We start from the raw sequence: 89,173 nt of genomic DNA on the forward strand, positions 1-89,173 counted from the left end.
GTCGCTTCACCACCACCAACAGCGTCAACGGTACCTGTGCGGTCTTCTTGGTAACCAATACCAAAGCGGCCGTAACCGCTAAACTTAACTTCGGCCGCTGCAACGCTTGCGGTTGCGATCAGGGCGGTCGATGCGAAGAGAATTTTTTTCATCTTGCTTCCCTCGGTTTCAAAGATTTTCTACTCGACACATGCAAAGCACGCGTCTCAGCACGGACACCGTTTCGCTTTTTTTCCCCCCTTTGCGCAAGCTTGCCATAAACGCTCTGGCCTCATTCGGCCCCAATTGGTGCAAGGATGCCACAGTCGATTTCAGCCAGATCCTCCCCACTGCCCATCAACTAAAGTTAAGAATTGGCTTGTTGCAGCCGGGGTCCTTGTCTAGGAGTGTCACTCGAACAGTGCAAAACAAGTGATACAGGACCTTCCAACGATGCGCCTGCTAACGATTTTGGGTTTGATTTCAGTGACCGCGATAGTCGCAGGCTGTGGGCGACCACCCCCGGGTGACGCCAGATATCTGACAGTCGATGGTAGTTCGACCGAAGAACGCGAGTTGAATGATCCGAATCGTTCGACGATCTGGGATGTCTTTGGCCCGAATACCTCGGAACAGGTTACTCAGGTGAATCGCTATCTGTGGTCCGCATCGCTGGATGTTCTGAATTTCCTACCGATCCAAGAAGTCGATCCGTTTACTGGTGTGATCGTAACAGGTTATGGCACTCCGCCCGGCGGTGGACGCTCTTATCGGGCAACGGTCCATATCAGCGATCCTGCGCTGGAAGCGCGCTCTCTTTCTGTTGCACTGCAGACTAGTGGCGGTGCTCCGGTCAGCGCTGCAACGTCGCGCGCGGTCGAAGATGCCATTCTATCTCGAGCGCGCCAGCTGCGTATTGCTGATAACAAGTTCTAGAAACCCGCCTAAATTCACATTATGACCACGCCGGGTTCCTACCCGGCGTTTTCATTCACGAAGGACCGCAAGATGTCTCGCTACTCGGCCACCGAAATCGAAGCAAAATGGCAAGAGGCCTGGGACAAGGCCGGAATCTTCACCGCCAACCACAAGGCGGATAAGCCAAAATACTATGTGCTTGAGATGTTCCCCTACCCGTCTGGCCGCATCCATATGGGTCATGTGCGCAACTATACGATGGGCGACGTGATCGCGCGCCACAAACTGGCAACTGGGCACAATGTGCTGCACCCGATGGGTTGGGACGCCTTTGGGATGCCTGCGGAAAACGCCGCCATGGCCAGCGGAGGCCACCCAAAGGATTGGACCTACGGCAATATCGCCGATATGCGCGGCCAGATGAAGCCGCTGGGCCTGTCCATCGACTGGTCGCGCGAATTCGCCACCTGCGACCCGGAATATTACGGGCAGCAGCAGGCTTTGTTCCTGGATATGCTCGAGTCCGGTCTGGTCTACCGCAAGAACGCCGTGGTGAACTGGGACCCGGTTGATATGACCGTTCTGGCCAACGAACAGGTGGAAAACGGGCGCGGCTGGCGCTCGGGCGCGTTGGTCGAACGGCGCGAGCTGACCCAGTGGTTCTTCAAAATTTCCGACTATTCCGAGGAATTGCTCGACGCGCTGGATACGCTCGACAACTGGCCCGCCAAAGTGCGCCTGATGCAGGAGAACTGGATCGGCAAGTCCCGCGGCCTGCAATTTGGCTTTGAGCGCATCGACGGAGGTGAGCCGATCACTGTCTATACGACTCGCCCCGACACCCTGTTAGGCGCGTCTTTTGTCGGGATCTCACCGGATCACCCGATTGCCAAAGAACTTGAAGCCGGCAACCCTAAAGTGGCTGAATTTGTTGCTGAATGCCGTAAGGGTGGAACCACCGAAGAGGCTATCGAGACGGCTGAGAAGCTGGGCTACGACACGGGTATCCGCGTCAAGCACCCGCTGGACCCGAATTGGGAACTGCCGGTCTGGATCGCCAACTTCATTTTGATGGACTATGGCACCGGTGCAATCTTTGCCTGCCCGGCACATGACCAACGTGACCTTGATTTCTGCCGCAAATACGGTCTTCCTGTAGTCGATACCTTCTTCGCGATGGACGATGAGACACCTGTCGACAAAATCGCATTCGTCCCGCCGAAGTCTGAAAAGGTCCGCTGGGTGAACCATTTCGCAGGTCTGACCGAAGCCACGGGCGAAGAGGCCATCAATGCCACAGTTGATTTCGCGGAAAAGGCTGGCTGGGGCGAGGGCGTTACCAAATACCGCCTGCGTGACTGGGGCCTGAGCCGCCAGCGCTATTGGGGTTGCCCGATCCCCGTTGTCCACTGCGAAAAATGCGGCACCGTGCCCGAGAAGAAAGAGAATCTGCCGATCGAGTTGCCTTATGATGATGGCAACGGCAAACCCATCGACTTTTCCATCCCCGGCAACCCGCTGGATCGTCACCCCAGTTGGCGCGATGCACCCTGCCCATCATGCGGAGCACCTGCCAAGCGCGAAACCGACACGATGGACACATTCGTCGATTCGTCATGGTACTTTGCCCGTTTCACCGCTCCGCGCGCCGAAACGCCTACCGATCTGGCCGAAGCCGAATACTGGATGAATGTCGATCAATACATTGGCGGCATCGAGCACGCGATTCTGCACCTGCTCTATTCCCGGTTCTTCGCGCGTGCGATGAACATCACCGGCCATTTGCCGAAGAAAGCAATCGAGCCGTTCGATGCTCTATTCACGCAGGGCATGGTCACGCATGAGATCTATCAGACTCGCGATGCCAACGACCGTCCGGTCTATCACTTGCCCGAGGATGTGACTGACGGGAAATTGGCCGACGGCACCGAGGTTGAAATCATCCCTTCGGCCAAGATGTCGAAGTCAAAAAAGAACGTCGTAGACCCGGTCAGCATCATCTCGGCCTTCGGCGCAGACACCGCACGCTGGTTCGTTCTGTCCGATTCCCCGCCCGAGCGCGACGTGGAATGGACCGCTTCGGGTGCTGAGGCTGCATTTAAACATCTCAGCCGCGTGCACCGCATCGCCTCGGAAATCACCGAATCGGATGCACCTGCCAACGCAGATGACGAAACGCTGCTGCGCGAAATGCACAAAGCCATCCACGACGTCTCGGGCGGTGTCGAGTCCTTTGGCTTTAACGCCTCGATCGCCAAGCTTTATGCCTTTACCAACACGTTGGCTAAGTCCAAAGCAGGCACAGAGGCCAAGCGCGAGGCGGCTAAGACGTTGGCTCAACTGATGTCGCCGATGACACCCCACTTGTCCGAAGAGCTTTGGCAATTGTTGGGCGGCGAGGGTCTCGTCGCGACAGCGCCCTGGCCTATGGCTGACGAAGCAATGCTGGTCGATGACACCGTCACCCTGCCAATACAGATCAACGGCAAGCGCCGCGCTGAAATCAGCGTGTCCAAGGATCTGGACAAGGCAGAGGTTGAAAAAATCGCACTCAGCACCGAAGCTGTGCAAAAGGCGCTGGATGGTGCCGCCCCGAAGAAAGTGATCGTTGTTCCAGGCCGGATCGTAAATGTCGTCGTTTGATCGCAGAACCCTGTTATTGATGCCGCTCGCGCTTGCCGCGTGTGGTTTCGAGCCGGTCTACGCACCCGGTGGATCGGGTTCGGCGCTGGATGGCAGGGTCGAGGTTTCGGCCCCGAATACGGTCGAAAGCTTCCTGCTGGTTCAGAATCTGGAACGCAAGTTGGGTCGCAGCGCGACCTCGGGCAAAGACTACAAGCTGGAAGTCGGGGTTTCGACGACCACGCGCAGGGCGTCGATCACCACGGCAAACGAAACCAATCGCTATACCATCGACGGCAACGCATCCTACGCGTTAAAATCCAACGGGACCGGGCAGATCATCGCCTCGGGCAATGTTGCCGAATTTGTCGGTTATTCTGCTGCTGGTTCAACGGTGTCGACGCTGGCGGATGAACGCGATGCGACCGAGCGTCTGATGGTGATTCTAGCTGATCAGATCGTGAACCGCCTATACGCCACACCGGGCCTGTCCACATGAAGCTGAGCCCGCGCGAGGCTGATGGGTATTTTGCCAAGCCGGACGCGGATAAAGCCGGGCTGTTGATCTACGGGGCGGACGCGATGCGCGTTGCCCTAAAGCGTCAGCAAGTTCTGGCGGCTCTGCTGGGACCCGGCGCTGAAGAGGAAATGCGCCTGACCCGCATCCCCGGAAGTGATCTGCGCGGCGACCCAGCGCTTTTGCTGGACGCAGTTAAGGCCGTTGGGTTTTTCCCCGGCCCCCGCGCTGTCTTTGTCGAAGACGCCACCGAGGTTGCTGCGCCGGCAATACTCGCGGCGCTGGAAGACTGGGATCATGGTGATGCGCAGATCGTCGTGACGGCGGGTCAGCTCAAGCCCAGTTCAAAAATTCGCAAAGCGTTCGAAGCGAACCCGGCGGTTTACACCGTCGGCATTTACGATGATCCGCCTTCACGTGCCGAAGTTGAACGGATTCTCGCACAGGCAGGGTTGCAGAATATCTCGCGCGATTCGATGTCGGCGCTTGGCGAGCTGGCTTTGGCGTTAAGCCCCGGAGATTTCACACAAACGGTTGAGAAACTTTCGCTCTACAAGCGTGGCGATGCAGCTGAACTGACGATCGACGACATCGAGGCTTGCGCTCCGCGGTCAACCGAGGCGGCGCTGGACGATGTGCTGAACGTCGTGGCCGAGGGCCGGGCGCAAGAAATCGGGCCGCTGATCCGCCGACTGCAAGCGCAAGGCACCAATGGCGTAACCCTATGCATCGGCGCGACGCGGCACTTTAGGACCCTCTATGCCTGCGCTTCCGATCCCGGCGGCGCGGCGCAGGGGATCGGCAAACTTCGCCCTCCGGTCTACGGCAAGCGGCGCGATCGGATCTTGCGTCAGGCACAGGGCTGGGGTGCGCATAAATTGCAGACCGCATTGACGGTTCTGACCGACACGGATCTGTCATTGCGCTCGGCCAATCAGACCGCACCCGCCATGGCGCTGGTGGAACGCGCCATGATCCGTCTGGCGATGCTGGCTCGATCAAGCTGAACCCTAGCGGTCCAGCCACGCAGCAGCCGACTGTCCAGCCCAGCGTCCTGTCGCCAGACAGGCGGTCAGAAGATAGCCACCCGTTGGGGCCTCCCAATCCAGCATCTCACCCGCGCAGAACACGCCCGGAAGTGCGGTCAGCATCAAACGATTGTTCAGAGCGTCCTGAGCGACACCACCCGCAGTCGAGATCGCCTCATCCATTGGTCGCAGGCCAGAATGGCGTATCGGCAGATTCTTTAGCGCATCGATCCAATCAGATTGCGCCAATACGTGGCCCTTTGTCATCTCATGGAACAGCGCCACCTTCTGCGGTGGCAACCTTAGACCGTTCTTCAGCCAATGCGACAAAGTTGCTTTGGGCTTCTTCGCATCCAATCGCGCGCGCATCCCTTCGACCGTGACGTCTGGGATAAGGTCCAGAAACAGTGGCGCACCCGCGCGCAGCGCCGGGGTCAGGGGATATAGCCCGCCACCTTCCAGCCCTCTTGCGGAAACCGTGGCTTCGCCCCGGCTTTCCACCGCACCCGACATCCAACGCACTGATTTCAACGCGGCCCCGAAGTGTGGCTGCATGAAGCGGCTCCAATCGACCGACAGTGCTGCATTTGAAGGCGCAAACGGAGTCAAAGCCACGCCTTTGTCGGCAAGCCACGGCGCCCATGCGCCATTCGATCCCAACCGCGCCCAACTGGCACCACCCAACGCCAGAACCGTCGCATCGGGTTTGCGCAGTTGTTCACCATCTGGGGTCTGAAACACCAACGCATCCTCACGCCAGCCTCGCCAGTGCCAGCGGGTCTTGATCTGGACACCAGCCTGATCCAACCGCGCGAGCCAAGCCCGCAGCAAGGGCGAGGCCTTCATGACCGTCGGGAAAACGCGACCGGTCGAACCCGTAAACATCTCTTGCCCAAGATCGCTAGCCCAAGCCATGACGGCCTGTGCGTCAAACTCACTTATCATAGGGTGCAGCCAATCCGTGGCCTTGGCATATGCACCCATAAACGTCTCAAACGGTTCGTCTTTGGTCAGGTTCAGACCAGACTTCCCCGCCATCAGAAACTTGCGCGCGACCGAGGGCTTGGTTTCGGCCACAACAACCTCGTGCCCGGCCGCAGCAAGCTGCTCTGCCGCCATAAGACCTGCAGGCCCCGCACCAATAACCATGGTTTGCGCCATTGTATCCCTCTTGCCCTGCGCACGTTTCAACACGAGTTTAGGTTATGGCAAACACCGAACCTATCTGCCCACTCTGCGACCGCCCTATTCCTGAGGGCGGAGGCAGCCTGCACCATCTGATCCCAAAGCTCAAAGGAGGCAAGGGCGGGCCCACTGTTTTGTTGCATCAGATTTGCCACAAGGAGATCCACGCAACGCTGACCGAAGCCGAGCTTGCGCGTGATTTCAGCACGGTTGACGCGCTTCGCGCGCACCCGAGGTTGGATAAGTTCCTGCAATGGGTCCGTAAACGCCCTCCGGGATTTCGCTCAAAAGTGCCGGGCAAGCGGCGCGGGCGTTGATCAGGTCGGAAGCCACGGATCGCCGAACACATCCGTTTTAGGATCAGCCAACCCTTCAACTTCAATCCCACGATAGTCGGGCACCGATGCAAACCGGGCGCTGGGAATATGTTGAAATTCCAGCGTAGTATAAGGGCGTTTCCAAAGCCATTCCCGATTTTCGACCGCCCAAAGGTCTGGGTTTGGCGGCGTGTCTTCTGTGAATGCGTAGAAATGCAAATCAAAGCCATAGGGTTCCACACCCTGCATCGACAACAAGGACATACCCTGAGATCGACAGAATGCATCCTCGGCGGCGATATCTCCGGTGCGCAAGGTGATCTGGCCGATACAGGCCCCTGCAAATGGCGCATCCGAACTGGCGGCATCGCCCGGCCGGTTTCCTTCGAAATCGTGCTGCAGTAGCTCGATTACAAAGCCCTCTGGATCACTTAGATGGCACATATAGCCAATATCCAGAAACTGGCGCGGTGCGCTGACCGTAACGCCCATCTGGCGCAGGTGATTTGCGGCAAATTCAACATTCGGCAGGGTGATCCCGATTTTCCAGTATCTTTGCCCTCGGTCATGGCGGTAACCACCACCGCCCGGCATCAGCAAAAGATCGGCATCTTGTCCGGCGTATCCTACGCGACGATTTGCACCTTCGACCTGAACACGCATGCCAAGCGCGTCGTGATAAAACGCCGCCAAAGCATCGGGGTTTGCGACCCGCAATCGCAGCGCGGCCAACCTCATGGGCACAATCCGGCAATGCCTAGTGCAATCGATCGCTCTGCAGACAGACTGTCAGCCACCAACTCTCGTGCCGTGGGCATCAATTGATCAGGTTCGACCACCCGGTCCACCAAACCAAACGCATAGGCTTCTTCTGCAGTGATCTTTTGTCCGGCCATTAGGATCATCTTGGTTCGGGACGGACCTATCAGCGCCGCCATACGTTTGGGATCAGACGGCTGCGGCAGAAAGCCCAGCTTCATCACCGGATAGAAAAACTTGGCTGCGGGAACCGCAACGCGCAAATCACAAGCCAGAACCATGCCGTTCGCACCACCCGCCAGAGTACCGTTAAGAGCCGCCACCGTCAGGCAAGGCAAGTCGGCTATTGCACCAGATAGCCGCTCCCAAAGATCCGAGGTCGCAAGACCCGCGCGCGCTTCTTCAAGATCAGCACCGGCGCTGAACACGCGACCCGCACCGGTTAGAATCAAGGCGCGTGCTTCGGTTGCCGCTTCGGCGATACGAACCAATTCGCCCAGCATTGAAGTGGTCAACGCATTGGCTTTTTCAGGATTATTCAGCGTAACCGTCCAAAGCCCATCGTCTTGCGTCAGTTCAATCACGTCAACCCGACCCTTTTTCGGATATCTTCATTGCGCAACGAAATCTCTGTCCCCAAGAACTCATCTGCGTCCGGCGAGCACATCCACATCAGCGCCCTTGCTGGCCAGTCTGCCGGGATATGATCGTCCCAATCCAACTGACTAACCGGGTTGATACCGCTGGCCTTGATCACGCGCTGCATGTCAGTGGCGACGGTACCCGGTGACAGGCCCATGGCGCGGATGCCATGGTGCGCCTCTTCCAAATGCAGACACTCGGTCAGCATCTTTGCCCCGGCTTTTGAGGTGCAATAGTGGCTCCAGGCTTCAATCGGATTTGACGCAGCACCGGAGGAGACGGTCAGAACAGTCCCCCCACCTGTCGCCCGCATAATGGGCAGTGCAGCGCGCATTCCATAAAAAACTCCCTTCAGATTGATGTCGATTGCATGGCTCCAAGCCTGCGTATCAGCATTGGAAAGATGAAAGATCGGATCGATCACACCTGCATTCCCGATCAGAACGTCCAGCGAGCCAAACCGATCGATGCAGTCAGCAACCGTCTGTTCTACCTGGCCAAAATCACTGACATCACAGCCCAATGCGATGGCGTTGTCACCCAGCGCTGCTGCCAGTGCTTCAATCTGATCTCGGCTGCGCGCGGCCAAGGCGACATTTGCCCCGGCTGCGGCAAAAACGCGCCCGGCTTCCGCTCCGATACCTCGGCTAGCGCCTGTAATCAGTACAGTTTTTCCTTGCATTTGCATCGTTTAAATCCCTGCATTTGAAATTGTGTTAACTCGTACCCCGCAATTGGGGAATTGGTCCAGCCCTTCCCCCTTGACGCTGGCCGCCGCAGGCACGACCATGCGCGTAAATTGATCAAGAAGGGTTCTCTTATGACTGTTTTCCTTCGCCGCAGTTGCGGTGCAGCTTTGGCCTATGCTGTCGCAACGAACGGCGCTTTTGCGGATGTTACCGCCAATGATGTCTGGGCCGATTGGCAAGCCTACCTGGGCGGCATGGGTTATGATGTGACCGGCGAACAAAGCGTTTCCGGAAATGTGACAACGATTTCGAACATGACAATGGCCATGGCCATTCCAGATACCGAAGGCACTTTCGACGTGGTCATCCCTCAGATGACTTTGACCGAGAATGGCGATGGTACAGTCAACATCGGTTTCCCGGACAGTTTTCCGATGACCATCTCGGGCGAAGCCGAGGGCGAGACCTTCTCGGCCGATCTGGTATATTCGCATGATGCTCTGGAAATGGTTGTATCAGGCACGCCCAAAAACATGACCTATGATTATTCGGCCAACAGTCTGAACCTTGCACTGGATTCGATCGATTTTGACGGTGAAACCGTGCCGAACGATATGCTGGCGCTGAACGTTCAGATGGACCAGATTGCGGGTTCTTCCCAGATGGAAATTGGCGAAATGCGCGATATCGCGCAGCAGTTCACCGCTGACAGCCTGACCTACGACGTGGCGTTCAACGAGCCTGAAAGCGAAGATACGGGCCGGATCAGCGGCACGCTGGGCGATCTGAATTTCGAAGGTGATACGATCATCCCGCCGGATTTCGATGTTTCCAACGTACAAGATATTTATGAGGCCGGATTTGCTGCGTCAGGCACATTCACCTATGCCTCGGGTAACACCGAAGTGGCGGGCACGGCTGAAGGTCAGCCCTTCTCGCTCAGCAGCAGTTCCGAAGGCGGCAGTTTTACCGGCAGTATCGATGCACAGCGGCTTGTCTACGACCTTGCGCAAAACAGCACCAAACTGGCCGTTACGACATCTGATCTTCCGTTCCCGATCGAAATTGCGATGGCCAATGCGGGTATGAAATTCGAACTTCCGGTGCAGGCTTCGGAAGAAATCCAACCCTTTGGATTTGGTATGAACCTGACAGATTTCACGATGTCCGATGTATTGTGGAGCATGTTCGACCCTGCAAGTGCGCTGCCCCGCGATCCGGCGACCATCGCACTGGACGCAACCGGCACCGCCAAAGTTCTGGTCGACTTCATGGATCCCGAAGCGGTCGAAGAGCTTGAGACATCGGATATTGTTCCGGGCGAATTGCATTCGTTGAAGATCAACGAATTGCTTGTATCGCTGGTCGGCGCGGAATTGACCGGTGATGGAGATTTCACATTCGACAATTCCAACACGGAAGAGTTTGATGGCCTGCCCGCTCCGTCAGGTGTCGCCAATCTGAAGCTTGTTGGCGCCAACGCTCTGCTCGACACGTTGATCGGCATGGGCTTTGTCTCGGAGAACGACGCGTTGGGCGCACGTATGATGATGGGTCTGATGGCTGTTCCGGGTGAAGAACCTGATACACTGAACTCGAAGATCGAGTTCACCGAGGATGGTCAGATTCTGGCCAACGGTCAGCGCATCAAGTGATAAAATCATCAGGAAAGGCCGCATTGGTGGCCTTTCCTGGCTGAGGCACATAAAGCGATTGGGCTGCAGGCCTTGCGGGACGGACGGTCCAAGGCTAGGTCCAGTACAACAAGACCGGAGGCCTCATGACCCGAACACCTCAGAACATCAGTGAAGAGCTGCTGGCTGCAGCCCGCAAAGCTGGCGCCGAAGAGGCAGATGCCATTGTTATTGATGGCTCATCCGTCTCTGTCGAGGTGCGCGGCGGCGCGTTGGAACATGCCGAACGCTCGGAAGCCACTGATCTGGGACTAAGGGTCTTCCTGGGCAAGCGGCAGGCAATCGTATCCAGTTCAGACAGTCGTCCTGAGACGCTTGCGGCGATGGCCGAACGCGCCGTTGCTATGGCCAGCGAAACCCCCGAAGATCCGTTCACTGGATTGGCCGCGCCCGATCAATTGATCACCGATTGGGATATCGATGCGCTGGAACTGTTTGATCCAAGTCCGGAACCAAGTGCCGAGGCCTTGATGCAGGACGCGCTGGCTGCCGAAGCGGCAGCGTTGGGTGTTACGGGCGTCTCACAAGTTTCTGACGCCGCCGCGGCTTATGGTACACACCAAGTCCATCTGGCAGCTACGAACGGGTTTTCTGGTGGATATAAGCGCAGCAGTCGCTCAACCTCATGTGTTGCCATTTCCGGCGAAGGCACGGGGATGGAGCGTGACTATGATGGCGACAGTCGCACATTTCAGGCAGACCTGCGCAGCCCTTCCGAGATTGGTCGCACAGCTGGTGAACGCGCAGTTCAGATCGTTGGCGCACGCAAACCCCAGACAGGCAGCTTCCCGGTTGTGTTCGACGAACGTATCTCGTCGTCGTTGATCGGTCACCTGCTGGCTGCAAGCAATGGCGCTGCGATTGCCCGCGGTGCCTCGTGGCTGAAAGAAAGCTTGGGTCAACAGGTTCTGCCCTCGCATCTGTCTCTGATCGAAGACCCTCATCGCCCGCGCATTTCGGGCTCGCGCCCGTTTGATGCCGAAGGGCTGGCAACGCGGCGCAGGGCGATCGTTGAAGACGGTGTTCTGACCGGTTGGACGCTGGATCTGTCCAGCGCCCGAAAGCTGGAAATGACCTCGACCGGTAATGCAACACGCGGCGTATCGGGGCCTCCATCGCCCAGCAACTGGAACCTCAGCCTGACGCAAGGTGACAAAACCCGAGCAGAGCTTCTGCGCGATATGGAAACCGGGCTGTTGGTCACTTCGATGATCGGGTCGACGATAAACCCGAACACTGGCGACTATTCCCGTGGGGCGTCAGGGTTTTGGGTGGAGAACGGTGAGATCGCCTATCCTGTCAACGAATGCACTATTGCGGGCAATCTTCGCGACATGCTGATGCGGATCATTCCGGCAAATGATGCCCGGCCTTACCTATCGCGCGTTGTGCCATCTTTGCTAATCGAAGGGATGACACTTGCCGGCACTTGACCTGTCCTTGCTGATCGACGCCGCGCTAGAAGCTGGAAAGATCGCTACGCGCTATTCAGGCCCTGATGCGCAACGCTGGGACAAACCCGAAGGCGCGGGGCCTGTGACCGAGGCCGATCTGGCTGTGAACGCAATGCTAGAGCGCGACCTGCACGGCGCACGTCCGAACTATGGCTGGCTGAGCGAAGAGAGCGAGGATTCCGACGACCGTCTGACCCGCGATCAGGTCTTTGTCATCGATCCTATCGACGGCACCCGCAGTTTCGCCGAAGGATCCCGCACATGGGCGCACTCGCTGGCCGTTGCCGAGAACGGAGAGGTTACGGCTGCAGTTATATACCTACCAATGCGAGATCTGCTTTACGCGGCTTCGAAAGGACAAGGAGCTACGCTGAACGGCGAACCCATCTTCGTTTCGGGGCAAGCGCATTTGCCTGAGGCTGAAATATTGGCGGCAAAACCCAATCTGAACCCACGGCATTGGCAATCGGGTGCGGTGCCAGACTTTCGCCGCGTCTACCGCCCCTCGCTGGCTTATCGGATGGCGCTGGTTGCCCAAGGACGCTTTGACGGAATGCTGACACTCCGCCCCAGTTGGGAGTGGGACATCGCCGCAGGTGATCTGATCCTGCGTGAGGCGGGTGGAATATGCACGGACCGTTTGGGGCAACCTCTGCAGTTCAACAACACCGACCCGCGCTTGAATGGTGTGGTAGCGGCAGGCACCGAAATCCATGAACATCTTCATGCTCTGCTTGACCCAAACGGGGCCGGTATACCCGCATGAGCAAGCCTCGTTCTCTTAGCCTTGCTGCCTATCGCGTTCTGTCCTGGGGTGTGCCGCAAAGCTCGGGCTTCACGGACATCGCGCGCCCTGATGGCGAAGTCCTTTGGGTGCATATCAGTACACCCGATCGGCTGCGCGCGGTTGATGACTTCTGTCGTCGTCTGACCACGGTGCGGCCCGGCTTGTCGCTGCTGCTAACCGTTCCTCCGGATTTCGATCTGGAGGAATGGGACGAATGTAGCGCGCCAATCGTGAAATTGCCTGCCGAACACACCGGCGCTGCCCGCATTTTTCTGAAGCATTGGCGCCCGGATATGGGGCTTTGGTTTGGTGGCGGGTTGATGCCCAATATCATTACCCGAGCGCAGGAACGGGCAATTCCATTGGTATTGATCGAGGCGATGGTCGACGTGAAAACCGCCCGCGGTGGGCGTTGGCTGCCGGACATCACGCGATACACGCTGGACTGTTTTACGACGATCCTTGCCCCCAATGATGAGATCGCGCGCCAGATCCGCAGGTTGGGTGTGAATTCGGCAAAAATATCAGTAGCGCCTGCTCTGCATATCAGCCCCAATCCCGATCCCTGGCCCGAAGATGAGTTGATCGAGACCAATCATACACTGGCCGGTCGCCCGGTCTGGTTGGCCGCATGGGTGCAGGACAAAGAGTTTATTTCGGTCCTGACGGCGCATCGGCAAGCCTTGCGGATGCTGCCGCGCCTGGCCTTGGTTCTGCACGTGGCGGATATGTCCGAGTCCGCCCCCTTGCACAAACGGCTTGAGGCAATGGATTTGCGATGCGCCAACTGGGATGAGGGAGATGCGATCGAAGACACCACACAGGTGATCCTATCGGCTGAACCCGAAGACCTTGGACTGTGGCATCGTGTGTCCGCGGTTACGTTCATGGGAAGTTCGTTAGAGCGCGGTTCGGGCGGCCACGACCCATTGATCGCCGTTGCCTTAGGTTCAGCGGTAATCCATGGCCCTCATGTCAGCAACTACCACAATCTGTATGACAGGTTGGGGCGGGAAAAAGCTGCTATGCGGATTCGAACCGCGACGGAGCTTGGCGATGGAGTGGTCGAGCTTTTGGCCCCGGACCGCACGGCTGACATGGCCTTGGCCGGATGGCAGATCGTCACCGAAGGCGCGCCACAGGCGGACCAATTGATTGAAATGGTGCAAGATACACTGGACCGGCGGAGAGCCTACAATGCGCGCACCTGACTTCTGGAACACGGACCCTGATCGATTGGACCTGCGTGCCCGGCTGCTGTCGCCGCTCGGGTCCCTCTATGCCTCGGCGACCGCCCGTCGTTTGGCGCGTGGGCAAGGACTCTCGGTGGATGTACCGGTCATTTGCGTTGGCAATCTGAATGCGGGTGGAACTGGCAAAACGCCCACCGCAATCTGGGTTTTGGATTACCTCAGGGGCGCTTGGCATCAGCCTCACGTCGTCACCCGAGGTCACGGCGGTTCGCTGGAAGGCCCGGTGCAGGTCGATCCACGCAAACACACCGCAGCTCAGGTCGGGGATGAACCCCTGCTGCTTGCCGCGTTTGCCGAAGTTTGGGTTGCCAAAGATCGTGCCGCAGGCGCGCAGGCGGCGGTGGCTGCAGGGGCGACAGCAATCGTACTGGACGACGGTTTTCAAAACCCTGCCGTCGCCAAGGATTTCTCGATCATCGTCGTTGATGCCACGCGCGGGTTCGGCAATGGACTTTGCTTGCCCGCCGGTCCCTTGAGAGAACCCGTAGCTGTTGGGTTGAAACGGGCCGATCTCGTTTTGTCGCTCGGGAGCGCCGTAGCGCAAACAACATTTTCAGAAAAATGGGGGCCTGCCCTTACAGTCCCACACGTCATCGGCGAAGTGCGTCCACTACAAACCGGCATGGATTGGAGCGGCACACCCGTTCTGGCCTTTGCAGGTATCGGATACCCAGATAAGTTTTTTGAGACTCTGCGGCAGCAAGGCGCGACACTGCTGCGCACCGAAGCATTAGACGACCACCAACCGCTGACCTCTGCGCTGATGACGCGTTTGGAAAACGAGGCCAAGGCACTGGGCGCTCAACTGGTGACAACCGAGAAAGACGCGGTGCGCCTACCCGCGAAACTCCGAAGCAAGGTTCTCACGCTCCCGGTCCGCTTGCAGATCGATCAGGATGATAAGGTCAAAGAGATGCTGGCTCAGGTCGCGCCATCACCCTGAGCGAATGGCCAGCCCAAGCCAGGCTGGCCAAGCTGGATTTAGCTGCCAAGCTCGTCTTCGATCAGCTTTTTGAAATCGTCATAAGACTGGTTATCAACTTTTTTGCCGTTCACGACGAACGACGGGGTTGCCTGAATCCCATCGCGCTCGGCATTTTCCTGATACCAGGCGACCAGAGTCTGCGCACGGGTTCCGTCCTGCAAGCAGGCCTCAAGCTGATCATTGTCGATACCGGCAAGGCGACCGATCTTGCGCAGCTCGTCAACGATTTCGGCCGGACCTCCGGCACGGGTCCATTCCGACTGGCCTTCGTACAACAGATCGGTGATACCAAAGAACTTATCAGGCCCCGCACAGCGCGCCACCATCGATGCCCACAGACCATAGCGATCGAAATACACTTCGCGGTATGTGAACTTGACCTTGCCCGTATCAATGAAATCCTTCTTGAGCTGCTTATAGGCACCCTGATGGAAGTTCGCGCAATGCGGACAGGTGTATGATGCATATTCGATGATCTCGACGGGCGCATCTTCGGCCCCCTGCACCATCTCGACGATGGTCGACGTGTCCAGATCAGCCTCTTGCGCCTCGGCGGCACCAATCAGCGGGTTGGCAGGTGTGGTAGTATTCGACAATGTCAGCCAATAGCCGCCTGCGGCCACGGCGACAGCCGCACATATAACGGTTGCAATCCGGCTCATTCCTCAGCCCTTTCTTAGCGTTTCTGTCTGGATAAAACGTTGCGGCCCAAACGTTCAAGGGCCGCGCGCAAATCTTCATCATGAACCGCGCGTGACACTTTGTCGGCCTCGGCGGCTATTTCAGGCGCAATGGCTTGTTTCGCCTGTTTCGGCTTGTGGTCGAAACTGGCCTGACCTTCTGCAAAACCGGTGGGTGCGGTTTGGGTGATGCGAATGCGATTGATGGCGTTGTAACCATAGACCGCGTTCACCTTGTCACGCAGTTGTTCTTTTTGCATCTCCAGCATCGGCGCCTGCGGTCCTGTGGTCAGCACCGTCAGTGTCGCCCCAAATCCGCCTTTGGCGTATCCCACATTCACAGGCCGCGCGATCGAAGCTAGATCCTGACCAACAATCTCAGCCCAATGAGTCAACAAACGCGAAACGGCAAAGCCCCGGCTTTCCCCGGCCTGTCTGATCCGGTCATTCAGCAAAGTGGCGGTACGTTTGAACCCGCGGGTCGAAGAACGTCTGCGTTGCATCTGGTTTCCAACTCTTGCGCGGCTATTGTAATAAGCTGCGACCCATGCGCCAGCGAAACCCGACAGGGAGTTACATAAAACTTGCGTGACTGCACCGAATCTGACCTGAGCAAGGCTCTGCTGGACTGGTACGACCGCCACGCGCGGGAAATGCCATGGCGCGTTAGCCCTTCTGATCGCGGGGCAGGAATAACGCCTGATCCCTACCGCGTCTGGCTGTCCGAGGTGATGCTGCAGCAAACAACCGTAGCCGCGGTGCGCGACTACTTCCTTCGCTTCACGACGCGCTGGCCAACTGTAGAATCACTGGCAGCCGCCGAAGACGGGCAAGTTATGGGCGAGTGGGCTGGTCTTGGTTATTACGCCCGCGCGCGGAATTTATTGAAATGTGCCCGTGTCGTAGCCTCAGAGTATGATGGGCGTTTCCCAGATAGCTACGATGCGCTGCTGCTACTTCCCGGAGTTGGGCCCTACACGGCGGCGGCGATCGCAGCTATCGCATTTGATCGCCCGGAAACAGTGCTGGATGGCAATGTCGAACGCGTGATGGCGCGGCTCTATGACATTCATGATCCCCTGCCAGGTTCAAAGCCGCTGTTGAAAGAGAAAGCAGCGTACCTGACCCCGCCCAATCGACCCGGAGATTATGCACAGGCCGTGATGGATTTGGGCGCAACGATCTGCACGCCAAAATCGCCAGCCTGCGGCATCTGCCCAGTCTACGCACTCTGTTCTGCGCGTGCAGCTGGAACGCAGGCCGATCTTCCGAAAAAAACACCGAAGAAGCCCAAACCAACGAGGCTGGGCCACATATACATCGCGCAACGCAGTGATGGCGCGCTGCTACTGGAACGCCGACCTGACAAAGGCTTGCTGGGCGGGATGTTAGGCTGGCCCGGATCAGATTGGTCCGAGGCACCCTCAAAACGCCCTCCGTTTGTGGCAGAATGGCAGGAAGTCCCAGGCGAGGTGCGCCACACCTTCACTCATTTCCATTTGATCCTGCGAATTTGGGCGGTCGAATTGCCCAATGGGATGGAACCTGTCGATCTCGAAATCATGGACAAACACGCGTTCAAGCCCAGCGACTTGCCCACCGTCATGCGCAAGGCTTATGACCTGTGGCGCGGCCATTAGACCGATGTGCAAGGCCAGACAGGCAGTCTAGTGTTTTGCCAAGATTTTCGGAGCCCAAAAATGATTGCGTCTGATACTCTTTCCCGTTGGCAATCCGCCCTTCCATTTTGGGCCTCCTATCTACTGATCCCGATGATCTGGATCGCCACCTTTGCAGGCGGTTGGTGGGTCTTGCTGGTGCCGCTCTCAACATGGTGGGCCTTTGCTGTGCTGGATCGATTGACGGGCCTTAACTTGGAAAACGCCGATCCGGATACGCCAGACGTTTCGCTAAACTGGTATATCTTGCTGACCAAGGCTTGGGCCCCAGTGCAATTCCTCACGCTTTACGGGCTGATCTGGTACACCACCCGCACCACTGACCTGTCTTCGATCGAAAAGATCGGCGTGTTCATTGGCATGGGCGTGATATCCGGAACGATCGGGATCAACTACAGCCACGAGTTGATGCACCAAAAAGGCAAATTTGAACGCTGGATGGGTGATATCCTTTTGGCGATGGTCCTTTATTCGCATTTCCGCTCTGAACACCTGCTGGTGCACCACCGCTATATTGGCACCCCGCGTGATCCGGTGACTGCGCGTTATAACGAGGGCTTCCATCGGTTCTACCCCCGCGTTCTACGTCAAAGCCTGATCTCTGCCTTCCGGGCCGAACGCGAAAAACTGGCACGCAAAGATCGTTTCTGGACCGATCCGGCAAACCCATTCTGGCGCTATTGGGCCTTGCAAGGAATTATGCTGCTATTGGCGGTTCTGATAGGCGGATGGTCAGGGCTTGGCTTGTTTCTGGTGCAAGCAGGCACAGCGATCTGGCAACTTGAACTCGTCAACTATGTCGAGCACTACGGCCTGACGCGCAAATATTTGGGTGACGGCAAATACGAACATGTCCGCCCGCGCCACTCGTGGAACGCGTCACAAAAAGCCTCAAACTGGCTGTTGATCAACCTGCAACGTCACTCGGATCACCACTACAAACCAAACCGCCGGTTCCCGCTGCTACAACACCATTCACAGGATGCAGCACCCCAACTGCCACATGGCTATCCGGTCATGACCATAGCAGCGATGATCCCCCCTTTGTGGCGGCGGATAATGAATCCCAGAGTACGCGCATGGCGGCGGCAATATTACCCCGAGATCACCAACTGGCAGCCCTATAACAAAGCGCAAAACCCCGCGCCCCGGAGTTGACCGCAGCGCGCACCAGCGCGCTGCCTGGCCCAACGGGAGTGATCGCATCTTTGATGCGGTGCTGACAGGCGGGAGCCTTGGTTTCTACATCACCCAGATATCCATCGGAGCGGCGACACCTCTTACAGGTTGACCTGCCCGCTGTTCGAATCCAGCCATCATAGTTTGGGCAGTTGGCGTCTCACTCAAGGCCTTGGCGCGCAACGCCTCACTCACAATAATGTGCGCCTGAAAATCTCGCGTCAGAGCTTCGAGCTTTGCGGCAACATTCACCGCATCACCGATCACCGCAAATTCCAGTCGGTTTGCTCCAATATCCCCAAGGACAACCGAGCCATAGTGGACTCCAACACCGATCTGGATCTCTTGCTCACCCGCCCGCCTGCGATCTAAATTCCAACGGTCGATCATTTCAACCATCGATCGGGCACAGGCCAGCGCATTGCTCGCATCAAGCTCTCCGGGCACTGGCGTCCCAAACGTGGCCATCAACCCGTCACCCAAGTACTTGTCGAGCGTTCCGTGATGCCGAAACACTTCGGTTTCCATTCTGGCGTGAAATCCGCGCAGGACTTCGATCACTTCATATGGATCACGGCCAGCCGAAAACTTGGTGAACCCGACGATATCGATGAACAGGACCGCAATATCCTCTTTGCGTATCTGTTTGAGAGGCTCATCATTCTGACTCAGCTCATCAACCACGTTCGGCGAGAAGTAACGCGATAGATTTGCCCGCTCACGTTCAAGCCCGGCGTTTGACATCAACAATCGACTGAGGCGGCGCATCGAAACCCCAAGCGTCACCGCGACCATTACAAAAACAATCACCTGCTGGATACGAAAGGTTGGCATGAAACTGTTGGGATCCAAGAGCTCGGCCACATCCGGATATTCTGACAGGGCCTCGGCCACCCGTCCGCTGATTCCGGGGATCGGGGTTGCGACCCACCATGCGATCACCCAACCAACTGTCCACATGATTGCAGTCCACCATCCGATCGCGATGACGGTGCGCCAGGAATAAGCAAGCGTTCCCGCTGCCAGAATGATGAAGAAATACTGAAAATTGTCGAACCGGTATTGCATCGCCAACGGCCGAACATCGTCGCTGAATGGGTTGGGCACAATCATCCCCAACGTCATGATCAGCAGATCGACAAAGATCAACAGAAGCTCGGTCCGGGATTGCCCGACGCGACCGGCGCGGCGGATCAACCAACCATTGGCGCAGATCAGCAGCAGGATGAAATGATACCAAAGAACCTCCCAGTGCGGATTCAGGTAGATCAGCAACATTCCGGTCATCGCCATCGCAATCCAACGCGCCCGAACGGCAAGCTCCAGGCCTTCGCGCTTGTTTCGCTCCAGCGCGGCCTCGGCGTATTTGTTGTCCAGATCGAAGTTGTCCGGTTGCGTGACAAAGAATCGGCTAAGGCGGGATTGGCTGGCGGTGGTCTCGGTCATGGCATCCGTCTCCGATATGCGCTTTCAGGGACTGCCCTATGCAATCATCTCAAGGACAAAAACAAAAGACCCCGCCGGGAACGGCGGGGCAAGGCTTAGTGCCTTGTGTCAGGCCACAGGCACCGGCGGTATTCAGTTATGCAGTTCAGCCCTGATCTGCTGGCGCAGAACGTCAATCGGCACGGTCTTGCCATCGCGTTTGAAGCACCAATAGGTCCAGCCGTTACAAGACGGCGCATTTTCCAAATGCGCACCCACCTGATGGATCGAGCCTTTGACATTGTCTCCAACCAGCGTGCCATCAGCGCGAACTTTGGCCTTATGGCGCTGATTCATGGAATAGAGTTCCTCACCCGGGCGCAGCATGCCGCGTTCAACCAGCTGCCCAAAGGGCACGCGCGGCTCAGCGCGTTTGCTGGCGCTGACTTCCAACGCTTCGCGGTCGAACTTGCGGACCTTGGCAATGCGCTTTTCGGCCACCTTGCGATAGCTTTCCTCGCGCTCGATCCCGATGAACTCACGCCCCAGCATTTTCGCGACAGCCCCGGTGGTGCCACTGCCAAAAAATGGGTCCAGCACAACGTCACCCGGATTGGTCGATCCAATCAGAACGCGGTGCAACAGGGCTTCCGGCTTCTGCGTCGGGTGTGCCTTGTCACCGTTTTCGTCCTTCAGGCGTTCATGGCCCGTGCAGATCGGCAGCACCCAATCACTGCGCATCTGCACGCCTTCATTCAGGGCCTTCAGCGCCTCGTAGTTGAAGGTGTACTTCGCACCCTCACGCTTAGAAGCCCAAATCATCGTTTCATGCGCGTTGGTGAAACGCTTGCCACGGAAATTCGGCATAGGGTTCGATTTGCGCCACACGACGTCATTCAGAATCCAATAGCCCGCATCCTGCAAAGCCGAACCAACACGGAAGATGTTGTGATAGGACCCAATCACCCAGATCGCGCCATTGGGTTTGAGCAACCGATGCGCTGCTTTCAACCACTCGCGTGTGAACTGATCATAAGCTCCAAAGCTCGAAAATTGATCCCAGTGATCATCAACCGCATCCACCTGAGAGTTGTCGGGTCGATGCAGCTGACCTTTCAGCTGCAAATTATACGGCGGGTCCGCAAAAATCAGGTCAACCGACGCCTCGGGGAGACTGTTCATCGCCTCGATGCAGTCCCCGGATAGAATCGTGTTTAAAGGGAGCGCTGTTGCGCCCTTTGTCTTGATTGTGGTCATATCACTGCCTCAGTTCCACGGCGCTTTTGCGCTCATTTGGTTGAGACAAGGATGAGTCAAAGATAATTCGCCGTCAAATTCTTTTTTGAATCAGCGACTTACGATTTACTCTTGATACAAGATATTGTGGACCGGTTTGAACGAACGCCTATGGTGTGGGGTCACGCCAAGATTTCGCAATGCCTCGCGGTGTTGTTTTGTCGGATAACCTGCGTTTGCCTCCCACCCATAGCCGGGATGCTGTTGCGCCAAATCCACCATCAACTGATCACGCCAGGTTTTCGCGATGATTGAAGCCGCCGCAATCGAGACCGAGCGCGCATCTCCTTTCACCACCGCCTGCGAAGGCAATTTCATGCCACGTGGTATCAAATTGCCATCAATCAGCAGAAAATCCGGCGCCGGGTCCAGCGCCGCGACCGCGCGTATCATCGCCAGATGCGAGGCGCGCAGGATGTTGTGTTCATCGATCTCGGCAACCGAAGCTTCGGCAACGGCAACTTGCGCTCGCTCTCGCAGCTCTGCGTCCAAACCTGCTCGGCGCTTTGCGGTCAGTTTCTTGGAATCATTCAGCCCATCGGGAATGTCATCCGGGTTCAGGATCACGGCGGCCGCAACTACAGGCCCCGCCAACGGGCCGCGCCCGACCTCATCCACACCCGCAATTCGGGGGTATCCACGCGCCAACAAGGCCGTCTCGAGCTCAAAATCAGGTGTCGCCATGGCTTTGGCAAATCGCGTTTCAGCGCCCAGCGCAAGAAAAAAGAAGAGGGCAGCTTGCGCCACCCTCTCCCGCGCGGCGCTTCTATGGCGCCACTCCTGCTCGAAACCGGTTACTGGTAAACGACACGGTATCCATTCTGGCGCAGGCAGGCGGGTTCATATGCCCGTTTTACCTTTTTACCATTCCAGAAACCAACTTTGCATTGGTGAGGCAGGCTATCGGCATGTTTATAGTGCTTCTTTAGGCAGTTCGGCCCAAGCAAGGGACGATTGCTCGAATAGGCATTGAACGTGCGCAGGCAGCGCTGCGGCAGGTCATAACGCGCCACCCGCTTTGGCAACGGGCGTACAGCATGTTTTTTCTTGGCCTTCTTCGCCTTGGCTTCCGCCTTCTTATGACGCTTGCGGCGCTCTGCCTCTTCGTCGCGCTTTTTCTCTTGATGATAGTGGTTGACCGCAGCACCTATGATCGCGATTGCAGCCAATCCGCCGAGAATATCTCGGGTATCCGCCGCGCGTGCCTGTGACGCTGAGATCCCGGTGATGGCGACGGCGGTTGCGATGATCAGAGCAATGAACTTCCGGTGCATGATACGTGTCCTTTCGGATAATGGGGCAGGCCGGTTAACGACCGCAAAACTGATGACCCGACATTGCGACCTCCCCCTTCAGACAAGCAATAACGGCAATCTGTTATCCAATATCAGCACCTCAAACCCCCTGAGGTTATTGAATATCCGCCCAACCCATGCGCAGGATGCAGCCCATGAAACAGATCCTCTCTTCTCTGGCTCTGACGGCCCTGATATCGGTTGGGTCGCAGGCCGTCGCGGCAGATTGCTATGCCGATTACAAGGCCAAGCAGGACGATCCCTTGCGTCTGCACTATGGCGTCATGCAGGTCTCAAGCTGCGATAAAGGCTCGGCCCGGAAAGAAGTCGCCAAGCGGCTGAAATCAAACGGCTGGACCCTGCTGAACGTGATGAACGTTTTTGAGGCGAATGGATTGGATCAAAGGAAGGCCAATGCCGGAAAATACTATCTCCGTTACTGAAGCGCGTCGTTCGGGGGTTCGGCTGGTTGGTCTGGGGATTGCGGCAATCGTCGCGATCCTGGTGACCGCAGCGGTTTTCCTGTTCTGGACCCTGCCGGACGCAAATGCCTTTAACGCGCGGGTTGAGCGGCTGTTTGTTGAGGCCGACCTGACCTCACAATCGGAAATCCGCCTGCTTGAGATTCTGGCCCAGTCCGGCACCGCCTTTGCCGATACGCTGTCCAGCTATCGCATGGTCATCTTCGTGCTGCTGGTCTTTGCCAGCGCCATGCTGATCACCGCGCTTGTCTTTCTGGTGATGCTGGTCCTGCTGAACCGCCGCATGGCCCAGATCGAGCGGACGGGGATTCAGGTAACATCCCTGCTGATCAGCCGAGAGGAGAATACGGTTTACCTCAACAACATGGATTTCAAACTGACACCGGCCGCGATGGAAACACTTTCGGTTCTGGCTGAATCCCGGCTGGATGACGAAGTCCTGTCGGGCGCCCAGATCGAAGCGATGATCTCGGGCAGAAACGCTTCCGATTGCGATGAGGCCGCCGGGGCCACCCGGATCAAACGCCTGCGCGACGCCTTGGGCAATCAGATGGTCAGTGAGCTGCTGGTTAAAAATATTGCCAAAAAGGGCTATATGCTGTCGATCGAGAAAGACGTTATTCAGATGGTCTGACACCGCATTTACGGTAAAATCAGCAGACACATCTTGGAATCCTCACCCCGAAGGCCCATCATATAAAGGCTTGGCAAAGGGAGGTTGCAGATGAACGTCCACGCCACACCAAAGGTCAAAGGCTATGGGATTTCGGTTGAACCGCTGGTGGGGCGGATCGCAATATACCGGGGTGATATCCTGCTGGCCGAAAGCCACAACGCAAAAGTCATGTACGAAACGCGACTGCCCCCCGCGATCTATGTCCCGCGCGAAGACGTCTGCGTTGAACTCGGACCCGAAACCGAATTGCAGACCTTTTGCCCCTTCAAGGGCACCGCTACCTATCACGATATCAGCCTGCCCGAAGAGCGTCTGACGAACTCGATCTGGGCTTATGAAGATGCCTTTCCCGAAAGCGCCGCCATTCAGGGGCACATCGGGTTCATGCCAAATACCGCGACACGGATCGATCTTGGCCAGAACCAACTGCGCGAGGCTGACGACGGCAATATCAGCGGACCATTGATCGACTGGCTCATGCGCGGTGCCTCGGAAAGTGACACGGCAGATGCGTTCACCAAGGCCCTGGCCGAGAAAATGCTGGAACACGGTATCGCGATTCAGCGCCTCAGCATTCTGGTCTGGTCTCTGCATCCGTTGATCGCGGGCAAACACTATATTTGGGAGAAAGACGCGGCCGAAATCTCGACCCATTCCCCATCTTACGAGATCCACGATCATCCTGCCTTTACCAATAGCCCCTTGCGACACGTCTCGAATGGGCTGGGTGGTGTGCGCCAGCGCCTGAATAACGACAACCCACATAATAGTTTTCCAATCATCGAAGATCTGCGTGCGAAAGGTGCAACGGATTACGTCGCCATGCCGCTGCCCTTCTCAGATGGGCGGATTAATGTCCTGACTTTGACCTGTGACCATCCCAATGGATTCACAACGGAAAATCTTGGCCTAGTCTTTGAGTGCTCATCCGTAATAGCGCGTTTTTATGAAGTCTTCATGCAGCGCGAAAATGCACAGTCTCTGCTGGAAACATATGTGGGCAAACGTTCCGGTGCTCGGGTTTTGGGGGGAGAGATTCGTCGCGGTGACGGAGATGACATCGACGCCGCCATCATGTTCTGCGATCTGCGCAACTCGACCGCGTTGGAGGAAAAGCTGGGCCGCGATGAATATATCGACCTTTTGAACGCGTTTTTCGAAACTGTCTCCGGAATTGTACACGACCATGATGGAGAGGTTCTTAAATTCATTGGCGACGCTGTGCTCGCAGTCTTTCCGGCTGGCGACGATGCCGTAAAGGCCCGATCAAACGCGCAGCTCTCTGCGATTGAAATCGTGGAAAAGCTGGCTGAAATGCGCAACGGCGAAAATGACCACCATTGCGACTGTTCGATTGGCGTTGCTTATGGGCGCGTCACTTACGGCAATGTCGGCTCTCGTGAGAGGTTGGATTTCACCGTGATTGGACAGGCGGCCAATGTTGCGGCCAGATTGGGCGAGTATGGTAAAACCGTCGGTCACAGAATTGTAGTCTCGCAGGATATCGAACCTGCCTGCAAACAAGCCGTCCCGTTGGGGGCGATCAAGCTGCATAATGTTTCTAAACCAATCAAGTCATTTGCCCTGCAAACTTCTGCGGATGTCTTGCTTGATGCAGGGCAAGAATGAGGCTGAACGCTTTTCAGCAGCGGCGCTCCTTGTTTCACAGAAACATAATCTACTAGCCTAGCTGGTTTGGTTGCTCAGCCCAAGTAATCGATTGGCGAATATCAAAGTCGGGGATCTGATTAGATCTAGCCACCGCCGCCAAGCAAGATGAGAGCTATCTGCGCTGGTGACGTGACCTGCTGAAACTGAGCAATTTGATTTCGCGCCATATAGGTGTCTGTCAATTTTTTGATCGCCTCGGAATCGCTGAATTGGGCCAAGTCGGACGAGCCTGTGACACGCTGCAGCCGCTCTTTGAACACCTCAAGTTGCTTATCAATATCGATCTGAGCAAAAGCCGTTGGCAATCCCAATGCAGTTTCCATCATACTACGCAGAGGTGGTAGGCCCATCAGGTCAAACCATTTTCTGTTCACGCTCCCTTCTTGTGACGCCAGATCGCGCAATGCGTGCTGGGCGTATAAGGCGACCCGCATGGAATCATCGGATTCACCAACCGAAATCTCGAACCGAGCCACCAAATTATCCTGCGCGATCTTTTCCATCGCACTGGCGAAGCCGGTCTTGCGTATGTCCCCCGGCCCTAAGCCAAATGCATTTGCAAATTCGCGATACCTTCCATCGGCCAATCTGTTCGCCAGTGCATTATCCGCCTGCGTGCCATCCGACAGGATTTTTTGGACGAAAAACCGATTGTCCAGATCACCCCCCAGACCAAATGCACCCAATGCCACTTGAAGTAGTCGTCTGTCCGCAACCAGATCCTCGGCGGATTGAACCTTTCCAATATTTTCGAGAAAGTACTTTGTTTCCCGTTCGTTGATCCCAGATGCCGAATAACTTTGGAACTGCGCATCATACGTGCGCTGCAGAAAACGCCAGCCCACCAGACCGCCCGTAGGTATGACCGGCTGAAACGTCACTGTTGATACGCCATCAAGCGTTCTTCGCGCGGCAACAGCGAGCGCAAAGACTTCAGACACTTGTAGTATTGCTCTGCCACCAGCGCCTCTGTGGCATCAGCCAGCACCCGGCGACTATCGGCATCGGTGAAGACCTGACTCAGCTCTTCCACGCGACGCAACAACTGTTGTCTGGCTTGATCGGGTTCAGTATCGCCTGAAAGGACCAATTGAGCGGCATAACAGACCCGGCGTACCGGCGTATTAACCTCTTCCGGGTGGATGGCATCGCGCAGGCGCAGAACATTCGCCTGGGGCGTCATGATTGAAAACCTGCTGCGTCGATCCCCGTTTTCGATCACAACACCATTTATCAGCACCCGTTCTTTGGGGGCGAGTTTCAACACAAGACCACTCATCAATTACCCCTCATCTGACGAAGCCCACGCAGAACGGCCATGTTGATCTCAAGCAGCGGTTCAACGGTGGCTTTATTCCCCAGCACCTGACTACTGTGCTGTTCGGTGAATTCAGCCAAATAGAAAATCCGGGCCCGCAAATTGTTTGGAAGTGCGTTATCCGCGTCTGCTACATCGGTTGCGAGAACACTCCACAGCCGGCGGTTCTCATGCAGAGCTTGTACGAACCCTCCAAAATCCGAGGCCTTCTTTGCGGCTGCAGTTTTCAACCTGTGCGTAATTTTGGAAATCGCCTCATACTCGGTATCCCGTGGTGTTCGCGTCGGTGCAGAAGATTGCGCATAAGCGCGTTGAGCGAGCGTTTGGGGTGTCACTTGAAATCCTTCCAATTGTCCTTCAGCGGGCAGTTAAATCCGGGGCACGACGAGCGTGCTCCGGATCAGTTCCAAAATTAACGGAACAGCGACAGGATGGACTGTGGCGCCTGGTTTGCGATCGACAGCGATTGGGTGGCCAGCTGTTGCTGGACCTGCAACGCCTGCAGTCGAGCCGACGTTTCTTCCATATCGGCGTCAACCAGTGAGCCGATACCGGATTTGAACGAGTCAGACAGGTTCGAGATAAACTCTTTCTGGGTCTCGATCCGGCCCTGCGCCGAGCCAAAAGCCGCCGAGGCATCAATCGCAGTATCGATAAGTCCTTCAATCGCTCCAAGTGCTGCTGCAGCGCCTGCTGAAGTCGAAACATCAATCGACGCCAGGGCCCCTAGACCGCCCGAGTTCGCATTCGCATATTGACCACTGATCTGCAGCGAATCCGATCCTTCGTTGGTGATATCCAGCTGTGCCGCGTTTGTTCCCGGATCATAGACGACCGAAACGTTGGCATCCGACGCTTCGATTGCCGCCTTCAGCCCCGCTGCAATGATCTCTTCCGGTGCGTTGCCTGCGGCGATGTCTTCCGCCCGGACCGTATAAGATGCGACATCATCGCCCAGTCGAACTGTGAAGGTATCGCCCGCTGACAATGTACCGGGATCAGCAATCACGATGCTGCCATCATCATCGCTTCCGCCATTGCCATCCAACGAAAATCCGAAGGCATCCGCGGTATCGGCCGTGACCCCATCAGTGCCGGTAAAGACATCCGCCGCTGTGTAACCTCCAGTCGAGAGGTTTTGGGCTGAAACGCTGATGGAGGACGCTGTCACGTTGCCTGCGTTGTCTCGGTCCAACGAGGACAGGATATTTGCACCTGCTCCACCGTTTACCAAATTGAGGCCGTTGAACTGGGCAGCCCCAACAACAGATTCAATCTGATCTCTAAGTGCCGCTACATCGGTGTTGATCTTGGCGCGATCAACGTTGTCTTCCTGCGCCGCAACGATCTTGCCTTTCATCTGGTTCAACAGATCAGTCACTGTCTCAGACGCATTTCGCGCCACAGCAACGGTCGATTCACCCAGCGCAAGGCTATCCTTGATCGCGTTAAACCCGTTGACGTCCGATTCCATCACCTTGGAGATCGCCCAGACGGCCGAGTTGTCTTTGGCGGTGGCCACATCTTTACCGGTCGAAATCGCATTTTGCGTCGACGCGAGGTTCTTGTTGACCGATTTAAGGGTTTGCAGCGCAACCATGGCGCCATTGTTTGTCAGAATGCTGGACATATTTGTCATCCTCTTAGCGTTCGGGCGCATTTGACGCCCATGTTGGACCCACCGTATCGGCAGGCATTCTGTCGTTCTGACCTGTGCGTCGCGCCTAAGGGCCTTCGCGCCACCTGTTGTTCCAGGTGCATCGCCACAATTGCCGGTGATCCCCTAACGGAGTGCTAAGACGGGCGGCTCCGAAATCTAGGATTTGAATAAAACCGGGATCTAGGCCCGCTTTTCCAGCTTGGCTTGCAAACGCAAAGCAAAACCGCTGCGCTGACCCGAGGCGTCGTAAGTGCTGAATTCATGCCTAACGCGGTTCAGTTCCGTCATCCGGTCTGCCACCGCCCGAATGCCTTCTGCCGCGCTGTTCAAAAGGGCCTGGTTTCGTGCAGCTATTTTCTGAACACGAATCAGATCATCGCTTTCCAACACCTGCAGGTCGTGAATCGCGCCAATCAGGCTTTCCTTTTCAGGTGTCAAACGACCAAGATCAGTCAAATCCCCCTGAACTAAAGCGTTACGTTCAAGGTCTAAAAGGTCTTCCAAAGCCTGAATCGGGTCATTTTCCATCGGACTTCTCCATCATTGCATTAAACAGAATTTCGGAAAGACCGATCCCTCCTGCCCTGGTCATTTTCTGCGCCTGTTGTTGTACCAGAAATGAAGAAAACTGATCTTCGCCTGCACCGCCCCCGAATGAGCTTCGCGCTTTGCCAAAGCCTGCAGACTTAAGCATTTCGGAAAGAAACGCTGCCTCCAATTCCACGGATGCTGCTTTCAGTTTCTGAGGGATCTGAGCGGAATGTGAGCTTGCGCCAGTCAGAGTAATCGTCATCGGTTTCTCCGAAAATTGCTTCGAACTTTCACGATCAAAGAGGAAAGCAGTTAAAATAAACGTAACTTCCTAAGGGCACTGTGCGGTTCAGACAATCGGAGCCAGAGCCAGATATGCCCAATCCGCTAGCAATCATGACAGCTGTTCAACCCATGAGCAGCAAAGCTGAGACACATCAGGATAAAGGGCATGATTCAAAGGGCGGCGTTGATTTTGAGGACGTCTTGAATGCGGATGGCGAGTATCCAGAAGTGGAAGCTGTCGAAGTTATGATTTCCGACATCGAGGAGCCCTCTGAGCAATCAGACAGCGAGATTTCTGAGGATGGCGCCTCTGAGGATACGAGCAAAATCGACGAAGCGCTCCTAGCCCTGCCGCTGACGACCGCGCTCGATGCGCCGACACCGGGCAATCGTCCGGCAGAGGTATCGCAGGATGTATATCCTACTGCTCTCGCGTCAGAAACCACGGTAAATAGACCGAATTCAGAGGCGATCACATCGCCCCAAACACCAAACATAGCAATGATTAAGCCGGTGGTTCATCCATTGGAACAGAGCGCTCCATCGCGTGCCGTCCCTGATCAAATCGCTCACACTGGGCCGAAGCGCATACCCCCGCAAACGCTTGACCCAACCATGTTGAGCTTGGCCCTTACTATGAATGCGAGCCCGAAACAGGAACTCCGCAAAGCCGATACCGAGATGCGATTTGGTATTCGCGTGAGCGGGGCACCAGTCGAGCAAGAAATCCAACAGGTCAATTCGCATAGTTCTCTCGCGTCGCAGCCACTGGTTAAACCTTTAGCACCTTCGCCTGTCAATGCGTCCATTGACCTCGACAACAGCCCTGAAACTGAGGACATGTTCAGGCCCAAAGACCTAGCGGCGGGGCAAACACTACGCGAGTCAACGCAAACGATGCCCATCTCAACAGCACGCGTCGAGATAGCACGCGCAGTTGCAGGGCAACTGGCCGCAGCGATTTCTACCCGGCCAAGCGCCGGAGGCGTCGAGATTGCCCTGAACCCCGAAGAGCTTGGCCGCGTATCGATCACGTTGAACGGTCGAGAAGATGGATTTTATCTGACCATCGCCGCCGAACGGCCCGAGACTCTTGACCTAATGCGGCGGCACATTGCGATCCTGTCCGCCGAATTCGAAAGACTGGGTTATAGGGATTTGTCGCTGGATCTTGGACTGTCTGGCGACACCGCTCAGCGCGATGCACCGCCCGATCACACGGCTTCCGCAAATGCCATTGACGGGGCCGATAACAATGGCGCTCGCGCACCAACGATTCAAATCGGCCCTCAACGGGGCCTTGATATGAGGCTTTAACCGATGATCACAGCAACCAATTTAGCGACCCCGACAACCGCGACCGCGAACACCCCCCAACGTTCAGCTTTAACATCAGACTTTGAAACCTTCCTGCGCATGCTGACAGTTCAGGCACGAAACCAGGATCCTCTGGAACCATTGGATTCATCGGAATATGCGTCGCAACTGGCGCAGTTTTCCATGGTTGAACAACAGGTCAAAGCCAATGAACTCTTGTCAGACCTGGCGTTGTCATTGGGGGCCGTCAATCTGAATCAGCTAAGTGGCTGGGTCGGGATGAACGTCCAAACCATTGGACCCTTTAGATTTAAGGATCAGCCAGTTGCTATTCAAACACAGGCCGAGCCGACCGCTGATCGGGCCGAACTGGTCATCCGTGATGAGCAGGGAATCGTAGTTAGCCGCATTCCCGTTCCCACCGACGAGGCCGAATTCGAGTGGGCAGGGGCGAATAGCGGTGGTGATCCATTGCCCGCTGGCGTTTACACGGCGGCTCTGGAGAGCTTTCAAAACGGTGAATTGCTATCCAGTACTCCAGCATCCACCTTTGGCAGGGTGGTCGAGGCGCAGGTTAGCGAAGGTGCAATCGTCCTGAAACTTGATAGCGGTGCTGAGGTTCCTGCCGACATAGTCACTCAAATTCGAACGGGCGCTTGATCTGAATGGCGAGGCGGGCCAAACCTTGGCACACAACGACTCGCCACACCAACTTCGGAAACTCACCTGTCTGATCATAGTCACCCCCCCTCTGGACTTGTTGCGCTGTTGCATGCTCAGGGACTGATCCATCCCGATGCAAGTTTTGAGGCGCTATATGGCGGGCGAACCAATCGGGTTTGGAAAGTGTTATCCGGCGATGACGGTTCAGTTCTGAAACTGTATAGCACCCAGTTTCAAAACCCCTTGTTCCGCAACGATGCCCGGCTTGAGGCGGAATGCCTGCACGCGCTCAAAAGCACCGGATTCGTCCCGAAACTAAAAGCGACAGGTTCCTTCGAGAATGAAAGCTGGGTTTATTATGACCACGCACCGGGAACCACCTGGCGCACCGGAATCGAAGACGTGGCCCATCTGCTTAGAAGCCTCCACCAGTTGCCGATCCGACTGAGCCTGCCCAAAGGCTGCAACGGCAGCGACGAACTGCAAGACCATGCGCATCGAATTCTGACGGGCTGCCGGTCAGAAAAACAGAAAGTATTGCTTGCAAAGAAACCTTGGACACAAGTTCCCCCGCTGCCCGAGCCAAGCCTTATCCATGGCGATCCTGTTGCCGGAAACATCCTGCAATCTGCGGACAGCTTGACGCTTATCGATTGGCAGTGCCCCGCTATTGGCGACCCCTGCGAAGATTTGGCGATGTTCCTTTCGCCTGCGATGCAACAGCTCTATCGCGGCGCGCCCTTGTCAGAGGTCGAAGTGGCGCAGTTCCTTGTTGCGTATGATCAACCCGATGTAACCAGGCGCTATCAGGCGCTACAGCCTTGGTATGCATGGCGTATGGCGGCCTATTGTCTTTGGCGGGTTGAGAACGGCGCACCTGACTACGCAAAGGGGTTCGAGCTTGAGATTGCAGCGCTATAAATCCGACAAACCCAAATAGGCATAGGCAGGTGGCATCACAGCACGGCGCCAGCGACCAAAGGGAAACCGACCCGGCAGAGTGGCGATGGGAGGGGGGAGTTCAGAAGGTTGCCCCAACAACAGCCGCGCCAGCGCGCGCCCGCTATAAGTTCCCATTGCAACACCATTACCGTGATATGCGAACCCCGCATACATACCCTCTTGCCCCGAAACCGGCCCGACAAAGGGCACAAGATTACGGGCAAGGCAGACCATACCTGACCACATATGCGTGATGTCCACCGTATCCCAAGCAGGGAACATGCGCTTGAAATCCTGGACTACCTTTCGCCGAATATGCGCCTCGGCTCGGGGTGAGGACAACAGCCCCCCTCTCATCCCAAACAGAAACCGTCGATCCGGCATCATCCTGAAATAATGCAGCAGATTGCGCGTGTCATAAGCCATCTGACCGGATGTCCATCCTTGCGCCTGTAGCTCTGTTTCGCTCAGCGAGCGTGTAACCAGGACTGTCGATTGCGCCGGCATATAACGTGCAGCCATCCATGGCGGGAGGTCTTCGCTTGAATAACCATTTGTGCAAATGAAGACATTCGATGCGCGGATATTTCCCGTTTGAGATGACAGTACGAAGCCTGAAGCACTCTTTTTGATCTGGGTGATCGCGCTGTTCTGGAATAGTATTGCCCCCTTGGTCTGGGCCGCTTCTGCAAGACCAAACAGGTATTTCCGTGGGTTCAGGCCAAAACCGACCGGCGTTGTGTACCCGCCAAAGAATGCACCACCTAACCCGAGGCCCTGCAACTCATGACCTTCATGCAGTTGCCCGTTCGGCTCGGCTGTTCGGCGCAGGCGTTCCATGGCCCGTTTTGAATGGGCCAGCTGGGTTTCACCCTTGGAATGCGTATCCGCTTGGATCCGGTGACCAGACAACAGGTTGGCCACCAGCGATACTGCATCTTCCTCAGCATCATTGTAAGCCCGCGTCGCCGCTTCGCCATAGTAGCGCATTAGGCTTGCATGGCTCAACTTCGAACCGCCCAGACAACAGAACCCCCCGTTTCGACCAGACGCACCCCAACCCGGTGTTTCTGCTTCGAAGACAGCGACCGACACCCCAGCCTCGGACAGATGCAACGCGGCGGACTGGCCAGTAAATCCGCCGCCGATAATGGCGACATCAATGCTGAGATCACCATCCAATTTAGGCCAATTCGGCGTCGCAATCGTTTCGTCCCACCAACACCCGGCCCTGGGTGCTGGGCTATAGGCATAATCCGGAAAGATACGCTTCATTCGGTCTGCGCCGCTGCCAGTTCATCCTGTTTCTGTCGAACCATCGCGCGTTTCGTCACCAGTGACGCGGTGATGACACCTACAGCGACGACCGCGATCATCAACGTGGACAGAGCGTTAATCTCTGGGCTGACGCCCAGACGCACAGCCGAGAAAATCTTGATCGGCAAGGTGGTGGCAGAAGGCCCAGATGTAAACGAGGCAATCACCAGGTCATCCAGCGATAGGGTGAAAGCCAGCAGCCATCCCGAAATCACTGCAGGCGCGATGATTGGCAGGGTGACCAGACGAAACGCCTGCGCCGGAGAGCAGCCCAGATCCAGCGCCGCCTCTTCCAGTGACCGATCAAAGGTAACAAGACGTGAGGATACGACGACCGAGACAAAACACATCGAAAACGTCGTGTGCGCCAGAACGATGGTCAGGATACCTCGGTCCAAGCCAATCCCAATGAACAGCAGCAGCAGCGACAAGCCCGTGATCACTTCGGGCATCACCAGAGGGGCATAAATCATCCCGGAAAACAGCGTTCGCCCTAAGAACCGCCCACCGCGTACCAGAACATAGGCCGCTGCGGTGCCCAGAATCGTGGCCAGGGTTGATGAGAATACGGCAACGCGTAGGGTGACCCAGGCTGCATCAAGAAAGGCTTCGTTCTGCATCAACTCGCCGTACCATTTGGTCGAGAACCCGGCCCAAACAGTGACAAGCTTGCTTTCGTTGAAGCTGAAGATGATCAGGATGATCATCGGGATATACAGAAAGGCAAATCCCAGCGTCAGTGAGACAGTGTTGAACCAGCTCAGTCTGTTCATTGTTCAGCCTCCGTCTGCTTTTGCTGGTTGCGCTGGAACAGCACGATCGGGATCACGAGGATGAGCAACAGAACCACGGCCACCGCGCTGGCGACCGGCCAATCGCGGTTCGAGAAGAACTCTTCCCACAGCACCTTACCGATCATCAAGGTCCCCGATCCGCCCAGTAGCGAGGGGATTACGAATTCCCCAATCACCGGAATCATCACGAGGAAGCAGCCTGCGATAATACCGGGGCGCGACAAGGGGATTGTGATCAACCAGAATGCCTGCAGGCGTGAGCATCCTAGGTCTTCGGCCGCCTCGATCAGCGATCCATCCATGCGCTCAAGCGACGAATAAATCGGCAGGATCATGAATGGCAGGTAGGTATACACGATGCCGATATACACCGCAGTATTGGTGTTCAGAATGGTAAGCGGCGTCGAGATGATGCCTGTCCAAAGCAATAGCTGGTTCAGATAGCCTTCGTTGCTGAGGATGCCCATCCACGCGTAAACCCGGATCAGAAACGAAGTCCAGAATGGAAGGATGACCAGCATCATAAGCGTTGGTCGCCATTCTTCCGGTGCGCGAGCCATCGCATAAGCGACCGGGTAGCCCACAAGCAATGTCAGGATCGTCGAGATCAGCGCAATCTTCACGCTAGACAGGTAAGCCTTCCAGTACAGATCGTCCTCGGTCAGCCAGATGAAATTCTCAAGATCAAGTTGGCTGAAGAAATCCTTGATACCAGCCCAACCTGCGGACAGGTCAAGGGTCGGGGTGTAGGGTGGAATGGCAAGTGCGGTGTCTGATACCGAAATCTTCAGGACGATGAAGAAGGGCACCAGAAAAAGCGCCAGCAGCCAGACATAAGGAATGGCGATCAGGACAGCGCGGCGCATCAGTTTTCCAGCAGAACCGCGGCAGTCGCTGTCCAGGACAGCCAAACCGGGTCTTCCCAGGTGAACGAACGGCGCGAGATGCGACGGGTATTCGCCGTTTGCGCCTTGATGATCGTGCCGTTTGGCAGTTCGACGTGATAGGTGGAAAGGTTGCCCAGATAGGCGATGTCATGCACCTTTCCCTGAATGGCGTTTATCGCGTCAACTGGGCGCTCGGCTGAAATCGCCACTTTCTCGGGCCGAATGGCCAGATGGCAGCCCTGCCCATTAGTTAGTTGGGTCACGGAAGAGGCCGTAAGCGGAGGCTGCCCTTCTGCCCAATCAATCTGATAGCTTTCGTCGCCTTGGCTGGTCGCGCGCCCTTCGATGATGTTCACATCCCCAATGAAGTCAGCAACATAGACCGAGTTCGGCGTCTCATAAATGCGATCCGGTGTTGCCACCTGCATCAGTTTGCCCTGATCCATCACCGCCACGCGACTTGCGACAGTCATCGCCTCTTCCTGATCGTGGGTCACGATGACAAAGGTTGTGCCGGTCTTTTCCTGTATGTCCATCAACTCGAATTGAGTGTCCTGGCGAAGTTTCTTATCCAGAGCACCCAAAGGTTCGTCGAGCAACAGCAGTTTCGGTGCTTTGGCCAACGATCGGGCAAGTGCGACGCGCTGGCGTTGACCACCCGAAATCTGGTGCGGCTTGCGGCGTGCGAATTGCTCCAGCCGAGTCAATCGCAGCATCTCTTCGACCCGCTCCTCCAAGTCGTGCTTGGGCATATTGTCTCGGCGCAAGCCAAATGCGATGTTGTCCCAGATGCTCAGATGCGGAAATAGCGCGTAGGACTGAAACATCATGTTCACCGCCCGCTTGTTCGGCGGAATCGGGTCGATATCCTGTCCACCCAGAAGGATGTGACCGTCGGTTGGAGTTTCGAAACCGGCCAGCATTCGCATCATCGTGGTCTTGCCGCAGCCTGACGGCCCAAGCAGAGCAAAAAACTCGCGCTCATAGATATCTAATGACAAGTTATCGATTGCCGTGAAGCCGCCAAAGCGTTTGGTGACGTTTTGGAACTGGATCAAGGGTTTCGCCTGCGGGTCATCCCACGGCGCAAAAACTTCAGAATTCAAGGCGGCCCCCGTCTATCGGTCAGGATAAGAAAAGGCGCAAGGCAGAGGGTCCGCCTTGCGCCGAAATCAGATCAGGTGCCTGATTTCACTTTGGTCCAGAGACGCGTCACCACCCGCTGTGTCTTTGCCGGATAGGGTGTGGTGATGTAGAGGTTTTGCATGGTCGTATCATCCGGATAGATCGCCGGATCACCGATCACGTCCTCTTCAAGGAACTCCTGCGACGCCTTGTTGCCGTTGGCGTAATACACATAGTTCGACGCCGCGGCCATATTGTTGGCATCCAGAATAAAGTTCAGGAACTGATGCGCGCCTTCGGGGTTTGGCGCATCGACCGGAATAGCCATTTGGTCGAACCACATCAGCGAACCTTCCGCAAAGGGATGGTATTCGATGACCACTCCGTTATCGGCTTCGGCGGCGCGATCACGTGCCTGCAAGATATCGCCTGACCAACCCACAGCCACGCAGATATCACCATTGGCGAGCGCATTGATGTATTCCGAGCTATGGAATTTCTGAATGTGTGGGCGCACGCTGGTCAGAACCTCTTCGGTCTTCCCAATCACATCCGTGTCGTGGCTGTCCGGATCTTCGCCGATATACTGCAGTACCATCGGTATGATCTCAGCTGGCGCATCCAGGAAATGTACGCCGCACGAAGCCAGCTTTTCCATATTTTCGGGCTTTAGCACCAAGTCCATGCTGTTAAGCGCGACGTCATCGCCAAGCACTTCTTTGACCTTGTCGACATTCAGCCCGATACCAGTCGTGCCCCACATATAATTGATCGAGTAGGCATTGTTGGGGTCATACCCTGCGGTACGCTCCTGAATCACATCCCATAAGTTAGTCGCATTCGACAATTTGGCAGCGTCCAGCTCTTGGAAGGCGCCCGCCTGAATCTGGCGCTGCAGGAATGTGCCTGAAGGCACAACCACATCATAGCCTGACCCACCCGCCAGCATTTTAGTTTCCAGAACTTCGTTGCTGTCGAAGACATCGTAGATCAGGGTCAGCCCTGTCTCTTGTTCGAATTTGCTCAGCAGATCTTCGTCAATATAGTCGGACCAGTTATAGACGCGCACTTCTTCGGCAAACGCGGCCGAAGTCCCCAATGCGACGATCGCTGTCATCCCCAGCGTTTTCAGTTTCATATTTTTCTCCCTGCAACTGTGCGGCCATTTTGACCTTTTTTTGGATTTGATCAAGTTTTGCGTTTCACGGTGCTTTCACCTATGGTTGAAGCAGGTCCAGATTCTGGCAAGATAGAAACACTCAGATTAAGGTAAACCTTTTGGATTTGATCAAAAATAAAGCAGTTGCACCCTTGGCAGCTGAAGAAAAGCGCCCGGCGCATGAACAGGTTTATCGCACCTTAAAATCGCAGATTCTGTTTGGCGATCTTGTGCCCGGACAGCCGGTTACGATTCAGGGTCTGACCGATTCGCTTGGTGTCGGCATGACCCCGGTACGCGAGGCGATACGTCGTCTGATTTCAGATGGCGCATTGATCTTTCAGGGTAATCGTCGCGTAAGCGTACCGCTGCTTTCAGCCAATGATATCGAGCAGATGATTTTCGCAAGAATATCAATAGAAACAGAGCTTTCCAGGCGATCCGCCAGAAATATCACTTCAACCGATATCGACCATCTTGAACAGTTGGATCAGCGATTGGACAACATGATCGCAGATGGGGATGTAGGGGGTTACCTACGTCTGAACCATGCTTTTCATCAGTCTTTATATTCCCATGCTGACGCTCCGATCCTTGTTGATCTGGCCGAGAGGCTTTGGTTGCGATTCGGCCCTTCATTGCGCATCGTTTGCGGCCGCTTTGGAACACAAAGCTTGCCCGACAGGCACAAAGACATCATCGCCGCGTTACGCGAGCGAGATGCAGAAAAGGCCGCGTTGGCAACGGCACAGGACATTGAACAGGGTATGGGAATGATGGGCGATGCCTTGCCCAGCGCCTAGAAAACAGCGATTCGATTGACAGTATAAAATTTGATCATATTCTGTTCGGCAACAATGCTTGCTGGAGAATCCTCGATGTCCACCATCACCAATCACATGCCCACTGCCGAATTGCAGGCACTGGACGCAGCGCACCATCTGCATCCGTTTTCAACCAATGAAGCGTTGGGTGCCGAAGGTGTCCGGGTCATCACCCGTGCCAACGGGGTTTATCTGACCGACAGTGAAGGACACGACATTCTGGATGGGATGGCCGGATTGTGGTGCGTAAATATCGGGTATGGCCGCGACGAGTTGGCCGAGGCCGCCGCACGTCAAATGCGCGAGCTGCCCTACTACAATACTTTCTTCAAGACGACCCATACACCTGCCATCGCTTTGGCCGCGAAACTGGCCGAACTTGCGCCAGGCGATCTGAACCACGTCTTCTTTGCAGGCAGCGGGTCCGAGGCCAACGACACCAATATCCGCTTGGTCCGCACCTATTGGGCTGAAAAAGGTCAGCCCGACAAGAACATCATCATTAGCCGCAAGAATGCCTATCACGGTTCCTCTGTTGGATCGGCCTCGTTGGGTGGCATGGCGGGAATGCATGCGCAGGGTGGCATTCCGATCCCGAATGTGCATCACATCAACCAACCGAACTGGTGGTCCGAAGGCGGCGACATGACCCCTGAGGAATTCGGCCTTGCCCGCGCGCGCGAACTGGAAGAGGCCATTCAGGAACTGGGTGAGGATCGCGTTGCAGCCTTCATCGCCGAGCCTGTACAGGGTGCAGGCGGCGTGATCATCGCGCCCGACACTTATTGGCCGGAAATTCAGCGTATCTGCGACAAGTACGAAATCCTGCTGATTGCGGATGAGGTGATCTGCGGCTTTGGCCGCACCGGCAACTGGTTCGGCTCGCAAACCGTTGGGATCAAACCACATATCATGACAATCGCCAAAGGACTTAGCTCAGGCTATGCGCCTATCGGTGGTTCGATGGTGTGCGACGAGGTGGCAAAGGTCATCAGTGCCACCGAGTTCAACCATGGCTATACCTATTCCGGTCACCCGGTTGCGGCAGCGGTGGCTCTTGAGAATTTGCGTATCCTTGAGGAAGAGAACGTCCTCGACCACGTGCGCAACGTGGCCGCGCCTTACATGAAAGAGAAATGGGAGGCGTTGGTCGAGCACCCGCTGGTCGGAGAGGCGAAGATCGCAGGTCTAATGGGGTCCATTGCGTTAACACCCGAAAAAGCCAGCCGGGCCAAGTTCGCCTCAGACCCAGGAACAATCGGGTATATCTGCCGCGAACATTGTTTCAAAAACAACTTAATCATGCGGCATGTTGATGACCGGCTTGTGATTTCTCCGCCATTGGTCATCACCCCGGCTGAGATTGACGAAATGTTTGAACGTATTCACAAATCGCTGGATGGAGCGTTGGTTGAGATCAACGAAAAAGGCCTGATGAAGCCCGCGTCTTGACTGAAAGATAACAGGCGGCCCAGATGGGCCGTCCTGACACTCAGCGCATTCTCTCCAGCAGGCTGATCGAGGGGTATCCATCCGGGACCAGCCCCTGCGCAACCTGAAATGCGCGCACCGCATTGATCGTATTTGGCCCAGTCCGCCCGTCGATCCCTTGCGTATCGAAGCCTGCCTGCGTCAACCTACGTTGCAGTTCTTTCTTTTCAGAAAAGCTTAGTACACGATCCCCGCGCGGCCATTCAGACTGAAACGGAACGCCACCGGCAAGCCGATCAGACAGATGCCCGATCCCGATCACATAAGCATCGGCGCCGTTATACGCCTCAATCACCTTGAAATTGTCGAAGATCATCAGGGCCACACCCCGACCACCCGCCGGTAGCAGGATCGCTGCCTGGCCGTGATCAGGCACTGCCTTGCCCGAGAATGTCAGAACCCCACGCGCGGCCCATTCCGATGGCATCAGTGTAAAATCGCGCCGCGCGTTGGCATAGTCAAAGCCGGACGGCAATTGCACCTCAACTCCCCAAGGCTGGCCTTTGGTCCATCCATGCTTTGCCAAATACGCGGCAGCTGATGCCAAGGCATCGGTTGGGTCATCCGACCAGATATCGCGCCGCCCATCACCGTCGAAATCAACCGCGTGATCAAGAAATGAGGTCGGCATAAACTGAGTGTGCCCCATCGCCCCGGCCCAACTGCCCACCATATTTGTGGCGTCTACATCCCCGGCCTGCAGGATCTGAAGCGCCGCGATCAGCTGTACCTCAAAAAAGCGCGCGCGCCGCGCATCAAAGGCCAGTGTTGCCAGCGACCGGATGGTTTGCTTGCTCCCCCGATAGGTTCCAAACGCGGTCTCAAGGCCCCAGATCGCTGTAACAACCTCTTTTTCGACACCATATTGCGCCTCGATACGGGTCAGGGTCTGGCGACGCTGCTCCAAACCAGAGAGCCCATTTGCAATACGCGTTTTGGAAACAGCAGAATCCAGATACTCCCAAATCGGTTTGGAAAATTCCGCCTGATTGCGATCTCGTTTGATGATGTCGCCGTCATAGGTCACCCCTGCCAGAGCTCGATCCAGCGTGCGGGCTGAGATACCTTGCGCCTGCGCCCTCTCGCGAAACGCACCCAGCCAAGCCTGGAAGCGGGCATTCCCTTCTGCTGAGATCCGATGCACACCAACGCTAGGTCGCAATACCGGCCGCACCGAAACGGTTACATCCGCCGAAGCCAGTTGTACGTTTTCGACCAAAGGTCGGGCCAGAGGCCGAATTGACTTGTCTGTTGTATCCGCCTGCACGATGGATGCCCATAATGCGGCGGTCATGACGCCACCTACGCACTTACGCATTCCGTTTTTTCCTGATTACCGCTCAGAACCGATGATAGCGCAGAATTGCGATTTCTCAAAACACCGAACGCTAGGTTTCGTGTTCCTGTGCCTCTCGGTCAGCACGGATACGGGCGATCGCCTCGCGCAATAGCGAAACGCGATTGGGTCGAAAGCTTTCCTCGGTCACATCCATGCTCTGCATACGATCCAACCGAAATACGCGAAAATCCGTTCGCAGGTGACACCAGCTAAGCAAAACACTGGCGCGGTCCATATAGACGATGCTCAGCGGACTGACCCGGCGTCGGGTATCAGCGCCTTTGGCGTCGGTATAAGCAAACTCGACAACCCGTTCATCCCACGCAGCTTGGCGTAGCACAGCGACATCGATGGTTGGCACGGCAGGTCGGTCGAACCGCGTCGCAGTCAGGACCGCGTGGCTCAGCCGGTGCGATTGGCGCTGCGGCAACCGGCCCTGCAGCTTGCGCAGGGCCGCACTTGCTGCATCGGACAGGGCCGGATCCCCGATCAGTTGCACTTCACGCAGGCCCAAAACCAACGCCTCAAGCTCGTCATTGGCGAAACCCAAGGGCGGTAGAGTCGCATCCTCGATCAAGGTGAATCCAAATCCAGCCTCTCCGTCGATAACCGCCCCAAGGCCGCGCAATGAGTCGATATCGCGGTGCACTGTGCGCGGTGAGACGCCCAGATCCTGCGCCAACTGAATCGACGTCCTGGGCGAGGGGCCGGAACGCAAGGCTTGCATCAACTGAAATAGACGGGCGGTGCGAGACATAGTGCACACTAACCTAAACATAATGTCAGAAACTGTCATCAGCACAGCATATCCATCGGGCATCCCAATCATGGAGCTGATAATGCTGACCCTTCTCACCTTCCCCTCTGCCTTCGGTCTTTTCAGTGCAAGCCCGTTCTGCGTGAAAACAGCCCTGATGCTTCAAAGCGCGGGCCAGAAATGGCAACGATCCGATATGTTGGACCCGCGCAAGATGCCGCACCAGAAGCTGCCGGTCTTACGCACGCCCGAGCGTCTGATCCCAGACAGCGACCTGATCCGAGACTGGCTCGAGGCACAGGGGGCTAACTTTGATGCTGACCTGACTGACCTGCAAAAAGCCCAATCCCGAACTCTGATCCGAATGGCCGAAGAACACCTGTACTTCCATATCGTGCAGGATCGCTGGGCCAATGATGACGTTTGGCCAATCCTGCGCGATACGTTCTTCACGGTCATTCCCGCGCTGATCCGCACACCCGTTTCGAACTCGGTCCGCAAATCTGTTCTCAAGGGGCTCGCATTTCAGGGCGTTTCCCGCTTTTCGCCCGCCGAACGGCTGGACCGGCTGGAACATGATCTTGAGGCGATCTCGGCCTACCTTTGGCAATCGCCTTACCTTTTGGGCGAGCACCCGACCTCGGCCGACATGAGTGTCGGCCCGATGCTGGCTGCCATGCGCGCCACGCCGTCAGACACCCCCCTGACCCGCCGGATCAAACAGGATAAGCTGCTGAGCAGTTATATCGACCGAATGGAGCAGGCGATACCGCTGTCATGACACCTTTTGAGGACGAGAAAGTGGCCGCAGCCTTCGAAGCGCTGCCAGAAGAGACGCGCAGAGGGGCACTTGCGTTGCGTGAGCTGATTTTTGAAACAGCGGCCACTCTACCGCGCGCCCAGCCATTGGAAGAAGCGTTGCGGTGGGGTCAACCCGCTTATCTGGCGCCCAAGGGATCAACGATCCGCTTGGGCGGGCACAAGGCCGCCAAGTTTGCTTTGTTTGTGCATTGCCAAAGCCGATTGATGGGAGACTTTACGTCCGCCTTTCCCGGCGAGGATCAGATCGAAGGCAGCCGCGCTGTGCTGTTTGAAACCCTCGATCAAATTGATTCAACGCGCCACGGCTGGCTGATCGCGCGTGCGCTGACCTATCACCTCTGACGGCGTTTGCGTTCCACCTTGCGTTTGATCTTTTCTTTTTTGCGTTTGGTGCTGATGGCCTTGCGCCGAGACCCACGCTTGGCAGGACCACGTCCGCGTGGCAGGGCCTGATCGTCGATGGACAACAGCTCCAACTCAAGCCCGCCTGTCACCGGCGTCGCCTCGGTCAGGCGCACGGTCACACGCTGACCAATCGCGATGATCAGCCCGGTATCCGACCCCATCAGCGTTCCCGCCTCACGATCGAAATGAAAGAACTCTCGCCCGAGTGAGCGCACGGGCACCAAGCCGTCCGCACCCGTTTCATCCATCTTCACGAAAGCGCCGAACCGGGCGATGCCGCTGATGCGCCCGGAGAACTCGTTGCCCACGCGCTCGCTGAGGTACGCCGCCAAATAACGGTCGGTGGTATCGCGTTCGGCCATCATCGAGCGGCGCTCGGTGTCCGAGATATGGGTGGCGGTCTCCTCTAGCCGAGCAATCTCATCTTCGGTCAGCCCGTCCTTGCCCCAGCCATGGGCCGTGATCAGCGCGCGGTGCACGATCAGGTCGGCGTAGCGCCGGATGGGTGAGGTGAAATGTGCATAGTTCCGCAAGGCCAGTCCGAAATGACCGAAGTTTTCGGGGTTGTAATAGGCCTGTGCCATCGATCGTAAAGTCGTCAAGTTGATCAGCTCGGCATCCTCAGTCCCGACGGCGGCATTCAACAGCGCATTTAGATGCCGTGTTTGCAGCACCTGTCCCTTTGCCAGATTCAAACCTGCCGCCTGCGCCGTTTCCCGAAGGCTTTCCAGCTTTTCCGGCGCGGGTTCTTCGTGCACACGAAACAGGAGCGGGCGTCGCTTGGCGATCAGCGTCTCGGCAGCGGCGACATTGGCGAGGATCATGAATTCCTCGATCAGCTTATGCGCATCCAACCGGTCACGGAACGCAACACTTGTGACTTCACCGGTGTCGCTCAGAACGATCTTACGTTCAGGCAGGTCCAGCTCCAACGGCTGGCGCACCCCCCGCGCTTTTTTCAGCGCGGCATAGGCAGCATAGAGCGGTTTCAGCACCGTCTCCAACAAAGGCCCGGTACGGTCGTTCGGTGTGCCATCAATGGCCTCCTGCACCTCGGCATAATTCAGCGAGGCGGCAGAGCGCATCAGGCCGCGTACAAAACGGTGGCCGATCTTGTTGCCCTCGGCGTCGATCTGCATCCTAACCGCAATGCAGGCGCGCGGAACGCCCTCGTGCAGCGAGCACAGATCGCCTGATAGACGATCCGGCAGCATCGGAACCACGCGATCGGGAAAGTAGCTGGAATTGCCGCGTTTGCGCGCCTCGCGGTCCAGAGCGGTACCGGGCTGCACATAGGCGGCCACGTCAGCGATGGCGACCCAGATCACATGCCCACCCGGGTTTTTCGGGTCGTCATCTGCGTGCGCGTAACAGGCGTCGTCATGATCCCGCGCATCCGAGGGGTCGATGGTCAGCAAAGGCATATCGCGCAGGTCTTCGCGCCCATTCAAACCAACGGGTTTGGCCTTGTCGGCCTCGTCGATCACCTTGTCGGGGAAATCGTCCGGGATACCATGTTGGTGGATCGCGATAAGCGACACCGCCTTGGGCGCGGTCGGATCACCCAGCCGTTCGACAATGCGCGCCCGTGGCAGGCCCATGCGGTTCTTTGGCCCGGCCTGTTCGGCCTCGACCAGCTCACCGTCCTTTGCCCCCAGAACGGCCCCATCCGCGACCAGCCATTCGGTGGACCCGGCCTTGTCGATGGGTACGATCCGGCCCCCCTCGGCCCCTTTGCGGAATATGCCCACGATCTTGCGCGGGTTGGTGCCAATGCGGCGGATCAGGCGGGCCTCGTAATTGTGGTCTTCCTCTTGCACAACCGTCAGCCGCGCCAGAATACGGTCACCCTCGCCCAGTGCCGGGTCGCTGGCGCGGGTGATCAGTAGAACGACCGGCTCAACCCCTTCGCCATGCCATTCCAGTGGGCGTGCAAACAAGTCACCATCAGCATTCGGCGCCTTCACCTGCAATACGCTAACCGGCGGCAGGCGATCTGGATCACGATAGCTGCGCTTGCGCTTCTCCAGATGCCCCTCGGCCTCAAGCTCCTTAAGGATACGCTTCAGGTCGATCCGATCCGCCCCCTTGATCCCAAAGGCCTTGGCGATATCGCGTTTCGAGGTCAGGGTGGGGTTCGCCGAGATCCAGTCAAGGACCTCCTGCTTGGTCGGAATGCGTGTCATAGGTTCGGCCTAACACGGGCATGCGACCGCGTCATGACCAAAAATCGGCGCATCAGGTCAGCAATGCAGATCGGCCACGGTATCCACATCGCGCAGATGATCCAGCATTGCCACACGGCACCCCGGGACTGATGCCAAAGTGTCAGCCAGCGCGTGTTCCGTCGACCAGCGCACATCATGAAACAGCCCCGAAGGTAATGCGCCAAAACGCTGCGCCCCGACCAGCCAATAGCCGCCATCCGGCGCAGGCCCGAACACAATCTGGGCCCGGCCCAATGCGCCAAATGCGCGCGCGATGTGACCGAGCGTGATCCCCGGGATATCGGCGCCAATCAGGCAGACGGGCCCTTTCGGGGCATTGCGAAGCAACCGGCCCATGCGATCCCCCAAATCTCCGCCTCCCTGTGCCGCGCGCGGTAAGTCAATTGGCCAGACCCGGCTATTCAACCCTTCCCGGTCGGGCGAGACCGCCAGAACAATCTGCCAGCGCGGGTCACGCAAGCGCCGGATCAACGCGCGTGTCTGATGCCGGAACCACCAGGCCGCCCCAACCATGCCAATATCGCGACCCAAACGGGTTTTCACCCGGCCAGGGCGCGGTTCTTTCACCATGATGATCAGCGTTCTTTGCATGGATCAGGCAAAATAATCCGTCAAAATACGCGTATATATCGCCTTGAGCTGGTGGATTTGCGCCACCTCGACGCATTCATCAACCTGATGCATGGTGCGCCCGACCAGACCAAATTCAACCACTGGGCAGTGGTTCTTGATAAAGCGGGCATCCGACGTGCCGCCTGTCGTCGAAAGTTCCGGACGCACATTGGTTTCCGCCTCGACAGCCTGCGCCACCAGATCGGATAGCGGTCCGGGTGGGGTCAGAAAACTTTCGCCCGAGATTTTGATTCTGGTTTCGACCTCGACTCCGAACGCCTTAGCAACGGCATCCGCTTCGGATTTCAACCACTCGCTCAGGCTTGCGCCTGAGTGCAGGTCGTTGAAACGGATATTCACTGTTCCCGCGCATTGCGCAGGGATAACATTTGTCGCCGGGTTGCCCGTATCCATCGTCACCACCGCCAAAGTTGAGGCGTCGAAATGATCGGTCCCCTGATCCAGTTCGTGACTGGCCAGCCGGTCCATCAGCCGCGCCATCGCTGGCAACGGGTTCTTGGCCCGGTGCGGATACGCCGAATGCCCCTGTACTCCTGTCACAGTGAACCAAGCGGTCATCGACCCACGCCGGCCGATCTTCATCATCTCGCCCATCGTATTGGGGCAAGTCGGCTCACCCACCAGACAAACCGACATCCGCTCATCCGCGGCATCCATGTGATCGAGCAAGGCGACTGTGCCGTCCAGCGCATCACCCTCTTCATCCCCGGTGATCGTCAGGATCACCGCCCCGTCCGGAGGAGTGTTGCGCACAAAGTCAATGGCCGCGGCCGCAAAGGCCGCCACACCCGACTTCATGTCTGTCGTCCCACGGCCATACATCACACCATCGCTGACTTCCGCGCCAAACGGGGCCATGGTCCATGCCGCCTCGTCACCAACCGGTACAACATCCGTGTGACCATTGAAGCCAAAGCTGCGTGCGTGCCCTTTCTGGCCCCAACGCGCGAACAGATTGCTAATGCCGCTACGATCCACGCGGGTGCATTCAAACCCTGCATCTTCAAGCACATCTTGCAGCAGAACCAATGCTCCGCCCTCTTCGGGTGTGACCGAAGGGCAACGGATCAGGTCTGCTGTCAGCTCTACTGGATCGGTCATATTGGGCCTCTTGTCCAAAGGGGTGCCTGTGTTCGTGCACAGATTCAACGAATTGCCCGGATTGCCAACCCCGAATAAACGAATTCCCAGCCTGAAAGCACCAGCACCTTGATTTTGCACCTCGGCAAAACATGAGCGTTGACCCAGCGGCTGCCTTGCCGCGTGGCCCCGAAGTGCGATAGAGCGCCGCGAAACAGGTGATTCAACATGAAACGCGTCTTTTTCGCATTGATCTGCCTGACTTTCGCTACTTTCGTGCAGCAAAGCCAGGCCCAGACCCTTACGGTTACAACGGTAACCCGCCCTCCGTTTTCCTTTGTCGAGGACGGGGCCCAGACCGGCTTTTCGATGGACCTGCTGGCCGCACTCTCGGAATCGCTTGGCTGGGAATACACCGTGAACAGGGTCGAGAATTTTAGCGAGATGCTCGGCGCGGTGCAGGATGGCTCGGCTGATCTGGCGATCGCCAACATTTCGATCACCGCTTCGCGTGAAACCCAAATGGATTTCACACAACCCATCTTCGAAGCTGGTTTGCAGATCATGGTGCCGTCCGAGGCAGCGCGCCAGCCGTCACTGCTGCACGCCCTTCTGTCGCGTGAGCTGTTCATCGCGATCGGCCTGGCTTTTGCGATATTGCTTGGCGGCGGAATGCTGATGTGGAGCTTCGAGAAACGCGCGCAACCTTATTTCGATCGCAAGCTGAACGAAGCGTGGTTCCCATCGTTCTGGTGGGCCCTCAACCTCGTGGTGAACGGCGGGTTTGAAGAGCGGATGCCGCGCACACCGTTTGGACGCCTTTTAGGTGTTGTGCTGGTTGTGTCTTCATTGTTCATCGTCTCGGTTTTCACCGCCCGCATCACTTCGGTGATGACGGTGGATGCAATCACTGGCAGTGTGAACTCGGTCAATGACCTCTATGGAAAACAGGTCGGCACCATCGCAGACTCAACCGCTGCCAGTTTCCTGAATCGGCGCGAAATTGAATTCACCGGCTACAGCGATCTGCAGAACATGCTGACCGCGTTCGAGAGCAAGGATCTGGATGCCGTTGTCTTCGATGCGCCGATCCTGTCCTACTATGCCAACCATGAAGGACGCAGGATTGCGACAATGACCGGTGGCGTATTCCTGCGGGAAAACTACGGTATGGCGTTCCCAAGCGGCTCGCCCTTAGTCGAAGATGTCAATCAGGCGCTGCTGTCATTGCGCGAGGATGGCACCTATGACGAAATCTATCGCAAGTGGTTCGGCGCGCGGAACTAAGCGGTTTCCTCATCCCCGAAGAATGGCGTCATCTGCGCGACGATTACGGCGTTTTCATCCAGCGCGCGCTGCATCAGCGACCGCTCATCCGCGTCGATATCATGACCCTGCGCCTCTCGTTCGGCTAAGGTGCCATATCCTGTGACATCCAGCGGGGCGGTGTCGGCCTGTTTCAGGATCGCGACCGTTTCACGCACGGCCTCGGCCTCATCGACGCCACTTGCAAAACACATCAGCGCCGCTCCGGTTGCACCATCGGGCAGCCCGTCACCTTCCTTGCGGCCAATCTGAACCAACAACGTATAGACCTGCTGGCGCGAGGGTTTTTTCTGCTTTTCCATATTGCCCGCAATACGCGGGGTCGGTGAGACGGTCAACTCAATCGCAGTTTGGACCAAGCAGATGGTCCAGCAATATCAGAGCAGCGCTCCGCTGCGTGTCACGCCAACCCGCACGCGGTTTCAGTGGCATCACCGCATCCGTGTTGAAATAGATTGCGGACACCCCTGCTGCAACAGCCTGAACCTTCTGAAGATCGGCCCGCGGTCGTTCTTGCAAGATTTCCGCGGCGATCCTGTCCTCGAAGTCATAGACAAACCCGAGCAGAGGTTCTCGCAATCCCTCATGCTGCTCTGATGCCGCGACCAATGCGGCGAACACCGCCGCACCCTCCGAGGAATAGCTGCCGCGCCCGAACAGGGCCTCAGTCATCGCATCTATCCGGCCCGAAGGTGGTAATACATGAAACAACTCTTCAACACGCTCGGCGAAAACCTTCAGAACGTGATCCAACAGCTTGCGCACCATCTCGTCCCGGTTGCCCAGATAGTGGCGCAACAAGGGCCGCCCGACTCCAGCCTCTTCAGCGATGCGCGCCTGGGTCGAGCCATCCAGCCCGTACCGCGCAACGCAGCGCATGAAGGCGTTCAGAATTTGCTCGGATCTTGTGTCTTTCAAGCTGGGGCGCGGCATCAGAAACCAGTCATCAAGTGCGGGAAGAAATCGGCCACAACATAAAGAATGCCCAGTCCGATCCACAGAACAACCAATAGCCAGAAGACAGCGGGATTTTCAAACCGTTCAATCGGCTCAACCAGAAAGGCCTGCCCTGAACGCATGGCCAATAGACCCCAAAAGATGAACAACACCCCCCAGGCGGCGTAGAATCCGGAAAGGGTTGAAACAAGAAGGACCAACAGCACCAAAAATGTCATCCATTTTTGATGCCTCAAGCTTTGAACAAAACTCATCCTGCCTCCATGCGGCGGTTGAAAAATCTTAAGATCAAATCTGGACATTCGGCGGTTTACTGTCAATATTGATTATTATCATTTTTGACAATAAATGGAACTGACGATGCCGCCGCTAACTGCCCTTCCAGATCACCCGCAACAACGCCTCCCGCGTGAGGCCTATGTCTCGGACAGCTGGTTTGAGGCCGAACAGAAATCCCTGTTCAGCAATTGCTGGACGTTTGCCGGGGTAACCATGGATTTTCCCGAACCCGGCGATTTCAGAACGGTCCAAGTCGGGGCCTTCGCGCTCATCGTCATTCGGGACGCCTCAGGTGGACTGCGTGCCTTCCACAATCAATGCCGCCACCGCGGAACCGAGTTATTGGAAGGTTGCGGCAATGCGGGCAAGACCATTGTCTGCCCCTATCACAACTGGGTCTACAATCTGGATGGCGCCTTGCGTGGAGTCCCCGCGCAGCGCGAATGCTTTCCAGACCTCGACAAAAAGGCGACTGCGTTATACGGCGCTTCGGTTGGGATTTTTCGCAACCTCGTCTTTGTACATCCCGAGCCGGACCAGAGTTTTGACGCTTGGATTGGTGATCTGGATCAGGTCCCATGGCCTCATGACCTTGCGTCCAGCGATCTGCAGGAAAATCCGGACGATGTGATCTACGAAATCAAGTGCAACTGGAAAGTCTTCTTCGAAAACGCCGTCGACGGCTATCACTTGGCCTACCTGCACAAAGATACGCTGGGCGGCCCAACCCATGACAAGAATCTTTGGGAGGTCTTCGGGCGTAACATGGTTTGGTGGTCGACCGAGCGTGAAGGTGTCAAGCACCGCATCCCGCAATTCGTCGAGAACTCGGCCAAAGGGTCCGGCATGAAGATGGTTCGGGGCGCAGAAACACCGGGCTATGGCGGTGTTTATATGCTGTTTCCAAACACAATCCTAACGCCGAATCCCTGGGGGTTTTCAATATCAATCATGGAGCCGATAGACGCCAATACGACGATGCTGCGGGTCAGAAACTGGTCACCCAAAGGCTGGTTCACCTACACACATCGCGCTGCGGATATCCCCGGTTATGACGCGGTAAGCGGCCGGATCAAATCTTCTCATTGGACCCAGCACCCGCTGGAAACCGGGGATTTCCAGACTGAAGACGTATGGGTATGCGAAAAGATGCAGCGCGCACTTCAATCGCCCAGGTACCAGGTTGGACCGTTGGCCAAAGGCGCAGGCGGTGAAGCGGCGATTGAGTTTTTCCAGCAAACGGTGCTGGAATTCATGCCAAAATAGCAAAAGGCCGCAGAGCCTGCGCTCTGCGGCCTTTTCAAACAGAATTCGATTGGATCAGTCGCGCAGCAGCTCGTTGATCCCGGTTTTCGAACGGGTCTTTTCATCAACGCGCTTCACGATCACTGCGCAATACAGGCTGACATTGTTCTTCGAGGGCATCGAGCCTGCAACAACAACCGAATACGGCGGAACCTCACCATACATGACCTCACCGGTTTCGCGGTCAACGATCTTGGTCGACTTGCCGATGAACACACCCATGCCCAGAACCGAGCCCTCGCGGACGATGCAGCCTTCAACCACCTCAGACCGCGCGCCGATAAAGCAGTTGTCCTCGATGATAGTCGGGCCAGCTTGCATCGGCTCCAACACGCCGCCGATCCCGACACCACCCGACAGGTGGACGTTCTTGCCGATCTGCGCGCATGAACCAACGGTAGCCCAGGTGTCAACCATGGTGCCTTCGTCAACATAAGCGCCCAGGTTCACGAATGACGGCATCAGCACGACGCCCGGAGCGATATAAGCGGATTTGCGGACCACGCAGTTCGGAACGGCGCGGAACCCGGCTGCGCGCCACTGGTTCTCGCCCCAACCGGCAAATTTGCTGTCCACCTTGTCCCACCAACCGCCGCCTTGCGGGCTACCTGTCTGAATTTCCATATCCTTGATGCGGAAGCCCAACAGAACTGCTTTCTTTGCCCACTGGTTTACATGCCAATCACCGCTGTCCAGCTTTTCCGCAACCCGCAGTGACCCGCTGTCCAGCGCGTTCAGCGTGTCTTCGATCGCTTCACGCTGCTCACCGGCGGTCGCGGGCGTGATTGTATCACGTGCCTCCCAGGCGGCTTCGATGGCGGCTTCCAGTTGCGCATTGGACATGGGGCGTCTCCCTAGAGAATCTGTTCACGTTGGTGTGGCCTATACGCAAGCAGGACCCATGGCGCAATGCGACGCAGGTCCCCTTGTTTGCGTCAATCTTCTGTTAGGGCCGCCATCGCGGCAAACATGTTCTGGTCATTTTGCGTTCCTGCATTGGGTGCTGTCAGCAAGACATCACCGTAAAAAACCGAATTTGCCCCGGCCAGAAAGCACAATGCCTGCTCGGCAGTCGAGAAGTCTGAGCGACCGGCTGACAGGCGCACGCGTGTCCGTGGCATGGCGATCCGTGCGGTCGCGACCATGCGCACCAGATCAAAGATGCTTACCTTTTCCTGATGCTCCAACGGAGTACCCTTGATCGGAATCAAAGCATTAATCGGCACGCTTTCGGGGTGCGGATCGAAATTCGCTAGCACTTGCAACAGCGAAGCGCGATCCCGCAAAGACTCGCCCATGCCGATGATACCGCCACAGCACAAATCGATGCCTTCATCCCGGCAATAGCTGAGGGTTTCAAGACGATCCTGATAGGTGCGCGTGCCGATGATCTCACCATAGTACTCAGGTGAGGTATCGAGGTTGTGGTTATACGCCGTCAGCCCTGCCTCGGCCAAGCGCTTGGCTTGATGCGGCTTGAGCATGCCCAGCGTCACGCAGGCCTCCATCCCCAGATCTCGTACGCCGCGCACCATGTCCAACACGTTGTCGAATTCTTCGCCGTCCCGCACCTGACGCCACGCAGCACCCATGCAAAACCGTTCTGCCCCTGCATCCTGCGCCCGTTTGGCAAGCGAAATGACATGCGCAGGGTTCATCAGTTTTTCTTTGGTCAGTTCGACCTCACGATGATGCGCTGATTGCGGGCAATACGCGCAGTCTTCCGGGCAGCTGCCGGTTTTGATCGACAACAGGCTCGCTTTCTGTATGTCGTTCGGGTCGTGATGCGTACGATGTACAGCATTTGCCCGTCCCACGAGGTCCAGCAAAGGAAGGCGCAGCAGCGCCTCCACTTCGTCAACAGTCCAGTCGCTGCGGATTTCCTGTCCGGCATCAAGCATCTGATCGCGACCCGCGAATTTTCTGCATCAAACCTGCCGGCAGGCCGATCACCAAGACAGCCGCCAAGGCGATTTTGACCAGATCGCCCGCGATGAAGGGGCTAAAGCCATAGGCCAGCACCTTGTCGGCAGGTACAAACTGGGCCAACCAGCCCAAACCCAACGCGTAAATAACTGCAAGGCCGACAAGCATGGCGGGGGCTAGATACAGTTTACGAAGATTATCCGCCGCCCAGCCAACAATGAATGCCGCAACAACAAAGCCCAGCAGATAGCCGCCGGTTCCGCCCATCATATAGGCCAGCCCGATGCCTTTTTCTGGCGTTCCGGCGAATACTGGCAGACCCACGGCGCCAGCAACCATGTAGCCAATCACGGTCGCAGACCCGAGCCGCATCCCGAAGGTCGCAGCAATCGCCATGACCGCCGCAACCTGAATGGTCATCGGCACGGGCCAGAAAGGCACTTGTATTTTTGCACTTGCGGTCAACAACAGGATACCTGCCACGACCCGAATGATATGCCCCGTAAAGCCTAACGCACCTGCAGCGGGCAGGTTGGATTGAAGGGTGGTTTTCATTGGCTTTCCTTTTTATAGATAATTTATACCTGATTCACAGGTCAGCATCTATTTTATCTATTAAAAAGCAAGTGAAATCTGTTACGCCCTTGCAATCTAGTATTAAACTGCTTGAAATTATCAGCTGGCGCGCCGAATATGACGCACAAGTATCGATGTTGCAGCTGCTACATCTTTACTCTTGAGCGCCTGAATGATAGCTGCATGATCCGTATCAACACGCTGCACCCATTTGGGTCGCCAATGCGCAAACAGGTGCCGTGCGCTTGCGATGTGCAAATCATCAATTGCATGCAGCAGACGCGGTAATCCGCATGGGGTCAGGATCGCACGGTGAAAGACCCTGTTCCGCGCTTCCCACAGCGGCATGCTATCAGCGTCATCGCACGCCCTTCTTGCGTCATCGGCCGCTTTCAATGCCGCTGGTGTCATATTCTGGGCGGAATGCTGCATCGCCAGCGTCTCCAGCGCGACGCGCATTTCGATCACTTCACGGACTTCGGCAGGGTCTAGGGCAGTGACGCGCATACCTTTGCGCGGCACACTTTTGGCCAACCCATGTGCCTCGAGCCTCAGCAATGCCTCTCGCACCGGCACATGGCTGGTCTCAAAGGCGCGGGCAATGTGGTCTTGTCGCAGCTTCTCACCTGCAGCCAGATCACCGGTGATGATTTGCTGGCTAAGAGATTGATATATCGTGTTCGCGATGGTTGCCGTCATGAATTATAGATAAAATTCACAACCTGCATCCACAAGCGGTATTTTCAACTCGTCAGAGGGTCTGGCGCGATGTTCCCTCCGCAAACCAGCACGGCCACACGCTCATCCGGCTCAGGTTGATAGGCACGAGATGTCAAAGCTGCTAAAGCCGCCGCCCCCGCCGGTTCAACCAGAATACGATGGGCCTGCCACAAGGAGTTTTGGGCTTGTGATATCGCGTCGTCAGAAACCAGAACCGAGGTCATCCCCTGAGCCAGCCTAAAGCAGATGTCACCAATTCGTCTGGCGCCCAGCGCATTTGCCGCAATGCCCGAGACAGACACATCAATCGGCTCACCCGCAGTCAGTGCCGCATTCAGCGCGCACGATGTTTCCGGCTCGACCGCCACAACCTTGCGCGCACCCTGGAACCAGGCCAGCGCTCCGGCTATCAAGCCACCACCACCCACAGCCACCAGCACGGTATCAGCTTGTAGACCCTGAGCGTCCCATTCCGCAAAGCACGTCCCCTGCCCTGCCACCGTTGCGGGCGCATCATAGGCGTGGATTTGCATAGCGCCGGTGCTTTCTTCATGCGCCTGCGCCATGGTCAGAGCATTGGCATATTCCCCCGGAACCACGCTCAGATCAGCTCCGATCCGTTCAATCAGCGCGATTTTGGATGGTCCAGCAAGCTCGGGCACAAAAATTTTCGCAGGATGCCCCAATGCCTTTGCCGCATAAGCCGCTGCCGCACCATGATTGCCGCCTGATGCCGCCACCACACCCGCCGCAGGCACATCCATGCTGAGCAAGGTATTGAACGCGCCGCGCGCTTTGAAGCTGCCGGTGTGCTGCATGTGCTCCAGCTTCAGCTCGACCGGGTAGCCCAGCGCATGGCTCTGCATCACCGGCGTGATTTGCGCGTGTCCGGCAATGCGATCCCGCGCAGCTAATATTTCACTTTTCCAATCCATTCTTGTCTTTCCGTGACTGGCACTCTGCCCGCGAACCCTATAGCTGTTTTGAAAACACGCAAGCAGGGAACCCCGTTCATGAGAGAAGATCGCCTCAGCCCTTTCCGCGATGCCCAAACCGACCGCTCGACCGCGAGCGAGGTGCCGGATACGCCGCAAACGCGGTCTCCGGCATATCGCCTTGCCTTCGCTGATGATGATTTCCTGTGTCGGGATGAGCTGCGCCCAGTTCGCCTACAGCTCGAACTGCTGAAGCCCGAGATGATCATGACCGAGCGCGAGATCACCTCGACCATCGTCATGTTCGGTGGTGCGCGCATCCCGGAACCCGCTCAGAAACACACCGCCCGCACCGAGACTCTTGCTGGCTTATCGAAATACTATGATGAGGCGCGGGAATTTGCGCGGCTAATGACGGAAAAATCGAACCAGACCGGTTGCCGTGAGAACGTGATCGTTACCGGCGGTGGCCCCGGTGTGATGGAAGCGGGCAACCGTGGTGCTCAAGATGCAGGCGGGTGTTCCATCGGCCTGAACATCGTGCTGCCGCACGAGCAGGCACCGAACCTATACGTAACGCCTGATCTCAGCTTCAACTTCCACTATTTCGCCATCCGAAAGATGCACTTCCTGATGCGCGCCCGCGCCATCACCATCTTCCCCGGTGGTTTCGGTACGATGGATGAGCTGTTCGAATCCCTGACGCTAATCCAGACCGGTCGCATGGATCGCGTCCCCTTCCTACTGTTCGGGCGTGAGTTTTGGGAAAAGGTCATCAACTGGGAGGCTCTGGCTGATGCAGGCACCATCTCGGACGAAGATCTTGACCTGTTCCGCTTTGTCGACACCGCGCAAGAGGCGGTGGATATCATCGAAAACTGGGAACCCGCGCCCCCACGCGATGAAATTCCGGGGCGCTGAGCCATGAGCCCGAAGGCCGGAGAAATGTTGCACCTTCGCGGGAACGCCTTGAACAAGGGCGAGCCTGTGTCCCTGCCGCTGACCCAAAGCAGCATGTACCATCTACCGGGCGCGCCGGATGGGCACGCCAGCTATGGCCGGGTCGACAACCCGACCTGGGTACATCTTGAGCATGTCCTGTCGCATCTGGAAAACGCCCCTTGCCTCAGTTTCCCCTCTGGCATGGCAGCCATTTCGGCGGCACTGTTTGCAACGGTCAAAGCCGGATCTCGGCTGCTGATCCCGTCTGACGGGTACTACGTGACGCGGCTTTTGGCCGATCGGTTTCTGTCTAACTTGGGCGTCTCGGTTGTAGAACGTCCAACCACCGCTTTCGCAGAAGGCGGCTTTGAAGGGTTCGATGTGGTGTTTCTGGAAAGCCCCTCGAATCCTGGTCTGGACATGCTGGACCTATCCGCGATCGCCGAATCCGTGCGCACAGCCGGTGGAATCACGATCGCCGATAACACTACGATGACCCCTTTGGGCCAGCGCCCGTTGGACCTTGGCGTTGATGTGGTGGTGAGTTCAGATACCAAAGCGATGGGCGGACACTCGGACCTGCTCATGGGCCATGTCGCCAGCCGTGATGCTCATGTAATGGAGTGCGTTGAAGAATGGCGCCGAGTCTCTGGTGCGATTCCAGGGCCACACGAAGCTTGGTTGCTGCACCGCGGACTTGAAACGCTGGACGTGCGATTTGACCGGATGTGCCGCTCGGCGCAGGTTCTGGCCGAACGGCTGGCCGCGCATGCCGCCGTGAGACACATCCGTTATCCCGGGCTACCCAATGATCCGGCGCACTCATTGGCCGCAGCACAAACCAAACGGTTTGGATTCTTGCTGAGCCTGACGCTTGAGACCGAGGCCCAGGCGGAACAGTTCATCAACACTTGCCCACTGCTGCGCCCGGCCACTTCCTTTGGCGGCGTCCACAGCTCGGCCGAGCGGCGTGCCCGATGGGGGGATGCTGTCGATCCGGCTTTCATCCGCCTCTCTGTCGGTTGTGAACCGGTAGACGAACTGTGGCAGGCTTTTGAGGCCAGCCTTGAATCGCTGTGACTATTTCTTGGTCTCGCGCAGTTCGGGAAACACATAAATCGGCAGCACAATACTGCCGATCAGTGCGCCCAGCCACACCAGCAAGGTTGCGGCCAACAGGTTCGAAATACCGCCAATCGTTAGCCCTGCGGTGATCAGATCCGTGACCAGTAGGCCAACAAAGGTCACGATCAAGGCTATCCCGCCTTTCAGTGCCGGTGCCTTCTTTTCCCCCAGCTTCAGGATCAGCGGCTCGGCTATGACCTGAACAAGGGTAAATACGATCACCACCACGATGAAGGAAATCGGCCGGATCGCAAACTCCGACAGCAGCAAACTGGCCAATAACAGCCCGATGGCGTTCCCGGCCAACAAAGCCAGCACTGATTTGAGTCTGCGCGTCATGGGTGATCTCCGTCAATGAACACTCTGAAACATCTTGATATTAGCAGAGCATCGGAGATTTACGAGACAATTTAGCCCCCTCTTCTTTTTGACCTGTTGAAATCAATTGATAAAATACCTTCATCAAGGCCAAACCCCACATCGACGAGAGGCAAGATGAGCGACGACCCCTATTCCGTACTTGGCGTCGCCAAAGACGCCAGCGATGCCGAGATCAAGAAAGCCTATCGGAAGATCGCCAAAGAATGCCACCCGGACCTCAAGCCGGGCGATGCCGAAGCCGAGGCCAAGTTCAAAGCCGCCGCCGCTGCTTATGACCTGCTGAAAGACCCGGAGATGCGCAAACGCTACGACAATGGTGAGATTGATGCCTCGGGTCAGGAGCGTTCACAGCAGCACTATTATCGCGACTATGCTGAGGCTGCAGGCAACCCCTATCGCGGATATTCGGCCGAGCAGGACGACATGTCCGATATCTTTGCCGAATTCATGCGCGGGAGGGGAGGATATGGCCAGCGGAGCCAAGAGTTCCACGCGCCGGGTCACAATCTGAACTATTCTCTGCAGATCAGTTTTCTGGACGCCGTTTTCGGAGCCAGCCAGAAATTGACCCTCCCGGATGGCAACCGGATTGAGGTAAAGATACCGGCGGGCATCACCACCGGTCAGACCATCCGCCTACGCGGCAAAGGCGCTCCGGGATATGGCGAAGGCCCTCCCGGTGATGCGTTGGTCACCATTTCGGTCGCGGATCACCCGGTTTTTGACCGCCAGGGCGATGACATTCACATCACGCTGCCAATCACCATTGATGAGGCCGTTCTGGGCGGCAAGGTTCCCGCGCCCACCATCGACGGTGGCGTCAATGTCAGCGTTCCTGCCGGTACCAGCAGTGGCAAGACCCTGCGTCTGCGTGGCAAAGGGGTCAAGAAACGCGGTTCGTCCGACCGGGGAGATCAGTTCATCGAACTGACTGTCGCAATGCCAGAGAAGGTGGATGATGAGTTAAAGCAATTCATGGAGAGATGGCGCGAAACCCACAGCTATGATCCGCGCAAAGGAATGCCGTCATGAGCCGCACATTGACCGAAGCCGAACTGATAGACACCATCGCCCGCCTGACCTCGGATCGCCTGACCGAGTATCTGGCTGCCGAAATCGTAGTCCCCGAACAATCGGAACAAGGGCTGCGCTATCAGCGCATCGACGTCGCCCGGCTTGAACTGGCCTGCGAGTTGCATGACCAGTACGATATGGAGCCAGATGCATTGTCGATGATGATCTCTCTGATCGACCAGATGCATGGGCTGCGGGCCGAGCTGCGTGAGGTTCTGAACGCGGTCGAGGCGCAACCAGAACCTGTTCGCCAACAACTTATCGAGGTCATCGGCACAGCGCGATTCCGTCGCAGCTAGCGGGGTTTTGGGCATAAGGATTTTGGCGTAGAAGGCGCTCTTGATCCTTTGCCCGGTAGTCCCATGACCCAGACCCGATCCGAATTGCTGATGCCTGCGGGCAATCTGCGCAAGTTGAAACTCGCCATTCTTTATGGCGCGGATGCGGTCTATCTGGGCACGCCTGATATGTCGCTGCGCACAAAATCCGAGTTCTCGCTGGAAGAGGTGATCGAAGGGGTCGAGTTCTGCCACCAACATAGCCGACGCGCCTATCTGACGCTGAACCTGTTTTCGCACAACAAGGACATCCCGAAGCTGGACGAATACATCGAAACGGTCCGCAAGGTTGAACCCGATGGGTTGATCATCGCTGACCCCGGCGTGTTCCAATATGTCCGCGAGCGGGCACCGGAACTGCCGCTTCATATCTCGACCCAAGCTAATATCTGTTCCTGGCTATCGGTGAAGTTCTGGCAGGATCAGGGGGCCGAGCTTGTGGTTCTGGCGCGCGAAGTCTCGTACCCCGAACTGGTCGAAATCCGCGAGAAGTGCCCGGACATCAAGCTTGAGGCCTTCGTCCATGGCGCCATGTGCATGACCTATTCGGGCCGCTGCCTGCTGTCGAATTTCATGGCCGAGCGCGGCGCAAACCAAGGTAATTGTGCCAATTCCTGCCGTTGGAACTATGGTCTGAAGCTGCGTCTCAAAGACGGCACCCATCAAGAACTACATATCACCGATGAAAACGCCGAGCTGTTCGAATTCCTGCTTGAGGAAGGCTGCCGCCCCGGTGATCTGATGCCCATCGAAGAGGATGATCGCGGCTCGTACATCCTCAATTCCCGCGATCTGTGCATCATGCCCAAGCTGGATGAATACCTGAAGATCGGCGTCGACAGCCTTAAGGTTGAAGGCCGCGGTAAGTCGGAATATTACGCCGCAATCGTCGCGCGCGCCTATCGTATGGCCATCGACGACTATCACGCCGATCCTGAGAACTGGGACCCGAAGCCTTACATGCGCGAACTCGAAACAGTTGGAAACCGAGGATACACTCTGGCCTTCCACGAAGGGCGATTGACCAACTACGCACATGATTATGAGCACACCGCGTCAATCGCGCAGTGGGAATATGCCGGGATCGTAACCGAGGTGACCGACGATGCCTTTTTGGTCGAGGTAAAAAACAAGCTGGAACCGGGCGATGTTCTGGACTTCGTGTCGCCGATTTCGCGCGATACCGTGCTGTTGCGGGTCTACGATTTCGAACGTGCATCGGATGGGAAGCGGCTTGACATAGTGCATGGCAGCTCGAAAACCGTGATCCGCCTGCCCTTCACTTTGTTCGACCACGAAGATATCGACGATCTGCGCGCCCGCTTCCCGGTTTATTCGGTCCTGCGCAAGGAACGCGCCCTGACCGACGAGCATTGGAGCCGCATTCGCTTTGACAAACTGGTTCAGGGGCTAGAGACCTCGGGGCGCGACAACCCCGACGCTTATGCCCGTCGTAGGAATGAGCTGGTCGAGAAGATCGGCGAGGACGGCAACGAACGCCGCTTCAAAACCAACCGGATCGGCACCGAAGGCTGTTGCGGCAAAGGCTGCAACGGCTGCCTGATCTTTTGGCAGGACGACAAATATGCCCGTGCTCGCGAGGCTCTGTCCAAACGCAAACAGGGCGAGCAGCTTAGTCGTCAAGAAGCATCCGAACTGAAACTACCCGACCTAGCAACCTGAGCCTCACTCAGTAACACGAAACTCTTCTGGCACGTAGAACGTATAGTCCCGGTCAGCGACGGCCTCGTGACACACATGGCAATATTCAACCTCTGAGGCGCGAAACCCCATCGTGTCGCCAAACAATGAGCCATCGGGCATCACCATAATGTATCGCCAATCCGCGGTCTCAGGATTCGTTCCTGCCGGGAGCTTCTCCATCACGAACAGTGCGCCGGGATGGATATTACCCTCATCGGTGACGGTCATGCTGTCTTTGGCAAGAACTGAACCTACAGGCAGGACCTCTTCTTCCTGCATGGTTCCGTAGTTATGCGCCATACGGTTGGCATAGCTGTTGACGTAGCGCTCACCATGCGTTGCTGAAATATACGGTGCATCGTTGAACAACGGCCAGTTCTGATAGTTGCGGATCAAATCCAGCTGCGCAGCGGCATAGCCCCGCGACATACGCCGCATCAATGACTTATAGTGCTTTTGCGCCTCTTCCTTGTTCAGATCAGCCGGGTTTTCGATCGCTAGATGCGCATCTTGATCTGCGGTTTGTGCATAAGCTGCATGTAACGCAACCCCCGAAATCGCAGTAACCGCTGCGATGCCCAGAATTTGCCAGTGACTTACAATCATATTATGGCCTCCCTGACTGATCAGTTCGCCTAAATGCCGCTTTGATCATGAAAAATGGTAGCGGCCTTTAATGGTGTTGCCAGCACCGCACTAGCAATCTCACCACCTTGTGTAAGCCGGTGAAATCCCCCATCCAGAGCGGATACGGGTCAAATATAGCAAATTTTGAATGCGGGAACAGCCGCCAATTCATTAAGTTTTGCAAGAGACGGCTAGTCTTCAACCCTTAGTGGTTCAGCCCCGCCTCAGCCTCGATCTGTTTGCGCGATTTCCTGGCACGCTCGGTCGCCGACTTGAGCTGACCACAGGCGGCCATGATGTCTTCGCCGCGTGTTTTGCGAATGGGTGAGGCATAACCGGCCTGATAGATGATATTTGCAAAGGCCCGAATACGGTTGTTCGAGCTGCGCTTATACGGCGCGCCCGGCCATTCGTTGAACGGGATCAGGTTGATCTTGGCCGGGATTTTGTGACGTTTGATATGCTCGATCAGCCGATGCGCGTCTTCATCGCTATCGTTTACGCCATCCAGCATCACATATTCGAACGTAATCCGCTCGGAGTTCGAGGCATTGGGATAGCTGGCCAATGCCTGCAACAACTCTTCGATATTCCAGCGCTTGTTGATTGGGACCAGCACATCGCGGGTCTCATCCGTGGTCGCATGAAACGAGATCGCCAGCAGACAGCCGATTTCTTCAGCCGTACGCGCAATCTCAGGCACCACGCCAGAGGTCGAGAGCGTGATCCGGCGACGCGAAAGAGAAATCCCTTCTGGGTCCATGGCGATCTTCATCGCGTCACGGACATTGTCGAAGTTATAAAGCGGTTCACCCATGCCCATCAGAACGATGTTCGACAACAGGCGGGTTTCGTCCTTTGGGGCACCGGGTGTGGGCCATTCGTCAAGATCATCGCGGGCCATCATGACTTGTCCAACAATCTCGGCCGCTGTCAGGTTGCGCACCAGCTTCTGTGTGCCTGTATGACAGAACGAACAGGTCAGCGTGCATCCGACCTGCGAAGAAATACACAGCGTACCGCGATCCTCTTCGGGGATATACACAACTTCGACTTCGTGTCCGCCGGCAATTCGGCAGAGATACTTGCGTGTGCCGTCTTCGGACACCTGCCGCGTCACAACCTCGGGGATTTCGATCACGAAATGCTCGGCCAATTGAACGCGGTAGGCTTTTGCCAGATTGGTCATCTCGGCAAAGTCGCGTACACCCCATTGGTAGATCCACTGCCAAATCTGCCCGGTGCGCATCTTGGCCTGCTTTTCCGGCGTACCGTGTTCAATCAACGCTGCGCGCAATTGATCGCGGGTCAAACCGACAAGGTTGATCTTCCCCTCGGGCAGTTTACGGGGGATGGTCATGACGTCTTGAGTGATCGGCGCTTTGGGCGACATGGTGGCGTATCTCAATGGATTCTGGCTTGGGATGCGCCTCTATATAGGAACGCGTGCAAAGATCAAAAGAATTCGTGCTTCAATTTGCAAAGCGCAGTAATTCATCGACCCGGGCTCGACCAAGGTCAACCCGGCAGGCCGTGATGGCAATGCCCGTTCCTAATCCTCCGCCAAACGACGCACCTACCGCTTCGCACTGAGTATCGCGATAGGCGATCCATGCATTTTGCGAGGCCTCCAGAGCGGGGACGGCCACAACACGCTCGGTGACTCCATCCAGTTCTTTGGCGGCCTCCATCGCGAGCGCATAGCTAGCTGTTATGGCCCCGTCCACACGTGCCTCCATCTCCGAGACACAGGCTCCAATTTCGACCTGCGATCCGGCGTCGTCGCATTCCATCGTCGGATCTGCCAACGCGGCAAACGGGAACAAGATCAGGACCCAGCGCATTAATTGCCTCCTTTAGTGACGCAAGCTCTCGACTAATATCTAGCACAAAGCTCCGGCTGACAAAAAATTGGCCCTAAACGAAAGACCCCGCCAACAGGCGGGGTTTGGAGTCTAATCAGTTTCTCACTTAGTTCGTGCAGCGTGTTTCCGCGTCTTCGATCGCTGCGGTGAAGCCAAGCAAGGAAAACGTATCTTTGGTCTGCGTCCCGCGTTCCGAACGGGCGGTCAGCACGGCTTCGCTGCCGCGTTTCATCGCTGTGACAATCTTGGCGTCGTCCGAAGCTGTCGCCGGCCACGCCCATTCGCCATCGGTGAACAGCTCAAACTCGCTGCCATCGACAACCAGATTGACCGTCGACCCAGAAGCAAACGGATAGCCGCCAGTAAAGGTCACTTGCCCTTTTACCTCGGCATTCGGGCGGTAGAACACGAACAGCAGGATATCGCTGCGACGTACAGAAACGACCCGGCCACCTCGTGTGTTCACCGTCTCTTTTGGGGCAGAAACACTCCAGCATTCGGTGGGGTCTTCTTCGACAAACACGCTCCAGTCGGTCTTTGCCGCAACGCGGTTTGTACTGGTCGCCTGCTGAGCGACCGCCGTTGTCGCCATTCCTGCCACACACAGGCCCGCAATCACGCGGACGAGCTTTAGTCCCATCTGTCCAGCCTCCTAGCCCGACCTAATACCTCATACCCATCGGAGATGCGTGCGAACTCTGCCGGTTCGTCTGTTCAGTTGCGTATTCCGATGATTGTCGACATACACACACTAACGCAGGTTTCGCCACAGGCGAAAGGGCGATTGGCAGATTTTTGCGCATGATGAAGAGGGTATCCATGACACAAGCCGTTCCAATGACAGAACTCTGGCGCGGATCGCTTTTGGAAAGCCTGCATTTGGGTCACGCGGTGATCTTTGACGATAGTGGACAGATCGTGCACAGTTGGGGTGATCCGAACGCAGTGATCTACCCCCGATCCTCAGCCAAGATGATCCAGGCCCTGCCTTTGATCACCTCGGGCGCGGCCGCAAAATACGGTTTGAACAGTGAACATTTGGCCTTGGCCTGTGCGTCGCACAACGGGGCACGTATCCATACGGATCGCGTGACTGCATGGTTGGACCACCTCGGTCTGTCCGAGCCCGATCTTCGCTGCGGTCCGCAGGAGCCAGCTGACATGGCAGCCCGGGATGGTCTGATACTGGCAGACGACACCCCTTGCCAGATTCACAACAATTGCTCGGGCAAGCACTGCGGCTTTCTTACATTGGCACAGCATATGGGGGCCGGACCCGAATATCTTGAGATTGATCACCCGGTTCAGCAGGCCTGCCTGTCTGCCATCGAAGAAACCACCGGCGAGACCAGCCCAACATACGGGATTGATGGATGCTCTGCCCCGAATTTCGCAACGTCGCTGGTCGGGCTCGCCCGTTCAATGGCATGGTTTGCCTCGGCTGCCGATCGGTCAGACCGATCCAGTGAAGCGGCGGCGCAGTTAACGGCAGCTATGGTTACGCACCCCGAACTGGTCGCAGGCGAGACCCGCGCCTGCACCGAGCTAATGCGCGCGATGGACGGGCGCGTGGCGATCAAAACAGGTGCCGAAGCTGTTTTTGTCGCCATCATCCCCGAAAAGCGGATGGGCGTTGCACTGAAAATCACCGATGGCACAACCCGCGCGAGCGAATGCGCCATTGCCGCAATACTTGTGCATTTGGGCGTGCTGGAGGCCGATCACCCGGCCACCCGCAAATTCATGAACGCCACGCAATACAGCCGCCGCGGGCTGGAATGTGGTGTGATCAAACCCTCACCGGGTTTCCCCGGCTGAGGCTTACATCTCGATCTCGTGAACCTCGGCCACTTCGACCGAGCCCGAGCCATTCACGACCATCGGGCAGCCTTTGGCCATCTCGGTTGCGGCCTCAATGCTGTCGGCCTTCACCACCGTGAAACCTGAGGCCGGATTTGATCCGCCATTGTCTTCGACCCCTCCGCTGCTGACGGTGTAGGATTGGCCCACGGGATTCCCCGGTATTTCCAGGGAACTGCCAATATCCTGAAACCACGCACCCCAGGCGGCCATGGTCGCCTCAATCTCGGCGGGATCGGTCGGGGTATGACCCCCGTGATACACAAACAAATATTGGGGCATATTGCTCCTCCCTGATGAAAACCTATTTGCAAAGCGCTTCGAGCTTGCGCAGCGACGATGTCCAACCTTCGTTGTGGTTCGTGGCCGATTCAGCATCGACAAGCTCACGATGATCGACCACCAATCGCGATCCGCTGTCAGTCGCAGTGACCAAAAAGGTCACATGGCTTTCTGCGCCACGTTGATCCTGATCGTCGTGCCAGGCCCACGTAAACCCGACCGACTTTGGCCGGTCGATATGGGTGACATGCCCTGAGACTTTGAATTGCTGACCCTCGCCATTCTGCATCACAGAATACCACGGACCCAGCCGTGAAAAATCAAGGTCGTGTTCCGGCACATGCAAGCCCTCGGGACCCCACCACTGCAACAGTTTTGCACCATCGCTGACCCAAGCGAACAGGTTCTCGGGGCTTACCGGGAATTCCCGCTCAAGTCTCAGGTCGGCCATGAATTTTCCCTTTCGATAATATCGCTAAGACGGTCGAGGCTGGTTTCCCAAAACTCACGTTTTGAAATGGTCCAGTCGGCAATGGCGCGCAAACCTTCGGGCCGGATCGAATAGATCCGCTGCGTGCCCTGAACACGCTGTTGAATTAGCCCGGCTTCACGCAGAAGCTTCAAATGGCGCGAGATTGCAGCACCAGACATGCCGCGCCCATCAATCAGATCACCGGCGGACAGTTCACCGTCCTGCATCAGTTGCTCGACGATCGAGAACCTTGTGGCATCCGACAACGCGGAAAATGTGGTCAGAAGTGTATTCATGACCGCTGTTTAACATTTACGTTAAATAAAGAGAAGCCCCGATCGTTCAGATCTTAGCGAAGTCGGGCCGAGCATAGCCTTGCAAATACAGCAGAGCTGTTAAATCTCCGTGGTTTACGCGAACATCACACTGCGCTGCAACCGAAGGCTTGGCATGTAGCGCTACGCCGGTTCCGGCCCGCCCAAGCATACCCAGATCGTTGGCACCGTCACCGACTGCAATCACGTCCGATTCGGCAAGGCCCAACCGCGCTGTGATCTGCTCTAACGCATCCACCTTGGCCTGACGTCCCAGAATGGGTCTCTGAACATCGCCTGTCAGCTTGCCACCCTCAGACAGCAACGTGTTGGCCCGGTTCTCATCAAACCCAAGTTCCGCGCCGACCTTAGCCGTGAAAGCAGTGAACCCGCCCGACACCAACGCGGCATAGCCATCATTCGCGCGCATCGTTCCCACCAATTCCGGCCCCCCCGGCATCAAGGTGATGCGTTCAGCCAGCACCTTGTCGATCACGTTTTCGTCTAGGCCTTTCAATAGGCCTACACGTTCCGTCAGCGCCCCGTCGAAATCCAGCTCGCCATTCATCGCCCGCGCGGTGATGTCCTTGACCCGATCACCTACACCGGCCTCGTCAGCCAGCTCGTCGATACATTCCTGCTGGATCATGGTGCTGTCCATATCGGCCAGCAGCATCTTCTTGCGCCGCCCATCGGCAGGTTGCACGACAAGATCAACGCCCATGTCCTGCAGGTTTGCCCAAGCATCCCATTGATTGTCCGGAATATCAGTCAGCGAAAACTCGGCTGCCTCATCCGGGCTGAGCCATTGCACATCACCACCGCCCCAGGCGTTCCGCAAGGACTCGACCAGCGTCGCCTCAAGCGAAGGGGCCGCCGGGTTGGTCAGCAGAGTGGCTATATACATGTCGGGCCTCCGGTTAGCGCACCTGCGAGATATCGCAGGTGCAGCATTTTCACCAGAGGCAGTTTGGTCTAACCCAGAATACCCGGCAGACGCAGCCCATGTTCGCGAGCGCAGTCCTTGGCGATCTCATACCCTGCATCCGCGTGACGCCAGACACCCGAGGCCGGGTCGTTCCAGAGTACACGCTCTAACCGCCGCGCTGCGTCTTCGGTCCCATCCGCGCAGATCACCACACCGGCGTGCTGGCTGAAGCCCATGCCAACCCCGCCGCCATGATGCAGCGAGACCCAAGTCGCACCGCTGGCTGTGTTGATCAGCGCATTCAACAGCGGCCAGTCCGAAACCGCGTCCGAACCATCCAGCATCGCCTCGGTCTCGCGATTGGGGCTGGCGACCGAACCCGAATCCAAGTGGTCGCGCCCGATCACAACCGGGGCTTTAAGCTCACCATTGGCAACCATTTCGTTGAACGCCAATCCGGCGCGATGGCGATCGCCAAGACCGATCCAGCAAATACGCGCGGGCAGACCCTGAAACGCGATCCGTTCCTGCGCCATGTCCAACCAGCGATGAAGGTGCTCGTTCTCGGGGAACAGCTCTTTCATCTTGGCGTCGGTTTTGTAGATATCCTCGGGGTCACCCGACAGGGCACACCAGCGGAACGGGCCGATGCCCTTGCAGAACAACGGGCGAATATAAGCGGGCACAAAGCCGGGGAAGGCAAAGGCATTCTCCAACCCTTCATCCTGCGCTACTTGACGAATGTTGTTGCCGTAATCCAGCGTCGGTACGCCGGCGTTCCAGAAATCGACCATCGCCGCCACGTGTTGCTTCATCGAGGCGCAAGCAGCTTTTTCTACTGCTTTAGGGTCGGATTCCCGCTTGTCACGCCACTCTGCCATGCTCCATCCAATCGGCAGATACCCGTTGATCGGATCGTGGGCGCTTGTTTGGTCAGTCACGATATCGGGGCGCATTCCACCGGCCTGCATCCGGGCGTAAATCTCGGGAAACACCTCAGCGGCGTTACCCAAAAGGCCCACCGATTTCGCCTCACCTGCTTTGGTCCAGCGGTCGATCATCTCAAGCGCTTCGTCCAGCGTTTCGGCTTTTTCGTCGAGGTACTTGGTGCGCAGGCGGAAATCGATGCTGTCCGGGTTGCATTCCACCGCAAGACAAGAGGCCCCGGCGAACACTGCTGCCAATGGCTGCGCACCTCCCATGCCGCCCAGTCCACCGGTCAGAATCCACTTGCCGGTCAGATCGCCGCCATAGTGCTGACGGCCCGCCTCGGCAAAGGTCTCATAAGTGCCCTGCACGATGCCCTGCGTGCCGATATAGATCCACGAGCCAGCCGTCATCTGGCCATACATCATCAAACCCTTCTTATCGAGCTCGTTGAAATGATCCCAATTGGCCCAGTGCGGCACGATGTTCGAATTCGCGATCAGAACGCGCGGCGCATCTTTATGAGTACGAATGATCGCCACCGGTTTGCCCGACTGGACGATCAGGGTTTCGTCCTCTTCCAGATCCTTCAGCCCCGCGACGATCCGGTCAAAATCATTCCATGTCCGAGCCGCGCGACCGATGCCGCCATAGACCACCAACTCATGCGGATTTTCGGCGACATCGGGGTGCAGGTTGTTCATCAACATCCGCAGCGGGGCTTCGGTCACCCAGCTTTTGGCATTCAGCTCGGGGCCTGTCGGCGGATAGACGTCACGGGTGTTTTTACGAGGATCGGTCATGGTCAAAGCTCCAATACAGTATCTTGGATGGCGTCGAGGATATCCTCCAACCAGCGACGCAGGCGATTGGCCTTCGCCTCGTCAAACGCCCATGGCGGGGTTTCGGTGGACAGATAGGTGGATTGCGCCAGCTCCATCTGGATCGCGTGCTGGCCTTCATCGGGGCGGCCATAGTGGCGGGTCGTCCAGCCCCCTCGGAATCGCCCGTTCAAGACGGTACTGTAGGGGGAGGAATGAGAGAATTCGTAGGCCGCGGCCTCGATGCCGGGAGCGCAGGTTACGCCACCATCGGTGCCAATGTTCATATCCGGCAAGGTGCCTTCGAACAGGAACGGAATTTGGCTGCGGATTGAGTGGCAATCGAAGAGGATCGCAACCCCGTGTTTCGCCCGCACCCTTGCAAGCTCTTGCTCCAGCGCGTTGTGATAGGGCGCGTGGTAGGAGGTTCGGCGCGCCTCAATTTCGTCGGCTGATGGCTCTTGCCCTTCTTGCCAGATCGGCTGACCGTCAAAGTCGGTCAAAGGCACCAGTGTTGTCGTATTCTGCCCCGGATACAGCGAAGCGCCCGCCGGATCTCGGTTCGCGTCGATGACATAGCGGTGGATATGGGACTGCACGACTGTCGCGTTGGCCAGTAGCCCATCATAGAGCTGGTTTATGTGCCAATCTGTGTCTGCCAGAACCTGCCCATTCTTATTCAGCCGCGCGGCAATATTGTCGGGTACAAAAGTGCCGCCATGCGGCTGCCCCAAAACAATGGGCCCATCGCCACGCTGAACGCTGAACACCTGCATCACGACAGCTCCGGCATGGGCTGCGCAGCCGCCCGCAGTATAGCCCCGCTTTCGACCAGCGACTTCGCGGTTTCAAGTTCCGGCGCCAGATAACGGTCATCGCCCAGTGACGGAATGTCTTCGCGCAACCGCCCCACGACGCTGGTTAGCGCCTCGCTGGTTGCGAGAGGCGCACGAAACTCGATGCCTTGTGCGGCGCAGAGCAGTTCGATCCCCAGAATATAGTTCAGATTATCCACCATCCGGCTGAGACGACGCGCGCCGTGGGCGGCCATCGAAACGTGGTCTTCCTGATTGGCCGATGTGGGCGTGCTGTCGGTTACGCAGGGATTGGCCAGGTGCTTGTTTTCGCTCATCAGCGCGGCCGTAGTGACCTCGGCGATCATCAGGCCCGAGTTCAGCCCCGGCTCTGGCGTCAGAAAGGGCGGCAGATCAAAGCTGAGCGCCGGATCTACCATCAAAGCGATACGCCGCTGGGCGATGGCCCCAATTTCGGACAGGGCCAGCGCAATCATATCGGCGGCGAACCCCACCGGCTCGGCATGAAAGTTACCGCCCGAGACGATGGCATCCGGGTCGGTCAGAACCAGCGGGTTGTCGGTGGCCGCGTTGGCCTCAACCACAAGAGTTGCGGCCGCCTGCCGGATCACATCCATCGCCGCACCCGTCACTTGAGGCTGGCAGCGGATACAGTACGGATCCTGCACCCTCGTATCCCCGTCGCGGTGACTTTCGCGGATTTCGGAACCATCCAAAGTGGCGCGCATCGCGGCGGCTGCTTCGATTTGCCCGCGATGCCCACGCAGCGCATGAATCTCAGGCTGCAGCGGGGCGGTGGAGCCCATGATCGCATCCGTCGAAGCGGCTGAAATCACCAGTGCATTTTGTGCCGAACGCCATCCTTCAAACAGACCTGCCAAAGCATAGGCCGTTGAAAATTGTGTCCCGTTGATGAAGGCCAGACCTTCCTTTGGGCCAAGCTGAATCGGCTCCAATCCGGCTATTTTCAAAGCCTCTGCACCCGGCATAACCGTTCCATCAACCTCGGCCTCACCCTCTCCGATCACGACTGCGGTCATATGGGCCAGCGGCGCCAGATCGCCTGATGCGCCGACCGAACCCTGTGCAGGGATCACAGGTGTCACGCCGCGCGCCAGCATCTGCTGCAGCAACTCGACAAGTTCCCAGCGGACCCCAGACGCCCCGCGCCCAAAGGACAGCAGCTTCAAAGACATCATCAATCGCGCCAGACGTCGCGGCACCGCAGGGCCCACACCGCAACAATGGCTGAGGATCAGGTTGCGCTGCAGGGTCGAGGTATCTTTGGCCGCAATCTTATGACTTGCCAGCTTGCCGAAGCCTGTATTCACGCCATAGACGGGCTCGGTCCCTTCGGCGGCCTGCGCAATGCGGGCCGCGGCGGCATCGACCTTTGGTCGGCAAGTATGCGCCAGCGTGATCGCGGCCTCGTTCCAATAAATCTCGGCCAATTGGTCCAGCGATACCTGACCTGGGATGAGCGATAGGGGAGTCATTCCAGGCCTCCGAAAATACGTTTGTGCAGAGCGTTGAAACCGATGCGATAGGACAGTTCGGCGGGATGCCAGACGTCCCAAATTGCCAGATCAGCGCGCAGCCCGGCTGCGATCATCCCTGTATCTTCCAGACCCAAAGCGCGGGCCGCCACACGAGTGACGCCAGCCAGGGCTTCTTCAGGCGTCATCCGAAACAGGGTGCATCCCATATTCATTGTCAAAAGCAGTGAAGTCAGCGGTGATGAGCCCGGATTACAATCGGTTGCCAGCGCCATTGGCACTTTCTGCTGGCGTAACAGTTCAACCGGTGGGGCCTGAGTCTCGTGCAGCGTGTAAAACGCGCCAGGCAGCAGAACCGCAACCGTTCCAGCGGCGGACATCGCGGCAACACCTTCAGCGTCCAGATATTCAATATGGTCAGCGGACAGGGCCCCATAAACCGCTGCCAACTTGGCCCCGCCTAGGTTGGACAGCTGCTCGGCATGCAGCTTTACCGGCAATCCAAGCTCTTGCGCGACAACAAAAACCCGTTCGATCTGGGCGGTATCAAAGGCAATTCCTTCGCAGAACCCATCCACCGCGCCCACAAGCCCCTCGGCATGGGCCGCGCGCAGGGTCGGGATGCAGACCTCATCGATATAGGCATCATCCCGGCCCGCATATTCCGGCGGAGTGGCATGTGCACCCAGAAAGCTGGTTTTAACCCGAACAGGACGCTCCTGCGCAATGCGTCGCGCGGTGCGCAGCATGCGCAGTTCGGTTTCGGTATCCAGCCCATAACCCGACTTCACTTCGATGCAGGACACACCTTCTGCCAGCAAGGCATCCACACGTGGCAAAGCGCCCTGAAGCAACTCATCTTCCGAGGCCGCCCGCGTACCGTTAACGGTCGACAGGATCCCGCCGCCCGCGCGGGCGATTTCCTCGTAGGTGGCTCCGTTCAGGCGCATTTCAAACTCAACCGCGCGGTTGCCGCCAAATACTACATGGGTGTGGGCATCAATCAGCGCGGGCGTGATCAGTCGGTCACCGTAATCGATGTGCTGCCATTCAGAATAGGTCTCTGGAAGCTCGGACTGACGGCCCACCCAGACGATCTGCGATCCTTCAACGGCTATCGCGCCATCCTCGATCATCCCATAAGGATGGTCACCCCCCATGGTGGCCACCTGCTTGCTGCAAAGTACGGTTTTTTTCGTCATGGCGATTCTTTTGGGCTCCCCCTGCGCTTGATTTTTTCGTATACGGGTAAAAAGATAAAGTCTACACAAAATGGAAATGCGATGACGGTTCATGCCAAGACCGCCTTGGTGGGGTCAGAGTGGGTCAGCGATCTGAGGGTCGAAATCGAACACGACCGGATCATCAAACTGGAGCAAAGTGCAGATGCTCAACCTAGTGACAGGCGTGTCGATGTGCTGCTGCCCGCTTTGGCCAACCTGCACAGCCATGCCTTTCAACGTGCCATGGCCGGCATGACCGAAATACGCGCCGCGGGTCGCGAAAGCTTTTGGACCTGGCGTACCCTGATGTATCGCTTTCTGGATCGCCTCACCCCAGAGCAGATCGAAGCCATCGCAGCGCTGGTTTTCATGGAAATGCAGGAGGCCGGATATGCCTCGGTCGGGGAATTCCACTACGTCCACCACCAACCCGGCGGCACGCCTTATGTACAGCTATCCGAACTGAGCCAACGCATCTTCTCCGCAGCGACCCAAACCGGGATTGGCCTGACGCATCTGCCGGTGCTCTACACCTATGGCGGCGTCAAACAAGAGCCCTTGGAGGGCGGCCAGCTGCGGTTCGGAAATAACGTGGGCCGTTTTCTACAACTCGTAGAAGACTGCAAACCTTTGCTGCCACATTCGGATAGCCAGATTGGAATCGCGCCGCATTCCTTGCGAGCAACTTCACCAGATGATCTGCATCAGGTGCTTAAGGCGACCCCGAACGGTCCAGTACACATCCATATCTCGGAACAAGAGAAAGAGGTCGCGGATGTTGAGGCTGCTCTGGGTCAGCGCCCGGTGGATTGGTTGTTGAACAATGCGGACGTCAACGCGCGTTGGTGCCTGATCCATGCGACCCACATGACCGATGACGAAACCCGCGCCCTCGCCCGATCCGGGGCCGTGGCCGGTCTTTGCCCGATAACCGAGGCCAATCTTGGGGATGGCATATTCAACGGAGCCGTCTACATCGACGCCGATGGTGCATTTGGTGTCGGATCGGACTCAAATGTACGTATTTCATTGCCCGAGGAACTGCGGACCCTGGAATATTCTCAACGCTTACGCGACAGGGCCCGCACAGTTCTGGTGCAAGGCGAAGGATCGGTCGGTCAGGCGCTTTATTCCGGGGCCGCGCGGGGCGGTGCGCAGGCTTTGGGGCGCGCAGCTGGATCGATAGCAGAGGGTCAATTGGCTGATCTGGTCGCGATTAATCGTACCCATCCTTCCCTTTGCAGTTTGCGTGATGATCAGTTGCTTGACGGGCTTTGCTTTGCAGCACCAGACGGAATCGTGACTGATCTGTGGTCTGCTGGACGACATCAAGTACAAGGCGGGCGGCACATCGCACGCGATGCGATCCTTGGTAATTACCGGGCCGCGATGGCTGAGCTGCTGGCGGATCTTTGAAACATGGCTCAGTCAAGCGACACCACCAGTTACAAGGATATCAAGCAGACTGTCCTGCGTCGCATCCGCTCGGGCGAGTGGCAACCCGATGCGCTGCTGCCGAACGAACAGGAACTGGCTGTTGAGTTCTCGTGCACCCGCACAACGGTCAACCGCGCGCTGCGGGAACTAGCCGATGAAGGGTTTCTGGAAAGGCGTAGAAAAGCAGGAACGCGGGTTCTCAGTGCGCCACAGCGACAGGCGCGTTTCACGATCCCCCTTGTCCGCGACGAGGTTGAGGCAGCAGGGGGCACCTACCGCTATGCTTTGGTATCGCGCGAAACGCAGACTGCCCCCGATTGGCTGACGGCGCGACTGGCCTTGCGCGCGGATCAGGCTGTGCTGCATGTGCGTTGCATGCATTTTTCCGGCAACACACCTTTTCAGTTCGAGGACCGTTGGATCGTGATCGACAGCGTACCGCAAGTGGGGCAGGCCGATTTCTCGAGCACCGGACCGAATGACTGGCTGGTGCAAACAGTCCCTTTCACCAATGTCGAGCTAACCTTTCTGGCGAGCCGCGCCGATACCACTCTGGCCGGATTTCTGGACGTGTCCGAAGGGGAGCCCATCTTTACCGCCGAGCGCATCACATGGCTGCAGGGCGAACCAGTGACATTTGCCAAGATGTATTTCGCGGCTGGCTACAGAATGACCACCGAATTCTAATATTCCGGGCTTTACCCTCTGACATTTCCAATACAGATTTGCGGCACATGTCCGCGTCGAATGGAAAGGATATCGGGATGGGCAACCCGCTCTATGATCGTTTGTTTGGCATCCATGCGGGCAAGGACACGCCGTTTCTGCATCTCGCCGGTGGTCAGACACTGACCCATGCTGCGTTTCTGGACATGGCAGCCCGACTGGCGAACGCCCTGACTGGTCTTGAGCTGGAACCGGGTGATCGCGTGGCTGTGCAGGTAGAGAAGTCCGCCGAAGCACTGGCGCTTTATGCCGCCTGCGCGCAAGCCGGGCTGATCTTTCTTCCGCTGAACACTGGCTATACCACGCTAGAGCTCAGCTATTTCATCGAAAACAGCGGCGCATCTTTGGTGGTCTGTGACGCGGCCAACGAGGCTGGGCTTTCTGATATCGCACAAAAACACAACGCACGGTTAGAGACGCTGAACGCGGACGGTTCAGGCAGTCTGACTCGACGCGCCTTGGGAATGCTCCCCGCCTATGAACCGGTCCACCGCACCGAAGATGATCTGGCTGCGTTTCTCTATACGTCTGGCACAACGGGACGCTCGAAAGGGGCGATGCTGACGCAAGCCAATCTGCTGTCGAACTCGGAAACGTTGGTGCAGGAATGGCGGTTTACCAACAGCGACGTATTGCTGCATGCGCTGCCGATTTTTCACACGCACGGACTGTTTGTTGCAACCAATGTGGTGCTTGCCTCTGGCGGATCGATGATCTTTCTGCCGAAATTCGATCTGGACAACATGATGCGCCTGATGCCGCAGGCGACAACGATGATGGGCGTGCCTACCTTCTACACCCGGCTGCTAAGCGACGACCGGTTCACCCGCGATCTGACCCAAGATATGCGGCTGTTCATTTCAGGCTCTGCCCCCTTGCTGGCAGAAACGCATGTCCAATTCGAAGACCAAACGGGCCATCGCATTCTGGAACGCTATGGCATGACCGAAACCAATATGAACACGTCAAACCCCTATGACGGCGAACGTCGCGCAGGGACCGTTGGATTTCCTTTGCCAGATGTCGAATTGAAGGTCACGAAGCCTGACACGGGAGAAACACTGCCGGATGGCGAGATCGGTATCATCGAAGTACGCGGCCCGAACGTGTTTCAGGGTTATTGGCAAATGCCCGAAAAGACGGCCGCAGAACTGCGCGAAGACGGGTTCTTCATCACCGGTGATCTGGGGCGGATCGATGAAGATGGCTATGTCCATATCGTCGGGCGTGGCAAAGACCTGATCATCTCGGGCGGGTACAATATTTATCCCAAAGAGATCGAGTTGCTACTGGATGAACAGCCCGGCGTGTTGGAGAGCGCAGTGATTGGTGCCCCACATCCCGACTTCGGAGAGTGCCCAGTTGGCATTCTGGTCCCTGCCCCCGGCCAGACGCCCGATATCGAGGCGATCAAGGACGCAGTCCAAAATTCTTTGGCCCGCTTCAAACATCCTCGCCAGTTGATCTTGATGGACGAGCTGCCGCGCAACACGATGGGCAAGGTGCAAAAGAACATCCTGCGGGACCGCTGCAAGGACCTGTTCACCCAATCCTGATTGTCAGGGCAAAAGCGCAACGCGCCCCTTGTCCGTCAACAACCAGCAATCCAATCCTTCGAACACCGCGATGCCAACCGGGCGGGCATACCCTGCGCCACTATCCAGATTGATGCGATTGCCATAGTGGGTCGGTTGATCAACCGGCGTATGCCCATGGACGATCAGTTTCGGATGCGTGGCCCGATGGTTATGAAATGCCTGCCTGATCCAGACCAGATCATTTTCATTTTGCTCACTCAGCGGAATGCCGGGTCGAATGCCAGCGTGCACAAACGCGAGTTTTGGCGTTTGGTGCATGGCGACCAGTCTTTGCAAAAACACCCGATGCGCCTCTGGAACCGCACCTCGCGCGATGGCATGCAGATCCTCCAGCCGCGTGTGCTGGTCGAAAACCACGCCATAGCTTTGCAGTGTTTCAACGCCGCCCAACCGTTCATGCAGCCAATGATAACCGACCAACAGATGCGGGTCATGACGCGGTACATCTTCAAGAAACCATGAGAACATCCGGTCATGGTTGCCCAGCAAAGTAACCCATCGCTTGCCTGCATCTCGCCCTGCGATCAACCGGTCCAGAACGCCTCGGCTGTCAGGACCCCGATCGACGTAGTCGCCCAAGAACACAATCTCGGCCTCGGAACCTCCATCGTCTGCAATCAGCGACAGCGCGCGTTCGAATTCATCGACGCGTCCATGCAAGTCTCCAATTGCGTAGATCGAATTGGTCATCGGGTTCCCCTCGGGTATTTACGACTGCTGCACTTCTGGCGCAAATTCAGTGCTTTGAAAAGATGACGCCCGCGCTATTGACCGGCGCGGGCATCGATCTTTCATAAAAGATCAGAGAACATGATCAGGCCACGTCAAACTCCAATGGTTTGATCTGGGTGAACAGTCCGGTCTCGGCAAGTTTCGCACGTGCCTCAGCGGGAACCGGTTCGTCGACGTAAAGCAAAGCAATCGCCTCACCGCCAGCTTCGGAACGCCCCAGAGTAAAGTTCGCGATGTTCACATCGTTCTCACCCATGGTCTGCCCCAACGCACCGATGATGCCGGGTACATCCTCGTTAGTGGTGTAAAGCATATGCGCCCCGATCTCGGCATCGATGTTGATGCCTTTGATCTGAATGAACCGAGGTTTGCCGTCGCTGAACACCGTGCCACCGATCGAGCGCTCGCGCTTATCCGTCACAACGGTGACTTTGATATAGCCCTCAAACGCACCCGATTTGTCCTGATTTGTGGTCGAGATTTGAATGCCTCGTTCTCTGGCCACAACCGGAGCTGAAACCATGTTCACCTCGGGGTTGAACTTTTTCATGATCCCCGCCACGGCGGAACAGTTCAATGCCGCCAGATTCATCTCAGCCGCGACACCGTCATAGAGGATGTTGATCGCCTTGATCGGCTCATCCGTCATCTGGCCAATGAAGCTGCCCAAATGACCTGCCAGCTTGATCCAAGGGCCCATGACCTTAGCTTCTTCGGCGGTGACACTGGGCATGTTCAGCGCGTTCTCAACCGCGCCGGTCAGCAGATAGTTCGAAATCTGCTCAGCCACCTGTAGTGCCACGTTTTCCTGTGCTTCCGTCGTGGCCGCACCAAGATGAGGCGTGCAGACCACATTCGGCAGGTTGAACAGTGCGTTCTCCTTGGCCGGTTCTTCGCTGAACACATCAAAGGCCGCGCCGGCCACGTGACCCGACTGCAATGCTTCGGCCAAAGCTGCCTCGTCGACCAGACCACCACGCGCACAGTTGACGATCCGTACGCCTTTCTTGGTCTTAGCCAGGTTCTCGCGGCTCAGAATATTCCGCGTCTGGTCGGTCAGCGGCACGTGCAGCGTGATGAAATCGGCGCGCGACAGCAGCTCGTCCAGTTCAACCTTTTCAACGCCCATCTTTGCGGCTTTCTCTTCGCCCAAGTAGGGGTCGTAGGCGACGACTTTCATCTTCAAGCCCAAGGCGCGTTCGCAGACGATGCCTCCAATATTACCCGCGCCAATGACACCCAAGGTCTTGTTGGTCAGCTCGATCCCCATGAACTTGGACTTTTCCCATTTGCCCGCATGGGTCGAGGTGCTGGCCTCGGGAATTTGTCGCGCCACGGCAAACATCATCGCAATGGCATGCTCGGCCGTTGTGATCATGTTGCCGAACGGCGTGTTCATCACGATCACGCCTTTTTTCGACGCGGCATCCTTGTCGATATTATCGGTGCCAATACCGGCGCGCCCGATAACTTTTAGCTTGTCGGCCTTCTCCAAAATGGTCGGCGTGACCTTGGTGGCCGAGCGGATGGCAAGGCCGTCATACTGGCCGATCACCTCGGCCAGCTTGTCTTTGTCCTTACCAAGATCGGGCATGAAATCCACTTCGATGCCGCGATCACGAAAGATCTGCACGGCGGTTTCGCTGAGCTTGTCAGATACGAGTACTTTGGGGGCCATATCTCTGGTCCTTGATATATTGGGAGAAATCCGGGCCACGGGAGGCCCAGAATTTTCGTCGAAAATTCTTGTCAGGCGGCTGCCGTTTGCGCTTCGATTTCGGCGTGGAACGCCCAGTCCAACCAAGGCAGCATCGCTTCGATATCCGAGGTCTCAACCGTTCCGCCGCACCAGATGCGCAAACCCGCAGGTGCGTCGCGGTACGCTCCGATATCCAGCGCGACGTTCTCGGTCTCCAGCCGTTTGGCCACAGCTTTGGCGAATACTGCACCGTCCTGAATGCGTGCATCGGTGAATTTCAGGCAGACCGACGTATTGGACTGAGTGGCTTCATCCTCAGCCAAATTTGCGATCCAATCATTTTGCGCACAAAACGCATGTACCGCTCCGGCGTTGGCATCGGCACGCGCAATCAGACCCTTCAGGCCCCCAACCGAGCGCGCCCAGTCCAACGCGAACAGGTAGTCCTCAACCGCAAGCATCGAGGGCGTGTTGATCGTCGCCCCAGTGAAGATGCCTTCAATCAGCTTGCCACCCTTGGTCAGGCGGAAAATCTTGGGCAGCGGCCATGCAGGTGCGTAGTTTTCCAACCGCTCGACAGCACGAGGGCTGAGGATCAGCATCCCATGAGCCGCTTCACCACCCATCACTTTCTGCCAACTAAACGTGGTCGCATCCAGCTTGTCCCATGGCAGGTCCATCGCAAAAGCAGCCGAGGTTGCGTCGCAGATCGTCAAACCCTGACGGTCGTCCGCAATCCAGTCGCCATTCGGAACCCGAACGCCCGAGGTCGTGCCGTTCCATGTAAAGACCACATCATTCTGGAAATCGACCGAGGCCAGATCAACAATCTGTCCGTAATCCGCTGTCTTCACTTCAGCATCGATCTTCAGCTGCTTGACCACATCGGTCACCCAGCCCGCACCAAAGCTCTCCCAGGCGTGCATCTCGACCTTGCGTGCGCCCAGCAGCGACCACAGAGCCATCTCAACCGCGCCAGTGTCCGAGGCAGGAACGATGCCGATCTTGTAGTCTGCCGGAATACCCAGCACCTCACGCGTGCCTTCAATGGCCGCCTTTAACTTATCCTTGCCGACAGCGGCACGATGCGAACGACCCAAGGCCGCATCAGCCAGTTTGGACAATTCGAATGTAGGGGGTTTGGCACAAGGGCCCGAGGAAAAACGCGGATTTGCCGGCCGCGTCGCCGGTTGTTCAATGCTCATCTGTATTACCCTTCCAGATACACGCCCCTCGTTGGGGAGGGGTGTCCCACGGGCAGCCCTACGCATCCCCTGAAAAAACAGCAAGTAGAAAAGACACTTCGGAGTCGGAAAACGACGCAATAAAACCGAACGGACCGGGAACGTGTGTTTCCGATTGGCACAAATTTGACACAAGCGAAACTGCCGACGTTCATGGTGTGTCCAAAGAAAACGCCGGTGCAGCGACCACTACAACCGGCGTCAATTCACTTGGAAACGGCTCCTACCGTGAAGCAAATAATACCCCAAAATGGGGCGAGAATTCAACCCACAATCGCGCTGGTCGCATGGTTGAATATGCCCTTGACCTGGGCACGGCTGATGCCTGGCACGGTGCGGCTTATGTCTTCGCGGCCAGACTAACAGACCAGGAGCGCGCGGCCTTAGCCTATGCGGCTCTGCGCAGCCTGGATCACGACATCGCCTATATGACTGCCTCTGCGGTCTTGTTCGGCACTCTCAAAGGGGAGGTGCTGCAATGACTGCAAATTTGCAGAAAATCACCGTCAAGCAGACCGCCCAGATCATGAACGTATCAGAGCGTTCGGTTTACATGGCGAAGAAGGTCAGCGAGCTGCGCCCGGATCTCGAAGTGGAGATCATGGCTGGTCGTATGTCGTTGCACAAAGCGCACCAAATCGCGACCGGCAAACCCGCACAGAAGCAAAAGCGGTGCCCGCATTGTGGGGAGGCGCTGAAATGAGACTGTGCATGACCCCATACACCCAGCCGGACGAGGTAGACCGTCTGGTGTACCACATGGCCAGCGTTGCGACCTATGCGACGAATGAGTGGGCTGCAGGCTTTGCTAAGTCGATCCAGCGTCAGTCCCGGCGTCGTGGTTGGCGTCCTTCACCGAAACAACTGAACCTCATGCGTGATCTGGTCGCTGACCTGTTCCTGCATAGGGGCAATGAGGGGGGCGACTTCGACGTGGTGGAATAGCCACGCGCATTCGGTGCGTCTGCAGGGGCGCACCACCTCAAGGGTTTATGCAGATCTTTCCCCACACTGATCAGTGAAAAGAGACATGCCACGGTTTGCCGCCTTCCCGTGCCAAAGGCGGACATGACGTCCCGGGGATATCACCCGGCCCGATCGGGAACCGGCTCCTTCTAGGCCTGATCAGATACGCGACTACAAACCCACCGGCTAGGACCGGGGACTGGGGCAGAGAACAGAGCACAGACAATGTGCTGCTCTGCAACGGGGCAGGAGAAGACCCTGCGGGCAGGCGGTTGGCCACCGATAACAGGCATCGCGTGGATACGGGACGTGGAGGCGAAGGGCCTGACCTTTCCATCCTTGTGATGGGGGCAGGAGCGGGTGGCGGTAGTGCGTCTAATCGAATGGAGAATAGCAAATGACAGACCAAGAGCAGCAATTTCTGATCGAGTGTGACCGCTCGATGATGGTCCTAGAACAGACCATAAAATTCATGCACGAATTTGGCGGCGATATTAATCTGTTCGCCTTCACAATGCTTCGGGCCAGCATATCGCTGTTCGCCGAGGTGCATAATCAGGACGAGTTGGAAAAGTTCGTTTTGCACTTGATTCAGGAGGAGCAAATAAAGCGCCAACCCACAGGAAACGCTTGAAAAAAGTGGAATTATATGCTATTCAAACACTATGCCAATAGGGTTGCTGAAAGAGCGCAGAACCTGCCACCGCAAAATCGGTGGGAACCTGCTCCAAAAGTGCAGAGATTAGCATGACCCTAAACAGGGGATGCTGCTCTGTGCGCATTCTCTGAGAACTGAAGATTTTGCCCCGTCGCGAGACGCGGCTTGCCTATTGATGGAGAAGAAAATGGACACCTTGAGTGAATTGCGGGCCGAAGCTCGCGCCAAAAGAAAAGAAGCTCGCGGACTTATCGCGCAGATCGACGACAGCCTGTCAACGAAAGAGGCGCGCGAGGTTGAACGTAAGTTCAATTCGATCATGAGCGAGGTCGATGATCTAAACGATCGCATCGAAGAACAACGCGAAGCTGAAGAGAGCGCGAGCTTTCGGAGCAATTGGCCTCGCGGAGAGAATATGCGCGTAAGCGGTGCGGATAATGGACCAACAGACGCGCACACTAAAGCGTTCAAAGGCTGGATTCGTTCCCCGGATTCCCGCCGAGCACAGAACAAACTTGACCAGGTCGAACCCCGTTCCGCAAACAGCCTGACGGACTCAGCGGGCGGTTACATCGTTCCTGAAACTATCGCCGGTCCGATGCGGTCTCGCGCCCGGGACGTAAACCCGTTGCGTGGTCTGGTCCGTGTGGTTCCGGTAATGAGCGGTGATGTTGTTGTGCCTCTTTCGAACAACGACGCAACAAGCGGTTGGGTGGGTGAAACCGATACTCGGACACCGACGACTGAACCGACCATTGACGGCAAGCGACCAACGTTCGGCATCAACTACAGCTATGTGAAGATGTCCGAAGAACTGGCGACCGACGCCCTCTATGACATCGGCGATTGGTTCATCCGTGAAGCCGGTTCCGTGATCGGTGAAGCCGAAATGACTTCGATTATTTCCGGCAACGGATCGAACAAACCTAAGGGCCTTCTGAACACAGCCCCAGAAGCTGGTGACGATGGCGCTCGATCTGCCGACGCCTTTAAGTTCCTGGCTTCGGCATCAGCATCGGCCTTCACAGCCGACGAACTGCTGGATCTTGTCTACGATCTAAAAGCTCGTTACCGCGCAAACGGAAACTGGCTGATGAATTCGGCCACGACTGGTTACGTGCGCAAGCTGAAAGACAGCAACGGCGCGTATCTGTGGCAAGACAGCCTGATGGCGGGTCAACCCAGCACGTTCTCGGGCTATCCCGTCACGATCTGCGAGGCCATGCCGGATATCGGTGCCAGTGAACACCCGGTTGCGTTCGGCGACTTCGATGCTGCGTACATTCTATGCACCATCGGCGGCTTCAACGTCACCAACGCAGACAGGAACGTAACGGAGCCAGGGTTCCACAAACTGTACATCAGGCAAAGAATTGGTGGCTGCGTCTATGACGAGAACGCCCTTCGTTTCCTGAAGATGGCATCAAGCTAAAACTGCGCTCCCAGCGGGCGGTGGAGTGTTCCGCAAACACCCGCAGCCGGGGGCCTTGTAGCCAGGGTCGACCCGGCAACTACAGGGGGGTGGGTCTAAATCTCACTTCCCTGATCCAGGGACCGGCGGGTGAGCCTCCTTTCGCTATGTTCCCCGAAAAAAGTTCCGGCAATAGAAAAGAGACAGGTGTAGAAATTGGCAAAAGTTGTTGGTGATATCGCTGTAACCGTTGGCGCGAATGTAAACGGCCTGATTGACGGGATGAACCGTGCAGGCAACTCCGTCGAGGGCTTCGAAGGCCGATATCAGCGAATGGGCGAGAGCATCGCCAAAAGTGCGGCTCAGGTCGGGATTGTAACTGGCGGAATGGTCGCGGCAGTGGGTGCGTTGGCGAAGAGCGCAGTAGGTGCCGCAGCGGATATTGAAAACCTCAGTAAGCTGGCGAATAGCACCCCAGAGAACTTTCAGTTCATGTCTAAGGCCGCAAAACAGGTAGGCATCGGTCGCGACAAGATGGCCGATATTTTGAAGGATGTGACAGAAAAGGTCGGCGATTTTCAGGCAACTGGTGGTGGGCCTCTGAAAAAGTTTTTTGAAGAAATTGCACCCAGTGTGGGCGCGACAGCAGATGCGTTCAAAGACCTATCTGGGACCGATGCGCTGCAAAAATACGCCTCAATCCTTGAGCAATCAGGCGCATCGCAAGCAGAAATGGTTGCCCACATGGAAGCCATTTCGTCAGATGCTTCGGCGCTGATCCCGATCTTGGCTAATGGCGGTATCGAACTTAAGCGGATTGGCGATCGGGCAAAGGATGCTGGAACGATTATGTCCAATGAAGCTGTTCAGGGCGCATCTGACCTCCACACACAAATGGGCCTATTAGGCGATTCAATGCGTGCGTCGGTCAACACGGCATTTCTGGACAACAAAGAAGAGATTCAGGCCATCGTTAACTTGATCAACGAGGGTCTGATCCCTGCCATGGGAAGCCTCGTCAAGATCATCGGGACCGTCGCCGAGGGTTATGCAAAATGGGGCGAGGCTTACCAAACGTTGAGATCTCGGCTTGGACTAAATTTTGAAGATGTCGAGCCTGGACAACTGCCCCCGGTTTCAATCACTCCTGGCTCCGGATCTATTACCGATCAGTTCGGCGGAAACGCAAACAGCCCCATCAACAGCTTGTTCGGCGGCGGTGGTTCAGCCGATCTGGAAGGTGGCGAGGGCGGTGATAGGCTTGGGCTCGGTTCGCCTGAGGCTCAGCAGGAAGTTTATGACGCTTCCCTAGGTCGGCTCGGCGAATACCTGGGTCAGAGGGCTGAGATGCTTCAGCAACACGCACTGCGCGAAGTCGGTATCACTTCAGACGCTGCGGCCAAGATTCAGCAGGCCGATTCAACACAGTTCTCAGAGGGGCTTTCAGGCGCTAACGACTTCTTTAAGTCGATGACCACACTAACCAAGAGTAACAGTGAAGGTCTGCTCAAAATCAACAAAGCGTTCGGCGTTGCTCAGGCTGGTGTTTCTACGGCAGTCGGAGCGGCAAAAGCTTTAGAGCAGCCGTTTCCTTTAAGCCTAGCAGCGTTCGCGCAAGTGATGGCGACAGGGGTTCAAGCTGTTTCGGCCATCAGATCAGCCGCACCAGGTAGCAGTGGCATTAGTGGCGGCAGTTCTACAGCTCTGCCCCTATCGACGCAGGCACCACAGCAGCAAACCTCTGTCTCACGCATTGTAGACCTGCAGGTGCTTGGCATCCCGCCTGAATACGCGCGTCAGATGGTCGACGCGATCAACGACGCGTTGGAAGACGGGTCTTCAATACGGGCGGTCTGAGCAGTGGGTGATGGAGCTATTCAGCTATGTGCCGTAACATATTGGCACCAAGGTTTGAACGCCGCCAACATTCTGGATGTTGTAGTTGCATTGGTAGACCTTGCCCCGATGTTTATAGAGGCCGCTATTGTCGCCTATCTCCCTAATCAAGTCACCGTTTGCCATCACGTTCTCACTGTCTTGTGGCGAGAGAACCGTCGCTGAAGCAGCGGTGCTCAATGCGGCGAAAGAAACGAAACACAAAACCTTGGATGCTTTCATGGGGAATACCTTCCATCTAAATGAATGGCTACAATACTGCATAGTCCTTGGGTTTTCACCAAGTGGAAAGACAGAGCCTGCCGGGCAATGGAGGGGGTATCTCAATCTTCAGGTGCTTCAGTCTAGGGACCGGCGGCGGGCTCCTTTTGCGCGTATCCACAAAACCCACAATGGGGGGCAACATGCCACGACAGAAGAACCCAGCGGCTCTGGCCCGCATTACCGGGGCCGACCAGAAAAACCCGCAGCGCTATGCTGATGAAGTTGAACACAAGCTTTCGCCGATCGGGTTGCCGCCCGAGCGCTTAAATGAATTCGAGCGTGAGGCATGGCACGAATATGCGGCGGATCTTCCTTGGTTGTGCAAGTCGGACAGACTGATACTTGAGCTTACATGCCGTCTGACAGCCCGGCTCAGAACCGACCCTGAAATGGGTATCAACGCTCTGGCGCAACTTCGGCTGTGTTTGACGTCTCTGGGCGCGACACCGACAACGCGGGGCAAGGTTTCAGTGTCGGATGAAGACAAAGACGATCCCGCAAATGAGTTTTTGCAGTGAACCTTTCGCAAATTTGCGGGTTAGCTTTCCCCGAACTTCTCGCTGGCTTCTCTCCAGACTTTTGCTAACTCATTTATAACTTCTTCGCGAATGGCGAAGTACATCTGGTTTTCCACAAACCTCTCGTCTTTTTCGCCGTGAGGTATCCTTGATTCAAACAACCAGAACTCCGATAGTTTATGATCAAGATCTGTCGTTCGAATTCCATGAGCATTTCCAAGGACTCTTAGCTGTAGAACAGTAGGTTCGCGCGGAACTGGTGTACGCAGACGACTGAGCGCCTCGGATTGCGACATTGTCCCTTCTTCAACAGCCTTGTGAAAATAGGCGTTGTGCCTTTCAGCCTCCGCTTCAGCTGTGACCTCTTCAATCAGCTTATTAATGAGCTTTTGAAATTCCTGAAGCACATTTTCATTGCGGCGCGCGTTTGCCTCGATGCGTTTGACTAGCAGCGGCACCACAATCGCTATCAGACTGCCCGTGCTGGTTATAATCAGTGCTATGTTTGCTGGTGTCCAAACAGAGACATCGCTCATTTCCTCAACCTCACAGCGGCTCCACCGCCGTCCTCTGCCGCGATCCAGACCTTCGCAGTTTCAGTTAATCTGAACATTGTTTCTTACAGAACGCCTCTGATCTGAAGGTTTGCCAAGGCTTCGTCCAACTTATTTTCGAGATCACTCACTTCGTCATCAGACTTAGCTTGGGTCAGGGCTTCCAGAACTTTAATGAATTCGCTTTGATCAGGATCCGTGACTCTACCGTTTTCGGTTGCTGTTCTTTTCATCACGTCGAGTAGAACGCTTTTCGTTTCGCCGTCTGATTTAAGAAAAGCTCTTAGAATTTCTATGTTCGATACGGGCATCGGAATGGGATAGGCGCTCTCAAGCGTGGCCAGAATCTCAGCATTCATGCTGCGATTGTTACGTTCGGCTGCGTATTTGATCCGATCACGCATGCCGTCAGGTAGCCTCAGCATAAACTTGTCGGTGAGCGTGCGTTTTTCTGAATTCGTCATGATGTCCATTGGACATGATTTTTTTCTTGACGCAATGATGTCCATTGGACATTATGATATCAAATGGACACTATAGGTGCTAAAATGAGTCGAACGCCCATGCAGCTCAGACTGCCAGACAACTTAAAGGCCTGGGTCAAAGTGCAAGCCGACCGCAACGGCTCGTCTCAAAACTCGGAAATTATCCGGGCCGTTCGGGAACGCATGGACCGCATGACCGAGAACACGGGTGCAGATCATGAATGAACTTCACCGAGAACTAGAGCAGGTTCTGCGCGCGCTATCCGAGTGCGTCAGGGAAATGACCTGTAACCGACTGCACAAGAGCCACGAATTATCGGGAGACTTCGTTCTGCCCCCGACGCATGCGGAATCCGCCGCGCGTGAAATGCTGGCGCTGTACAACGCCCAGTTTGCAGACCTCAACTGACGAAGGAGAAAAGCTATGACCAATGAACGCGCCTGCGCGAACGATATAGTTTTGGAAAAAAGGACGGTTGAAACGCCAACTGGCCCGTACTCATTCTACCCTGAGTCGGGCGCTGATTTTACAACCTCAGAGGGTCGGATTGCGTGGTTCTGCGCTAAATTCGACTTGGACCCGCCCCAGCTCACCTACGATGAGGATGAGCCTGATGAAATCCTGATTACAGATGATCTGATGGAATGGGTAAAAGTAACCGGTGGATCATTGGACTGGTTGTTCAGCGGCACAGTTGGACCTGCGTTGGCGGCTTATAGAGCATACCACAAGCGGCCAGCCAGAGGTTCTTGGCGGGATCTAATTGGCAAGTTGGACGCCACCGAAAAGGAAATTCTACTCACAGGGCTCAACATGTCAGCGGAGTCCAACCTGGACCAAGACGAAATCATCAAACTGACTTTCCAGAAGATCCGGGAGCATCGGAACAGAGCACACCGCAATTGAGAAAATTGCTGTATAAGAATAATGGTTGCAGTCATATCCATTTAATGATAGATATGGTCGCAACCGTTATTGAGGATACTATGAGCAGCCTGACCGATACCCATCTTCTTTCAAAACTCTGCGAAGCATCTGGCTTTCAACCCCCGACTGCAAAGAGCCACCTACATAAGAATTATCTGGTCGGGGCAAGTCAGCCGATCACCGGCGGCGCGGATACCGGACGAAAGCGTCGGTTTCCGTTCTCGACCATCATGCAGGCCGCTGTTGCAAAGCAGATGATTGATCTTGGACTCGCTTCAGCACGGGCTTTTGAGGCCGCAGTTGTATTTGCGCATACCGGTGAGGCAGAGGCTGAATGGATGGGCAGTGACCAAAAACTTGATCCCGCCAAGAACCGGCCACCCAGTGTTCCTTACAAAGTTGGTCGCACACTTCTGATTGTTTGGGATGAAGCTCAAGCTGTAATCTGTCAGACGCCGAGAACCACAGCAGACGAGATCGCAGGCACCGTCCCGCTTAATGCACAAGGCCAGCGTCGCCCATTTCTGGCGGTTCCCTGCAATCCGATTTTCGACAATGTGGTCCAGTCGCTCGGTGGCCATCCCGAAGAAGTCATGGCGGAGGCGTACGGCTAACCCATGACCACCCCTGCCCTCCTTCCTGATTTCACCACGCCCGCCGACCTGGCCGGGCACTTTGGTGTGTCGGAAAGGACATTGCGGGAACTGGTTCGAGCGCACGGTCTATTTGCCAAGGTTGGGCGGAAAGTGGTCCTCTTCCCTGAACACGTCGAAGCTCTAAAGGAGGCATTGAAATGTCCCTCAAGCTCTACCGTCGCGGTAAGTTCTGGCATTACCGGGGCACCGTTGCCGGAAGGCGACTCCGCGCAGCTACGGGAACGACTGACAAGCAAATCGCGGAAAGGGTCAAAGCAGAGGCCGAGGCGCTCGCCTGGAAATGTCGTTTCGATGGGCCGGGCGCGGGGTTAACGATGGCGCAGGCATTCATAGCATATCTGGACGCTGGTAAGCCTGAACGCTTCATTGCCAAACTCAATGAGCATTGGGGCGACACTCTGGTGGACGACATCACGCCCGAAGCTATCCGGCTTTCGGCCAGGAATATCTATCCCGACGCTAACCCGGCGACATGGAACCGTCAGGTGATCGTACCAACGCAGGCGGCGATCAACTATGCCGCTGCTTTGTACAAGCGCCCCGAGATCAAGGTGAAACGCTTCCCGGTCGACCCGAAGAAGAAAGAGGCCGCGACACTGGAATGGGTCAACGCCTTTGCCAGCCAAGCCACAGAAGACGGGCTTATTCACCTTTCGGCCATGTGCCTGTTCATGTTCGGCACTGCCGCCCGTGTTGGTGAGGCATGCCGAATGACCTGGGCTGATGTAGACCTGCAGGCGGGCACCGTCACGATCCACATGAGAAAGCCGACGCCATGGTCAAGGATTGCACATATGCCGTCCCGAGTGATTGCCGCACTCGAGAATATCCCTTCAAATCGGAACCAGGATGATCTGGTGTTCGGGTATGCCGGTCGCGGCAGTGTGACCAAGGTCTGGAACAACGTGGTGGACCGTGCCGAGATCGACAGACTGACACCTCACTGCTGCCGCCATGGGTTCGCAACCACCATGTTGCAGGCGGGTTATGACGTTAAGAGCGTCGCCGAGCACGGGGGCTGGAAAGATCCGAATGTAGTCCTGAAGACCTATGCCCACGCGATCAAGGATATCACGATCACAGATGCAGTTTTTGACACACGAGTGACACAGGGTAACACTGACAATCAGGTAACTACCGAAAAGAAAAGGAATAATTCACTATGACCACCTACCCTCGTTGGGGAGGGGTGTCCCGCGGACAGAGCTATTGGGCGCGCGCATTCGTAGCAAGCGAAAAAGACGCTTGAACGATCAAAAACGACGCATGGAAGGGGCTCAAATCAGAACATGAGTTTCCGATTGGCTTCAACCCCCACCTTATTTGGTGGGGGTTTAGTGTTTGTTTGTGTTTATTCGGCTGCGTCTGCGTATTCTGACATTGGGGGGCATGTG

At 56.7% G+C, this 89,173-nt stretch carries 99 protein-coding genes and 1 pseudogene (1 of these 100 running past the window's edge); 46 read left to right on the top strand and 54 right to left on the bottom strand.

The annotated features are described in order from the left end of the window. On the bottom strand, window positions 1-152 hold the 5' end (the start) of the coding sequence (locus ACR0NN_RS15900) for a porin (protein WP_170725029.1). It extends 856 nt beyond the left edge of the window; the window shows 152 of its 1,008 coding nt (coding positions 1-152); it begins with the start codon at window positions 150-152; its stop codon lies beyond the left edge, outside the window. Between the two features lie 280 nt (window positions 153-432). On the opposite strand from ACR0NN_RS15900, the gene ACR0NN_RS15905 reads away from it, so the two are divergent. The 4 genes from ACR0NN_RS15905 to holA all read left to right on the top strand — a co-directional run bounded on the left by ACR0NN_RS15905 (window position 433) and on the right by holA (window position 5,043). Further along, entirely contained in the window at window positions 433-915 is a 483-nt protein-coding gene (locus ACR0NN_RS15905; protein ID WP_170725028.1) for a DUF3576 domain-containing protein, read from the top strand. A 72-nt stretch (window positions 916-987) separates the two neighbouring features. Next, window positions 988-3,540 (top strand): leucine--tRNA ligase, encoded by a 2,553-nt coding sequence (gene leuS, locus ACR0NN_RS15910; RefSeq protein ID WP_170725027.1) that lies wholly within the window; start codon window positions 988-990, stop codon window positions 3,538-3,540. Further along, on the top strand, window positions 3,527-4,018 hold the full coding sequence (gene lptE, locus ACR0NN_RS15915) for an LPS assembly lipoprotein LptE (protein WP_170725026.1): 492 nt from the start codon (window positions 3,527-3,529) through the stop codon (window positions 4,016-4,018). The genes leuS and lptE overlap by 14 nt, the downstream gene beginning before the upstream one ends. Beyond that, window positions 4,015-5,043: a DNA polymerase III subunit delta gene (holA, locus tag ACR0NN_RS15920; protein WP_170725025.1), complete on the top strand. Its 1,029-nt coding sequence runs from the start codon at window positions 4,015-4,017 to the stop codon at window positions 5,041-5,043. Before lptE ends, holA begins: the two co-directional genes overlap by 4 nt. A 3-nt stretch (window positions 5,044-5,046) precedes the next feature. Here holA and ACR0NN_RS15925 read toward each other — a convergent pair whose 3' ends face one another. Continuing rightward, on the bottom strand, window positions 5,047-6,225 hold the full coding sequence (locus ACR0NN_RS15925; RefSeq protein ID WP_170725024.1) for a TIGR03862 family flavoprotein: 1,179 nt from the start codon (window positions 6,223-6,225) through the stop codon (window positions 5,047-5,049). Window positions 6,226-6,269: 44 nt separating this feature from the next. Between ACR0NN_RS15925 and ACR0NN_RS15930 the strand changes: the two genes are divergently transcribed. After that, window positions 6,270-6,566, top strand: coding sequence for an HNH endonuclease (locus ACR0NN_RS15930; RefSeq protein ID WP_170725023.1), 297 nt, complete (start codon window positions 6,270-6,272; stop codon window positions 6,564-6,566). Here the strand turns inward: ACR0NN_RS15930 and ACR0NN_RS15935 are convergent, their stop codons facing one another. From ACR0NN_RS15935 to ACR0NN_RS15945, 3 genes are read right to left on the bottom strand one after another with little or no spacing between them, the layout of a single operon-like run. After that, the gene (locus ACR0NN_RS15935; protein WP_170725022.1) at window positions 6,567-7,304 is read right to left on the bottom strand and encodes a VOC family protein; all 738 of its coding nucleotides are present in this window, start codon (window positions 7,302-7,304) and stop codon (window positions 6,567-6,569) included. It abuts the gene before it with no gap. After that, the gene (locus tag ACR0NN_RS15940; protein WP_170725021.1) at window positions 7,301-7,909 is read right to left on the bottom strand and encodes an enoyl-CoA hydratase/isomerase family protein; all 609 of its coding nucleotides are present in this window, start codon (window positions 7,907-7,909) and stop codon (window positions 7,301-7,303) included. The genes ACR0NN_RS15935 and ACR0NN_RS15940 overlap by 4 nt, the downstream gene beginning before the upstream one ends. Beyond that, a complete protein-coding gene (locus ACR0NN_RS15945; RefSeq protein ID WP_170686958.1) occupies window positions 7,906-8,655 on the bottom strand; it encodes an SDR family oxidoreductase in 750 nt (249 codons plus the stop codon). The genes ACR0NN_RS15940 and ACR0NN_RS15945 overlap by 4 nt, the downstream gene beginning before the upstream one ends. A 132-nt stretch (window positions 8,656-8,787) precedes the next feature. Here ACR0NN_RS15945 and ACR0NN_RS15950 point away from each other — a divergent pair, with 132 nt between their 5' ends. The 5 genes from ACR0NN_RS15950 to lpxK all read left to right on the top strand — a co-directional run bounded on the left by ACR0NN_RS15950 (window position 8,788) and on the right by lpxK (window position 14,787). Beyond that, window positions 8,788-10,311 (top strand): DUF2125 domain-containing protein, encoded by a 1,524-nt coding sequence (locus ACR0NN_RS15950; protein WP_170725020.1) that lies wholly within the window; start codon window positions 8,788-8,790, stop codon window positions 10,309-10,311. Between the two features lie 125 nt (window positions 10,312-10,436). Next, the gene (locus ACR0NN_RS15955) at window positions 10,437-11,783 is read left to right on the top strand and encodes a TldD/PmbA family protein (RefSeq protein WP_170725019.1); all 1,347 of its coding nucleotides are present in this window, start codon (window positions 10,437-10,439) and stop codon (window positions 11,781-11,783) included. Beyond that, complete coding sequence (locus ACR0NN_RS15960) at window positions 11,770-12,570, top strand: 3'(2'),5'-bisphosphate nucleotidase CysQ (RefSeq protein WP_170725018.1); 801 nt, start codon at window positions 11,770-11,772, stop codon at window positions 12,568-12,570. Before ACR0NN_RS15955 ends, ACR0NN_RS15960 begins: the two co-directional genes overlap by 14 nt. Beyond that, window positions 12,567-13,802, top strand: coding sequence for a glycosyltransferase N-terminal domain-containing protein (locus ACR0NN_RS15965; protein ID WP_170725017.1), 1,236 nt, complete (start codon window positions 12,567-12,569; stop codon window positions 13,800-13,802). The genes ACR0NN_RS15960 and ACR0NN_RS15965 overlap by 4 nt, the downstream gene beginning before the upstream one ends. Beyond that, a complete protein-coding gene (gene lpxK / locus ACR0NN_RS15970; protein WP_170725016.1) occupies window positions 13,789-14,787 on the top strand; it encodes a tetraacyldisaccharide 4'-kinase in 999 nt (332 codons plus the stop codon). Before ACR0NN_RS15965 ends, lpxK begins: the two co-directional genes overlap by 14 nt. Before the next feature lie 38 nt (window positions 14,788-14,825). Here the strand turns inward: lpxK and ACR0NN_RS15975 are convergent, their stop codons facing one another. After that, the gene (locus tag ACR0NN_RS15975) at window positions 14,826-15,491 is read right to left on the bottom strand and encodes a DsbA family protein (protein WP_170686952.1); all 666 of its coding nucleotides are present in this window, start codon (window positions 15,489-15,491) and stop codon (window positions 14,826-14,828) included. Window positions 15,492-15,505: 14 nt separating this feature from the next. Next, window positions 15,506-16,012: a DciA family protein gene (locus ACR0NN_RS15980; protein ID WP_170686951.1), complete on the bottom strand. Its 507-nt coding sequence runs from the start codon at window positions 16,010-16,012 to the stop codon at window positions 15,506-15,508. An 81-nt stretch (window positions 16,013-16,093) separates the two neighbouring features. Between ACR0NN_RS15980 and mutY the strand changes: the two genes are divergently transcribed. Beyond that, the gene (gene mutY / locus ACR0NN_RS15985) at window positions 16,094-17,149 is read left to right on the top strand and encodes an A/G-specific adenine glycosylase (protein WP_480685059.1); all 1,056 of its coding nucleotides are present in this window, start codon (window positions 16,094-16,096) and stop codon (window positions 17,147-17,149) included. A 60-nt stretch (window positions 17,150-17,209) separates the two neighbouring features. After that, window positions 17,210-18,346 carry an alkane 1-monooxygenase gene (locus ACR0NN_RS15990; RefSeq protein ID WP_170725015.1) on the top strand — a complete coding sequence of 379 codons (1,137 nt, stop codon included), beginning with the start codon at window positions 17,210-17,212 and terminating at the stop codon, window positions 18,344-18,346. An 84-nt stretch (window positions 18,347-18,430) separates the two neighbouring features. Here the strand turns inward: ACR0NN_RS15990 and ACR0NN_RS15995 are convergent, their stop codons facing one another. The 4 genes from ACR0NN_RS15995 to ACR0NN_RS16010 all read right to left on the bottom strand — a co-directional run bounded on the left by ACR0NN_RS15995 (window position 18,431) and on the right by ACR0NN_RS16010 (window position 22,362). Further along, window positions 18,431-19,813, bottom strand: coding sequence for an adenylate/guanylate cyclase domain-containing protein (locus tag ACR0NN_RS15995; RefSeq protein ID WP_170725014.1), 1,383 nt, complete (start codon window positions 19,811-19,813; stop codon window positions 18,431-18,433). Window positions 19,814-19,945: 132 nt separating this feature from the next. Further along, window positions 19,946-21,049, bottom strand: coding sequence for a site-specific DNA-methyltransferase (locus ACR0NN_RS16000; RefSeq protein ID WP_170725013.1), 1,104 nt, complete (start codon window positions 21,047-21,049; stop codon window positions 19,946-19,948). A gap of 105 nt (window positions 21,050-21,154) precedes the next feature. Next, a complete protein-coding gene (locus tag ACR0NN_RS16005; protein ID WP_170725012.1) occupies window positions 21,155-21,772 on the bottom strand; it encodes a ribonuclease HII in 618 nt (205 codons plus the stop codon). A gap of 110 nt (window positions 21,773-21,882) precedes the next feature. Beyond that, window positions 21,883-22,362 (bottom strand): hypothetical protein, encoded by a 480-nt coding sequence (locus ACR0NN_RS16010; protein ID WP_170725011.1) that lies wholly within the window; start codon window positions 22,360-22,362, stop codon window positions 21,883-21,885. 176 nt (window positions 22,363-22,538) lie between these two features. Between ACR0NN_RS16010 and ACR0NN_RS16015 the strand changes: the two genes are divergently transcribed. The 3 genes from ACR0NN_RS16015 (at window position 22,539) to ACR0NN_RS16025 (ending at window position 25,170) form a co-directional block, all read left to right on the top strand. Further along, a complete protein-coding gene (locus ACR0NN_RS16015; protein WP_170725010.1) occupies window positions 22,539-22,826 on the top strand; it encodes a hypothetical protein in 288 nt (95 codons plus the stop codon). Continuing rightward, complete coding sequence (locus ACR0NN_RS16020) at window positions 22,798-23,499, top strand: helix-turn-helix domain-containing protein (RefSeq protein ID WP_170725009.1); 702 nt, start codon at window positions 22,798-22,800, stop codon at window positions 23,497-23,499. The genes ACR0NN_RS16015 and ACR0NN_RS16020 overlap by 29 nt, the downstream gene beginning before the upstream one ends. Window positions 23,500-23,589: 90 nt before the next feature. After that, window positions 23,590-25,170 carry a DUF427 domain-containing protein gene (locus ACR0NN_RS16025; protein ID WP_170725008.1) on the top strand — a complete coding sequence of 527 codons (1,581 nt, stop codon included), beginning with the start codon at window positions 23,590-23,592 and terminating at the stop codon, window positions 25,168-25,170. A 125-nt stretch (window positions 25,171-25,295) separates the two neighbouring features. Here ACR0NN_RS16025 and ACR0NN_RS16030 read toward each other — a convergent pair whose 3' ends face one another. From ACR0NN_RS16030 to ACR0NN_RS16055, 6 genes are all read right to left on the bottom strand, one after another. After that, window positions 25,296-26,093 carry a DUF1217 domain-containing protein gene (locus ACR0NN_RS16030; protein WP_170725007.1) on the bottom strand — a complete coding sequence of 266 codons (798 nt, stop codon included), beginning with the start codon at window positions 26,091-26,093 and terminating at the stop codon, window positions 25,296-25,298. Beyond that, complete coding sequence (gene flbT, locus ACR0NN_RS16035; protein ID WP_170725006.1) at window positions 26,090-26,491, bottom strand: flagellar biosynthesis repressor FlbT; 402 nt, start codon at window positions 26,489-26,491, stop codon at window positions 26,090-26,092. The genes ACR0NN_RS16030 and flbT overlap by 4 nt, the downstream gene beginning before the upstream one ends. Next, window positions 26,491-26,865 (bottom strand): flagellar biosynthesis regulator FlaF, encoded by a 375-nt coding sequence (gene flaF / locus ACR0NN_RS16040; RefSeq protein WP_170725005.1) that lies wholly within the window; start codon window positions 26,863-26,865, stop codon window positions 26,491-26,493. Before flaF ends, flbT begins: the two co-directional genes overlap by 1 nt. Window positions 26,866-26,942: 77 nt before the next feature. Then, complete coding sequence (locus tag ACR0NN_RS16045; RefSeq protein WP_170725004.1) at window positions 26,943-28,160, bottom strand: flagellin N-terminal helical domain-containing protein; 1,218 nt, start codon at window positions 28,158-28,160, stop codon at window positions 26,943-26,945. A 210-nt stretch (window positions 28,161-28,370) separates the two neighbouring features. Beyond that, window positions 28,371-28,718, bottom strand: a complete 348-nt coding sequence (locus tag ACR0NN_RS16050; protein WP_170725003.1) for a flagellar biosynthesis protein FlgN — start codon at window positions 28,716-28,718, stop codon at window positions 28,371-28,373. Next, window positions 28,708-28,983, bottom strand: a complete 276-nt coding sequence (locus ACR0NN_RS16055; protein WP_170725002.1) for a rod-binding protein — start codon at window positions 28,981-28,983, stop codon at window positions 28,708-28,710. The genes ACR0NN_RS16050 and ACR0NN_RS16055 overlap by 11 nt, the downstream gene beginning before the upstream one ends. Window positions 28,984-29,135: 152 nt before the next feature. Here ACR0NN_RS16055 and fliK point away from each other — a divergent pair, with 152 nt between their 5' ends. The 3 genes from fliK (at window position 29,136) to ACR0NN_RS16070 (ending at window position 31,907) form a co-directional block, all read left to right on the top strand. Next, complete coding sequence (gene fliK, locus ACR0NN_RS16060; RefSeq protein WP_170725001.1) at window positions 29,136-30,323, top strand: flagellar hook-length control protein FliK; 1,188 nt, start codon at window positions 29,136-29,138, stop codon at window positions 30,321-30,323. A 3-nt stretch (window positions 30,324-30,326) separates the two neighbouring features. Then, complete coding sequence (locus tag ACR0NN_RS16065; RefSeq protein ID WP_170725000.1) at window positions 30,327-30,983, top strand: flagellar hook capping FlgD N-terminal domain-containing protein; 657 nt, start codon at window positions 30,327-30,329, stop codon at window positions 30,981-30,983. Window positions 30,984-31,091: 108 nt separating this feature from the next. After that, complete coding sequence (locus ACR0NN_RS16070) at window positions 31,092-31,907, top strand: phosphotransferase (RefSeq protein WP_480685065.1); 816 nt, start codon at window positions 31,092-31,094, stop codon at window positions 31,905-31,907. On the opposite strand, the gene ACR0NN_RS16075 is transcribed toward ACR0NN_RS16070, so the two are convergent. From ACR0NN_RS16075 to ACR0NN_RS16095, 5 genes are all read right to left on the bottom strand, one after another. Then, window positions 31,902-33,203 (bottom strand): NAD(P)/FAD-dependent oxidoreductase, encoded by a 1,302-nt coding sequence (locus tag ACR0NN_RS16075; protein ID WP_480685066.1) that lies wholly within the window; start codon window positions 33,201-33,203, stop codon window positions 31,902-31,904. The genes ACR0NN_RS16070 and ACR0NN_RS16075 overlap by 6 nt on opposite strands. After that, entirely contained in the window at window positions 33,200-34,018 is an 819-nt protein-coding gene (locus ACR0NN_RS16080; protein ID WP_170724998.1) for an ABC transporter permease, read from the bottom strand. Before ACR0NN_RS16080 ends, ACR0NN_RS16075 begins: the two co-directional genes overlap by 4 nt. Next, a complete protein-coding gene (locus ACR0NN_RS16085; RefSeq protein WP_170724997.1) occupies window positions 34,015-34,905 on the bottom strand; it encodes an ABC transporter permease subunit in 891 nt (296 codons plus the stop codon). Before ACR0NN_RS16085 ends, ACR0NN_RS16080 begins: the two co-directional genes overlap by 4 nt. After that, entirely contained in the window at window positions 34,905-36,032 is a 1,128-nt protein-coding gene (locus tag ACR0NN_RS16090; RefSeq protein WP_170724996.1) for an ABC transporter ATP-binding protein, read from the bottom strand. Before ACR0NN_RS16090 ends, ACR0NN_RS16085 begins: the two co-directional genes overlap by 1 nt. Window positions 36,033-36,103: 71 nt before the next feature. Continuing rightward, a complete protein-coding gene (locus tag ACR0NN_RS16095; RefSeq protein WP_170724995.1) occupies window positions 36,104-37,189 on the bottom strand; it encodes a polyamine ABC transporter substrate-binding protein in 1,086 nt (361 codons plus the stop codon). A 140-nt stretch (window positions 37,190-37,329) separates the two neighbouring features. On the opposite strand from ACR0NN_RS16095, the gene ACR0NN_RS16100 reads away from it, so the two are divergent. Both ACR0NN_RS16100 and ACR0NN_RS16105 read left to right on the top strand, forming a co-directional pair. After that, window positions 37,330-38,013 carry a GntR family transcriptional regulator gene (locus ACR0NN_RS16100; RefSeq protein ID WP_170724994.1) on the top strand — a complete coding sequence of 228 codons (684 nt, stop codon included), beginning with the start codon at window positions 37,330-37,332 and terminating at the stop codon, window positions 38,011-38,013. 75 nt (window positions 38,014-38,088) lie between these two features. Then, window positions 38,089-39,486, top strand: coding sequence for an aspartate aminotransferase family protein (locus ACR0NN_RS16105; protein WP_170724993.1), 1,398 nt, complete (start codon window positions 38,089-38,091; stop codon window positions 39,484-39,486). A gap of 40 nt (window positions 39,487-39,526) precedes the next feature. On the opposite strand, the gene ACR0NN_RS16110 is transcribed toward ACR0NN_RS16105, so the two are convergent. Further along, window positions 39,527-40,843: a lytic murein transglycosylase gene (locus ACR0NN_RS16110; protein WP_480685070.1), complete on the bottom strand. Its 1,317-nt coding sequence runs from the start codon at window positions 40,841-40,843 to the stop codon at window positions 39,527-39,529. Between the two features lie 70 nt (window positions 40,844-40,913). After that, window positions 40,914-41,621 (bottom strand): helix-turn-helix transcriptional regulator, encoded by a 708-nt coding sequence (locus tag ACR0NN_RS16115; RefSeq protein WP_480685072.1) that lies wholly within the window; start codon window positions 41,619-41,621, stop codon window positions 40,914-40,916. Window positions 41,622-41,703: 82 nt separating this feature from the next. Between ACR0NN_RS16115 and ACR0NN_RS16120 the strand changes: the two genes are divergently transcribed. Further along, window positions 41,704-42,402, top strand: a complete 699-nt coding sequence (locus ACR0NN_RS16120; protein ID WP_480685074.1) for a glutathione S-transferase family protein — start codon at window positions 41,704-41,706, stop codon at window positions 42,400-42,402. After that, a complete protein-coding gene (locus tag ACR0NN_RS16125) occupies window positions 42,399-42,785 on the top strand; it encodes a DUF1801 domain-containing protein (RefSeq protein ID WP_170724990.1) in 387 nt (128 codons plus the stop codon). Before ACR0NN_RS16120 ends, ACR0NN_RS16125 begins: the two co-directional genes overlap by 4 nt. On the opposite strand, the gene rnr is transcribed toward ACR0NN_RS16125, so the two are convergent. The 3 genes from rnr to dapE are packed head-to-tail and all read right to left on the bottom strand — an operon-like array spanning window position 42,776 to window position 46,810. After that, window positions 42,776-45,034 carry a ribonuclease R gene (gene rnr, locus ACR0NN_RS16130; protein ID WP_170724989.1) on the bottom strand — a complete coding sequence of 753 codons (2,259 nt, stop codon included), beginning with the start codon at window positions 45,032-45,034 and terminating at the stop codon, window positions 42,776-42,778. The genes ACR0NN_RS16125 and rnr overlap by 10 nt on opposite strands. Before the next feature lie 57 nt (window positions 45,035-45,091). Beyond that, complete coding sequence (locus ACR0NN_RS16135) at window positions 45,092-45,667, bottom strand: TIGR04282 family arsenosugar biosynthesis glycosyltransferase (RefSeq protein WP_170724988.1); 576 nt, start codon at window positions 45,665-45,667, stop codon at window positions 45,092-45,094. 3 nt (window positions 45,668-45,670) lie between these two features. After that, complete coding sequence (gene dapE / locus ACR0NN_RS16140) at window positions 45,671-46,810, bottom strand: succinyl-diaminopimelate desuccinylase (protein WP_170724987.1); 1,140 nt, start codon at window positions 46,808-46,810, stop codon at window positions 45,671-45,673. A 207-nt stretch (window positions 46,811-47,017) separates the two neighbouring features. Between dapE and ACR0NN_RS16145 the strand changes: the two genes are divergently transcribed. Further along, complete coding sequence (locus ACR0NN_RS16145; protein ID WP_170724986.1) at window positions 47,018-48,076, top strand: transporter substrate-binding domain-containing protein; 1,059 nt, start codon at window positions 47,018-47,020, stop codon at window positions 48,074-48,076. On the opposite strand, the gene ACR0NN_RS16150 is transcribed toward ACR0NN_RS16145, so the two are convergent. Genes ACR0NN_RS16150 through ACR0NN_RS16160 form a run of 3 tightly spaced genes read right to left on the bottom strand, consistent with a single transcriptional unit; the run spans window position 48,073 to window position 49,326 of the window. Then, on the bottom strand, window positions 48,073-48,417 hold the full coding sequence (locus ACR0NN_RS16150) for a hypothetical protein (protein ID WP_170724985.1): 345 nt from the start codon (window positions 48,415-48,417) through the stop codon (window positions 48,073-48,075). The two genes, ACR0NN_RS16145 and ACR0NN_RS16150, sit on opposite strands and share 4 nt — an antisense overlap. 37 nt (window positions 48,418-48,454) lie before the next feature. Continuing rightward, the gene (locus ACR0NN_RS16155; protein WP_170724984.1) at window positions 48,455-49,048 is read right to left on the bottom strand and encodes a TetR/AcrR family transcriptional regulator; all 594 of its coding nucleotides are present in this window, start codon (window positions 49,046-49,048) and stop codon (window positions 48,455-48,457) included. Further along, window positions 49,048-49,326 carry a hypothetical protein gene (locus ACR0NN_RS16160; RefSeq protein WP_170724983.1) on the bottom strand — a complete coding sequence of 93 codons (279 nt, stop codon included), beginning with the start codon at window positions 49,324-49,326 and terminating at the stop codon, window positions 49,048-49,050. The genes ACR0NN_RS16155 and ACR0NN_RS16160 overlap by 1 nt, the downstream gene beginning before the upstream one ends. 94 nt (window positions 49,327-49,420) lie before the next feature. Between ACR0NN_RS16160 and ACR0NN_RS16165 the strand changes: the two genes are divergently transcribed. Further along, window positions 49,421-50,617 carry an aromatic ring-hydroxylating oxygenase subunit alpha gene (locus tag ACR0NN_RS16165; protein WP_480685077.1) on the top strand — a complete coding sequence of 399 codons (1,197 nt, stop codon included), beginning with the start codon at window positions 49,421-49,423 and terminating at the stop codon, window positions 50,615-50,617. Window positions 50,618-50,671: 54 nt separating this feature from the next. Here the strand turns inward: ACR0NN_RS16165 and dapD are convergent, their stop codons facing one another. The 5 genes from dapD to ACR0NN_RS16190 form a co-directional block, all read right to left on the bottom strand. Then, a complete protein-coding gene (gene dapD / locus ACR0NN_RS16170) occupies window positions 50,672-51,499 on the bottom strand; it encodes a 2,3,4,5-tetrahydropyridine-2,6-dicarboxylate N-succinyltransferase (protein WP_170724982.1) in 828 nt (275 codons plus the stop codon). Between the two features lie 92 nt (window positions 51,500-51,591). Then, window positions 51,592-52,557, bottom strand: coding sequence for a biotin synthase BioB (gene bioB, locus ACR0NN_RS16175; protein ID WP_170724981.1), 966 nt, complete (start codon window positions 52,555-52,557; stop codon window positions 51,592-51,594). Continuing rightward, a complete protein-coding gene (locus ACR0NN_RS16180; protein ID WP_170724980.1) occupies window positions 52,550-53,137 on the bottom strand; it encodes a biotin transporter BioY in 588 nt (195 codons plus the stop codon). The genes bioB and ACR0NN_RS16180 overlap by 8 nt, the downstream gene beginning before the upstream one ends. A gap of 120 nt (window positions 53,138-53,257) precedes the next feature. Further along, window positions 53,258-53,857, bottom strand: a complete 600-nt coding sequence (locus tag ACR0NN_RS16185) for a GntR family transcriptional regulator (RefSeq protein WP_170724979.1) — start codon at window positions 53,855-53,857, stop codon at window positions 53,258-53,260. A 44-nt stretch (window positions 53,858-53,901) separates the two neighbouring features. After that, window positions 53,902-54,813: a threonine/serine dehydratase gene (locus ACR0NN_RS16190; RefSeq protein ID WP_170724978.1), complete on the bottom strand. Its 912-nt coding sequence runs from the start codon at window positions 54,811-54,813 to the stop codon at window positions 53,902-53,904. 78 nt (window positions 54,814-54,891) lie between these two features. Here ACR0NN_RS16190 and ACR0NN_RS16195 point away from each other — a divergent pair, with 78 nt between their 5' ends. Further along, window positions 54,892-55,734, top strand: coding sequence for an LOG family protein (locus ACR0NN_RS16195; RefSeq protein WP_170724977.1), 843 nt, complete (start codon window positions 54,892-54,894; stop codon window positions 55,732-55,734). Between the two features lie 3 nt (window positions 55,735-55,737). Further along, a complete protein-coding gene (locus ACR0NN_RS16200; protein ID WP_170724976.1) occupies window positions 55,738-56,835 on the top strand; it encodes a cystathionine gamma-lyase in 1,098 nt (365 codons plus the stop codon). Here ACR0NN_RS16200 and ACR0NN_RS16205 read toward each other — a convergent pair whose 3' ends face one another. Next, window positions 56,836-57,219: a hypothetical protein gene (locus ACR0NN_RS16205; protein ID WP_170724975.1), complete on the bottom strand. Its 384-nt coding sequence runs from the start codon at window positions 57,217-57,219 to the stop codon at window positions 56,836-56,838. 156 nt (window positions 57,220-57,375) lie between these two features. Between ACR0NN_RS16205 and ACR0NN_RS16210 the strand changes: the two genes are divergently transcribed. The 3 genes from ACR0NN_RS16210 (at window position 57,376) to ACR0NN_RS16220 (ending at window position 60,356) form a co-directional block, all read left to right on the top strand. Next, window positions 57,376-58,293: a J domain-containing protein gene (locus ACR0NN_RS16210; protein ID WP_170724974.1), complete on the top strand. Its 918-nt coding sequence runs from the start codon at window positions 57,376-57,378 to the stop codon at window positions 58,291-58,293. Then, window positions 58,290-58,634, top strand: coding sequence for a hypothetical protein (locus ACR0NN_RS16215; RefSeq protein WP_170724973.1), 345 nt, complete (start codon window positions 58,290-58,292; stop codon window positions 58,632-58,634). Before ACR0NN_RS16210 ends, ACR0NN_RS16215 begins: the two co-directional genes overlap by 4 nt. 63 nt (window positions 58,635-58,697) lie before the next feature. Beyond that, window positions 58,698-60,356: a U32 family peptidase gene (locus ACR0NN_RS16220; RefSeq protein WP_170724972.1), complete on the top strand. Its 1,659-nt coding sequence runs from the start codon at window positions 58,698-58,700 to the stop codon at window positions 60,354-60,356. 3 nt (window positions 60,357-60,359) lie between these two features. On the opposite strand, the gene ACR0NN_RS16225 is transcribed toward ACR0NN_RS16220, so the two are convergent. The 4 genes from ACR0NN_RS16225 to ACR0NN_RS16240 all read right to left on the bottom strand — a co-directional run bounded on the left by ACR0NN_RS16225 (window position 60,360) and on the right by ACR0NN_RS16240 (window position 63,509). Continuing rightward, a complete protein-coding gene (locus ACR0NN_RS16225) occupies window positions 60,360-60,983 on the bottom strand; it encodes a cytochrome P460 family protein (RefSeq protein ID WP_170724971.1) in 624 nt (207 codons plus the stop codon). 226 nt (window positions 60,984-61,209) lie between these two features. After that, the gene (gene rlmN, locus ACR0NN_RS16230; RefSeq protein WP_170724970.1) at window positions 61,210-62,397 is read right to left on the bottom strand and encodes a dual-specificity RNA methyltransferase RlmN; all 1,188 of its coding nucleotides are present in this window, start codon (window positions 62,395-62,397) and stop codon (window positions 61,210-61,212) included. Window positions 62,398-62,476: 79 nt separating this feature from the next. Continuing rightward, complete coding sequence (locus tag ACR0NN_RS16235) at window positions 62,477-62,848, bottom strand: lysozyme inhibitor LprI family protein (protein WP_480685083.1); 372 nt, start codon at window positions 62,846-62,848, stop codon at window positions 62,477-62,479. Window positions 62,849-62,975: 127 nt separating this feature from the next. Beyond that, window positions 62,976-63,509: an invasion associated locus B family protein gene (locus tag ACR0NN_RS16240; protein ID WP_170724969.1), complete on the bottom strand. Its 534-nt coding sequence runs from the start codon at window positions 63,507-63,509 to the stop codon at window positions 62,976-62,978. A gap of 179 nt (window positions 63,510-63,688) precedes the next feature. Between ACR0NN_RS16240 and ACR0NN_RS16245 the strand changes: the two genes are divergently transcribed. Next, window positions 63,689-64,687, top strand: a complete 999-nt coding sequence (locus ACR0NN_RS16245; protein WP_170724968.1) for an asparaginase — start codon at window positions 63,689-63,691, stop codon at window positions 64,685-64,687. A 3-nt stretch (window positions 64,688-64,690) separates the two neighbouring features. Here ACR0NN_RS16245 and ACR0NN_RS16250 read toward each other — a convergent pair whose 3' ends face one another. The 8 genes from ACR0NN_RS16250 to hutI all read right to left on the bottom strand — a co-directional run bounded on the left by ACR0NN_RS16250 (window position 64,691) and on the right by hutI (window position 71,986). Continuing rightward, window positions 64,691-65,011, bottom strand: coding sequence for a YciI family protein (locus ACR0NN_RS16250; protein ID WP_170724967.1), 321 nt, complete (start codon window positions 65,009-65,011; stop codon window positions 64,691-64,693). A 22-nt stretch (window positions 65,012-65,033) separates the two neighbouring features. Beyond that, window positions 65,034-65,462, bottom strand: coding sequence for an SRPBCC family protein (locus ACR0NN_RS16255; RefSeq protein ID WP_170724966.1), 429 nt, complete (start codon window positions 65,460-65,462; stop codon window positions 65,034-65,036). Further along, on the bottom strand, window positions 65,450-65,779 hold the full coding sequence (locus ACR0NN_RS16260; RefSeq protein WP_170686901.1) for a metalloregulator ArsR/SmtB family transcription factor: 330 nt from the start codon (window positions 65,777-65,779) through the stop codon (window positions 65,450-65,452). The genes ACR0NN_RS16255 and ACR0NN_RS16260 overlap by 13 nt, the downstream gene beginning before the upstream one ends. A gap of 46 nt (window positions 65,780-65,825) precedes the next feature. Then, complete coding sequence (gene serB, locus ACR0NN_RS16265; protein WP_170724965.1) at window positions 65,826-66,704, bottom strand: phosphoserine phosphatase SerB; 879 nt, start codon at window positions 66,702-66,704, stop codon at window positions 65,826-65,828. Between the two features lie 68 nt (window positions 66,705-66,772). Next, a complete protein-coding gene (gene hutU / locus ACR0NN_RS16270) occupies window positions 66,773-68,455 on the bottom strand; it encodes a urocanate hydratase (RefSeq protein ID WP_170724964.1) in 1,683 nt (560 codons plus the stop codon). A 2-nt stretch (window positions 68,456-68,457) separates the two neighbouring features. Continuing rightward, a complete protein-coding gene (hutG, locus tag ACR0NN_RS16275) occupies window positions 68,458-69,249 on the bottom strand; it encodes an N-formylglutamate deformylase (protein WP_480685086.1) in 792 nt (263 codons plus the stop codon). After that, window positions 69,249-70,784 (bottom strand): histidine ammonia-lyase, encoded by a 1,536-nt coding sequence (gene hutH, locus ACR0NN_RS16280; RefSeq protein WP_170724962.1) that lies wholly within the window; start codon window positions 70,782-70,784, stop codon window positions 69,249-69,251. The genes hutG and hutH overlap by 1 nt, the downstream gene beginning before the upstream one ends. Continuing rightward, complete coding sequence (gene hutI / locus ACR0NN_RS16285) at window positions 70,781-71,986, bottom strand: imidazolonepropionase (protein ID WP_170724961.1); 1,206 nt, start codon at window positions 71,984-71,986, stop codon at window positions 70,781-70,783. The genes hutH and hutI overlap by 4 nt, the downstream gene beginning before the upstream one ends. An 81-nt stretch (window positions 71,987-72,067) precedes the next feature. On the opposite strand from hutI, the gene ACR0NN_RS16290 reads away from it, so the two are divergent. The 3 genes from ACR0NN_RS16290 to ACR0NN_RS16300 all read left to right on the top strand — a co-directional run bounded on the left by ACR0NN_RS16290 (window position 72,068) and on the right by ACR0NN_RS16300 (window position 75,726). Then, the gene (locus ACR0NN_RS16290) at window positions 72,068-73,423 is read left to right on the top strand and encodes a formimidoylglutamate deiminase (RefSeq protein ID WP_170724960.1); all 1,356 of its coding nucleotides are present in this window, start codon (window positions 72,068-72,070) and stop codon (window positions 73,421-73,423) included. 3 nt (window positions 73,424-73,426) lie between these two features. Next, window positions 73,427-74,131, top strand: coding sequence for a GntR family transcriptional regulator (locus ACR0NN_RS16295; protein WP_170724959.1), 705 nt, complete (start codon window positions 73,427-73,429; stop codon window positions 74,129-74,131). A gap of 77 nt (window positions 74,132-74,208) precedes the next feature. After that, window positions 74,209-75,726 carry a malonate--CoA ligase gene (locus tag ACR0NN_RS16300; protein WP_170725108.1) on the top strand — a complete coding sequence of 506 codons (1,518 nt, stop codon included), beginning with the start codon at window positions 74,209-74,211 and terminating at the stop codon, window positions 75,724-75,726. Window positions 75,727-75,729: 3 nt separating this feature from the next. On the opposite strand, the gene ACR0NN_RS16305 is transcribed toward ACR0NN_RS16300, so the two are convergent. The 3 genes from ACR0NN_RS16305 to ACR0NN_RS16315 all read right to left on the bottom strand — a co-directional run bounded on the left by ACR0NN_RS16305 (window position 75,730) and on the right by ACR0NN_RS16315 (window position 79,404). Further along, entirely contained in the window at window positions 75,730-76,458 is a 729-nt protein-coding gene (locus tag ACR0NN_RS16305) for a metallophosphoesterase family protein (RefSeq protein WP_170724958.1), read from the bottom strand. 124 nt (window positions 76,459-76,582) lie between these two features. After that, window positions 76,583-78,178 carry a phosphoglycerate dehydrogenase gene (serA, locus tag ACR0NN_RS16310; protein ID WP_170724957.1) on the bottom strand — a complete coding sequence of 532 codons (1,596 nt, stop codon included), beginning with the start codon at window positions 78,176-78,178 and terminating at the stop codon, window positions 76,583-76,585. A 71-nt stretch (window positions 78,179-78,249) separates the two neighbouring features. Continuing rightward, a complete protein-coding gene (locus ACR0NN_RS16315; RefSeq protein ID WP_170724956.1) occupies window positions 78,250-79,404 on the bottom strand; it encodes a phosphoserine transaminase in 1,155 nt (384 codons plus the stop codon). A gap of 197 nt (window positions 79,405-79,601) precedes the next feature. On the opposite strand from ACR0NN_RS16315, the gene ACR0NN_RS16320 reads away from it, so the two are divergent. The 6 genes from ACR0NN_RS16320 to ACR0NN_RS16345 all read left to right on the top strand — a co-directional run bounded on the left by ACR0NN_RS16320 (window position 79,602) and on the right by ACR0NN_RS16345 (window position 84,335). Next, on the top strand, window positions 79,602-79,925 hold the full coding sequence (locus ACR0NN_RS16320; protein ID WP_480685090.1) for a hypothetical protein: 324 nt from the start codon (window positions 79,602-79,604) through the stop codon (window positions 79,923-79,925). After that, window positions 79,922-80,146, top strand: a complete 225-nt coding sequence (locus tag ACR0NN_RS16325; RefSeq protein ID WP_480685092.1) for a hypothetical protein — start codon at window positions 79,922-79,924, stop codon at window positions 80,144-80,146. Before ACR0NN_RS16320 ends, ACR0NN_RS16325 begins: the two co-directional genes overlap by 4 nt. An 8-nt stretch (window positions 80,147-80,154) precedes the next feature. Then, window positions 80,155-80,388: a hypothetical protein gene (locus ACR0NN_RS16330; RefSeq protein ID WP_480685094.1), complete on the top strand. Its 234-nt coding sequence runs from the start codon at window positions 80,155-80,157 to the stop codon at window positions 80,386-80,388. Window positions 80,389-80,806: 418 nt separating this feature from the next. Beyond that, a complete protein-coding gene (locus ACR0NN_RS16335; RefSeq protein WP_480685095.1) occupies window positions 80,807-81,043 on the top strand; it encodes a hypothetical protein in 237 nt (78 codons plus the stop codon). 211 nt (window positions 81,044-81,254) lie between these two features. Further along, window positions 81,255-82,499: a phage major capsid protein gene (locus ACR0NN_RS16340; RefSeq protein ID WP_480685097.1), complete on the top strand. Its 1,245-nt coding sequence runs from the start codon at window positions 81,255-81,257 to the stop codon at window positions 82,497-82,499. 195 nt (window positions 82,500-82,694) lie between these two features. Continuing rightward, a complete protein-coding gene (locus ACR0NN_RS16345) occupies window positions 82,695-84,335 on the top strand; it encodes a hypothetical protein (protein WP_480685099.1) in 1,641 nt (546 codons plus the stop codon). Window positions 84,336-84,359: 24 nt separating this feature from the next. Here ACR0NN_RS16345 and ACR0NN_RS16350 read toward each other — a convergent pair whose 3' ends face one another. Further along, window positions 84,360-84,596, bottom strand: a complete 237-nt coding sequence (locus ACR0NN_RS16350) for a hypothetical protein (RefSeq protein WP_480685100.1) — start codon at window positions 84,594-84,596, stop codon at window positions 84,360-84,362. 182 nt (window positions 84,597-84,778) lie between these two features. On the opposite strand from ACR0NN_RS16350, the gene ACR0NN_RS16355 reads away from it, so the two are divergent. Beyond that, complete coding sequence (locus ACR0NN_RS16355; RefSeq protein WP_480685101.1) at window positions 84,779-85,156, top strand: hypothetical protein; 378 nt, start codon at window positions 84,779-84,781, stop codon at window positions 85,154-85,156. A gap of 20 nt (window positions 85,157-85,176) precedes the next feature. Here ACR0NN_RS16355 and ACR0NN_RS16360 read toward each other — a convergent pair whose 3' ends face one another. Both ACR0NN_RS16360 and ACR0NN_RS16365 read right to left on the bottom strand, forming a co-directional pair. Beyond that, complete coding sequence (locus tag ACR0NN_RS16360; protein WP_480685102.1) at window positions 85,177-85,692, bottom strand: hypothetical protein; 516 nt, start codon at window positions 85,690-85,692, stop codon at window positions 85,177-85,179. Window positions 85,693-85,775: 83 nt separating this feature from the next. Beyond that, the gene (locus ACR0NN_RS16365) at window positions 85,776-86,183 is read right to left on the bottom strand and encodes an Arc family DNA-binding protein (protein ID WP_480685103.1); all 408 of its coding nucleotides are present in this window, start codon (window positions 86,181-86,183) and stop codon (window positions 85,776-85,778) included. Window positions 86,184-86,273: 90 nt separating this feature from the next. Between ACR0NN_RS16365 and ACR0NN_RS16370 the strand changes: the two genes are divergently transcribed. The 6 genes and pseudogenes from ACR0NN_RS16370 to ACR0NN_RS16395 all read left to right on the top strand — a co-directional run bounded on the left by ACR0NN_RS16370 (window position 86,274) and on the right by ACR0NN_RS16395 (window position 88,945). Next, complete coding sequence (locus ACR0NN_RS16370; protein WP_480685105.1) at window positions 86,274-86,420, top strand: Arc family DNA-binding protein; 147 nt, start codon at window positions 86,274-86,276, stop codon at window positions 86,418-86,420. Further along, complete coding sequence (locus tag ACR0NN_RS16375) at window positions 86,413-86,604, top strand: hypothetical protein (RefSeq protein ID WP_480685106.1); 192 nt, start codon at window positions 86,413-86,415, stop codon at window positions 86,602-86,604. Before ACR0NN_RS16370 ends, ACR0NN_RS16375 begins: the two co-directional genes overlap by 8 nt. Window positions 86,605-86,619: 15 nt before the next feature. Beyond that, window positions 86,620-87,102, top strand: coding sequence for a hypothetical protein (locus ACR0NN_RS16380; RefSeq protein ID WP_480685108.1), 483 nt, complete (start codon window positions 86,620-86,622; stop codon window positions 87,100-87,102). An 80-nt stretch (window positions 87,103-87,182) separates the two neighbouring features. Continuing rightward, the gene (locus tag ACR0NN_RS16385; protein WP_480685110.1) at window positions 87,183-87,737 is read left to right on the top strand and encodes a hypothetical protein; all 555 of its coding nucleotides are present in this window, start codon (window positions 87,183-87,185) and stop codon (window positions 87,735-87,737) included. A 3-nt stretch (window positions 87,738-87,740) separates the two neighbouring features. Beyond that, window positions 87,741-87,896, top strand: a pseudogene (locus tag ACR0NN_RS16390) (helix-turn-helix domain-containing protein); the annotation flags it as partial. Window positions 87,897-87,916: 20 nt separating this feature from the next. Next, the gene (locus ACR0NN_RS16395) at window positions 87,917-88,945 is read left to right on the top strand and encodes a tyrosine-type recombinase/integrase (protein WP_480685112.1); all 1,029 of its coding nucleotides are present in this window, start codon (window positions 87,917-87,919) and stop codon (window positions 88,943-88,945) included. Window positions 88,946-89,173 lie beyond the last annotated feature (228 nt).

This window comes from Ruegeria sp. BA2 (genome assembly GCF_056539605.1).

Coding starts and splice junctions, on each gene's coding strand:
- rlmN (WP_170724970.1), bottom strand. CDS start 62,397: ATGTCGCCCAAAGCGCCGATCACTCAAGACGTCATGACCATCCCCCGT.
- ACR0NN_RS16295 (WP_170724959.1), top strand. CDS start 73,427: ATGGCTCAGTCAAGCGACACCACCAGTTACAAGGATATCAAGCAGACT.
- ACR0NN_RS16135 (WP_170724988.1), bottom strand. CDS start 45,667: ATGCAAAGAACGCTGATCATCATGGTGAAAGAACCGCGCCCTGGCCGG.
- ACR0NN_RS16350 (WP_480685100.1), bottom strand. CDS start 84,596: ATGAAAGCATCCAAGGTTTTGTGTTTCGTTTCTTTCGCCGCATTGAGC.
- ACR0NN_RS16000 (WP_170725013.1), bottom strand. CDS start 21,049: ATGACCACAATCAAGACAAAGGGCGCAACAGCGCTCCCTTTAAACACG.
- ACR0NN_RS16225 (WP_170724971.1), bottom strand. CDS start 60,983: ATGATTGTAAGTCACTGGCAAATTCTGGGCATCGCAGCGGTTACTGCG.
- ACR0NN_RS16005 (WP_170725012.1), bottom strand. CDS start 21,772: ATGGCGACACCTGATTTTGAGCTCGAGACGGCCTTGTTGGCGCGTGGA.
- ACR0NN_RS16025 (WP_170725008.1), top strand. CDS start 23,590: ATGAACGTCCACGCCACACCAAAGGTCAAAGGCTATGGGATTTCGGTT.
- ACR0NN_RS15980 (WP_170686951.1), bottom strand. CDS start 16,012: ATGCAACGCAGACGTTCTTCGACCCGCGGGTTCAAACGTACCGCCACT.
- ACR0NN_RS16110 (WP_480685070.1), bottom strand. CDS start 40,843: ATGCGTAAGTGCGTAGGTGGCGTCATGACCGCCGCATTATGGGCATCC.
- ACR0NN_RS16185 (WP_170724979.1), bottom strand. CDS start 53,857: ATGACGGCAACCATCGCGAACACGATATATCAATCTCTTAGCCAGCAA.
- ACR0NN_RS16115 (WP_480685072.1), bottom strand. CDS start 41,621: ATGTCTCGCACCGCCCGTCTATTTCAGTTGATGCAAGCCTTGCGTTCC.
- ACR0NN_RS16210 (WP_170724974.1), top strand. CDS start 57,376: ATGAGCGACGACCCCTATTCCGTACTTGGCGTCGCCAAAGACGCCAGC.
- ACR0NN_RS16080 (WP_170724998.1), bottom strand. CDS start 34,018: ATGAACAGACTGAGCTGGTTCAACACTGTCTCACTGACGCTGGGATTT.
- serA (WP_170724957.1), bottom strand. CDS start 78,178: ATGGCCCCCAAAGTACTCGTATCTGACAAGCTCAGCGAAACCGCCGTG.
- ACR0NN_RS16085 (WP_170724997.1), bottom strand. CDS start 34,905: ATGCGCCGCGCTGTCCTGATCGCCATTCCTTATGTCTGGCTGCTGGCG.
- ACR0NN_RS16380 (WP_480685108.1), top strand. CDS start 86,620: ATGACCAATGAACGCGCCTGCGCGAACGATATAGTTTTGGAAAAAAGG.
- ACR0NN_RS16200 (WP_170724976.1), top strand. CDS start 55,738: ATGAGCCCGAAGGCCGGAGAAATGTTGCACCTTCGCGGGAACGCCTTG.
- ACR0NN_RS16145 (WP_170724986.1), top strand. CDS start 47,018: ATGAAACGCGTCTTTTTCGCATTGATCTGCCTGACTTTCGCTACTTTC.
- ACR0NN_RS16020 (WP_170725009.1), top strand. CDS start 22,798: ATGCCGGAAAATACTATCTCCGTTACTGAAGCGCGTCGTTCGGGGGTT.
- ACR0NN_RS16315 (WP_170724956.1), bottom strand. CDS start 79,404: ATGAGCATTGAACAACCGGCGACGCGGCCGGCAAATCCGCGTTTTTCC.
- ACR0NN_RS15905 (WP_170725028.1), top strand. CDS start 433: ATGCGCCTGCTAACGATTTTGGGTTTGATTTCAGTGACCGCGATAGTC.
- ACR0NN_RS16120 (WP_480685074.1), top strand. CDS start 41,704: ATGCTGACCCTTCTCACCTTCCCCTCTGCCTTCGGTCTTTTCAGTGCA.
- ACR0NN_RS16195 (WP_170724977.1), top strand. CDS start 54,892: ATGAGAGAAGATCGCCTCAGCCCTTTCCGCGATGCCCAAACCGACCGC.
- ACR0NN_RS16235 (WP_480685083.1), bottom strand. CDS start 62,848: ATGCGCTGGGTCCTGATCTTGTTCCCGTTTGCCGCGTTGGCAGATCCG.
- ACR0NN_RS16335 (WP_480685095.1), top strand. CDS start 80,807: ATGACAGACCAAGAGCAGCAATTTCTGATCGAGTGTGACCGCTCGATG.
- ACR0NN_RS15935 (WP_170725022.1), bottom strand. CDS start 7,304: ATGAGGTTGGCCGCGCTGCGATTGCGGGTCGCAAACCCCGATGCTTTG.
- flbT (WP_170725006.1), bottom strand. CDS start 26,491: ATGAGTGGTCTTGTGTTGAAACTCGCCCCCAAAGAACGGGTGCTGATA.
- ACR0NN_RS16155 (WP_170724984.1), bottom strand. CDS start 49,048: ATGCCGCGCCCCAGCTTGAAAGACACAAGATCCGAGCAAATTCTGAAC.
- rnr (WP_170724989.1), bottom strand. CDS start 45,034: ATGACACGCATTCCGACCAAGCAGGAGGTCCTTGACTGGATCTCGGCG.
- hutH (WP_170724962.1), bottom strand. CDS start 70,784: ATGACTCCCCTATCGCTCATCCCAGGTCAGGTATCGCTGGACCAATTG.
- ACR0NN_RS16300 (WP_170725108.1), top strand. CDS start 74,209: ATGGGCAACCCGCTCTATGATCGTTTGTTTGGCATCCATGCGGGCAAG.
- ACR0NN_RS16250 (WP_170724967.1), bottom strand. CDS start 65,011: ATGCCCCAATATTTGTTTGTGTATCACGGGGGTCATACCCCGACCGAT.
- ACR0NN_RS16220 (WP_170724972.1), top strand. CDS start 58,698: ATGACCCAGACCCGATCCGAATTGCTGATGCCTGCGGGCAATCTGCGC.
- ACR0NN_RS16255 (WP_170724966.1), bottom strand. CDS start 65,462: ATGGCCGACCTGAGACTTGAGCGGGAATTCCCGGTAAGCCCCGAGAAC.
- ACR0NN_RS16065 (WP_170725000.1), top strand. CDS start 30,327: ATGATCACAGCAACCAATTTAGCGACCCCGACAACCGCGACCGCGAAC.
- ACR0NN_RS15990 (WP_170725015.1), top strand. CDS start 17,210: ATGATTGCGTCTGATACTCTTTCCCGTTGGCAATCCGCCCTTCCATTT.
- dapD (WP_170724982.1), bottom strand. CDS start 51,499: ATGTCCAATGCGCAACTGGAAGCCGCCATCGAAGCCGCCTGGGAGGCA.
- holA (WP_170725025.1), top strand. CDS start 4,015: ATGAAGCTGAGCCCGCGCGAGGCTGATGGGTATTTTGCCAAGCCGGAC.
- ACR0NN_RS15945 (WP_170686958.1), bottom strand. CDS start 8,655: ATGCAAATGCAAGGAAAAACTGTACTGATTACAGGCGCTAGCCGAGGT.
- hutG (WP_480685086.1), bottom strand. CDS start 69,249: ATGCAGGTGTTCAGCGTTCAGCGTGGCGATGGGCCCATTGTTTTGGGG.
- ACR0NN_RS16330 (WP_480685094.1), top strand. CDS start 80,155: ATGACCCCATACACCCAGCCGGACGAGGTAGACCGTCTGGTGTACCAC.
- ACR0NN_RS16215 (WP_170724973.1), top strand. CDS start 58,290: ATGAGCCGCACATTGACCGAAGCCGAACTGATAGACACCATCGCCCGC.
- ACR0NN_RS16050 (WP_170725003.1), bottom strand. CDS start 28,718: ATGGAAAATGACCCGATTCAGGCTTTGGAAGACCTTTTAGACCTTGAA.
- ACR0NN_RS16190 (WP_170724978.1), bottom strand. CDS start 54,813: ATGGATTGGAAAAGTGAAATATTAGCTGCGCGGGATCGCATTGCCGGA.
- ACR0NN_RS16325 (WP_480685092.1), top strand. CDS start 79,922: ATGACTGCAAATTTGCAGAAAATCACCGTCAAGCAGACCGCCCAGATC.
- bioB (WP_170724981.1), bottom strand. CDS start 52,557: ATGCTTGATGCCGGACAGGAAATCCGCAGCGACTGGACTGTTGACGAA.
- ACR0NN_RS15965 (WP_170725017.1), top strand. CDS start 12,567: ATGAGCAAGCCTCGTTCTCTTAGCCTTGCTGCCTATCGCGTTCTGTCC.
- ACR0NN_RS15930 (WP_170725023.1), top strand. CDS start 6,270: ATGGCAAACACCGAACCTATCTGCCCACTCTGCGACCGCCCTATTCCT.
- ACR0NN_RS16095 (WP_170724995.1), bottom strand. CDS start 37,189: ATGAAACTGAAAACGCTGGGGATGACAGCGATCGTCGCATTGGGGACT.
- ACR0NN_RS16385 (WP_480685110.1), top strand. CDS start 87,183: ATGAGCAGCCTGACCGATACCCATCTTCTTTCAAAACTCTGCGAAGCA.
- ACR0NN_RS16015 (WP_170725010.1), top strand. CDS start 22,539: ATGAAACAGATCCTCTCTTCTCTGGCTCTGACGGCCCTGATATCGGTT.
- hutU (WP_170724964.1), bottom strand. CDS start 68,455: ATGACCGATCCTCGTAAAAACACCCGTGACGTCTATCCGCCGACAGGC.
- ACR0NN_RS16180 (WP_170724980.1), bottom strand. CDS start 53,137: ATGAAAACCACCCTTCAATCCAACCTGCCCGCTGCAGGTGCGTTAGGC.
- ACR0NN_RS16160 (WP_170724983.1), bottom strand. CDS start 49,326: ATGAGTTTTGTTCAAAGCTTGAGGCATCAAAAATGGATGACATTTTTG.
- ACR0NN_RS16150 (WP_170724985.1), bottom strand. CDS start 48,417: ATGGAAAAGCAGAAAAAACCCTCGCGCCAGCAGGTCTATACGTTGTTG.
- hutI (WP_170724961.1), bottom strand. CDS start 71,986: ATGACGAAAAAAACCGTACTTTGCAGCAAGCAGGTGGCCACCATGGGG.
- ACR0NN_RS15955 (WP_170725019.1), top strand. CDS start 10,437: ATGACCCGAACACCTCAGAACATCAGTGAAGAGCTGCTGGCTGCAGCC.
- ACR0NN_RS16075 (WP_480685066.1), bottom strand. CDS start 33,203: ATGAAGCGTATCTTTCCGGATTATGCCTATAGCCCAGCACCCAGGGCC.
- ACR0NN_RS15995 (WP_170725014.1), bottom strand. CDS start 19,813: ATGACCGAGACCACCGCCAGCCAATCCCGCCTTAGCCGATTCTTTGTC.
- ACR0NN_RS16010 (WP_170725011.1), bottom strand. CDS start 22,362: ATGCACCGGAAGTTCATTGCTCTGATCATCGCAACCGCCGTCGCCATC.
- fliK (WP_170725001.1), top strand. CDS start 29,136: ATGAGCAGCAAAGCTGAGACACATCAGGATAAAGGGCATGATTCAAAG.
- ACR0NN_RS16305 (WP_170724958.1), bottom strand. CDS start 76,458: ATGACCAATTCGATCTACGCAATTGGAGACTTGCATGGACGCGTCGAT.
- ACR0NN_RS16290 (WP_170724960.1), top strand. CDS start 72,068: ATGACGGTTCATGCCAAGACCGCCTTGGTGGGGTCAGAGTGGGTCAGC.
- ACR0NN_RS16055 (WP_170725002.1), bottom strand. CDS start 28,983: ATGACGATTACTCTGACTGGCGCAAGCTCACATTCCGCTCAGATCCCT.
- ACR0NN_RS16360 (WP_480685102.1), bottom strand. CDS start 85,692: ATGAGCGATGTCTCTGTTTGGACACCAGCAAACATAGCACTGATTATA.
- ACR0NN_RS16375 (WP_480685106.1), top strand. CDS start 86,413: ATGAATGAACTTCACCGAGAACTAGAGCAGGTTCTGCGCGCGCTATCC.
- ACR0NN_RS16205 (WP_170724975.1), bottom strand. CDS start 57,219: ATGACGCGCAGACTCAAATCAGTGCTGGCTTTGTTGGCCGGGAACGCC.
- ACR0NN_RS16355 (WP_480685101.1), top strand. CDS start 84,779: ATGCCACGACAGAAGAACCCAGCGGCTCTGGCCCGCATTACCGGGGCC.
- ACR0NN_RS16240 (WP_170724969.1), bottom strand. CDS start 63,509: ATGGGACTAAAGCTCGTCCGCGTGATTGCGGGCCTGTGTGTGGCAGGA.
- dapE (WP_170724987.1), bottom strand. CDS start 46,810: ATGACCGATCCAGTAGAGCTGACAGCAGACCTGATCCGTTGCCCTTCG.
- ACR0NN_RS16165 (WP_480685077.1), top strand. CDS start 49,421: ATGGAACTGACGATGCCGCCGCTAACTGCCCTTCCAGATCACCCGCAA.
- ACR0NN_RS16370 (WP_480685105.1), top strand. CDS start 86,274: ATGCAGCTCAGACTGCCAGACAACTTAAAGGCCTGGGTCAAAGTGCAA.
- ACR0NN_RS15975 (WP_170686952.1), bottom strand. CDS start 15,491: ATGAGCCGGATTGCAACCGTTATATGTGCGGCTGTCGCCGTGGCCGCA.
- ACR0NN_RS16125 (WP_170724990.1), top strand. CDS start 42,399: ATGACACCTTTTGAGGACGAGAAAGTGGCCGCAGCCTTCGAAGCGCTG.
- serB (WP_170724965.1), bottom strand. CDS start 66,704: ATGTATATAGCCACTCTGCTGACCAACCCGGCGGCCCCTTCGCTTGAG.
- ACR0NN_RS16340 (WP_480685097.1), top strand. CDS start 81,255: ATGGACACCTTGAGTGAATTGCGGGCCGAAGCTCGCGCCAAAAGAAAA.
- ACR0NN_RS15925 (WP_170725024.1), bottom strand. CDS start 6,225: ATGGCGCAAACCATGGTTATTGGTGCGGGGCCTGCAGGTCTTATGGCG.
- ACR0NN_RS16045 (WP_170725004.1), bottom strand. CDS start 28,160: ATGTCCAGCATTCTGACAAACAATGGCGCCATGGTTGCGCTGCAAACC.
- ACR0NN_RS16105 (WP_170724993.1), top strand. CDS start 38,089: ATGTCCACCATCACCAATCACATGCCCACTGCCGAATTGCAGGCACTG.
- lpxK (WP_170725016.1), top strand. CDS start 13,789: ATGCGCGCACCTGACTTCTGGAACACGGACCCTGATCGATTGGACCTG.
- ACR0NN_RS16245 (WP_170724968.1), top strand. CDS start 63,689: ATGACACAAGCCGTTCCAATGACAGAACTCTGGCGCGGATCGCTTTTG.
- leuS (WP_170725027.1), top strand. CDS start 988: ATGTCTCGCTACTCGGCCACCGAAATCGAAGCAAAATGGCAAGAGGCC.
- lptE (WP_170725026.1), top strand. CDS start 3,527: ATGTCGTCGTTTGATCGCAGAACCCTGTTATTGATGCCGCTCGCGCTT.
- ACR0NN_RS15950 (WP_170725020.1), top strand. CDS start 8,788: ATGACTGTTTTCCTTCGCCGCAGTTGCGGTGCAGCTTTGGCCTATGCT.
- ACR0NN_RS16395 (WP_480685112.1), top strand. CDS start 87,917: ATGTCCCTCAAGCTCTACCGTCGCGGTAAGTTCTGGCATTACCGGGGC.
- ACR0NN_RS16260 (WP_170686901.1), bottom strand. CDS start 65,779: ATGAATACACTTCTGACCACATTTTCCGCGTTGTCGGATGCCACAAGG.
- ACR0NN_RS16365 (WP_480685103.1), bottom strand. CDS start 86,183: ATGGACATCATGACGAATTCAGAAAAACGCACGCTCACCGACAAGTTT.